Origin of the sequence: Mesorhizobium argentiipisi (SeqCode) (assembly GCF_037179585.1) — a bacterium.
GTDB lineage: Bacteria > Pseudomonadota > Alphaproteobacteria > Rhizobiales > Rhizobiaceae > Mesorhizobium > Mesorhizobium argentiipisi.
This window is the reverse complement of the sequence record NZ_JAPYKO010000014.1, coordinates 56,036-167,648: the sequence shown is the minus strand read 5'-3', so window position 1 is coordinate 167,648 and position 111,613 is coordinate 56,036. Positions and strand designations below refer to the sequence as shown.

Sequence of the window (111,613 nt, the reverse complement as noted above, 5' to 3'; positions counted from 1 at the left end):
ACCGCTCGCACTCTAGTTGGCGTCGCCGCTCGGCAGCGAGAAGATATAGCCTTCGCCGCGCACCGTGCGCAGGAATTTCGGATTGGCGGGGTCGGCCTCGATCTTCTTTCGCAACCGCATGATGCGGATGTCGACCGCGCGCGAGGATTCCGGATCCTCGACGAAGCCGATCGCTTCCGAAATCGCCGCTCGCGTCAGAAGCCGGTTGGCGCGGGTGAGGAAAACCTCGAGCACGTCGAACTCGCTCTTGGCCATCTCGACCACCGCCCCATTGGCGGCAGTGACCAGCCTGCCGTCGAAATCGGCCTTGAAGCCGCCGAAATTCATGGAGCGGCGATTGCCGGTCTCGGCCTTCTGCACCTGCGGCTCGGCCGGCTGCGGCACGCGGCGCAGCACGCTGCGTACGCGCGCCAGCACCTCGCGCAATTCGTATGGCTTGACGATGTAATCGTCGGCGCCGAGCTCCAGCCCGACGATGCGGTCGAGCGCAGTGCCTGCGGCGGTGGCGTAGATGATGCCGATCTGCGTTTTCGAGCGCAGCCAGCGGCCGAGCGACAGCCCGTCCTCGCCGGGCATGGCGATGTCGAGGATGGCGAGGTGGAAGGGCTGCGCCTCGAACAGCGCGCGCGCCGCCACGGCATTCTCGGCCGTCGCGACGTCAAAGCCGCTGGCGCCGAGATACTCGGCCACGGCCTCCCTCAGATCCGGTTCGTCCTCGACGACGATGATGCTTGCCTTCACAACGCGCTCGCTCCCGCTTTCAGCGGAAAGTAGATTGGGTATAAACATGATGTCCAGCACTCATCTCGAGTTGTCTGTGGCGGGGTGGAGAAAATGGCCGCACGATCCGTCATTGCGCTTGTGTCCGTCGCCGAGGTGGTGGCCAAAGATCTCGCCGACCATCTCGATCGGCGCGGGCACGACGTGCGCCAGGCGCGTCAACCTTGGGAGGCCGAGACGCTGCTTTCGGCCGGCGGCATCGATATCGTGGTGGTGGGCGACGAGGTCACCCAGGCCGAGGGCCGCGAACTGCTCAGGCGTTACAGCAGCCAGGGCGGGGGTGGCGAGGATGGCCCCGATTTCATCCTGATCTGCCGGCCGCGCGACCTCGTCGACAAGGTGCTGGCGCTTGAGCTGGGTGCTGCCGACGTCATCGAAAGTCCGCTCAACGTGCGCGAGCTTGCGGCGCGCATCGGCGGCCTGCTGATGAGACGCGGCAGGGCCGCCGGCGAACTGATCGTGCTGGAGAACGCCACCGTCGATCTGCGGTCGGCCATGGTGATGCATCGCTCGGGCGCGGAGGAGCAGCTTTCCCCCGGGCAGGTGGCGCTGCTCAAGCTGTTCCTGGCCAGCCCGCGCAAGGTGCTGACGCGCGACGATATCATTGCCGCGGCACCGGCCGAGAATGCCGACGCTTTCGACCGGTCGATCGATTCGCGCATCGTGCGGCTGCGCCGCAAGCTCGACACCGAGACCATCACCACCATCCGCGGCGCCGGCTATCGTTTCGATCCGCCGCTCTCGCGCAATGAGTGAGTTCAGATCGGCGAGGCTATCGAGCATCGGATTTCCCAAAGCGGTGGTCATTCTGGGTCCGGTGCGTGACGCTCAGCGCACCACGATGACCGAGGGTCCGGATGGAACGTTCGCGCTGACGGTTATCTCGGCCGGGGCACGCTCCTTCAGCAGCACCGTCGCCAGCGCGGCGAAGCCGAGCAGGCCCTGCGCGTAAAGGAGCGCGGACAGCACCGAGGCGGCAAGTTTCGTCTTCATGTCCCTATCCCCAATCTCGATATCGTCGGTGCTTCAGGAAACTCCCGAAGCGCCCGCGCCGCTGACGGAGCCCCCCGCTGCGGCGCGGGCCTTCGGTCCTCTCGGCAGCAAGTAGCCGGAGGGGCCGCGCGTCCTCATCAGCCGACGGCCGACCCGCCAGAGGGCCTTCAGCCGGTGGACGCGCAGGCTGGAAACAATCCAGACCGTGGCGATGAACAGAGCCATGTGCAGCGTCGAAACCTCGCCGGAACTCATCGCCGCCAGCGTCGTCGCCGGGTTGCCGGCCACCGAGCCGGCACCGCCGAGTACGATGGCCGCGACGCTGATCCTGACAAGCCAGGAGCGGAGTTTCGATTTCCTGCCCATTTTCGTTTGCAGATGTCTGTTCCCGTTGCGTCAAATCTGCCGCGGGCCTGTATCCGGATCATGCCGCCGCAGATGCATTTTGTTGCAGATCGGTTTCGAAAGTGGGTCCTAGTCTTTCATATACATATGAAATGAACTTTCGTTTCTGGCCGAAGCCGATTGTGCGAGGCCTGACCGCCACCTCTCGCAAAGGTCCGCAGTACTGCTCAACCGGCCTCAATTTGCAGAAACGAATTCGAAACAGAACGAGTATTAAGCGAAATAGGTCTGAAACGGACGAGCACGATAAGGCCCCATGGAAATTGAAGCCGGACACAACGGCAAAAAACAGAGGGATCGTCATGCACACCGCCATTTCGGCCAAGCTTATCCATATCACCGCCGCCGCGCTCACCGGCGCGGCGCTTCTGTTCGGCGCCGGCAATGCCGCCCACGCCAACCAGCTCGTCGCCAAGGTTTCGCTGTCGCAGCAGATCATGGAAGTCACGGTCGATGGCCGCCCGACCTACATCTGGAAGGTGTCGACCGGAAGCAGAGGGCACATCACGCCGACTGGCTCGTTCAAGCCGACCCGCTTGCACGAGATGTGGTATTCGAAAAAGTACGACAACGCGCCGATGCCGCATTCGGTCTTCTTCAGCGGCGGCTATGCCGTCCACGCCACCTATGCGATCAGCCATCTCGGCCGTCCCGCTTCGCATGGCTGCGTGCGGCTGCATCCCGATGCGGCGGCCGATTTCTATCAGTTGGTCGAAGTCTTCGGCCCCGGCAACACCAGCATCGTCATTGTCAAGTAACGCCCTGGCCAAGTAACCGGCTAGGTAAGAGTAGCAGGCAGGTTGCCGCCTTCCACCGATCGAGAAGCTGTGAGGCAGCCGCCAAAAAAAGAGGCCGGAATTTTCCGGCCTCTTTTGTTTTTCGCTTCGGTTGCCGTCTCAGCTCGGCAGCGCCGGCATCAGATTCGGATCGGGCTTCTCGGCGAGATGCGGCAGGTCCTTGCTGGCGATGAAGGTGTAGAACATCGGCACGACGAAGAGCGTGAACATGGTGCCGACCAGGATGCCGGTGAAGATGACCAGGCCCATCGAATAGCGCGCGGCTGCACCCGCGCCGCTGGAGACGATCAGCGGCACGACGCCGAGCGCCATGGCCGCCGTGGTCATCAGGATCGGCCGCAGGCGCACCTTGGCCGAAGCGATGATGGCGTCGCGGCGCCGCATGCCATGGATTTCACGCTGCTGGTTGGCAAATTCCACCAGCAGAATGCCGTGCTTGGTGATCAGGCCGATCAGCGTGATCAGTCCGACCTGGGTGTAGATGTTGAGCGTCCCCAGGCCGATGTTGAGCGGCACGATCGCGCCGAAGATCGACAGCGGCACCGCCATCATGATGATCAGCGGGTCGCGGAAGCTCTCGAACTGGGCCGCCAGCACCAGGTAGATGACGATCACGGCCGCCGCGAAGGCGATCAGGATGGTGTTGCCCTGTTCCTTCTCCTGCCGCGACTGGCCCGAATAGTCGATGAAGAAGGTATCGGGCAGCGTCTCCCTGGCGAGATCCTCGAGCACCTTCAGGCCGTCGCCGGTGGTCACGCCGGGCAGAGGCAAGGCCGAGATCGTCGAGGAGTTCAGCTGATTGAACTGCTCGATGGCGGCCGGCGAGGCATTGGTCGAAATCTTCACGACCGCCGATAGCGGCACCATCTTGCCGTCGACGCTGCGCACGAAATATTCGCCGAGCTTGTCGGGATTGTCGCGGAATTCCTGCGGCACCTGCGGGATGATGTCGTAGCTGTTGGAGTCGCGGTCGAACTGCGCCACTTCGGAGCCGCCGACAAGCAGCGTCAGCGTATTGCCGACATCGGCGATCGGCAGGTTCAATGCTGCCGCGCGTTCGCGGTCGATCGTGACGGTCACCTGGGGCGCATCGTAAGACATCGAGTTCTGCACGACGATGAAGCGGCCGGAGGCCTGCGCCTTGTTCTTGATCTTCTCCGCCTGCTCGAAGACCTCCGAGGGAGCTCCGGTGGAGCGCACCACCATGGAAATCGGCAGGCCGCCGCCGGAGCCGGGCAGTGTCGGCGGCGCGAAGACGAAGGCTTCGACGCCGGCCACCTTGGCGAGGCGGCCCTGGATGTCGGCTTGCAGCTCCTTCGAACTGCGCTTGCGCTCCGCCCAATCCTTGAAGGCGAAGCCGACGAAGGCGCCGTTGGTCGCGCCGCCGAAGGCGACGGCGGAGAATTGCGCTCTGGTCTCCGGAATATCCCTTACCAGGCCGAGCATCTGGTTGACGTAGGCCTCGGTGTAGTCCGATGTCGCGTAGCGCGGCGCGGTGACGATCGAGAGCAGGAAGCCCTGATCCTCTTCCGGCGCGAGCTCGGTCGAGGTCTTGGTGAACATGAAGCCGGTGAGGGCGACGAGGGCGATGACGATGATCAGCGTCACCGGGCGGTTCCTGAGCGAAGCGGTGACCGCCCGTTCGTAGACGCGCTCGACGCGGCCGAAGGTTCCGTCGACGATCCGCTGGAAGCGACCGTGCTGGCCCGCCTTCAGCAGGCGAGCGGACATCATCGGCGTGATGGTCATGGCGATCACGCCCGACAGCACCACGGAGCCGGCCAGCGTCACCGCGAATTCGCGGAACAGCGCGCCGGTCAGACCGCCGGTGAAGGCAAGCGGGGCGAACACGGCGGCCAGCGTAATGGTCATCGCCACGATGGCCGTCGCGATCTCGCGCATGCCGTTGAAGGCCGCCTGCATCGGCGACATGTGATCTTCCTCCATGTGGCGGTGGATGTTCTCCACCACGACGATCGCGTCGTCGACGACAAGGCCGATCGCCAGCACCATGGCCAGCAGCGACAGAAGATTGATCGAATAACCGACGGTGAACAGGATGAAGCAGACGCCGATCAGCGACAGCGGGATGGTCACGATCGGCATCATCACCGAGCGGAACGAGCCGAGGAACAGGAGGATGACCACGATGACGATGGCGACGGCCTCGCCGATGGTCTTGAACACTTCCTCGATCGAGGCGCTGATCTGGCCCGTCGCGTCGTAAACGACCTCGATCGTCATGCCTTTTGGCAGCGTCTCCTGGATCTGCGGCACGAGCTTGGTGACCGCGGCGGCGGTCGTCAGCGGGTTGGCCGCAGGCGTCGGGAAGATGGCCAGGAAGGTTCCCGGCTTGCCGTTGAAGCTCACCCTGGTGTCGGTGTTTTTCGCACCGAGCTCGACACGCGCGACATCGCGCAGGCGCACCACCTGGCCATCCGTCGAGCGTATCGGGAGCTGGGAGAAGGCCTCGGGCGTCTGCAGGGTCGAATGCACGGTGATCGAGGAGACCACATATTCGTTCTGGGTGTTGCCGGGCGCCGACAGGAAGTTCGAGTTATTGATCGCGGTCAGCACGTCCACGGCGGTGGCGCCGCGGGCGGCGAGCCGGATCGGGTCGATCCAGATGCGCATGGAATATTCCTGGGCGCCGAAGATCTGGACGTCGGCGACACCTTCCACGGTCGAAATGCGAGGTCGGATGACACGCTCGATATATTCGGTGAGCTGCTCCTTCGTCATGTTCGGGTTCTGCATCGAGATGTACATCATCGCGAACTGCTGGCCGGTGCCCTTGACGATGACCGGATCCTTGGAGGCGTCCGGCAAGGTGCCGCGCACGCCCTGGACCTTGGACAACACCTCGGCGAGCGCGACGTCCGGATTGGAGCCGAGCTTCATCTGCACCGTGACCGTGCTCGAGGACGGACGGCTGGACGAGGTCACGTAGTCGATGTTTTCGGTCGAGGCGACGGCGCGCGCGATCGGGGCCGATATGAAGCCCTGGATCAGGTCGGCGCTGGCGCCCGGATAGGCCGTTGTGATGGTGATCGCCGTCTCGTCAACCTTCGGATACTGGCGGATCGACAGGCCGAAAATGCCCTGGAAGCCCAGAAGCAGGATCATGCAGGCCAGCACCGTCGAGAGCACCGGCCGACGGATGAAGAGGTCGGAAAAGCTCATTGCTGAACCTGCTTGTTCGCCGATTTGCTGGGATCGAGGGTGTTGTCGACGGCAACCGACATGCCGTTGAAGAGACGATTCTGGCCGGCCGTGACGACCTGGTCGCCATCCTTGAGACCCTCGACGATCTCAACCATGCCGTTGTTGCGGCGGCCGAGCTTCACGAAGACCTGGGAGATGGTGAGCGCCGGCTGCTGCGCGGCCTCGGCCGGCTTGGCGGCGTCGCCGCCCGCTTTGTCGGCCGGCTTCGCGTCAGCCGGTTTTGCCGTGGTGTCGGCGGGAGGCTTGGAGGCGTCCGCCTGCGGCTTGGCGGCATCGCCGGACGCCTTGTCGGCGCCGGCTTTTTGCTCATCCGGCTTTGCCTGCGGGGCAGCAGCACCCCCGGCGGGCTTTGCCGGCTCGACCACGAAGACATAATCGCCATAGAGGCTGGTCGTCACCGCCGTCTGCGGCACGGAGATGACATTGTTTTCCTGCGGCAGCTCGACGCGGATCTGGACGAACTGGCCAGGCGTCAGCTTGCCTTCCGGATTGGCGACCTCGCCGCGAATCGAAACCAGCCGGCTTGCCGGGTCGATCTTGGGGTCGATGCCGCGAATGGAGCCGGCAAAGGACATGTCGGCGAGATTGGTGCCGAGCTTGACGGTCTGGCCGATCTTGAGCAACGGCAGCTGCTGTTCGGGTACCGTGAAGTCGACCCGCATCGTGTCCAAATCCTGGATCGTCACCACCGCGTTGCCTGGCGCCAGGTACTGGCCGATATCGATCTTCGGGATGCCGACCGTGCCGCCGAAGGGCGCGGACAATTGCTTCTGGTCGAGCACTGCCTGCAGCTTGTTGACCTGCGCGGCCGAGGCGTCCGCCGCAGCGCGGGCGGCATCGAGCGTCGCGTCCGTGCCGACGCCGCGCCGCTGCAATTCGATCGCGCGGGTCAGCGCCGCCTGGTCCGACGCGGCCTGCGCCTTCTGCGCCACCAGATCGGCTTTCTCGACGGCATCGTCGAGCTGCACCAACACCGCGTCGGCGGCAACCTTCTGGTTGGCGTGGAAAAGGATGTCCTTGACGATGCCGCTGGTCTCGAGGGTGAGATCGACGCCGCGTACGGCGTTGACGGTGCCGATGGCCTCGACGCCGGGCGTCCATTCCGAAGGCTTGACGGTCACTGTCGAGACCGTCGCGGCCGGCGGCTTCATGGTGGCGAAATACTGCTTGATGCCGGCGTCGCGCATGAAGTTGAAACCAACGATGCCGACGCACACCAAGGCAAGCAGCAGCAAGAATCCGGCGATGATTAAAAAGCGCTTCACGGTGGTCCCCTGAGCCGGCAACCGGCAAATCAATCGATGCCGGGGCACATATCGACGATAAGTCCCGATTTCAAATCGGCGCGCTTTACTGTACCGGCTGGACGGTCTTGTCAATTCCGCCTAAGCTAATGTACGGGGAGGCGCGATGAAAGTACCCAGGGCGAACTCGCGCGAAAAGATACTTGCCGCCGCTGCCGACGTGGCGCGCGAGGCTGGTCCGGGAAGCCTGTCTCTCGAGGCGGTCGCCAGCCGCGCCGGCGTGTCGAAAGGCGGCCTGCTCTACAATTTTCCGACCAAAGCCAAGCTGATGCAGGGGCTGGTCGAAAGCTATCTCAGCGACTTCCAGAAGGCGCTGGAAGCACGCGCCACCGAGGCCGGCCACGAAAGCGTGCTCTCGGCCTATATCAAGCTGTCGGCCGACGATTGCGAGCGGCCGAAACCCTCGGCGTCCTGGATGTTCTCGGCGATCGCGGAGGATCCCGATTTCCTGACGCCGATAAAGGCCTTCAAGCGCCAGCTATTCGAACGGCTGAAGGGGGAGACGGACGACCTCGGCTCGCTGCTGGTCTGCTTTCTCGCCATCGAGGGGATGCGCAGCATGAATCTGTTTGATTCAGACGTGCTCTCAGAAGACGAGCGCAAGCTTTTGGTGTCCTCGCTCCTGAAGATAGCTGGATAGGTCGCCAACGGTCGGTAGTGACCAAACGGTTTGGTGGTGACCAAACGGTTTGGTGGTGACCAAACGGTTTGGTGGTGACCAAACGGTTAAGAGCGTCACACCAGCTTCATCCTAGGGACATAGCGTCCTCCCCGGTTCTTTGCTGCAATGCAAAAGGAGTGGGACGATGGTGGACGTAGTTTCCAGTGAGGCGGGGATCCCGAGACCGGACCATCCCCTGGAACAATCGGGCGGGGCCAAATGGTTCCTGCCGGCTTTCGGCGTGCTGGTGCTCGTCGGCATCATCTATGTCGGCTATGCGCTCAGCCAGGATCTGGCCATCGCCAAGACGGTTCCCTGGATCCTGCTCGGCATCGCGCTTCTGATTGCACTGGGCTTCGAGTTCGTCAACGGATTCCACGACACCGCCAACGCGGTCGCCACCGTCATCTATACGCGGTCGCTGCCGGCCGAATTCGCGGTCATGTGGTCCGGCGTCTTCAACTTCCTCGGTGTCTTGACCTCGAGCGGCGCGGTGGCGTTCGGCATCCTGTCGCTGCTGCCGGTCGAGCTCATCCTGCAGGTCGGCTCGTCGTCGGGCTTCGCCATGGTGTTCGCCCTTCTGGTTGCCGCCATCCTGTGGAACCTGGGCACCTGGTTCCTCGGCCTGCCGGCCTCGAGCTCGCACACGATGGTCGGCTCGATCATCGGCGTCGGCCTCGCCAACCAGTTCATGGCTCCGGCCGGAAGCGCCACCAGCGGCGTCGACTGGGGCCAGGCGACCAATGTCGGCACCACTTTGCTGGTCTCGCCGATCGTCGGCTTCTTCGCCGCCGCGGCGCTGCTCTATGCCATGAAGCTCCTGGTGCGCAACCCGGCGCTCTACGAGGCGCCGAAGGGCAACACGCCGCCGCCATGGTGGATCCGCGCGCTGCTGATCTTCACCTGCACCGGCGTCAGCTTCGCGCATGGCTCGAATGACGGCCAGAAGGGCATGGGCCTGATCATGCTGATCCTGATCGGCGTGGTACCGACGGCTTACGCGCTCAACCGCACGCCCGATATCAACTATCTCGACGCCTACAAGTCGGCATCGGTCGCCGTCGAGCAGGCGCTGGGCAAATATGTCAAGCCGGCCGTTACGGTCGCCGATGCCAATGCTGCCAAGGCTGCCGTGCAGGAGGCCGTGCGCAGCAAGACCTGGAACGATCAGACCACGGTCGCGCTGCAGACCTATATCCACAACACCACCGCCGGGCTGCAGCCTTACGCCTCGGTCGACAACGTACCGACCGATCTGGTCAGCAACGCGCGCAACGACATCTACCTGATCGGCGAAGCGCTGAAACTGATCGACAAGAAGAAGCTGCTGCCGATGCAGGACGCCGATCTCAAGGCGGTGACCGATTATCACAAGGCCGTCGACAATGCGACGAAGTTCATTCCGCTCTGGGTGAAGATCGCCGTGGCGCTGGCGCTCGGCCTTGGCACTATGGTCGGATGGAAGCGCATCGTCGTCACGGTCGGCGAGAAGATCGGCAAGAGCCACCTGACCTATGGCCAGGGCGCCGCCGCCGAGCTGATCGCGATGATCACCATCGGCATGGCCGACCGTCTCGGCCTGCCGGTGTCGACCACACATGTGCTGTCGTCCGGCGTCGCCGGCACCATGGCGGCCAACGGTTCGGGCCTGCAGTGGTCGACCGTGCGCAACCTTCTGCTGGCCTGGGTGCTCACGCTGCCCTGCTCGATCGCGCTGGCCTTCGTGCTGTTCGTGATCTTCCGCCACGTATTCTGAGCGGGAAGGCCTCAGGGAAACGGCGCGGCTGGCGGCGCCGTTTCTTTCCATCGCGGTGCAACCTCCGCCCTGCTGCGGCGGCGCAGCTGGCGCAGCGACAAAACATGCAGCAGGATTGAGCTTGGCACCACGAAACCAGGGGTCAGCACACCCGGATAATCGCCAGCGCCGATGCTCAGCACATCCGGAACGATCAACTGCCACGGGCCGGGCGAGGTGATTATGCCCATGGTAATCGCGACAGCGAAATCGGCAAGGCCGAGGATATTCCAGAGAGTCGCTGCCCTCCGCCCCCCGGCTGTGCCGGTCGCCACCGCGATTGCCGCCGGCAACGCGAACAGCCCTGTCAGCACGTCGCCGACGCCTGCCGGCACCGCGAATACGCCGGGCAGCGCACCATGCAGCCACGCCGCGAGCGCCCAACTGCCGAATACGCGGTAGAGCTGAACCGCGACGAGCCAGCTCGCCGGCATTGCATCGAGCACCTGCCCGACCCGCCTGGAGAACAGCAACAGCGGCGCACCGATGATCACCGGCAGGAAGATAGCCGATGGCAACGCCGGTAAAGCCGTGGCGTCCGGATGGAAGATGCCATCGATCGCGGCGCTCCAAGCGACGGCGAACCACAGCGTATCCGGGATCATGATCGCCAACCAAGTCGCGCGACGTTGACCCAGTGTCAGGCTCGTATGTTCGAGGCCGAGCCACAATCCCAGGGCGATGAGCCCATGGGCCGCGAGCTGGTGGAACGTGGTCGGAACGCCGCTCTCCGGGATCGCCGGCCAACGATAGATCAAGAGTAGCCACAGCGTTGTGAGCGGTACAAACCACAGCAGGCCTCGCCAGGCGTCACGCAATGGAACGACGGCAGAGGAAACAGCTTTGGCTGTCATCGGCGGTACTCCATTGAGCCCAGCGCATTTTGCTGACACCCAGATGTAAGCCCGCTCTCCGCGAGTGGCTATCCGCGACAATGTTGATGGGCTATGAAGCAGAGCTTCACAGTTTACGGGGCCTCCCAGGCGAGCGACCGTTGTGACTTTTTTCCCCAGATTGCTCCGCTTGTGGCGGATGCAAATATCAGGTCGGGTCTTCGCGATGCAGGTCGTGGATGGTCACGCCGTCGGCGTTGTCGGGCAGCATCAGCCACTTCTTGTGACGCAGCGTGCGCTCGGTGTCTTCCAGGCCCATTTCCCAGTGCTCGCGCATCGAGGTGCCGGAGAACTCGTAGTCCTTCGCGTGGCCTTCATAGCCTTTGTGCTGATAGATCAGGTGGACGATGTTGACCACGCCTGCGTCGGAATAGTCGGCTATCAATTCCTTCTCGCCATCCTTGAACTGGTCCGGCGGCACGCGCTTCAGCGCGTCGAGCAGCTTCATCTTGAGCGCATGGATGCGCTGGAAGTTGTCGGTGTTCTGGCGCGTGCGGCTGGAATACATGATGTCCTTGTGGCGCGACAGGACGTCGGCCAAGCCGCGCGGCAGCACGCCGCGGGCGCTGAACAGATCGACCTGGAACACCAGCGAGGAGCGGTCCTCCTCCTGGTCGAGCAGATATTGCAGCGGCGTATTGGAAACGATGCCGCCGTCCCAGTAATACTCGCCTTCGATGCGGATCGAGGGGAAGGCCGGCGGCAGCGCGCCGCTCGCCATGATGTGCTCCGGCCCGATGCGCACCTTGTCGGTGTCGAAATAGACGAAATTGCCGGTCCTGACATTGACCGCGCCGACGCTCAGCCGCTTCTTGCCGTCGTTCAGCACGTCGAAGTCGATCAGGCTTTCCAGCGTGTCCTTGAGCTCGGCGGTGTCGTAGAAGCTTGTGGCGCCTTCCGCTCCCGCCAGCTGGAACCAGGGGTTGGGATTGCGCGGCTTGAAGAAGCCGGGCTGGCCCATGGTCATGGTCATCAATGACGAGGTCTGGTTGCGGATGTCGCGATAGATGTCGCCTTCCGGCGTATAGGCCCAGATCTTACGGCCCGAGATCGTCTGCCAGAACTGCTCCAGCCGCTGCAGGCGGCGGCTCGGCTCGTTGCCGGCGATGATCGAGGCATTGATGGCGCCGATCGAGACGCCGGACAGCCAGGTCGGCTCGCAGCCGGCGTCGGCAAGCGCCTGATAGACCCCCGCCTGGTAGGCGCCGAGTGCGCCGCCGCCCTGGAAGACCAGGGCGATGCGGTCATATTGCGCCGTGATTTCCGCGATGGTGGCGGCGGCCGCCTTGTTGTGGGTACGCTCAAGCACCGGCTTTCTCCAGCTCCTTCGCGCCGGCAGCCGATCGGCCGTGGTCGGCGAGATAATCATGCACGACTTCGCCAAGACCGAGCGTCAGGTCGGCGGTGAAGTGAACGGCCGAGACGATGTCGAGTACAGGCAGCTTGGCGACATCGGCCATGACATGCGGGCGAAGGTCGAGCGCGGCGGGCGCCGTCCATGCTTCCTTCAGCGTGATGTCGGTGAGGTAGTAGCGGACCAGCTCGCAAACGCGCGGGCTGCCGTCGACATGCGGGATGATCTTGATGAGAAAATTGGGCGCGGCGAGCGAGGCGAGCACCTGGTCGTGGTCGGCTTCGCGGTGCTTGTAGCCCATGGTGCCTGTGGCGCACAGAACGCTGCCATAGTGCAGCGTGCCGACCACCACCTCGCCCTCATGCACGATCTTGGGGTTGGCGAGCTTTTTTGGAAAACCCCAGAGCTCGCGGCCGCCGGCAATCGGCGCGTCGTCGTCGAGATACATTGAATGCACGTAGCCGCCATGCTGGCCCTTGTAGCGCACCGGGATGACCTGGCCGGTCTCGGTGTAGTCGCCGAAGCCCGTCGAATCCGGCATGCGGATGAACTCGTATTTCACCAGCGGCTCGTCTATCTCGAGCGGCGCCGGCACGACCGCCTCAAGGGCTTCGCGCGTCGTGCGATAGGTGATGATGATGTATTCGCGGTCGAAGAAACGATAAGGGCCGGGTGGGAAGGACGGACTGGTGAGCGGCATCGCATAGGCGCGCTTCACGACGTCGGCGATTTCCATGGCTGGTGCCCCAGTAAGGTTTGAAAAGACCCCGCGCGAATGCGCTGGCAAGTATGTTGCACGGCAGCATGACAGTGCCGTGTCAGCGCCAAGACGGGGGCTTCCCGGAGCCGGCAAATGCCGTCGTGGAGCTGTAATAGCGCGGACATATGGGTGTGGCATTGTGATGCTGCGGCGCACAAATGATGTGCCTTCCCGGTTGTCTGCCTTCATACTCTTCCCTCCTGTCCTCCTGTCGCGAGATCTCCCATGGGTTCCCTGTCTTCGAAGAATGCGCTCGTCACCGGCTCGACCAGCGGCATCGGCCTTGCAATCGCCCGTGCCTTCGCCGCGGAGGGCGCCAACGTCACCATCAATGGCCTGGGCGACGCCGCGGCGATCGAGAAGGAGCGGGCCGGCATCGAAAAGGATTTCGGCGTCAAGTGCCGCTATTCGGGCGCCAACATGATGGATGGTGCTGCCGTCACCGCCATGATCCACGAGGCCGAGGAGGCGTTCGGCAGCCTCGACATCCTGGTCAACAATGCCGGCATCCAGCATGTCGCGCCGATCGAGGAGTTTCCCGACGACAAATGGGAAGCCATCATCCGCATCAACCTTCTGGCCGCCTTCTACGCCATCAAGGCGGCGGTGCCCGGCATGAAGAGCCGCAAATGGGGCCGCATCATCAACACGGCTTCGGCGCATGCGCTGGTCGCCTCGCCGTTCAAGTCGGCCTATGTCTCGGCCAAGCATGGCATTGCCGGCCTGACCAAGACGGTGGCGCTGGAAGTCGCGCAGAACGGCATCACCGTCAACGCGATTGCGCCCGGCTATGTCTGGACGCCGCTGGTCGAAAAGCAGATCCCCGACACGATGAAGGCGCGCGGCATGAGCGAGGAGCAGGTCAAGCACGACGTGCTTCTGGCCGCGCAGCCGACCAAGGAATTCGTCACCGTCGAGGAGCTTGCCGCACTTGCGCTGTTCCTGTGCACCGACGCGGCCAAGCAGATCACCGGCACGACCCTGCCGATGGATGGCGGCTGGACGGCGCAGTAAGGCCACCGGCCGCTTCAGGTAAAGCGCGGGGCGGAGCTTCCCCTCCTGGCAATTTGAATTCTTGACAATCGCAGGGGACCGTTCCAGCATTCCCGCAAGGGGTTCCCCGCGACGACCCCGTGAGGCGTCAGCCCAACGATCGCGTCCAGACTCTCTCTGTTCAGGAGGTGGACGCCATGCCGTCAACAACTGCAATTACCGTTCCGCAGCTTGCCCGTCTCATCGGGTTGCCCGACGCGCCTTGTCTGGTCGATGTGCGCACCGACGAGGATTATGAAGCCGACCCGCGCCTGCTGCCGGCATCATGCCGGCGCGATTTCAGGACTGTCTCAAGCTGGGCGTCGGAATTTTCTGGACACAAAGCCGTTGTGATCTGCCAGAGGGGGCAGAAGCTGTCGCAAGGCGTTGCCGCATGGCTGCGTCATGAAGGCATTCCGGCGGAGTCGCTCGAAGGCGGCTTCGAGGCCTGGGTCGCCGCCAAGGCGCCCTTGGTCAGCGCCGGCGCGATCCCGCCCCGCGACGAGAAGGGCCGCACCGTATGGGTCACGCGTTCCCGACCGAAGGTCGACCGCATTGCCTGCCCCTGGCTGATCCGCCGCTTCGTCGATCCCGATGCGGTTCTCCTGTTCGTCGACCCTGCCGAGGTGCCTCTGGTGGCCGATCGCTTCGCAGCGGTTCCCTTCGACATCGAAGGCGTGTTCTGGAGCCATCGTGGCGATCGCTGCACCTTCGATACGATGATCGAGGAATTCGGCCTGCGCAGCGAGGCGCTGGATCGCCTGGCGCTGATCGTGCGCGCCGCCGATACGGCGCGCCTCGACCTCGTGCCGCAGGCCGCCGGGTTCCTCGCCGCCTCGCTCGGCCTGTCGCGCATGTTCCGCGACGACCTCGAGCAGCTCGAAGCCGGTATGCTCTTCTACGACGCCTTCTTCCGCTGGTGCCGCGACGCCACCGACGAGACGCATAACTGGCCGGTCGGAGGGAAGGCACAATGACCATGTTTGCCAAGGACGGTGCCGCGCGGCCGGTCGAGGTCCCGGCCGCGCCGAGCTTCCGCGAAGCGACGCGGCTCTGGACAAAGATCGGCCTGCTTTCCTTCGGCGGGCCGGCCGGGCAGATCGCGCTGATGTACAAGGAACTGGTCGAGGAGCGCCGCTGGATCGGCGAGGAGCGGTTCCTGCACGCGCTCAACTACTGCATGCTCCTGCCGGGCCCGGAGGCGCAGCAGCTTGCCATCTATATCGGCTGGCTGCTGCACCGGACGGCAGGGGGTCTCGTCGCGGGCACATTGTTCGTGCTGCCGGGCGCGCTGGTCATGCTGGGCCTGAGCAGCTTCTACATGCTCTACAACGACGTCCCGGTCGTCGAGGCGCTGTTCTTCGGCGTCAAAGCAGCAGTGCTCGCCGTCGTCGTCGAGGCGGTGATCCGCATCGGCAAGCGGGCGCTGAAGAACCGGGCCATGATCGTGATCGCGGTGGCGGCCTTCCTGGCCATCTATGCAGGCAAGCTGCCGTTCCCCCTGATCGTACTCGCGGCAGCCTTTATCGGCTGGATCGGAAATCGCTTCGCGCCGGGGCTGTTTTCGGGCTCGGCGCACGGCAACGGCAGCGCCGCTGCCGACATAAGCGGCGTGGTCGACCTGATGTTCGAGCGCGGCGAGCTCGGCCACACCATGCCGACGAGATGGCATGCGGTCCGCACCACTGCCATCTGGCTTCCGGTCTGGCTCGGGCCGGTGGCGCTGATCGCCGCGCTGGCGGGGCCGACCAGCGTGTGGGCGCAGTTAGGCGGCTTTTTCAGCCTGATGGCCGTCGTTACCTTCGGCGGCGCCTATGCTGTGCTCGCCTATGTCGCGCAGGCGGCGGTGACCTCTTTCGGCTGGCTATCGGCGGGCCAAATGGTCGACGGGCTGGGGCTGGCCGAAACCACGCCCGGGCCGCTGATCCTGGTGCTGCAATTCGTCGGCTTCGCCGCCGCCTATCGCCATGCCGGCGCGATCAGTCCTTTGCTTGCCGGATCGCTCGGGTCGGCGCTGACGCTCTGGGTCACCTTCGTCCCCTGTTTCTTCTGGATATTTTTGGGCGCGCCCTACATCGAGCAGCTCAGGCAGAACAAGGCGCTGGCAGCGGCGCTGGGCGCGATCACAGCGGCAGTCGTCGGCGTGATCATGAACCTTGCATTGTGGTTCGCGCTGCATGTCGTCTTCGGCAAGGTCGCAAGCGTCGGCTGGGGTGTGGAGGTGCCGGTTCTGTCCTCGCTCGACTGGCGCGCCGCGCTGCTGTCGGCGGCGGCGATGGTCGCCATGTTCAGGCTGAAGGCCGGCATGCTGCCGACGCTGGCGGGATCGGCGCTGGCGGGGCTTGCGCTGCTGGCGTTATAGGCCGCACGCCTTGCGATCACGTTAGCGTGAACGAAAAAGCCGACCGGCCGGGAATAAACGGCCCGGTCCGCCGGTCTCCAAGGCATGCGCCCTTGTGCGCGACAGCAGGAGACCGTCATGAAGCGGCGAGAAGACCAATACGCACGCGCTGAAGAGGGCGAAGGCGTCAGCCGCCGTCGTCGCTTGGAGTGTTGCAGTTGGGCGCATCTGTTCTGGGCGATACCGTCCCGCCGCCGGCCCTGATCCGTGCCGATCGCAACCATCGAGATCCACGACCGTGACGGCGAGCATCTCATTGCAGCCAGCGATGCGCCGTCCTCTTCCGAGGCGCGCCTTGCTTCCGAGGCACTTGACTCTGGTGACACCAATGCCTTCTCCTCCCTCGAAGCAGGCGCCATCGCCTGCGGTCGCGATCTTCGTCCGCACGAGCAGGGAAAGATCGTCGCCTCCCGCCGAGGGCGGCAGACCCATGGCGGGAGCGCCCGGCGGCGGAACGGTGTTGAGTGAAAAGATGCTGGCCGCGCGTTTTGCCGAAGTGGTGCTGCCGCATCTTGGCGATGCGCTGTCGCTTGCCCGCTGGCTGACCGGCAATCAAGCCGATGCCGAGGATGTCGTGCAGGAGGCCTGTCTCAAGGCGCATGCGGGCATTGCCGGCTTTGCCGGCGGCAATGCCCGCGCCTGGCTGCTCACCATCGTGCGCAACGCCTCCTATACATGGATGGCGAAGAACCGCCCGCGCAGCGTGATCGCCGTCGGCGACCTCGCCGATCTCGACGATGTGTCGCCGCCGCCCGACCCTAATGCCGACAGCCCGGAGGCGGCGCTGATCGGTAAGGCGAATTCGGCGGCGGTGGAAGCGGCGATCGCCAGGCTGCCGCAAGCCTTCCGCGAAACGCTGGTGCTGCGCGACATAAACGGTCTCAGCTACCGCGAGATCGCGGCCATGCTCGGCGTGCCGCAAGGCACTGTGATGTCGCGGTTGGCACGAGCGCGTGGCCTCTTGATGACGGAACTTGGAGGGCGCCACCATGAGCCCGCATGAAAATCGCCCGCGTGAGGACGGATTGCCGCAAGACCCGCAGGATATGAAGCTGATGATCCACGCCCTTGTCGATGGCGAGCTCGATGCCGCGGCCGCTTTGGCGGTCGAGCGGCGCATGGCCGCCGATCCGGCGCTGGCCGCCGAACATGCGCGCCTCGTGGCGCTGCGTGGCGCTGTCGCCAGCGTGCCGCGTCCGACCGTCAGCGACGATTTCCTGGCCCGCATTGCGGCCATCGCCGAGGTGAAAGACGCCGAGGACGCTGCCGAGCCCATGGCCGCGAAGACGGAGCCGCTGCCGTCGGCGCAACCGCGAGGCCAAGTCATCGCGATGCAGCCGCGCGCGGCACGCTGGTTCAACTCCTTCGACTGGCGCCAGATGGCGGCCTCGATCGTGCTCACGGCCTTTCTCGCCAGCGGCGCGACGCAGTGGCTGGCGACGGCGGACAATGGATCTGACAGCTTCGCCGTGGCCGTCGCCAACGGCCACCGCCGCAGCTTGCTCGCGGCAACGCCGGTCGACATCGTATCGTCCGACCGCCACACGGTGAAGCCGTGGCTCGACGGCCGCATCGGCGTGTCGCCGCCGGCGCCCGATATGGCCAAGGACGGCTACGCGCTGCTCGGCGGACGCGTCGAGGTGATCGGCGACAGGCCGATGCCGGCGCTGGTCTATCGTCACCACGAGCATCTGATCACGCTGGTGGCCGAACCCCGGCAGAACGAGGCCAAGTCCGTGCCGGTGGCGGACGATCTGTTGGCAGGTGGCTTCCTTCTGGTCCACTGGACCGACGATGCCTTCTCCTACTGGGCGATCTCGGATGCCGAACGCCCGGCGCTCGACGATTTCGTCGCCCGCTTCCGGGCCGCCATCAGCGCCAATCCGGCGGCCGGCAGCCCGGGTTAAGGATACGAAACGTTTTTCGCCGCTATTTCTGAGCCGATAACCCGTTTGGCGGGATGAGCGAAGGCAGATGCCTGTCCGTCCGAGCTAATCGCGCCAAGCACTTGCCCAGTTGCGCAGGCCCTTTTGGCGCGCACGTAGATAAATCAAAGTCGACTTTGGTATGTTATACACGCTTCGTTCTCGGGGCGGACACGTGTCGATGGATCAGGAAAGACTTCTAGCCGCGGTCCTCTTGGCTGATGTCGTGGGCAGCACACCGCTCTATGAGCGCATCGGCGACGATGCCGCTTTGCGGCAGGTCTCGGATTGCCTCGACGCGATACGCGAGATCGTCGCCCAACACGGCGGCGACTTCATTTACTCGAAGGGTGATGATGTGCTCAGCCTGTTCGAGAGCTCGGAGGCGGCGCTGATGGCGGTCTGCCAAATCAGCCATCAACTGTCGAAAAAGCCCTTGATCGCCCGGATCGGATTGCATTTCGGGGCGGTCATTCGCGCGCGGGACGCGGTATTCGGCGACGTGGTCAATGTCACCGCAAGGTTGTCCGCCACGGCCAACCCCGGGGAGGTCCTGATCAGCCAGAGCTTCTTCGAAGCCCTTTCCGCGGGCAGCCGCAGTACCTTGCGGCTCCTCGACAAGATGGCCTTCAAGGGCAAGCAAGAACTCTTCGATGTCTATACGCTGCGAAGCGACAATGAGGCCCTCAGCACGCACATCGCCAACCGAGGTACCTTTGTCGATAGGCGCTCTGCCCCGCCGCCGCAGGTCAATCTGATCATCCGTTATGGAGATCAGTCGCGATGCTGCCGAAACAACGAACTGGTGACGATCGGCCGATCTCCGGAATGCGATATCGTCGTCCAGCGGCCCTGGGTTTCAAGGCACCACGCGACCTTCACCATTTCGAACGGCAAGGCGCGGCTTGTCGAGCGAAGCTCGTCGGGCACATTTGTGTCAATGGGATCGGGCCAAGAAGTATTCGTGCGCCGCGAAGATATTCTCCTCTTCGGCTCCGGCGTCATCTCGCCCGGACGCAGATCGTCCCTCGGCGACGCCCAGATCGTTCACTACGAAATCATCTCAGGCTGACCCAGCCAGGCATCTGACCACGATCAGTCCGATCCATGGAAAAATTGTTCGGGGAGGAGCCCTCGAAAGGCGGATCGTCCCTTCTAAGGCAGGCCAGAGGCTATAAGATTATAGACATTAGATCCAGCGCCGGCTTCCGAGGGAATGAGCATGCCCAATCCAACCGTTGTCGGTTTCTCCGGAAATTTCACCCGGCCGTCGAAGACACGCGGTTTCGTCGAGCAGGTGGTCAGGGACATCGCGGCCCGCAACAACCTGTCGGCAAGCACCTTTGATATCGAGGACGTCGGCACCTCGCTCGGCAGCGCCAAATGGGCGCGCGATCTCGATCAGCAGGCCCGCGATATTCTCGACAGGGTCGTCAACGCCGATGTGCTGGTGGTCGGATCGCCGACCTACAAGGGCAGCTACACGGGCCTGTTCAAACACTTCTTCGACCTGCTCGATCCGGCGTCGCTGAGGGGCAAGCCGGTGCTTTTGCTCGCAACGGGCGGCGGCGAGCGGCATGCGCTGATCGTCGAGCATCAACTGCGGCCGCTGTTCGGCTTCTTCGAGGCTCTGGCGTTGCCCACCGCGGTCTATGCGACCGACAAGGATTTCGCCGACGGCGTCCTGGTTTCCGAAGCGATCCGCAAGCGCGTTGCGCAGGCCGTCGACGAGGCGGGCTATGCGCTCTCGCGCCGCGCCGCGGGCCAGCGGATCGCGGCGGAATAGCCGAAGCGCCGGACCGTTCACCGTTTCACAGAAACGGCGAACCGCTCTATCTGCCTGTTTTTACGCAATCCCGGACGGAAGGTTGCGTCGAGGCGCCCAACTTACCGCTCACAGTTTTCCGGGAATTGCTCTGGCGGGACGGCACCGTAGCCTCAATAGTCGCCCGTTCGGCGACGCGGCTGCTTCAGGTCTCCGTGACGAATTTGTTCGCAAATAGGCGTCCAGGCCCTCGATTACGATTTCCGATCCATAACCGGACTCGTTCACTCCGCCGAATGGGGTTTCCGGCGTGGACACCATCATATGGTTGACGCCGACCAGGCCGGCTTGGAGCGCGAGCCCGCTCTTTTGCGCAAGCGCCATATCGCGGGTTCTCACCTTTCAGGGGCCGACAAGTTTTAGCTTCCTTACGGCGATCTCTCGCTTGCGACCCGGATATGCCGCTTCGCGTCGGTCTATCGGACAACGGATTGGAGTAGCTGGAGACAGCTGCAGGGAAACGGTGCTCCATGACATCAGCCAATATTCTGATCTGCGATTTTGTCGGCCTCCGCTTTGGCGCGGACGGCAATCCCGACCACAGCGAGGTCAAGGCCTATATCGAAGCCAAGGGTGGCGTGTTCCACCAGACAGGCATCGCCAAGGCTGGCGCTCTCGACCCCGGCAAGCTGCATTTCTTCTACCTGCCGCAATTGAGCACGCGCGAGGAATTGTTGGCCGAGGCTGGCGACGGCCGCTACGACGCCATCATCGCCGCCGCGACCTTCGTTCCGGCTGAGACCAGGTTCCTCCTTGGCGGCGTGCGCATCGGCGCCGGCACCGGCAATATGGGGTCGGCATCGTGGGGCGGAGGCAGTGGAGAAGGCGGCGAAGCGCCGTTGATGAACACGCCGGGCATCAACAGCCGCGCCACCGCGCAAATGGCCATGAAGGCGCTCCTGAAGGTCAGGCCGGATCTCCCCGTGGACAGGCTCAACACCCTGGTCGCCGGCGGGCAGTTCGATACGGGAAAAGACCTGCGGCATTACCCGACCGAGAAGCTCGAAGGCAAAAGACTGGCGGTGATCGGCTATGGCAATATCGGCCGCGAGTTCGCCACGCTTGGCCAAGCCTTCGGGATGCGGGTCACCATCCATGCGCGGCCCCGTCACCGGAAATGGATCGAGCTGGAAGGCTTCGACTACGCCGCAACCATGGTGGACGCGGCGCTCGGCGCGGACGCGCTTTCGGTCCACCTGGGCCTGGGTGCCTTCGATGCCGGCCAGAAACGATACGCCAATGCCGGACTGATCGGAGATGAGGTGCTTTCCGCTCTCAACCACGGCGCCGTGCTCATCAACTATGATCGCGGCGAGCTGGTCGATGTGGCAGCGCTGGCGCGCGCGCTGGCGTCAGGGCGCGTTTCCCATGCGGCAATCGATGCGGACCTGTTCAATGATGGCGGCACCGTTTCGGGACCGATGCTGCCCTATCTCAAGCTGGTCGAAGCCTATGGTCAGCGTCTGGAACTTCTCCCCCATGCCGCGGCCGACACCGATCATCCCTCTCGTGTCGCGGGCGCCAAGCAGGCCGTTGATCAGATCTACGCCGCCGTCATTGAGCATCGAGTCCACAATCTGAAAGGATCGCTGCCTCCGGGCTTCGTCGACATGGGAGCGAAAGTCCCGCCCGGTATCGGCGGCATCGATCTTCGGCATCTGGCGGCTCTGGCCGATGACAAGGACGTGGCTGCCGATCTTGCCCGGTCGAGCGCTGTCGTGGCCGCTTTCTGGGAACGCGTCCTGGCTGCGTCCGAGCAGGAACGACCGGCACTGATCGCTTCCGGAGGCGAAGCATTCGCCGAGGCCGCGAACCACCTCTCCACACTTTTGCGCAGGCACCATCTTTCGGGGCCGTTCACTCCAGGATCACTTTGACTCGCGCCGACGTGTAGGTGTCGGCAGGCCGGCATCTTGCCGGCAATTCTAGTGGTGGAGCGATCCGCGCCAAGCCGTCGCTGGAAACTGGCGCGTCAGATCAATGGCCCGCCGGAAGCTCTCCACCAAACCCGCAGGAAAAGGCTTGGTGGATTTCAGTCGCGCGCGCTCATGACTTAGGGCGCTGGATCAGAAGCCCTACCATCAGTGAGCCGATCCAGCCAACGAGCAGGGACATGTAGAGCGAGAATCGGCCTCCACCCCAGTAGATCAGCAGCGCAATAGCTGCGGCTATCATGGTTGGGACGATCAACCCGATCACTCGTTCTCGGAGCGGAACAGGTCCCGTGCGCTTGGCGAACCATTTATCCAAGTACGCAGCCTCTGCTGATGCCAGTCCTTCAGCGTTGCCCGTCGCCGGTTTCTATGTCGCGTTGAGTTGCCATCAACATGGCGCAACATGAAATGCGCCGATCTGTTACCAACCCCTTGAATTCTTTGGTGATCCCGACAGGAATCGAACCTGTGACCTACAGATTAGGAAGCTTTGAACCGCGATTGATTTAATTGGCGAATTTGGGATAATGTTGCAAATCCGTTGCTTTTTGTCGCAGTACTGTGCGAATTGCGTTCGCAAGTACTGATTTGCACGCCATCAATCTATGTCGCATCCAGTGCTACAAGCGGCGTTCACGCCCTTGGGGAAAACCCCAATTCTCGGTCGCCAACTCTTGCGTTTAAACGAATCTCCGTTACAGGTCGAAGGGACGCGGTAGTAAACCGAGCGTCCGTGATTCCATTCCCGGACGGAGGTGGCGCACTACCTGCGGTAGTCGAGGGGGGACGTTAGGCGTCCAAACCCGAACGTCCTCCCCCGGCGCTCCTAATTCTTAGCGGGATATTTCCCGTCACCGAATTGGTTCCACCTGTGCCCTCATTCGCTCGTCGCGTCAACAACGTTCGTATCGACAAACGAAAGTTGCCTGTGGACGATCTCGTAAATCCCTTCGAAACCAGCTGTGCCAACGGTGCCAAAATCTGGACCTGGCTGCATGCCTACCCCTCGCTCGTCCAAAACGCATCATTGGCCGCGTCCATCTCCTCGCGGTCATCGTTCGATGGGAACAAATGCCCGTAGCGATCAAGCGTCAGTGTGATGGACGAATGTCCCAATCGCGCCTGTACAATCTTCGCCGGTAACTCGAGACCGCCGTCGATTTTGCGATTGATGCAGTACGAGGCGTAGAAATGGCGCAGGCAATGCAGGCCCGTATATTTCGGCCTCAAGATAGGTTCACCATCTTCGTCGAACGCAGGTTCCCCGTTGTCGTCCAGCTTATGCACCAACGAAAGAGCTCTGCCGACAGCGTCCTGAAAGCCGCGTTTGTCGAGATTGCCGATGTACTCGATTTGCCCCGTTGATGTCGGGAATACGTAAACGAGGCGATCCTTGAGCTTCGGGCATACCAGCTTCCACTCACGCAGTTCATTGAGCAGGCGGGAAGGGATTGGCAAACGTCGTCTCCCGGCGTCGGACTTCGGGGACGAAATGCGTTTGCTGCGATCTGCACGCTGCGTGACGTTGACGTAGCCTTCCTTGAGATCGACATCCTCCCAGCGCAGACCCCGAAGCTCCGACGCACGAAGACCCGTGAACGCGGCCGTGTGAATGAACACGCGGTAGTAATTCGTTGGCCTCCCCTTGATCATCTTGACGGGAGCGCTCTCGATGATCTTGCGCATCTCATCGGGCAAGGGCATGTCCACACCTGGTTTTAGCTGCTGCTTGTGTCGTTTCGCTTCGGCGCCTCGACGTTTGCGACGACGTTCGCGGAGCGGATTGTGCGTCACCTTGCCCAATTCGACCGCCTCTGCAATAACCGCCCCGAGGCTTTGCACGACGGCCCGCGCCACATTCGCCGATTTCCGGGCATCCCGCAGCTTCGTTTCCAAGTAACGTGCTGTTTCGACCGCGACCGTGTTCAGCTTCGTGTTGCCGATGTACTCGACTATGTACTCCTGATGCTTCTTGTACCCCTCAATCGTCGTCGGTTCGAGGCCGTCGAGTTCGCACTGCCCGATCCATAACTTGGTCGCTTCCTCGACCGTGATGCTCTTGCTGTCGGGGACGTGGGTATTGGCCTTGACCTGCAACACGGTCGTGGCGGCCCACGTCTTCGCCGCCTCCTTCGTCTTGAACGTTTTGATATGACGTTTCTTGTGCTGATCGAAGTAGTCGACGACGAAAGCCTGCTTCACCTTGCCGTCCTTGTCGCTCCATGTTCGTTTGCGGATGCTCATGTTCTCTCCCCAAAAGAGTACTGATCATGTTGCATGTCACAGTACTATTTGTGGGTCAATGGATAAGTACCATTAGGCCTTTGAGGAGCGAAATCGCATTGACCGTGAGCGGACGGCCCCGATGCGGCAAAATCCCGCGAATTGGGCGCTGTGAGGGGTATACAGCGGCAAATCGGCGCTTTCACGTGCATTTGCGCACGCCGCACCTCTGCAGCACCGGTGAAAAAGAGTTACCCAGGGGATGGTACTGCAACCGAAAGTTGCATACATTGATTGCGCATTTATGGAAACTGCGAAACCGAATGGAGCGAGCAATGTCATCGAAGAAAACTGGAAGGCCCGAAGGCAAACCTGTTGCGAAGACTGCCGACAAGACCGGCCGTCAGGGCGTGAAGGCACCTGAGAACAAAACGGGAACCAAAAAGACTGTTGTCGCGAACCGCGAGAAGGGTGAGTTCGGCGTGGTCGCCGGCACACGGAAGGAAAAAGTGGCAATCGAACTCAAGGCGAAGGGACCCGAGGCCGCATTGGCCTTGGGTTTGAATCTTGGCCTTGCGAAAGGCACAATCACGTCATGGATCGGCGCCTGGAAGACGAAGGGCTTGTGGAAGCCTGTCGAGGCCAAACCCGCGAAGAAGCCGAATGGCATCGAAGCAATCGAACAGGCCGCCGAGGTCGCGGCGAAGGCCGTCGAGACTGAAACCAAGACCGATCAGGTGACCGACGCCTGACAGCTCAAATCATTTGTATGCCCTCGGGCCCGACTCAGCTAGATTCGCGACCATGACGTTAGCGTCCGTCTCGTAGAGCCATTGAAAAAACACGCGATCACACGCTGAAACAAGCTGAAAAACAGAACGGCTCGCCCCTCCACAAGGCGGGCCGTTCGCGTGTATTTCCACCTAGGGGGGAAGACCATGGACGATGCGATTGGCTGTCGGTTCATGCTGTAATCATCGGCGGCATATTTCCTGTCGGTGGCCTAGCCGATCTCGACCTTTGATGTTCGGTCGTCGATGGCATGGGGGAAATCATAGGTCGGGATCGTCACGCTGATACGATCCTCAGTCACCCGACTACGCACGGTTGCGGTGATGGCGACCTCGTCGCCTGCCTTGATGCTGCCCTTCGCCATGCGCGTACAACTCCGATATAGCAAATAAGTTCTCAAGCAGATGCTAATGGAACATCCAACAGATTGTTGAGTTCAATCTTCGCGACGCGGTTCCCGGCTTTCTGCCGTGTCGTTGGCGCCGTCCGCGCGCCGGCAGTCGCCGACGAAGCGGTGATAACGATCCCACGTCACGAACGTGCACTGTACCGGCCTCGAGGCGGCCAGGAAGGCATCCAGCGTTTCGGGCCATCGTCGCCAGGCTGCCATCGGCCCCGCCGCCGGTCCTCTGACTAAGCTTATTCCGATTGAACATGAAGGCCCGTCAGCTTCGGTCGGCGCGCTTATTTGTTGGAACAAGCGCGTTGGATGCTGGTTCGGTTGCCGCGACGCATTCGCCCGATTCGGCGCCTGCTCCCACTGCTGCTTGAGATTGCTGCGCAAACAAAAAGCCCCGGACAAAACTGCCGGGGCTTCTGGGGAGGTCCGCCGAAAAACTAGAATTTGTAGTTCAGACCGACGCGAACGGTGTGGAAGGGGACTTTGACGTCAACACCAACACCACCACCTCCGGGGTTGAACGTTGCCTTACCCAGGTCCGTGTAAAGATATTCGGACTTGAGCGACCAATTGTTGGTAATGGCGTATTCAGCACCCGCACCAACGGTCCAGCCGACCCTGGTCTTGGAAAAGCTAGGCCCGCCGAGCCCGGATATGTCGAGCTTTTCGTGACCGTAGGCCAAGCCGCCAGTGCCATAGACCAGGAAGCGATCGATGGGCGTATAGCCAATACGAGCGCGCACCGTGCCGAACCAATCAACCTTTGTTTCCAGAGAGGGGCCGCCGAGCGATAGTTCGCCCTTAACGTCGGCACCCTGGAAGTCGGCTTCAACACCGTAGACGAATTGGCCAACCTGCCAGTTGTAACCGGCCTGAACGCCTCCCAGGAAGCCACTCGCACTGAGGTCGAAACCACCAGGGCCGCCGTCGGAAGGATCAAGACTAAACGTGCCGAAACCGCCGCCGGCGTTCACGCCGATATATGCGCCGGTCCAGTCATAGGAAGCAGCAACCGGTGCCTCCTGCAATACGTCGGCCGCATAGGCGGTGCCAGTAGCAAGGACGAGAGCGGTTGCAAGAAGAAGCTGTTTCACGGGAATACCCTTTGTTGCCACGCTTAGGTCGGATGAATGCCCCAACATCACCACCCGAGCGACATAGCGATGTCGCGGAACGCCTTCCGTTGTCAACGCTGCCAAATCCGAAGGCGGGTCTATTTCCTCAGGTGATGCATAGAAGCCACAGCTGTAGCGTGTGCCGCACAATCTTGCCGCGAATGGGCGGCTGCATGACGATACGGCCGTCGCCCCCCTACACGGTCGAGATGGTCGACCCCTTCGTCACCTTCAAAGCGGACAAGCGCCTGGCGTGCTCGACCATCCAGGCGGCCACACTGGCGCCGTCGGCGCGCCGGCAGTCGCCGACGAAGCTTGCACCCTCTGTACCCCGCGCAACGTCCGCCGCTTGCAGGGGTTGTATCGATTGGAGGAGCCATGGCCACCCTAGTGCCTGGCTCGTTGTTGACCAATCGGAGGCGCTTAGATGTCGAAATTCACAGAAGCCCTTGAACGGGGCAAGCAAGCGGACGGTCATCAAAGCGCCCTGCGAAAGAGCAAATTGCTCCAGTGAACTTTGGCGCACAGGCCAGGGCTTGGCTAAACGACGTTGCGGTTGCTGCGCTGGAGGCGGCGAAGGCCGAGGTAGCAGAAGACGTAATGGTCGACGTAGACACAGAGCCGCTCCGGCAAGATGAAGCGTTAGCGCCGACCGTGCGGTTTCAAATTTACCGGAACGGAGAGGTGCAGGCCCCTGCCGGTAGGACGTTCACTATCAGCGTTGCGGTAAGTGGAGAGGTCTCGGTGTCTGCGCCGGGTGTGGTGGCGGAAAGCGTGGGGAACATAGCTGACATGTCAGATGAAAGGTTCCGCAGCTTCATTGCGAAGCAGATCGAGGCCGCCGCTAAGGGAAGCTAGGTACGCCGAAGGGTTCCCCGTTCGTGAGGCTTGGCAGGGTTTGTTACTTCCCTCCCTCTCCGCCAGAAAGCGACTAAGTATCTGCTTTCATCACGCTTTTCGGGACGCGATTTAGGTGGTTCTTCGACCTGGTACAGAAACCTGGACCAGAATGGAGGAATGCGTGCCGCGATCCACGCCGCGTATCGTCAGGCGAGCCAATACATACTACTTCCGGATGGCCGCTCCGCGGACCCGCTTCTGGCAAGATGGCGGGGGACCAGCCTAAAGCCCAATGTCATCATCTCGGCACAAACCCGTTTGCTGACCCCACGCCGACGCTCCGAGCTGAGACAAGCTATACATACCACCGACCATGAAACGGCTAGCAACCACGAGTTTAGCACCCTGCAGATCGAAAGGTGCGCAGAAAAACTCGACGAGATGGAAGGGATTCTCTGGTTTGGGGATTGAGTTCGGTTGCGTCACTGCGCCAGGGAGTCGACAAAGTCGGTATTGTTACGAAGTGGCGGAGAGGATGGGATTCGAACCCACGAGAAGCTTTTGACCTCTACTCCCTTAGCAGGGGAGCGCCTTCGACCACTCGGCCACCTCTCCGTCGCGCCCCCGGATAAAGAATAACGCCGGCACAATCAACAAGCGCCGCCATGTCGCAGTCTTCCTTCGAAAGTCGCTTGGTCATGCGGCAATTCTACGGCAATTCCCGGGCCGGCGAGTCGGCCGCAGTTCTGATCCCCTGACGCCGGACCCGGCTAATTGAAGGGGAAAGGGGCTCAATAATTAATGAGAGCTTACCAAGTGAGGCTAAATCGTGACGTTTCTGCAACACAGGCCGGGGATAGCATACCGACAGAGCCATTGCCGATACGATCGTGGTTGAACGCCGCCGCCGCCTGGGTAAAGGTCACGTTCGAAGGAGCGGCGCGGTGCGCATCTTTTTCGGTAAGTGGGGATGGGGCAGGGAACGCTGTCCTTCAGCAAAAAATACCCAGACCCGTTTTTTAACTTTTGACTGGAGGTCAGAAAATGAACATCAAGAGCCTTCTTCTCGGCTCCGCTGCGGCCCTGATCGCAGTTTCCGGTGCTCGCGCCGCCGACGCTGTGACCGTCGCCGAGCCGGAACCGGCTGAATACGTCAAGATCTGCGACGTCTACGGTTCGGGCTACTTCTACATCCCCGGCACCGAAACCTGCCTGCGCATCGGCGGCTATGTCCGTTACGACATCGGCATCGGCGACGTCGGCTCGTTCGATGGCGCGAAGTCGGTCGATCACCAGGACGGTGACGAACACAGCACTTTCTACAAGAACGCCCGCTTCACGCTGAAGACCTGGACCGGCCAGGAAACCGAACTCGGCACGTTGAAGACCTACACCGAGACCCGCTTCAACTTCGGCAACCGCAACAACTATCCTCAGTACACCGCCCTCGGTACTCCCGTCGGCAATCCTGCCTTCAACAAGGGCGTCTCGCTGAACTTCGCCTGGATCCAGCTCGGTGGCCTGCGCGTCGGTAAGGACGAATCGGCCTTCGACACGTTCGTCGGCTACGCCGGCAACGTCATCAACGACACGATCGTCCCCTACGGCGACTTCGACACCAACGTCGTCCAGTACTACTTCGACGCCGGCAACGGCTTCTCGGCGGTCGTCTCGCTCGAAGAAGGCGAAGGCACGGTCGGCACGATCGACAGCTACGTTCCGCATGTCGTCGGCGGCGTGAAGTGGACCCAGGGTTGGGGCGCCATCTCGGGTGTTGTCGCCTATGACAGCAATTACGAGGAAGTCGCCGGCAAGGTTCGCGTGGACGTCAACGTCAACGACGCATTCTCGCTTTTCGCCATGTTCGGCTACGGTTCGGACAACAACCTCAATGATCCGACCAACTTTATCCCTGCTCGTGGTCGCGGCTTCTACAAGATCTGGGGCGGCAACTGGGCATTCTGGGCTGGCGGCACCTACAAGTTCAACGAGAAGACCTCGTTCAACCTTCAGGTGTCGGGTGACGACGACAAGAACTACGGCCTCGCTGCAAACGTAGCTTATGATGTCGTTCCCGGCTTCACGATCACGGCGGAAGTTGATTGGGATCACTATGGTCACTTCAACGATCCGGCCAGCTTCACCAACGTGAACTGGACCAACGCCGACAAGAAGAACAGCGTCGGCGGCATGCTCCGCTTCCAGCGCTCGTTCTAATCGGCACTGCCAAATCGGAAAACGAAACCCGGCGGGCGACCGCCGGGTTTTTTGTGAACAGAATGGTCGTCAGATCAGACTGTCACGGCGGTATTGCTATCGTTCGCCGAACCGACACGATAGAAACTTACGGTCAGGTATCGGCTAGATCGCCCAACGCTTCGATCAGGGGCTGGATCTCGCTTTCGTAATTCTTCCATCGCTTGACCGACGACTTGTAGATCGGCTGGCGCACCTGCCAATTGCTATAGGTGTTTACTGAGGCAGCCCTGTCAAAAAAACGCAAGCAGGCATCGTCCCAGGGCAGCCCGAGATAATCTATCAAGCGGTGCGACTGCTCCTCTTGATTTTTGATCAATGCCTCATACCGGTTTTCAAAGATGCGGCCAGGGAGGACCTTGCTCCAGTGCCGCATCAGGCGATCGTATTCCCTGTAGTAGAGTCCAAGAGTCTGAAGATCGCCGCTGTAGCTGTGCGCTTCGTTGAACTGCAGGACGAAACAGGAGATGCAATTGTCGATGGCGTCACGGCGACAATGAATGATGCGCGCGTTGGGAAACAGAACGCCGACAAGGCCGATCAGCTCGAAATTGTGGGGCATCTTGTCGATGATTCGGAGTGCGTCGGGTGCTCGCTCACGCAGATAGGCGAGGTGCTCGTCTGCCAGTGTCCTTGTGAGATCGGGGGTCGTTTTGGCAACCGATTTGCCGAGGTCTGCGCCGGTACGATCCTTGAGCCCGAGCCCATTGGCTGTTCGCGCAAGCTTGCTGAGCTCGCCGGCGCCATGAACATGAGGATGGCTGGCGCAAATCTGCTCCGTCAGCGTCGTGCCCGAGCGAGGCATGCCGACGACGAATACAGGCGCCTCCGAGGGATTGCCATAAGCAGCCATTGAAGCCACCAGCTCGGGCGTGAAGGTTTCGATCATGGCATCGACCCAGCGTCGATAGCTTCCTATATCGAATATTTGGCCCCTGGCCTGATTCCCTTGCTTGAAGTGGTCTATCGCGTCCTTGTAGCGGCGAAGGTCGTTGAGAACCTTTCCGGCGGCGTGATGGAGCGCTGCCGCTTCCTCCGGCATATGGCTTGGGTCCTCAAGCTCCCTCAGGATCGCTGCGAGCTCCGGCGGCTCTTCCGTGTACTTGTGCGTGCGCACAAGTGCGTTATAGGCCGCGGGCACCGCAATGCGCCGTTCTATCGCCTCTTTCAGATGAAGTGCGGCCTCGTCCATGCGTCCGAGGCTTGTCAGCGCGCGGGGCAGCCCGATCTGGGCCAGCGGATGATTTCGGTCGATCTTCAGCGCCTTCTCAAAAAGCGGCAGCGCCATTTCTCCCTTGTCAAATGAATTGTAGGCATCGCCCAAGGCGCAAAGAGCTTCCACCAGGTCCGGCTTCAACGCCAAGGCCTGCTGAATGTGCCTGATTGCCGGCGTGAATTCGCTGAGCTTCAGGTAGGTTTCGCCAAGGCTAAGGTGGTAGTAGGGATTCCGCGGCTCCTCTGCGACCGCACGGGCAAAGTACCGCAAGGCCTTCTCGCTATCGTATCCGATGCCGAGGGTTCCCAGGATATAAAAGGCAAGTGGATGGTTTGGCGTTCTTGCCAGAACCTGGAGGCAGAGTTCCTCGGCCTCCGGCAATTGCTCGGCTTTTTGCAGCTCAAGCGCCTGCCTCAACAGCATATCGTCAGCCTGAATGCGAAGCGGGCTGGGCTGCGGCTTGGCTTTAGGTGCTGCTGCTTTCGGCGGTATGGCCTTCACGGCAGGTCGAGTTTTGAGGTGCTTTGCCCAGGCGGGCGGCAATCGATTGCTCATCTCTCTTGGCTAGCAAAAGCGGCAACCGGAATCTAGACTCCATGCACACGACGACTCTTGCACCCATCTGGCCGCCACGCTAGCAAGAAGCTCCTTTTTTTCACCGAGCCTCTGCCATGCTCCACTATCCTCGACCTACGCTGATCATCGGCGCGTTTCCCGACTCGCTGTCGCCCGTCGATCCGAAAGAGCAGGAGGTCGATCGCTATTATATCCTTCGATTTCGGGGCTAGGACGTGGTTACTAGGCGCCGTCTAGCCAGAGCAGTACACAACCTTAAGCTTACGCGCCGCGAGGACCTTGAGGCTCGACTGTACTCTGAGGTTCAGAGAATGCTGAAAGAGCATGATCCAACCATCTATCTGCCTGCCGTCCGCGCTGCATCAAGGTTGGCTGCGGTTATTGCATCTCAGATTGCCGTACAAACTCAGGCTACCCAGCGTTCTTTTAAGACAATTGAGGACGACCTTTCAGAATATGCGACAGATTTTGTTAGTGGCCTGATTGACGAGACCACAAAGACTTTCAATAAGCGATTGATCAAATTCCGCGCGAAGCCTCCCCAGCTATCGCGTGAGGCTACAATCGAATTAGCCGATGATTGGGCTGGCCCAGTAGCAGGACCTACTGCGATAGAAAGGTACTTTGGAATACCGCGCTCCACGCTCTATCGATGGCAGAAAGTCAACGAGGTGGTGTCGATAAATTCTCGCACGACCAGCAAGCCGGTTTTCCCTCTGAAGCAGTTCGTTGACGGGCGCCCTCTCACTGGGATTGCGGAAATAATTTCCATTTTCGGCGATCAGCGTGCCGCTTGGCTTTGGCTGGTGACGCAACGGTCCGATTTCGGCGGGCAGACCGGCCTAGATCTCCTTCTCGAGCGAAAAGTCGACATCGTCACAAGCGCTGCTCGCGGCACCACGTCTATATAAGGGTTGGCGAGATCACGCCTTCGAGCCGTTACCGCGCACCTCCGCCAATCCGCTCTTATTGGGAGAGGCTTTGGCCGGCGTAGCCAGCGGGGACGAAATCACCGAGGACTGTGGCGGGCGCGGTTTCTCCAGCACCACGACACAGCCGTCGAGATCGTTTGAGGCAAGATGGGCGTAACGCATGGTCATCGACAGCGTCTGGTCACCCAGCCACATTTGCACGCGGCGGATATCGATGCCGCCCTGAACGAGGCGGGAGGCGCAAGTGTGGCGCAGGATGTGGGGCACCACCTGCTCGTAAGCGCCAAGATCGACCTCGGTCTTCGCTTCGTTCCAGATCGCGCGATATTGCGCCTGAGTCAGCATGGCGAACGGGCCCTTGGGCCGGCGCCCTTCAGTCACCGGCGGCAGCTTGATCACCTCCTTGACCCGTTCGGTCATCGGAATGCTGCGGCTGCGACCGGACTTAGTGGTCCAGAACGAGACGCTGTGCTCCCGTATGTCTTTCCAGATCAATCCGGTGGCCTCGCGGAGACGGCAGCCGGTATCGACCAGGAAAACGGAAAGCCGGTAGGCATCCTCGCTGCGGCTCCTGATCGCCGCAAACAGCCTAGCTTCCTCATCCCTTTCGAGGAATCGAATCGGTCCCGCCCGCTCCTTCTGGCGGCGGAACTCGGGAAGGCTGCGGATATCTCCCATCTTATCCTAAACACGCTTAGTTCTTTTGACTTCGTTGTAGCGAAAAATCGAGTTCTGAGAAGAAAAATTGCAGCTGCTGGAACTCTTCTGTCTTGATCGATCAAAGATGGCGACGTGGGGAGCGACATCGCTCCGAAACCGGCGAGGGTCGTCTAGCGCCCACAAAATGCTCTGACGATCTCTCACCAACAATGGCATTTGTGGCGCGATCCTACGTGGGTGCGGGCGTATTCTTTCAGCAATACCGGGCTGCACGATCTGAGGAAGGCGCGCTGATCAATGAGCATATTAAAGACATTGAGAAATTCAGCGAGACCGCTCAAAGCTATTGGTTAAAAAAACCGAAGGATCTCGAAGAAGAGGTATTTTTAGCGGCGAGAGTTAGAGTCTCTCATGCCAGTACAACGGCACTTTACGAGGTGATCAGCCGCATTTGCGGTCCCCGTCATGCTGAATACCAGACTGGAATGAAAGAACTATACAATTCTGCTACGGGCGGCACTTTCGAAAGCGCTCGCCGCAGTTTGGATCCCGAACGCGCAATGGCGACAGCAGATTTAGCTGCCAGTACCATCCATCTTTTACGCGTTTCACGGGTCAATCTGCTCACGCTCGGCCGCGCGCTCCGGGTTACAGAGTGGTGGTTCAAGGATCTGTGGCGCAACCACGGTCCAAGGGAGTGACGGGAACGGTAGGACCGCGGTCCCATTTTCCTCGCCGCCCCAACGTATGCGCGCGGAATATATTCCTACACCGTGAACGGGGCAAAGCTGTTTCCATCCACGCTGCACATAAGTCGCCTGAAACATAAGTGCAACATGCGGTACTATAGCATTGAAATTATTTAGGAAAAGCCATGATGTACAGATCATTGATCTGTGAGTACCCTATAATATCTGCGAAATACTGTTGAGATATTCTTCTGAGATCGCCTCTCCCTTTCTCGGGCCGCTTCTTCTGAGGTCACTTCCTCTATTGCCATAGCCCTTGTTTCGCAAGAGGGGATCTACCTGACGTTCGACGTTTCCCCTTCTCTCCCCGATCAAACCTTCCCCCTCACTTGCCCACGCCTTCATAGGGAGGAATTTCGTTTCGCTCCCCTATTAAGGCCCCTGTTCGACGCGAAACCCGCCCAAAACCTCTCACAGCGGCGCTGAAAAGGGATTTTATCGCGGGGCCATCGCATTATGTTCAGGGGAAGAAGAGAATGCCCGCCCTGAATTGTGACCTCGGGGCGGGCAATAAGAACAAGAAGGGCGCGCAATGACCTATTTAGGGACCTTATCCGCCGGGATCCATCCCGATCCTCTTCGCGACATTCAGCTTCACGCCGGCATCGACACAATCGAACTCCACTGCCCCAAACTCGACCTACCCCGAGGCACCCCGAAGATGTTGCAGCAATTGCAGCGTGAGGGCGCCAAATCGAAGATACGCAACAATTGGGGCAAGGATGGCGTCATCCTGAACCGAACGCTCTGTTTTGCCCACGCGTCGATCACATCCGACACCCTCGAACTGATCGAAAAGATCAGGGAAAAGCTCGGTACCACCGTTACCCGTTTCGACCTGGCCCTTGTCGTTGACGGCGCCGATCCTGACGAAGCTGACAAATGGATCGGAAGGGCAGTTACCCTAAAATGGGGTAAGATCGGGAGCGAGGACGTTGGGGAGAGCCGATACGTCAAACCCGCAAGGGCAGCGAGGAATTTGATCATCTATGGGGACAAGGCGAAACAGTGGCTGACCGGGCATTCGGAGAAGGTCCTGCAAATCGAACTTAGATTCAGAAAGCCTTTCCCGAAATGGATATCGCTGGAACGGGTAACCGATCTGCAAAACCTGGACGTGAGGGAGCTTTTCGCAAGGTCCATCAGGTTGAAGAGGACTTGGACCGAGTTTGAGAAAATCATCGAGAGAGAGAAGGATGACAGACCTGACTACGACAGAAAAACGAGGATGACGAGCTTCGTCAAACGTTTTGATCTTGCTGTCGATGAAAGGATCGAACCGGAAGCCTTCACACGCCTGATCCCTGAGAGACTTCACGTCCGGTCACACGTGTTCTTTGGGTAGGTTCGATGTGTCCTCAACGAAAATTCGTAAATGGAATCAATGAAGGGAGGACAAGGATGGATACACATATCACCCTCACCCTCCGTTCGTTGATCAAACTCGCAATCCTGCATGACGAGGCGGTCACTATCGACGACTTGCAGACCCTGCTCAACGAGAACGACATGTTCCCGTCCCGATTCCTGATCAGCGAGGTCCGACACTCCTTCCGATCCGATCTGAAATTTCTGCGGGCAAAGGGGCTGCTCAATGAGATCGACAAGAACAGCCTTGAACCCTTGCCCGTTAGACCGAAACCGAAACCGAAACTGAAAACGAAACCCGTTAGGCGTCCCGTCACGTTCTATTACGACGAGTAAGTATGACGATCCGACCTGTAGCCACCGCATAGCGGAGATATTGGGCAAACCATTCCGCCCCATCCTCCGGTTTGTAGCCGCCGCCGTCCTCCGCCAATGGCAGGAAGACTGACTGCTTGATTTCCTGCATGACACATTCTCCCGGCGTCTGGTCAGGATCGATGATGCGCAAGGCCGCATCGACCGATATGTTAAAACCCTGCTTAGACCAGACGTCACCCTGCCTACACCAGACGTCACCCTGACGAGCGCGCTCCGCCTCGCGCTCATCGTCGTAGCGCTTCCAAACGTCCGGCATGGCCCAATACCAATGCTTGCCGTCACCGTGCCTTTCGAGCTGACGCCCCTCTGCGCCGAGCTCGTGAAGGAGCTCACGGAATTTGGTACCCACCCCGGCCCTGCGAGCCAGCCGCGCGATCTCGGTGGCGCTGATCGGACGCTTCGACCGTTTGAGCATGTCGGAGACTTGCCGTTTGAACTGTTTTGCCCTTTCCGCGTCTTTGTCGAAGAACATCTCGGTCACTCCCCCCGAAGTTGCCGAATGATGCGCTGCGCTGAATACCTCCGCTGGACTTCGCGGAGATAGGTAGCCGCCTGTTTCAAATCCTCTTCAATCAGATCTAGTTGGTCGGGATCATCAACCATCATTGAGGGGGTGAAGAGGCTACAAAGGGCCTCGGGGTCGAATTCCGCGTCAAACTCCACGATGGTGTCCAGAGCTTCGACGAATTGGGAAATGTTGCGCATTATCTTCAATCCTCCTGCTGTTGGAAATGCCGGCGCAGCGCCACCTTGCTGGCTACGAGCTTCTCGCCGACTCGTTTGATCGGTAACGTCCCTTTCCTGGCGGCGTAAAAGATTGCCGTCGGTTTGAGCCCGAGGTACGCGGCGATTGCCTCGGCCCCCCAAATCAGGTCGTCGGCAAGGGGCTCCTGCCGCCTTTCGATTCTCGTCCTTTCCATCTGACACCTCGTTGGGAATGATTGGTCATATTCGTTCATACCCATGAGGCATCGGAGACTGGCGATAACTTGTCGCAAGCATGTCGCGACGAGTGATTTGCACTGGGTCGGAATGCGTGCAAATTCAATGACTTATGTTTCAACGATTGCGACATGGAGTTTGAACACAAAACGTGATCAAAGCCCATCAAATAATTGAAATCATTGAAGATTTTGATGGTGATCCCGGCAGGAATCGAACCTGCGACCTACAGATTAGGAATCTGCCGCTCTATCCTACTGAGCTACGGGACCACGCGGCCCGACACATAAACGCTTCGGGCCGGTTCGCCAAGGGGCATGCTGACCTCCCCCTTGGGCTGTAACTCGTCTCGGCGGGCCGAGCCGGCCAAGCCGTATCGCCGCCTTCGCCTGCAGGCGCTCAGGCGGCCAGCGCGGTCTCGGCCAGCTTCACCCAATAGCTCATGCCGTGCGGGATGACCTCGTCGTTGAAGTCGTAGGCCGGGTGATGCAGGCCGGCCGAGTCTCCATTGCCGATGAAGATGAAGGCGCCAGGACGGGCTTCCAGCATATAGGAGAAGTCCTCGCCGCCCATTACCGGCTGGATGGCGCGGTGGACATGGCTGTCGCCGGCGATGTCGGCGGCGACATCGCCCGCAAAGGCGGTTTCCTCGGCATGGTTGAAGGTCACGGGGTAATTGGCGTCGTAATCGACCTCGATGGTGGCACCGAAGGCCGCGGCGAGGCCGGCGCAGAGCGCGCGGATGCGCTCTTCCGATTTCTTGGCCACTTCCTTCTTCAGCGTGCGCACGGTACCGGCGATCTCGGCGCTTTCGGGTATGACGTTATAGGCGTCGCCGGCGTGGAACTTCGTCACCGACACCACCACGGCCTCGACCGGATCGGTGCTGCGCGAGGCGATGGTTTGCAGCGCGCCGACCAACTGGCTGGCGATGACGATCGGATCGATCGTGCCGTGCGGCATCGCGGCATGGCCGCCGCGACCCTTGACGGTGATGGTGAATTCGGCCGTCGCGGCCATGATCGGGCCGGGCTTGATGGCGAACTGGCCGACCGGCAGGCCCGGCATATTGTGCATGCCGAACACTTTCTCGATGCCGAAGCGCTCCATCATGCCGTCCTTGACCATCTCGTTGCCGCCGCCGCCGCCTTCCTCGGCCGGCTGGAAGATCACCGCCACGCTGCCGGCGAAATTGCGCGTCTCGGCAAGATATTTGGCCGCACCCAAGAGCATCGCGGTATGGCCGTCATGACCGCAGGCATGCATCTTGCCGCGCACCGTCGAGGCCCATGGCTTGCCGGTGATCTCGTCGATCGGCAGCGCGTCCATGTCGGCGCGCAGCCCTATCGTCGGGCCATCGCCCTTGCGGCCGCGGATGACGCCGACGATGCCGGTCTTGCCCAGCCCCGTCACCACCTCGTCGCAGCCGAAGGCCTTCAGCTTCTCGGTGACGAAGGCGGCGGTCTGGAACACGTCGAAATTCAGCTCCGGTGTCTGGTGCAGATGCCGTCTCCAGCCAGCAACTTCTTCCTGCATTTGCGCGGCGCGGTTCAGAATCGGCATGATCGGTCCATCTCTTGGTTGATTGGCGGCAGTCGGTCAGAGCCGCCGCTCAGCAATTATGATTGTCTTGAACTTTGCCATTTTGGCGTCACATAGGGTAAATAGCACCGCAACAATGCGGTCCGGGTCGAGGGCCGGGCCGCATTTATGCTGGCGATGGGTAACGAAATCTTACGGACCCAGCCGCGATTACGGCAAGAGGCGATTTCGGATTTGATCATGCGGCAGAGGCATTTCCTCAACCTATTGCTGGGAGGCGCGCTTGCGCTTCCGGTGTTTGCCTGCGCGGTCCGGGCCAATCCGATCGTTCTTTTCGACTTGAAGAGCGGCTCAATTTTGGAGCACCAGGACGCATTCAAGCGCTGGTATCCGGCCTCGCTCAGCAAGTTGATGACGGCCTATGTCGCCTTCCGTGCGATCCAGGCCGGCGAGGTGGCGCTCGATTCGCCGATCACGGTAACGAAGCATTCGGCTGGCGAGCCGGCGAGCAAAATGGGCTTCAAGCCCGGCTCGGTGATGCGGCTCGACAACGCGCTGAAGATGATGCTGGTCAAGTCGGCCAACGACATCGCCATGGCCGTGGGCGAGAATATCGGCGGGTCGCAGGCCGCCTTTGCCGACCGCATGAACGCCGAGGCGGCCCGGCTCGGCATGGTCGGCACGCATTTCGTCAACCCGAACGGGCTCTATTCGCCGGAGCAGTATACGACCGCGCGCGACCTTGCCGTGCTGGTGACGGCGTTGCGCAATGATTTTCCGCAATATGCCGCGTGGTTCTCGATCGAAGGCCTTGCCGTCGGCAAGAAGGCCATCCCGAACTACAATCTCCTGATCGGCCGATATCCGGGCGCCGACGGCATGAAGACCGGCTTCGTCTGCCCGTCCGGCTTCAATATGATCGGCTCGGCGACGCGCAACGGGCGCACGCTGGTGGCCGTGGTGCTTGGCGAAAAATCGGCGATCAGCCGCGCCGAGGCGGCGGCAAAGCTGCTCGACCTGGGTTTTGAGATGCCGACGGCCACTTCGACCACGCTTGCAGCGCTCAAGCCCTATGGCGACACGCTGTCGCCCAACGACATGCATGACGAGATCTGCGCGAAAAAGCCGAAGGACGAGCAATCGGAGGCGGCCCCCGAGGTTGCCGCCAAGAATAAGCCGAAATCGCCCTACCAGGTGAAGCTCGACCACCCCACGCTCGTTGCCGTCGGTCTCGGCGGCGCCACGGGGCCGGCGCCCAAGATGTTCGTCGACCAGGCCGATCAGAATTACGCCGGTGTGCCGCTGCCGAGCTGGCGGCCCGACAGGCCGGCGCCGGCCGGCGCCGAGCCGCTGGCGACCGGAACGGCCGCCGCGGCGGCGCAGGGCGACCAACCCGCCAAGGCCAACTGAGCCGCGTCATGGATAGCAGCTTTCCCATTCCCGTATCCGTGCTCACCGGTTTTCTCGGCGCCGGCAAGACGACGCTGCTCAATCGGCTGCTCAAGGATCCGGCGGTTGCCGACACGGCGGTGATCATCAACGAGTTCGGCGAGGTGGCGATCGACCATCTGCTGGTCGAGGAGGCTTCCGACGGGATCATCCAGCTTTCCGACGGCTGCCTGTGCTGCACGGTGCGCGGCGACCTGGTCGACACGCTCGCCGATCTCGTCGACCGGTTGCAGACCGGCCGTATCGCGAAACTGGCGCGCGTCGTCGTCGAGACGACGGGTCTGGCCGATCCGGCGCCGGTGCTGCAGTCGATCATGGCGCATCCGGCGCTGGTGCACGCCTTCCGGCTCGACGGCGTCATCACGATGGTCGACGCCGTCAATGGCGAGGCAACGCTCGATGTCCATGTCGAGGCGGTGAAGCAGGCGGCGGTGGCCGACCGCATCGTACTGACCAAGACCGACCTTGCCGAGGCGGCCGAGGTCGAGGCGTTGCGGGCTAGGCTGAAGCAGGTCAATCTGGGCGCCGTCCTGCTCGACGTCGCCGATGCCGGCGCCGCGGCACTGTTCAATTGCGGCCTCTATAATCCTGAAACCAAGTCCGCCGACGTGCGGCGCTGGCTTGGTGAAGAGGCGGCTCATGATCATCACCATGATCATCATCACCATGACGGCGACCACGATCACCACCACCATCATGAGCATCGCCACGATACGCGCGTGCGCACGCACTCGCTCGTCCATGACGGCCCGGTGCCGTTCTCGGCGATCGAGATGTTCCTCGACCTTCTGCGCTCGACGCATGGCGAGAAGCTCCTGCGCATGAAGGGCGTCATCGAGCTTGCGGAGGATCCGTCGCGGCCGCTGGTCATTCACGGCGTGCAGAAGATCCTGCATCCGCCGGCAAGGCTGCCGGCCTGGCCCGACGGCCAGCGCGGCACCAGGCTGGTGCTGATCACGCTCGACATGCCTCAGGACTATATCCGTCGGCTGTTCGCCGCCTTCACCAACAAGCCGTCGATCGATACGCCGGATCGTGCCGCGCTCGAAGCCAACCCGCTGGCAATAGCCGGGCTATAGGCCGAAAACGGCGCCGGCTCAGGCCGCGCTGCCGCGCTCGACGAGAAAGCGGTGGCCGCCAGTGACTGCGGCCGTTTCGACCAATTGGTGGCCGGCATCGGCGCAGAAGGCCGGGATGTCGATCACGGCCAGCGGATCGGTGGTCTCGAGCCACAGCCTGCCGCCCGGCCGCATCGCCGCTAGCCGCTTGCGGGCTTTCAGCACCGGCAACGGACAATTCAGTCCCTTGAGATCGTAGATGGCGGGTGGCTTTGCCCTCTGTTCATGCATGTAGCTATCCCAAAACCGCCTTACACTTTTGGGCAATGCCCGAGGGCATGCTTTTGGGCGACATGCATTGAAGTCTCAGCCGCCGAACATGCCGAGCAGCTTCTTCTTCAGCTTCGACACGGTGCCCTGGTCGGCGTCGGCGGCCTGTTGCGTTGCCTGCGCGGGCACTGCCTCGACGCCTGCGGTGACGACCGGCTGCTGCGCCGCCTGCTTGGCGGCTTCCTTCTCGGCCAGCGCCTGCTGCTTGGCCGCTTCCTTGGCGGCCTTGGCCGCCTCGATCGCGGCCAGGCGCTGCTCTTCGGCCTTGCGCTTGGCTTCCTTCTCCGCGTCGGCTGCTGCCATCTTGCGGCCGAGCGGGGAATCGATACGGCCCATGCGGGTCGTTTCCGTCACCGAGCCGTCGGCGTTCATCGACGGAGGGTCGATCGGCACGCGCTCGCCGCGGGCGCGGCGCTTCGACCAGTCGGAAACGATGCTCGCTTCCTTGATGCCGGCAATCGTCGGCTTCGGCGGCGGCGTGCTGGAATTGACGGCTGCTTTGAAGGCCGCGTCATAACGCTTCTCGTAGTCGGCATAGGCCGTTTTCAACGAGTCAGGCTGCATGGTCGCGGGGCAGGGGCCGGTCGGGTCGAAGGTCGTGCCTTCCGGCGCCACCTGGTTGAAGACGTAGCGCTTCTCGCAGACGTCGACCTTCGGCGGCACCTTGGTGATCTCGAAATTGTCGTAGCCGACCTTCAGCATCTTCCAGAATTCGTAATTCGGGTCGTTGCGGTAGCGCGCCATGTTGGCGGCGGTCATGCGGAACGGGAAGGCCTGGATCTGGAACTCGGTCTGGCCGCCCTGGAAGGCGTCGCGGCCGAAGGCATAGATCTGTTCGATCTGAGCGTCGGTCATCGAATAGCAGCCGGACGACGAGCAGGCGCCGTGCACCATCAGGTTCTGGCCGGTGCGGCCATTGGCGCGGTCATAGGCGTTGGGGAAGCCGATGTTGAAGGACAGATGGTAATTCGAGCGCGGATTCATCTGCGACGGACGCACCGTGTAGAAGCCTTCCGGCGCCTGGCGGTCGCCCTCGGTGTATTTGGGGCCGAGCTTTCCCGACCATTTGCAGATGTCGTAGGTGGCGACGAGATCGTAGCGGCCATTGGTCTTGGCCTTCCAGATCTCCAGCTTGCCTTCTTCCTTGAAGATGCGCGCCATCACCGAAGAGGTGCGCACCATGCCCTTGGCCTTCATGTCGGCAAGGATCTTGTCCGGCAGCGGCTTGTTGGCCTCCGGCGCGAAATCCTTCATCGAGGAATCATTGCAGCCGGCGACGCCGATGGCGGCGATCAGGACTCCGGTGCGGGCAAGCTTGGCAAACATGGATACGGCTACGTCTCTTCTCTCGGGCCAACGGCTCTCGGCATGGCCGGGCCCGCAGGCTGAACACCAGTGGACCGTAAGCCCGTTAACCTTGAAAATTCCTTACCGCAAGCCTTGGCAAACCCCTCGCGGCGATTTCCATTGAGCCGAATCCGGCGGCATTTTTGTGGCGGAATTGCTTATTCCGGCCACAGTTGAACGTCTTGCCGGGACTTGAGAGGTCAAAGGCTGCGGCCCATCGCCAGATATTTTTCGCGGCGCTGCTCGCGGAAATCCGTGTTGGCGCCGGCAAAATCCTTCATCGTCCGGGCGATGAGGTCGCCGGTGGACGCAATCACCGTCTCCGGCGCGCGCTGGGCGCCGCCCATCGGCTCGGGAATGATGGCGTCGATGATCTTCATCTCGAGAAGATCCTGCGCGGTGATCTTCATGTTGGTCGCCGCATCCTTGGAGCGCGTGGTGTCGCGCCACAGGATCGACGCCGCGCCCTCGGGCGAGATCACCGAATAGATTGCGTGTTCCAGCATGTAGACGCGGTTTGCGGTGGCGATCGCAATGGCGCCGCCGGAGCCGCCTTCGCCGATAACCACCGAAATCGACGGCACTTTCAGCGAAAGGCAGGCCGAGGTCGAACGCGCGATCGCTTCGGCTTGGCCGCGCTCCTCGGCGCCGACGCCGGGATAGGCGCCGGCCGTGTCGACCAACGTCAAAAGCGGGATCTGGAAGCGGTCGGCCAATTCCATCAGGCGCACCGCCTTGCGATAGCCTTCCGGCCGGACCGAGCCGAAATTATGCTTGATGCGGCTTGCGGTGTCGGAACCCTTCTCCTGGCCGATGACCGCCACCGGCTCGCCGCGAAAACGCGCGAAGCCGCCGACGATCGCCTGATCGTCGCCGAAATTGCGGTCGCCGGCCAAAGGCGTGAAATCGGTGAACAGCCCTTTGATGTAGTCGACGCAATGCGGGCGGTCGGGATGGCGCGCGACCTGCACCTTCTGCCAGGGCGTGAGCGCCTTGTAGAGGTCGCGCAACGCGTCGCGCGAGCGCTTTTCCAGCCTGCTGATCTCTTCGCCGACGTCGACCGCCTCGCCGTTCTCGGCAAGCTTCTTCAGCTCAAGGATCTTGAGCTCCAGATCCTGCACCGGCTTTTCGAAGTCGAGGTAGTTGTACATGCTTGAGCGGACCGATCGGTCGGAAGGCAAATGGCTGGCGGAACCGCTGAAATGCCGGCTCCGGGCGGTGGAACGTCGCCCTCACATAGCGATATGAGGCCTAGTCGGCAAGCGGGTGATGATCGTTGACCAGCCGCACCAGCCGCTCCTCCAGCACATGGGTGTAGATCTGCGTGGTCGAGATGTCGGCATGGCCTAGGAGTTGCTGAACGGCTCTAAGATCGGCGCCGTTCTGCAGGAGATGGCTGGCAAAAGCATGGCGAAGCACATGCGGCGAGATCTTCGCCGACGCTATGCCGGACCGCGCGGCCAAACCCTTGAGATCGCGGGCGAAAACCTGCCGGGAGAGATGGCCGCTATCGGAGGAGGCCGGAAACAGGAAGGGGCTCTCGGCAAAGGCCGGCCGCTCGGCTCTCGCGGCAAGCCAGGCGCGCATGGCGGCGCGCGCCTTGGCCGACAGCGGCACCATGCGTTCCTTGTCGCCCTTGCCGCGCACCATGAAGAAGCGGTCGTCGCGCAGCGCCACAGTGACCGGTAGCCCGACCAGTTCCGATACGCGCAGGCCGGTGGCGTAAAGCACCTCGACCAGCGCGTGCAGGCGCAACGCGGCCAACCTGTCGCCCCCCGGTTCGGTTTCGGCCGCCTCCTGCGCCGCGCGGTCGAGCAGGCGCCCGGTTTCGGCCTCGCTCATCGTCTTCGGCAGCGGCCGGCCCTTGCGCGGGCTGTCCAGCGTGCCGGTCGGGTCGTCGCCGCGCAGACCTTCGGCATAGAGGAATTTGAAGAACTGGCGGATCGCCGACAATTTGCGCGCCTGCGAGGTCGGCGCGAAGCCCCGCGCGGCGATGTCGTCGAGATAGGCGCGGATCTCGGCCGGCCCCGCGCCGGCAAGCCCGCCTTTGATCGCCTCGGAAGCATCCTCCAGATCGCGGCGGTAGGACGAAAGCGTGTTTTCCGCCGCGCCCCGCTCGGCGCTCATCATTTCAAGGAAGGCTTCGATGCGGGCGGCGCTGTTCATCGGGCCGGGATCAATTCTTCTTGGGATTGAGCTTCTCAGCAGGAATTCGAATGCTCATTTCGGCCTTTTTCGGCTCCACGAACATCGCCAAGGCGAACATCGCGCCATAGGCAATGCCTGCAAGAACCGCCAGCGTCACGACGAAGCGAAACAAAGTCGGCATTCAAATTTCGCCCGTCTTACTGTTCTGCGTTTCCAAAGCCCTGTGCCCTTATGGGGCGCCAATCCAGGCAATTCAAGGACGAAGGATTTCGGTTGACAGAGGTTTTGCCGGAAAAAGCTTTGAAACCGTTCGTCCGCCTGCGCTTGACGCAAACAGGCTTTTGATGTCGATACGGCGCAAAGAGGCCCCGATGAACGCTCTGCCAAATCCAACGGACGAAGGCTGCGCCGCGCTGATCGAAGCGCTCGGCAGCCGTTCGATCGTCTTCGTCGGGCTGATGGGGGCCGGCAAGACGGCGATCGGCCGCAAGGTGGCGACGATGCTTTCGCTGCCCTTCATGGATAGCGACCAGGAGATCGAAAGCGTCTCGCGCATGACGGTGCCGGAGCTGTTCGAGCGCTATGGCGAGCCGGAATTCCGGGCGCTGGAGCAGCGCGTGATCCTGCGCCTGCTGGAGAACGGCCCGCAAGTGCTGTCGACCGGCGGCGGCGCCTTCATGAACGCGCAGACGCGCGAGGCGATTTCCGCGCATGGCGTATCGGTCTGGCTGAAGGCCGATCTGGACCTGTTGATGGAACGCGTCTCCAAGAAGCAGAACCGGCCGCTGCTCAAGAATCCCGATCCGCGCGGTGTGCTGGAGCGGCTGATGGGCGAGCGCTATCCGGTCTATGCCAACGCCGACCTGACCGTGCCCACTCGCGACGACCGTAAGGAGATCATCGCCAGCGAAGTCGTCGCGGCGCTCTGCGCCCAACTCGGCGTCGCCGCCATCGCGACGGGCGCTCCAACTGACGAGGTGCAGCCGTGAGCCATGCCGAGCCGGTGAAGGTCGAGCTCGGGCTCGGCGACCGCGCCTATGACATCCTCATTGGCTCGGGGCTGCTCGCGATCTCCGGCGAAGAGATCGCGCGCCGCCTTCCCGGCACCCGCGCGGCCATCGTCACCGACGAGAACGTCGCCGCCGCGCATCTCGACGCGCTCAAGGCGGGGCTGCAGAAAGGCGGCATCCAGTCCGCCGTCATCACGCTGCCGGCGGGCGAAAAGACCAAGAGTTTCGCCCATCTCGAGGAGGTGGTCGACGGCGTGCTCGCGGCAAAGCTTGAACGCCGCGACGTGGTGATCGCGCTCGGCGGCGGCGTCATCGGCGACCTTGCCGGCTTTGCGTCCGGCATCGTGCGGCGCGGCATGAATTTCGTGCAGATCCCGACCTCGTTGCTGGCGCAGGTCGATTCCTCCGTCGGCGGCAAGACCGGCATCAACAGCGCGCGCGGCAAGAACCTCGTCGGCGTCTTCCACCAGCCCAGGCTGGTGCTCGCCGATACCCAAGTGCTCGACACGCTGCCGATCCGCGAGTTCCGCGCCGGCTATGCCGAGCTCGCCAAATACGGGCTGATCGATCGCCCGGCCTTCTTCGCGTGGCTGGAACAGAACTGGCGGGACGTGTTCGCAGGCGGTCGGGCGCGGGTCGATGCGATCGCCGAGGCCTGCCGCGCCAAGGCCGATGTCGTTGCCCGCGACGAGTTCGAGACCGGCGACCGCGCGCTGCTCAATCTCGGCCACACATTCGGCCACGCGCTGGAAGCCGCCACGCAATATGACGGCGCGCGCCTCGTCCATGGCGAGGGCGTCGCCATCGGCATGGCGCTGGCGCATCGTTTTTCGGCGCGGCTCAACCTGGCGAGCCCGGACGACGCGGAGCGCGTCGAAGCGCATCTGCGCGCCGTCGGCCTGCCCTGGCGGATGGCCGATATTCCGGGCGACCTGCCGGATGCCGAGACGCTGCTTGGCTTCATTGTCCAGGACAAGAAGGTCTCGCGCGGCGCGCTGACCTTCATCCTGACGCGCGGCATCGGCGAGGCTTTTATCGCCAAGGACGTGCCGCCCTCGGAAGTGCTCTCCTTCCTCAAATTGAGCCATCCCGAACGGCTCAAGATGAGCCGTCCCGGATGAACGGCGCCGGCTGGATCGTCGCCGCTGTCCTTGCCGTCATCCTGCTTTCGGCGCTTCTGTTCCGCGCCCGGTTGCTTGCCGCTTTCGGCTACGCGCTGCGGCCGATCGACCCGCCGCCGCGGCCCGAGCGTAACGGCAAGGACGAAGACGGCGACGATGCCCGCCACGACGGCTCGGCTGCCGGTGAGCAGCGCAATCGGCTCGAAGGCCTCTTCGACCTCGATGAACTCGAAGTGTCTGATATCATGGTCCACCGCACCAATATGCGCTCGGTCAATGCCGACAATGCGCCCGAGGCGGTGGTGCGCGAAATCCTGCAGAGCCCGCACACCCGGATGCCGCTGTGGAAGGGTTCGCTCGACAACATCGTCGGCGTCCTGCACGCGAAGGATCTGCTGAGAGCCCTGAACGAGGTCGGCAACGACTTTTCCCGGATCGACGTGATGAAGATCGCGGCGAAGCCGTGGTTCGTGCCGGACACCACCACCTTGCAGGAACAGCTCAACGCCTTCCTGCGGCGCAAGGCGCATTTCGCCATCGTCGTCGACGAATATGGCGAGGTCGAAGGACTGGTGACGCTGGAAGACATCATCGAGGAGATCGTCGGCGAGATCGCCGACGAGCACGACATCGACATGCAGGGCGTGAAAAAGGAGGCCGACGGCTCGGTCGTTGTCGACGGGACGGTGCCGATCCGCGACTTGAACCGCGCGCTCGACTGGGACCTGCCCGACGAGGAGGCAACGACGATCGCCGGTCTCGTCATCCACGAGACGCAGTCGATTCCTGAGGAGAAGCAGGCTTTTACGTTCCACGGCAAGCGCTTCGTTGTCATGAAACGCGACAAGAACCGCATTGCGAGGTTGAGGATACGTCCGGCCAGCGAAGGCTAGGTGTCGTTGATAATCAGGTGATGCCGGCCTGCTAGAGCATGATCCCGAACCGAAGGTCAGCGAATGCAAAAAGTGGGACCGGTTTTCGGCGAAGATCATGCTCCAACAAAGAGTTGGATCAGGATGGCGATTCAACGAAACGTCATCGTGATCTAACGACACCCTGCGATCTTAGAGTTCCTTGGTCCAGCGCTCGGAAAGCATTGCGCCGGTTCCGCCGTCGATTGCGGCCAGGCTGACGTCGTAGCCCCAGAGGTTGCGGACATGGCGCAGGGTCGCATCGCGGTTTTCACCTTCGAGCATCACGCCGTCCTTTACCGTGTGCTGAAGCCGCAGGTGCCGGTCGCCCAGGAGGTCGACGTCGACCACCTGGATGTCGGGGCGACTTGCCCCGATGTCGTAGCTTTGCGCCAACGCCGAGCGTATCTTGGCATAGCCACGCTCATTGTGGATCGAGGCGACTTCGTAATGCGGCTCGTCAGCGCCGTCGGCCAACACGAAGAGCCGCCATTTGCGGATCAGCGCCGGGCTCAGATACTGGCGGATGAAGGATTCGTCGCGGTGGTTGGCCCAGGCGTCGAGCAGGGTGTCGCGCCAGTCGCCGCGGCCGGCGATGTCGGGAAACCAGTCGCGGTCCTCGGCGGTCGGCGCGGTCGAGATCCGCTGGATGTCCTGCATCATGTCGAGACCCAGCGCATAGGGATTGATGCCGGAAAAGCGCGGGTCGTCATAGGCCGGCTGAAAGACCACATTCGAGTGGTTGCGCAAGATCTCGAGCATAGCGCCTTCGCTGATACGGCCACGGTCGAAAAGCGTGTTCATGAGCGTGTAATGGACGAAGGTGGCGCAGCCTTCGTTCATCACCTGGGTTTGCCGCTGCGGGTAAAAATATTGCGCGATGACCCGTACGATCCTGACGATCTCGCGCTGCCAAGGCTCGAGGACGAGGCTGTTCTTCTCGAGAAAGTAGAGCAGGTTTTCCTCCGGCAGATGGAGCGATTTCTTCCGCTCGGCCGCGTCGTCGTCAATGCCTGGTTTGGTCTCGCCGCTCTCTTGGGGAGGCGGCAGCGTTCGCCAGAGATCGTTGAAGGAACGCTCCTCGTATTCCAGGCGCTCGCGAAGCCCTTCGCGCTGCTGCTCGGACGACAGTCTCGGCGGCCGGTGATAGCGAAACACACCCTGCTCCATCAGCGCGTGGGCTGAATCCAGGATCGCTTCCACGGCCGCGAGGCCATGCCGTTCCTCGCATCGGGCTATGTAGCTCTTGGCAAAATCGAGATAGCTCAAAATGCCGCCGGCGTCGGTCCATTGCCGGAAGAGATGATTGTTCTTGAAGAAATGGTTGTGCCCAAGCGCGGCATGGGCGGTCACCAGGGCCTGCAGGGCCATGGTGTTTTCTTCCATGAGGTAGACGATACAGGGGTTGGAGTTGATGACCAGCTCATAGGCCAGACCGCGCGCGCCTTTGCGGTAGAGAAGCTCGTCGTAGAGGAAACGCTTGCCGAACGACCAATGCCGGTACATCAGCGGCATGCCGACCGAAGAATAGGCGTCGAGCATCTGCTCGGAAGAGATGACCTCCATCTGCACCGGATAGATGTCGAGTCGAAGCTCTTCGAGGCCCAGCGCTTCGATCTCGTCATAGACTCGCGACAGTTTCGCAAAATTCCAGTCCGACCCGGAAAACAGCAGTTCGGATTTGCGCGCCTGGCTGACCATCGGCCTATGTCCCTTCGACCCTCAGTCCTCAAGCGCTCTTGCGCAGATCAGGTTGCCTGGCGAAGAGCTCTCGGAAGACCGGGTAAATGTCGGCCGGCGCAGCGATGCGCCTCATCTGGAAGTTCGGCCACTTCCCGTCGACGGCGTTGTAGGCCCGCCAGAGGGACGTTCCGTTCTCGGTCGAGCCGAAAATATGGCTTTCCCGCTCGTCGATGATCTCCACATAGGCGAAATACTGGCAAAGCCGCATGAGCTTGCGGTCGAGCAGTTCGATGCAGCGCTCGGAATCGGTGGCGAAATTGTCGCCGTCGGAAGCCTGAGCGGCGTAGATGTTCCATTCGGCGACCGGATAGCGTTCTTCGATGATGCGGTGCATTTCCTCGAGCGCGGTGGAGACGACCGTGCCGCCGCTTTCGGTGTGGTAGAAGAATGTATGCTCGTCCACCTCCTTGGCTTCGTGGGTGTGGCGGATGAAGACGACCTCGGTGCGTTCGTAACGGCGCGTCAGGAAGAGATGCAGCAGCACGAAGAAGCGTTTGGCCAGATCCTTCTCGCGCTCTCCCATCGAGCCGGAGACGTCCATCAGGCAGAACATCACCGCGCTCGCATTCGGCACCGGCTGGGGATCGAAGCGATTGAAGCGGATATCGACCGGATCGACATAGGCAATGCGCCTGCGCCGCCGCTCCAGCCGCTCAAACGCCTCGCGCAGAGCGGCGATGCGTTCGCTTACCGCCGCGCTGGCCGGCTTCGCTTCCAACTCGGCAATCTGCTGGTTAATCGCGTCGAGCTCCGCCTGTTTGGGGCGTCTCAGCGCGATGCGCCGCCCATGGCTGTTGCGCATCGTGCGTCCGACATTGATGTTGGTCGGCGCTCCGCTTGCGCTGAAGCCCGCCCGTCTCGGCTTGAAGCTCAGTATCTGCTTGAGATTGAGCTTGACCAGATCCGGCAGTTCGAGGTCTTCGAAAAAAAGATCGAGCACTTCCTCGCGCGACAGCACGAAGCGAAAGTCGTCTTCGGATGCCGTGGTCCCGGGGGCCGATCCGTAGCCTCCGCCGCCGCCCGGCTTGGCGATAAGATCGCCGGGGCTGAACGTCCGGTTGCCGGGCAGGATGTGCTGGCGCCGGCCGGTTTCCTTGTCGTTGCCGAAGGTCGGTTCGTTGATACCCTTGCGAGGCATTGGCACGGCGTGCTCGCGGTCGACGTCGGCGATGCGGCCTGTCCGGACGTGGTCGCGGACGCTGCGCTTGAGATCTTCGCGCGCGCGCCTGAGGAAGCGCTGGCGATTGCCCAGGCTCTTGTCCTTCGGGTTGAGGCGGCGGTCGATGAAGATCGGCATGGAACCGTCCCGGCTTTGTTCAGCCCGCCTTGTTCACGCGCATGTACCAGTCGACCAGCCGTCGCACCTGCCGCTGAGTGTAGCCGCGCTCCACCATTCGCTGCACGAATTCGTTGTGTCGCTTCTCCGTTACGCTGTCCTGCTTGGAGCCGAAGCTGATCACCGGCAACAGGTCCTCGACCTGGCCGAACATGCGCTTCTCGATGACTTCGCGAAGCTTTTCATAGCTCGTCCAGGATGGATTGCGACCATGGTTGCGCGCCCGGGCGCGCAAGGTGAATTTGACCACTTCGTTGCGGAAGTCCTTTGGATTGGCGATGCCGGCGGGCTTTTCGACCTGCGACAATTCCTTGTCGAGGACCTCGCGGTTGAGGATCTGGCCGGTGTCGGGGTCCTTGTAATCCTGATCCTCGATCCAGGCGTCGGCATAGGCGATGTAGCGGTCGAACAGGTTCTGACCGTACTCGCTGTAGGATTCCAGATAGGCCTTCTGGATCTCGTGGCCGATGAACTCGGCATAGCGCGTCGCGAGCTCCGACTTGATGAATTCGAGATAGGCGGCCTCCGTTTCCTTCGGGAATTGCTCGCGCTTGATCGCCTCCTCGAGAATGTACATTAGGTGCACCGGGTCGGCGGCGACCTCCTTGGTGTCGTAGTTGAAGGTCTGCGACAGGATCTTGAAGGCGAAGCGGGTGCTGACCCCGGTCATGCCTTCGTCAACGCCGGCGGCGTCGCGATATTCCTGGACGGACTTCGCCTTCGGGTCGATTTCCTTGAGGTTCTCGCCGTCATAGGCGCGCATCTTGGTGTAGAGCGGCGAGTTCTCATGTTCGGCAAGGCGGGTCGAGACGGTGAAGCGGCTGAGAATGTCCAGCACCTCCGGCGCGCAGGGGCTGTTTGCCAACTCGCTTTCGCGCAGCAGCTTTTCGTAGATCTGCCGTTCCTCGGTGATGCGCAGGCAATAGGGAACCTTGACCACGAGGATGCGGTCGAGGAAGGCTTCATTGTTCTTGTTGTTCTTGAACTGCTGCCATTCCGACTCGTTGGAGTGGGCGACGACGATGCCCTGATATGGGAAGGCGCCGAAATTCTCGGTGCCGTTGTAGCTGCCTTCCTGGGTTGCCGTCAGCAAGGGGTGAAGAACCTTGATGGGTGCCTTGAACATCTCGACGAATTCCAGCAGCCCCTGCGTCGTCCGGTTGAGGCCGCCGCTGTAGGAGTAGGCGTCCGGGTCGGACTGGCTGAAGTGCTCCAACTGTCTGATGTCGACCTTGCCGACCAGGGCCGAGACGTCTTGATTGTTCTCGTCACCGGGCTCGGTCTTGGCGATGGCGATCTGGCGCAGCCGCGACGGCATCAGCTTGACGACGCTGAATTTCGAGATGTCGCCCGACAGCTCGTCGAGGCGCTTGGCCGCCCAGGGCGAGATCAGTCCGTTCAGGCGGCGGCGGGCGATGCCGTATTTATCTTCCAGCAGGTCGCCCATGCGATCGGGATGGAAAAGGCCAAGCGGCGACTCGAAGATCGGGCTGATCTGGTTGCCGACCTTGAGCGTGTAGATCGGCCGCTCTTCCATCAGCTTCTTCAGCCGTTCGGCGAGCGAGGATTTGCCGCCGCCGACCGGACCGAGGAGATAGAGGATCTGCTTGCGCTCCTCGAGGCCTTGCGAGGCGTAGCGGAAATATCCGGCGATGCGCTCGATCGTATCCTCCATCCCGTAGAAGTCGGAGAAGGAGGGATAGATCTTGATGGTGCGGTTGGAGAAAATGCGACCGAGCCGCTCGTCCTTGCTGGTGTCGACCAGGTTCGGCTCACCGATGGCCTCAACCATGCGTTCGGGCGCCGACGCATACATGGATTTGTCTTCGCGGCAGGCCAGTAGGTATTGCTGTAGGCTGATCTCTTCCTGGGCCGCGTTGGAATAAATCTCCGAAAACAGATCGAAGACGTCTGATTGGTTCTCGCGCATGGTGCTTTGCCTCGGAGCCGATGGGCTGCCAATCGGCTCATCGCTGCATCAACTGCCGGAAAGCGCTGTTTGTTCCCTTCATGTGAAGGATAGCGCATGCAATCTGGCATTGACCCGTTTAGATGCCCGATGCGGCCGAAAGGCTCGCCCTAGAAAATACGTGGTGATTGCCGGCGGAGCTTCAAGGGCCGGATTTGGTTTGCACCCCACAAGTTATCGTTATTGATGCTTAATCGAGGTGCGCGGCGCGCTTCCGCGCGCTGCCGCCGCAATCTGGCCGGAGATGACGATGGTGATCGATCGACGCAGCTTCATCGCGGCATCCCTGGCGGCGCTGTTGCCGGCGGGCGCGTCAGCCGCCGGGCGTCCGGGCCAGGTCACGCTGTTCGACGGCAGCGCCGATCAATCGCGATTTCGGTCAGGACGGCGACGCCTTGACCGCGGCCGCGTTGGCGTTTCTCAAGGCGACGGTCGGCTGACTACCAGCGCGTCTTCTCGCCCGGTGCCGCCGGCTCGATCGCCAGCGCATGCACGCCGGCTTTCAATTCATCGGCGAGCAGTTCGTTGACGGCGCGGTGACGGTCGACGCGGCTCATGCCGGCAAAGGCGGCCGAGACGACGCGGACGCGGAAATGCGTCTCGCCGGTGCCGTCGAAGTTGGCCTCGTGGCCGTGCTCGACGTGATGATGGCCGGCATGAAGGTGACTTTCGTTGATGACGGCGAGCCGTTCGGGCGAAAATGCCGCTTTCAGCTTGTTTTCCATCGTCGACTGTATGGACATCCGGGCTTCCCTTCCCCACTTGACGGCCATAGCCGCAACTTGTTGACGGCATGGCCGCAACTTACCTGCGGCACAGCCGCAGAATCTTGAATTTCGACCGCTTTTAAGCCGCGATTCAGCGGTTAGGGCGATCATCGGCGAAATGTCAATTCTTGTTTCGCAGGTGCGAACAGCCCATAAATGGGTGAGATGAAAGCGTATCCCAAATATTTCGAGAAAATTCGAATCCGGCCGGAAAAGGACGCGGAGCTGAAGTCGCGCGCGCCGATCTGCCAGTGGGACGGCTGCAACGAGGCCGGCACGCATCGCGCGCCTGTCGGGCGCCTCAAGGAGGGCGAGTATTTCCGCTTCTGCTTCGAGCATGTGCGCGAATACAACAAGGGCTTCAACTACTTCTCCGGCGTGTCGGACAGCGAGATCGCGCGCTTCCAGAAGGAGGCGCTGACCGGCCACAGGCCGACATGGCGCATGGGCGCCAATGGCGGCGGGACGCGCTCGGCGCCGGATTTCGCGCAGCAGCGCTCGGGCCGCGCCGGCTACTACAACCGCATGCGCGATCCGTTCAACCTGTTCGGCTCAGGCGCGCGCGAGCCGCGCGAGCGCAAGGCAAAGCCACTTGAGGCCAAGGCGCTGGAAACGCTTGGCCTTGACACAAAGGCGACTGGCCAGGACATCAAGGCGCGTTATAAGGAACTGGTAAAGCGCCACCACCCGGATGCGAATGGCGGCGACAGAGGTTCGGAAGACCGGTTACGCGATGTACTCCAGGCCTATCGCGTGCTCAAGCAGGCAGGATTGTGCTGAGCGGCCCTACGGTTCGTGTCGTTTTCCAACTTTCATAAGGTTGGAAAAGGCTCTAAGACCGCCCCCGGACAAAATCGATTGCCGGCGAAACGCGGCGTTTCGCCCGTGGAGACGTTGATAGAGATGAACAAGGTCGATCGCGACATCGCCAACCTGCCCGACACGACGGTGTCGGTGAAGGAGAAATTCGGTTTCGAGTCCAAGATGATCGTTCCCGCCTATTCGGCGGCGACCGAGCATGTGCCGGATATCGATCCCGACTACCTCTTTGACCGCGCGACAACGCTGGCGATCCTCGCCGGCTTTGCCTACAACCGCCGGGTCATGGTGTCGGGCTATCACGGCACCGGCAAGTCGACGCATATCGAGCAGGTGGCGGCGCGGCTCAACTGGCCCTGCGTGCGCGTCAACCTCGATAGTCATGTCAGCCGTATCGATCTCGTCGGCAAGGACGCCATCGTCGTCAAGGAAGGCCTGCAGATCACCGAATTCCGCGACGGCATCCTGCCCTGGGCCTATCAGCACAATGTCGCGCTCTGCTTCGACGAATATGACGCCGGCCGTCCTGACGTGATGTTCGTCATCCAGCGCGTCCTGGAATCGTCGGGGCGGCTCACGCTGCTCGACCAAAGCCGCGTCATCCGCCCGCATCCAGCTTTCCGGCTGTTCGCCACCGCCAACACGGTTGGTCTCGGCGACACCACCGGCCTCTATCACGGCACGCAACAAATCAACCAGGCGCAGATGGACCGCTGGTCGATCGTTACCACGCTCAACTACCTGCCGCACGACAATGAAGTGAACATCGTGCTGGCGAAGGCCAAGCACTACCGCGACAACAAGGGCAAGGACATCGTCAACAAGATGGTGCGTGTCGCCGACATGACGCGCTCGGCCTTCATCAATGGCGACCTGTCGACCGTGATGAGCCCGCGTACCGTCATCACCTGGGCCGAGAACGCCGAGATCTTCGGCGATATCGGCATGGCGTTCCGGCTGACCTTCCTCAACAAATGCGATGAGCTCGAGCGTTCGGTGGTGGCTGAGTTCTACCAGCGCGCCTTCGGTGAGGATCTGCCGGAGAGCGCCGCCAACGTGGTGCTGGGCTAGGCGCGCAACTGAAAGGCCTCCAGCCTTTCAGCATGAATCGCGCAGGGAATGATCAATGGCGGGTCCGGGCGACAACACGCGCAACAAGCCGAAGAACGGGTCTGAAGCCGACAGCTTCAAGCGCGCCGTGACCGTGTGCATGCGCGCCGTCGCCGGCGACAAGGACCTCGAGGTCGGCTTCGCCAAGGACCGGCCGGCGCTCGCCGGCAACCGTGCCCGGCTGCCCGAGCTGCCGAAGAAGGCCTCCCGCAACGACATCGCGATCACCCGCGGGCTGGGCGATTCCATGGCGCTGAAGCGCGCCTGCCACGATCAGCGCATCCACAACAAGCTGGCGCCGGAGGGCAAGCTGGCGCGCTCTATCTTCGATGCCGTCGAACAGGCCCGCGTCGAGGCGATCGGCAGCCGCGCCATGCAGGGCGTGGCCGACAATATCGGCTCGATGCTCGAGGACAAATATACCAAGGCGAACCTCGTCGACGTCAGGGACAAGGCGGACGCGCCGCTCGAAGAGGCAATCGCGCTGATGGTGCGTGAAAAGCTCACCGGACGTCCCGTGCCGAAGAGCGGCGAGCGGCTGGTCGACCTCTGGCGTCCCTGGATCGAGGAGAAAGCCAGCGCCGATCTCGACGGCCTGTCGGCAAAGCTCGGGGACCAGCAGGCCTTTGCCCGCGTCGTGCGCGACATGCTGGTTTCCATGGAAATGGCCGAGGAACTCGGCGATGACCAGGAAACCGACGACTCCGAGGAAAACGAAGAGAACGAGCAGCAAGGCGAGGAACAGAGCGAGGAAGGCGGCGAGGAGGATTCCGGCTCCGAGCAATCGCAGTCGGAAGATGCCGAAGCCTCCGCCGACGAGGAAGACTCCGCCGAGACCGAGGCGACCGACGCCACCTCGGACGACCTCTCCGACGAGGATGACTCAGACGCCGAGACGCCGGGCGAGGCCAAGCGCAACGACAACCCGTTCCTCAATTTGCCGAAAGAGATCGACTACAAGGTCTTCACCACCGCCTTCGACGAGACCGTCGGCGCCGAGGATCTGTGCGAGGAAGAGGAGCTAGACCGCCTGCGCGCCTTCCTCGACAAGCAGCTGGCCAACCTCTCCGGCGTCGTCGGGCGGCTCGCCAACCGGCTGCAGCGCCGGCTGATGGCGCAGCAGAACCGCTCGTGGGATTTCGACCTCGAGGAAGGCTATCTCGATCCGGCGCGCCTGGTCCGCGTCGTCATCGACCCGATGCAGCCGCTGTCCTTCAAGCAGGAGCGCGATACCAAGTTCCGCGACACGGTGGTGTCGCTGGTGCTCGACAATTCGGGCTCGATGCGCGGCCGGCCGATCACCGTCGCCGCGACCTGCGCCGACATCCTGGCGCGCACGCTGGAGCGCTGCGGCGTTTCGGTGGAAATCCTCGGCTTCACCACCCGCGCCTGGAAAGGCGGGCAGGCGCGCGAGAAATGGCTGAAGGACGGCAAGCCGCCGAATCCCGGCCGGCTCAACGACCTGCGCCATATCATCTATAAATCCGCCGACCATCCGTGGCGGCGCGCGCGGCGCAATCTCGGGCTGATGATGCGCGAGGGCCTGCTCAAGGAAAACATCGACGGCGAGGCGCTGCTTTGGGCGCATAACCGGCTGATCGGCCGGCCGGAGCAGCGCAAGATCCTGATGATGATCTCGGATGGCGCTCCGGTCGACGATTCCACGCTCTCGGTCAATCCGGGCAATTACCTGGAACGCCATTTGCGGGCGGTCATCGAGCTAATCGAGACGCGCTCGCCAGTCGAGCTGTTGGCGATCGGTATCGGCCACGACGTCACGCGCTATTATCGCCGCGCCGTCACCATCGTCGATGCCGAGGAACTGGCCGGCGCCATGACCGAGCAGCTCGCCTCGCTGTTTGGCGAGGAAAGCGCGCGCGACACAAGGCGCGGCGGCGTGCGGCGCGCCGGATGATCTTTTCAAGGGGGCGTGCGCGGCGGACGCTTTTCGCCTGCATGCTGGCCTGCGCCTCGCCGGCCATTGCCGCTGCGGGGACTCCCGTCGAGACGGTCGAGATCTCGGCGCGGCCGATCAGTCAGTTCCATATCGGCCACAACGAGACGCGGTTCGGGCCGCTCGAATTCGTTGGCGGGCTGGAGATGACCTCGTCGGCGCGCGATTTCGGCGCGCTGTCGGCCTTTCGCTTCCTGAAGCCGGGCGGCGATTTCATCGGTGTCGCCGACACCGGTTTCTGGTTCTTCGGCTCGATCACGCATGACGCCGGCAGGCGACCGTCGGGTGTGACGAATTTCCGCATGCAGCAGATGGTCGACGCCTCGGGCCGGCCGATCGACCGGAAGTGGGAGGTCGACGCGGAGGGGCTCGCGGTCGAGGACGGCATCGCCACCGTCGGCTTCGAGCGCGACCAGCGCGTCGCCCAGTTCAAGATCGATCCCGACAATATGAAAGCCCCGGTCAGGCAGCTCGATTATCAGGTCCCCGCCGAGGAGCTGCGCCAGAACCGCGGCTTTGAGACCGTCACCCACGCCAATCCTTATGGGCAGCACGCGGGCGGCCTGGTCGTGGTCTCGGAGAGGAGCCTCGACAAGGCAGGCAACGTCTACGCCGCCGTCATCGAGGGACCGCATAAGGGCGTTTTTACCGTCAGGCGCGACGGCGATTTCGACATAACCGACGGCGCCTTCCTGCCGGACGGCGATCTGCTGCTTCTGGAACGCAGCTTCTCGATTGCCCGCGGGGTGAAGATGCGGCTGCGGCGCATCTATGGCGAAAGCGTCGCGAAGGGCGCGGTCGCCGACGGGCCGGTGCTGATGGAGGCCGACATGGGCTACCAGATCGACAATATGGAAGGGCTCGACGTCTGGACGCGCGACGACGGCGCGCTGATGGTGTCGCTGGTGTCCGACGACAACCATTCGATCCTGCAGAGGAACCTCTATTTGGAATTCATCCTGCACCAGGACTGAGGACGGCGTACGCCGCCCCGCCGCACGGAAAAACCGTTCACACTTTTCCCCGGAATTGCTCTACCGGCCGACGTGGCGGACTTCGTTCATCACGAAATTGGCCGCGCGCTTGCTCCGGTTGCGGATCTTGAGCGTCGCGGTGTTGTCGACGAAATAAGTATGAAGGATGCTGTCGCGGGTGCGGACTTCCGGTCCGACGGTGTCGACCGCGTGCCAGGTGTCGGTGCCGACCGCAAAGGCGTAGCCTGTGTTCGGTGAAAACGACATCCGGTGCGAATTCTCGAAACGCCCGTCCGGCATGCGCTCGGCGAAGCGGGTGCCGATATGGTTGATCGAGTCGTCCTCCGGCAGGTAGAACTGCACCGTGATGCCCTTCCACTTCGTGTCGGTATGAAAGCCGATCTTGTAGCCCGCCACATCGCGCGTCAGCATCGGCACCGGATACATGCCGACCTTCATGAAATCCGAGCCGAACCGGCGCTCCAGGCCCGGGGCAAGGCGGCGCATGAACGCTTCCTTCAGGTCCGGCGCATGCAATGCCTTGCCGACGAGGGCCCAGACGGCCCGTTTCTCGCCAGGCAGATGGCGGATATATTCGGGGTAGAGGTCGATCTTGATCCGCGTCGCGGTTCCGTCAGCCTTGATATTCACATTGTTGCGCCCCTTGAGCGCACGATATTCGCGCGCTTCCGGCATGGCGGCGCGCATGCGCCGATAAAGGTCGGCCGGGAAAACATCAGTCAGTTCCAGATGCCAGAAAGGCTTTTCCACAAAGGCGGCGCGGTTCACGGCGTCCACCATGTGGGAGACAACATGCTGCAGCGTTTGTGTGGCTGATGCAGGCGCCAGCGCGTCGTCTATGGCCGACATGGATATCCTCTCCCCAAGCTAAAACCCCGAATCCAAATTCCTTGGATACATATATAGTCGCCCGGACGAAATGCTAACCAAAGCACAGGCTGGATTGCAACGACCCACGGGACTGATTTCGATCGCGATTTTCTAAATCACGAAGTCAAGTTGCATCAGCTCAAAGCAAGCACGTTGCGAGGGCACGGTCGACGATGCTGATATCGTCGCAGGCTGATATTCAACGGACCTTGTAGATCTCGATCGGCTTTCCCGCCGTCGACTGGTCCAGTTCGAGCCACGTCGGCAGGTTCCCCCGCAGCAACGCCGCGGCAAGGCCATCCGGCGCGTCCAGGCCCAGCGATATCTCTTCCGTGTTGCCGCGGCAGATCGCGATCAGTCCAACATGCTCGCGCTCGATGACGGCGCGGGCGGCGTCCGGGGCTCCCATGAAGGCGTCGAGCATGGCCAAATTGCCGCCGACATTGCGGTGGTAAGGGCCGGCCAGCGTCCGGTGGCCGGTGAACACCAATATTCCCGAGCCGAGATTGGACGAGGCAAGCACCGTCGTCGCCGGCATGGCGGCGAGATCGCGAAAGTCTGCCGGCTTGCCGCAGGTCACGGCATGGTCGGGATCGGAATTGATCCGCTGCGGCGCCGTCTGGACCATAGACTGCGCCGCTATCGCGACCCCGGTCCAGGTCGCGTTCAGCGAAACCAGCCACGCCATGACGAGGCCGGTGGAAAGGCGCCATGACGGCGCTGCGTCCGCCCGCAGACGGATTTTCGCGATCCAGGCCGAGAGCGGCAATATGGCGAAGGCGACGGAGAAGGTCGAGCCGCGCACCTGCCAAAGGCTGACGACGAAGGCAACGAGCAGCAGGATGGCGGCGAGCGTTTCCTCGCGGCGCAGGCGACGGGTCCGGAGTTGAAAGCCGATCAGCAGAATCGCGATGAAGGGCGTGACATAGCGCGCCGCCATCAGCTTCGGCTGGTGGACGGCGACGCTCCAGAAGGGCTGCGCTTCGATCACGTCGGCCAGCCAATAAGTGCGGATGCGCTCATCCATGCCCGCATAGGGCGATGCCACGCATTGCGGGAAGAACAGCATCACGGCGGCCGCGACCCCGACCGCAAGCGCCAGCATTGAAACCAGCCGCGCCCGGGCTGTCGACGCGGTCAATGCAGCCGCGATCGCGAGGCCGAAGCCGGACAGCGCTGCTACCGCGAACTGGAAGGACGAGAAGGCGTCGCATTGGGCCACGCCCCAGTCGGCGGGCCGGATGGTCGCCACGAAAACCAAGGAGGCGATGCCGGCAAATCCGAGGCCAAAGCCTCGTGCCGTGACGCGCTCCTTGTCGTCGAGGACGAACAGGACAGCAGCGCAGATGCCGAGCACCGCCACATAAGGAGCGGTCTCCATGCCGACCGCGAGCGTCAGGCCGGCGCAAATGCCCGACAGAAGGGCAGCGGGCCGCCAGGAGGGCGCTTCCATCAGGAGCCAGAGGCTGGCCGCGGTCAGCAACAGCTGGACGTTGTGGTGATCGATCACCCCCGGGCTGTAGATCACCAGGAAGAACAGCGCCGCCGTCGACAGGATGATTGCCGGCATCGCGACATTCGCAGCGGCGAAGCGCTGCGAGGCGCGCATGAGCACGAATATGGTCAGCCCGTAGAGGAGGATCGGCCAGATGATCTGCGCGGCGCGTTCGGCAGCGCCCGTGCTGGCGCCCAGCGCATCGAAGGCCATGATGATCAGCGCGAGCGGCGTGTCGACAAGCCGCGACCAATGCATGACGAAGCCGCCCGAGGTGCCCATCCTGTATTGATGGAGATCGAACCAGCTTTGGCCGCCGAGCAGGTCGCGGACCTCGACCAGCCGCAGCATGCTGTCATTGTCGGCGCCATAATTCGCAAGGGTGGGGAAGCCGGAAACGGCGTTGATCCCCAGCACCACCAGCGTGGCGCATAACGCAAGCAGGAGATCGTTTTTCCAACCGGTGCCTTGCACGGTCATGCTGGTCGCAATGCCCTAGAGAATTTCCGCGATCCTGCATCATCGGGCGTAACAAAGCGTAAAGCCGCCGCGGCTGTGGCTGAAAGCGTCAGGCCTGGTTGGCCGCAACCCAGATGACGTGGCGGGCGCCGCGCTTGCCGTTGGCCCGCGTGTTGATCTCCTCGACCGCGAAGGCGGCCTGCTTCAGCCGCCGGGTGAAGCCGCTGTCCGGCCCCTGCGACCAGACCGCCAGGACGCCGCCGGGCGTCAAGGCGGCCCGCGTGGCCGCCAGGCCGGCCGCGCCATAGAGCGTGTCATTGCCCTTGTAGACGATGCCTTCGGGACCATTATCGACGTCGAGCAGGATGGCGTCCCAGGCGGCTTTCTCCGCCCGTATCAGCTGGCCGACATCGGCCTCGCGAATGGTGACGCGAGGGTCGTCGAGGCAGCCGTCGAAGATCTCCGACATCGGGCCGCGCGCCCAGGCGACGACCGCGGGAACGAGTTCGGCAACGGTAACAGCAGCGTCGCCATCGAGCGTGGCGAGAGCGGCGCGCAAGGTGAAGCCCATGCCGAGCCCGCCGATGAGGATGCTTGGCCGCTTGCGGCCGGCGATCCGCTCGCAGGAAAGCCTGGCGAGCGCTTCCTCGGAGCCGCTGAGGCGGCTGTTCATCAGCTCGTTGGTGCCAAGCATGATTGAAAATTCAGCGCCGCGCTGTTTAAGGCGCAGCTCCTGACCGCCGTCGGGCGTGCGGGCGGAATCAAGCTGAACCCAGGGGATCACGGCCTGATTCCACTTGCTGGGTTCATGGCCTAGAACGCGACCGCCGGCTGGCTCCAGCGCGCGGCGAGCAGCCGGTAGGGGATCAGCGCCACGACCGCGATGATCAGCTTGACCGAAAGATCGCCGAGCGCCCAGGAAACCCAGCGCATCGTCTCGACCGGCAGCACGCCCATCAGCGGTGCGGTCTCCAGCGCAAAGCCGTCATTGGGACCGGCAAAGGCGAAGGCCGCGGAGAAGGCGACGCCGAAGAAGACGATCGTGTCGAACACCGAACCGACCAGCGTGCCGAGGATCGGCGCGCGCCACCAGCTCTGCCGGCGCAGGCGGTTGAAGACGGTGACGTCCAGCAATTGCGCGGTGAGGAATGCAGCGCCGGAAGCGGCGGCGATGCGCACCAGCCGGTCGGCGGCGGTCTCGAACTCGATCAGGCCATGGCGGAACAGGAAGGGAGGGATCAGGATCGAGCAGGTCACCGCCGTCATGAAGCCGACGAACACCACCTTACGCGCCACGGCCGGGCCATAGCGGCGGTTGGCAAGGTCGGTGATCAGGAAGGAGAAAGGATAGGTGAAGGCGCCCCAGGTGAGCAGGTCGGCCAGCGACAGGCCGCCGATCTCGCCCTGCATCGGGAACTGCACGAGGATGTTCGACGCCACGACGACGAGCGCCATGGCGGCCACGAAGGGCAAATATCGCGTCAGGAAATTCATTTTTTTATCCTGGGTAATGGAACCAGCGGAGCGTCATGCCGACGCTCGCTCACATTCCGAGCACCGGTCTGGCCGGTGCCCGAGGCGGTCGTCCCCCGCCTGAAAGCTGCTTTAAGCGGCCGACTGCTCGGCAAGCTTCTTGGCGATCTGCTTCTTGAGCAGGCGCGCGCGCTGCGACAGTTCCTTGACGTCGGCCTTGGCCAGGAAGGCGTCGAGGCCGCCGCGATGCTCGACCGAACGCAGCGCGTTGGCCGAAATGCGCAGGCGAACGTTCTGGTTCAGCGCTTCGGAAATCAGCGTCACATTGACCAGGTTCGGCAGGAAGCGACGCTTGGTCTTGTTGTTGGCGTGGCTCACATTGTTGCCAGTCTGGACTGCCTTGGCAGTGAGTTCGCAGGTGCGGGACATCTTGTCTAACCTTCAGTTTCTAAACCTGCCAAACCATTCTGCCCGCGCCAGGCGGCGCGCGGTGTCGGTCAGGCGGCCTTTGGAAAAGTTGGCGTTGCATAGTGGCATTTCACCACTGCGTCAAGCTCCGGGACGTAGCCAGGCGTCATCCTCGCTCCATATAAAGGCCGGATTTCGCACTATAAGCCCTTCGCGAAGGGATATGCCAGGCTGGAGCCGTTGCGTTCCGGCCGCACCGCCAGGGATTCGCCAGCCGCCATGCTCCGTCCATCTCATGCATTCGCCGCCCTGCTTGCCCTTGCCGTGCCGGCAACGAGCTTCGCCGCCGCGGCGCCGCAGTCCTTCAAGGGCGAGTATACGGTATCCTATCTCGGCCTTTCGATCGCCAGGGCGACGTTCTCCAGCCATTATGAGGGCAACAGCTATGCCATCGACGGCACTGTCTCGGCCGCCGGCCTCGGCAAGCTGTTCGACGACACGAAAGGCACGATTTCCTCGAAAGGCACCATTTCCGGCAAGCAGATGCAGCCGCGGGCATTCAGGGCCGATTATACGTCCGGCAAGAAAGCCTCGGTGGTCGACATCCGCTTCAGCAACGGGACGGTCACCTCCACGCAAGTCATTCCCGCGCCAAAGAAGCGCGACCCCAAGAACTGGGTGCCGATCGGAGCTGGAGACCTGAAATCGGTGCTCGATCCTATGGCCGCGACCGTCATCCATGCCGACAGCCTGGACAAGGTCTGCGGGCGCACGGTCAAATTCTATGACGGCGAGATGCGCGCCGACCTGACCTTGACCTATGCGTCCAAGGGTTCGATCTCGGTGCCCGGCTACAAGGGTGATACGGTGACCTGCAAAATGGGCTTCGAGCCGGTGGCGGGTTATCGCAAGGGCCGCAAGGCGTTGAATTTCCTCAAGAACAAGAGCCGCATGCTGGTGACGTTTGCACCGCTCGGCCAATCCGGCGTATATGCGCCAATCCGCGCCACGGTCGGGACCCAGATCGGTCCACTGACCATCAGCGCGGGACGGTTCGAGGCGGTAAATTAGGTCAGGCGCCACCGCGCCGGCGGGGGAAATATGGGGCGCGCAACACTGATCGGGTTTTCGGCGGTCGCCATGTGGGCGTTGCTGGCGCTGCTCACCGACGCCTCGGGCCAGGTGCCGCCTTTCCTGCTTTCGGCCATCACCTTCGCTATCGGCACCTGCGTCGGGCTCGCCGCCCGGCTGGTGATGCCGGCCGCCGACAGAAACCAGAAGATCCCGCCACAGGTCTGGGTGATCGGCATAGCTGGGCTGTTCGGCTATCATTTCTTCTACTTCACGGCGCTGCGCAACGCGCCGGCTGTCGAGGCGAGCCTGATCGCCTATCTGTGGCCGCTGCTGATCGTGCTCGGCTCGGCGCTGATGCCGGGCGAGCGGCTTGCCTGGAACCATGTCGTCGGCGCGCTGCTCGGCCTTGCCGGCACGTTCCTGATCGTCACCAAGGGCGGCGGGCTGGCCTTCGACCCGCGTTACGCCTTCGGCTACGCGATGGCCGCCGTCTGCGCGCTGTTGTGGTCGTCCTATTCGCTCTTGTCACGGCGCTTCCCATCGGTGCCGACCTCGATCGTAACCTGGTTCTGCGCCGCGACGTCGGTGCTGTCGCTGGTCTGCCACCTGCTGCTTGAGAAGACGGTGCTGCCGGATGGTCCTGGACAGTGGCTGGCCGTCATCGGGCTCGGCCTGATGCCGGTCGGCGCGGCCTTCTACGCCTGGGACATCGGCGTCAAGCGCGGCAACATCCAGGTGCTGGGCGCGGCGAGCTATGCCGCGCCGCTTCTGTCGACGCTGGTGCTGATCGCTGCCGGCGTCGCCGAGCCGTCGCTGCGCATCCTCGCTGCCTGCGTGCTCATCACCGGTGGCGCTGCGCTCGCGGCGAAGTCGCTGCTGATCCGCAAGCCGGCGGCGAAAGAGGTCAACGCATGATGCCGTTTCCAGGCGGCGTCGAGGCCAACGCCAACGCGACGCTTTTGTTCTCGTTCGTCGCGGCCGTGATCTACGCCTTTGCGCTCGACATGCCGCCGAAATGGACACGCACGGCGGCAAAGACGCTTGCCGTGGCTTTGCTGGCCGTGCTTGCCGCCATGCAGGGCGGTCCGCTGCTGCTCGTCGCGGCGCTGGCACTCAGCGCGGCGGGCGACGCCTTTCTGTCGCGCGATGGCGAAAAGGCCTTTCTCGGCGGGCTGGCGAGCTTTCTCGCCGGCCACATCGCCTATGTCGCGCTGTTCGCGCAGGCAGGTGTCGGGCTCAGCCTGTTAAGCGCCGAATCCTGGCGCGGCGCGATGGCTTTGGCCATGGCCGCATTCAGCTTCGTCATGCTTACCGTGCTCTGGCGCCGCGTCGGCCCGCAACTGCGCGCGCCCGTGGTCGTCTATGTCGCGGCCATCCTGGCCATGGGCGTTTCGGCGCTCACCACGAGCGACCGCTGGGTGATCGCCGGCGCGGTGCTGTTCATCGCCTCGGACGGGCTGCTGGCAACCGAGCGCTTCCTGCTCGCGGCGATCTCGCCGCATCGCCTGTGGATGCGCTACGCCGTCTGGGTGCTTTATTACGCCGCCCAGCTGGCGATCACGCTAGGTTTTTTGGTCAGTTAAGCGATTTTCGGCTGCCAGCCCGGCTCGGCCAGCTCAAAAGCGGCGAAATCGAAGCCCGGCGCCACGGTGCAGCCGACCAGCGTCCATTCGCCGAGGCTGCGCGTCGATTGCCACCAGCCGGCCGGCACGACGATCTGCGGCCGCTCGCCGGCGGCAAGGGCCGTGCCCAGCACCTGCTCGATGACGTCGCCCGCGCCTTCCTCATGCATCGACAGCGCCAGCGGCGCGCCGGCATAAAAATGCCAGACCTCGGCCGCGTCCTTCACCCGATGCCAGGCCGAAAGCTGGCCCTGCTCGAGTAGAAAATAGATCGCGGTCGAATGACCGCGCGAGCCGCCCGCGGCGTCACGAAACGTCTCGGCGTACCAGCCGCCCTCGGGATGCGGGTGAAGGCCTAGCGTTGCGATGATCTCGGCGGCGCTGGTGGTCATTCGCATTCTTTGTCTTGATGGCATGTCCAAAACCGCTGCGCACTTTTGAGCGACATGCGTCAAAAATTGTCCTTGCGCTTGCGGATCTCGGCGAACACCTCCGCGTCCGAGGCTTTCTCCATGCCGAGATGCTTGCGGATCGCCGGGTCGTGCCAACGCAGGAACGGGTTGGTCGACAATTCCTCTCCGATGGTCGTCGGCAATGTCGGCTTGTTGTCGGCGCGCAGCGCTTCGATCCTCGCCGCGCGCTGCTTCAGCGCCGAGTTGGTCGGGTCGACCGTCACCGCGAAGCGGGCATTGGCCAAAGTGTATTCGTGGCCGCAATAGATGGCGGTTTCGGCCGGCAGCGCCGCCAGCTTCTTCAAAGAGTCATACATGACCGGCGGCTTGCACTCGAACAGGCGGCCGCAACCCAACGCAAACAGCGTGTCGGCGGTGAAGGCCACTTTCGAGGCAGGCAGATAATAGGAGACGTGGCCGGCGGTATGGCCGGGCGTCTCGATGACCTCGATTCGTTCTTCGCCAAGGCGCACGACCGAGCCCTGGCTGACCGTCTCGTCGATGCCGGGGATCTTCGCCTTTTCGGCTTCCGGGCCGACGATACGCAATTTGAAGCGCTCCTTCAGCGCCAGATTGGCTTCGACATGATCTGCGTGGTGGTGCGTGGTGAGGATCAAAGTCGGCGTCCAACCGGTGCGCTTGATCGCCGCCAGAATCGGCGCCTCTTCCGGCGCATCGATGATTGCCGTCTCGCCGCTTTTCGGATCGTGGACCAGCACGCCGAAATTGTCGGTGCGGCACATGAACTGCTCGATTTCGACCGGCATCGCATGTCTCCATTTGTCGTGGCAGACATAGGGCGAGCGGCGGCCGATGTCATCCGCGTTTGTTGAACTGGGCGCCTTTGTTGAACTTGGCGGGCTTCACAGCTACCGTCCCGCGCATGCATTCGGATATCGTCGATCTGCGCTCCTTCTACTCGTCCACGCTCGGCCGCCTGACCGAGCATTCGATCACCATGGCGCTGTCGTCCATATGGGCAACAGTCCCCAACGAGCGGCTGGTCGGCCTCGGCTATACGCTGCCGTGGCTGGAGCGCTTCGGCACCGATGCCGAGCGCGTCTTCGCCTTCATGCCGGCTACGCAGGGCGCGGTGGTGTGGCCGGCATCGGGGCCGGCGGCCACGGCGCTGGTCTTCGACGAGGAGCTGCCGCTGGTCGATTCCTGCATCGACCGCATGCTTCTGGTGCACTCGCTCGAACATGCCGAAAATCCGCGCGAGACGCTGAACGAGATCTGGCGCGTGCTGTCGCCGGCGGGCAGGGTCGTCATCGTCGTGCCCAACCGGCGCGGCGTGTGGGCGCGCTTCGAGCACACGCCCTTCGGTAACGGCCGGCCGTTCTCGCGCGGCCAATTGACCGAATTGCTGCGCGAGGCGAACTTCACCCCGGCGACGTGGAGCGATGCGCTATTCTTCCCGCCGTCGCCGCGGCGTTTCCTGATGCGGTTCCACAATGTGCTTGAAAAGGCTGGCCGGCGGTTCTGGCCGATCTTTTCCGGCGTCATCGTCGTCGAGGCGCAAAAGCGGCTCTATCAGGGCGTACCGGTGGTGCAGCGCGCCTCTCGGCGCGTCTTCGTGCCGGTCTTCTCGCCGCAGGGGGCAACACGGCTTGGCCGGCATGCGACAAACGGCGCGCCTGGCCAAGTGACGCGTTCGTGATCGCCGCGCCTTGCATCGCGCGGCAATCGTCACCCTATCTGAGGCATGCCCGAGCTAAGGCATGCTCGCTCGGCGCGGCGTTCATGACCGCAGCGGAAACCAGGAATATCCTTCATGGACCACCAGACCGATAAAAAGCCGGGGCGGCAGAAACCCGTTGTCTCGGTGGAGGCGAGCAGCCTCGCCGACCAGCTGGCGACGATAAAGCTGGGGCTGGAATCCTCGCCGGTGCGCAGGCAACTTGCCTGGGTCTCCATCGGTATTGTCGCGGTCATCGTCGCAACTTCGATCGGACAGGTCCTGCTCAATCGCTGGAACCAGCCTTTCTACGATGCGCTGGCCCGGCGCGACATGACGGCCTTCCTGCACCAGCTTCTGGTCTTCGCGATGATCGCCGGCGGCCTTCTGGTGCTGAATATCGGCCAGACCTGGCTCAACCAGATGATCCGTCTGAGGCTGCGCGAGGCGCTGACGCTCGACCTGATCGATCAATGGATGCGCCCGGCGCGGGCCTTCCGGCTGGCCAATGCCGGCGCCATCGGCGTCAATCCCGACCAGCGCATGCAGCAGGATGCCGCTCACTTGTCGGATCTGTCGACGGATCTCGGCGTCGGCCTGCTGCAGTCCTTCATCCTGCTTGTCTCCTTCATCGGCGTGCTGTGGGAGCTGTCTTCCGGCTTCGTGTTCCACATCGGCGGCTATTCACTAGCGATACCGGGCTATATGGTCTGGGCGGCCTTCCTCTATGCCGGCATCGCCTCCTGGCTGAGCTGGCTGGTCGGGCGTCCGCTGATCGGCCTCAACAGCGAGCGCTATACCCGCGAAGCGGAACTGCGCTCCTCCATGGTGCGGGTCAACGAGAATGTCGACGCGATCGCGCTCTACCATGGCGAGCCCGACGCCCGGCGCCGGCTGGAGCTTGACCTCGGCACGGTGCTGGGCGCCATGCGGCGGATCTTTACCGCGCAGATCAACCTGTCCTGGGTGACCGACACCTATGGCTGGATAACGGTCGTGGCGCCCATCCTAGTGGCTTCGCCGGTCTATTTCTCAGGCGACATCTCATTCGGCGGGCTGATGATGGCGGTCGGCGCCTTCAACCAGGTCCATTCGTCGCTCCGCTGGTTCATCAATAATATAGGCAGCATCGCGGACTGGCGCGCGACGCTAATGCGCGTCGCCGATTTTCGCATCGCGCTCACCGAAACCGATGCGCTGCACCACAAGGAAAAACGCATCCAGTTCGTCGAAAACTCCGATGGCAGCCTGACCTTCGACAGCCTTGAAGTGGCTTCGCCGGAAGGCTGCACGAAGCTTGCCCAGACGGAAGTCGAAATCCACGCCGGAGAGCGTGTCATGATCACCGGCGAGCCGGGCGCCGGCAAGACATTGTTCTTCCGCGCCATTGCCGGCCTGTGGCCGTGGGGGAGCGGCCGGATCGGCCTGCCGGCCGGCGAGACCCCCATCTTCGTCCCCCGCGTGCCGTACTTCCCGGCCGGCACGTTGCGCGAGGTCCTCGACCATCCGAACGGCGAGGCCCCGGCCAACGATGCCGAGATCGCGGCGGTGCTCGAGGAGGTCGGTCTCGATCACCTGGCAACGGCCCTCGACCATCCCGGGCGGTGGGAACGTGAGCTCGGTGATGACGAACAACGTGCGCTGGCTTTCGCCAGGCTCGCTTTGCGCAAGCCGAAATGGGTGATCATCGACGAAGCCCTCGACGCGTTCGACGGCCCGACCCTGCGGCGCGTGCTGGCTATGCTGCAGAAGCGTCTGCCCGAAACCGCGATCGTCAATATCGGGCGCGGTCAGCACAACAATCAGTTTTTTCCGCGCTCGCTGAACATCGTCAAGGATACCGGCGCGCCGGCTTTGAAGCCGGCCCGTGTCCGCGCCGGCGCGATCGAGCCACCACCCATCGCTGCCCGTCACAGGAAGAAATAGCTTTATTTTCGCCGTGATCGCCGGGAAAATTCGCCGGTTCGTTCGAGGCCGCCATGCTTGCGATGCTCGGCCTGCTTGTGTGCCTTGCCTGCGCCGAGGCGGCGCCATTGCCTATACCGGGCAAAGGCGCGCCGGTGGACGTGGAACTCGTGCTTGCCGTCGACATCTCGCAGTCGATGGACGAGCGTGAACTTGCGCTGCAGCGCACCGGCTATGTCGAAGCGCTGCGCCACCCCGACTTCATCAACGCTGTACGCTCGGGTCCAAATGGCCGCATTGCGCTCGCCTATTTCGAATGGGCGGGCGTCGTGCGCGAGGACGGGGCCATTGCCTGGCAGATTATCGACGGCGAGGACAGCGCCAACGCCTTCGCCGACAAGATCGCCGCGCGGCCGTTCCGCAGCTTCCGCGGCACTTCGATTTCAGGCGCCCTCGGCTTCGGTGCCGGGCTCCTGGAGAGAACCGGCTTTTCGGCGCCACGCCACGTCATCGACATATCGGGAGACGGGCCCAACAATACCGGACTGCCGGTCACCGCAGTCCGTGACGCTGCCGTCGCCAGGGGTGTCGTCATCAACGGCCTGCCTATACTCATCAGTCCGTCGCCGAGTGTCGGCCGTCTCGACCGCTACTACGCCAACTGCGTGACCGGAGGAGCCGGTTCGTTCGTGCTGCCGATCTACGCGGCGTCGGAATTCTCGACCGCCGTCCGCCACAAGCTGGTCCAGGAAGTCAGCGGCCTGACAAACGCCAGATCCTTCCACGTCGAGGACGCGGCGCCCGTCGATTGCCTGTTGGGCGAGCGCCTGCGGCAGCGGTTTTCCGATCCGTATTTTCCGGAACTCGACAGATAGCCGTCTTGCGGTTCTCTCAGACCGCCCGGGCCCCGTATTTGGCGCGGAACTCGTCGTAGCAGTCGCGCCGCCAGCGGCGGCCAACGACATAGCCGCGCAAGAGTTCGGCCGGCGTGTAGCCGAGCGACTTGGACGACCGGTTGGCGTGATAGCCCGAAAACGCCTGCGGAAACCTGCCCTTGAGGATATCGGCGATGATCTGGCGCGCAATCATGTAAGGCGGAACGTCAGGATAGCGGTCGGCGATGTAAGGATGCTTGTCGATCAGACTGGCGTAGGCCTGGACATAGCCGTCGCGGCGGCCGGATATCGAATTCTCCGAATTGTACTTCTTCCAGTCGATGTCTTCGGACAGCAAGGCGCCGCCGCGTTGGGCAAAGCGCAGCAGCAATTCGCGATCCTGCATGCGCGTGATGTCGCTGTCGTAGCCGCCGATCGCGAGCAGCGACTCGTGCCTTGCCGTGATCGCCGATCCGGCAATGAAGATGGTCTGCGAGACCAGGGCGCGCTGCAGCGTGCTCTTGTCGAGGAAGGCGCCGCGATTGATGCATTTGGTGCTGCGGCCGCCTTTCAGCGATATGAACGAGCTGATGAGGACTTCGAGCGAGGGTTTCCCGTCGAAGCGTGCTAGCGTCCGTTCCAGCCGGTCGGGCAGGTAGACATCGTCCGAATCGAGGAACGTCACGACCGGCGCCCGCGCCCGCTCTATGCCTGCATTGCGCGCGGCATTGGCGCCGCGCCATTTCGCGCCGACATAAATCAGCCTCGGATCGCGGATCTCGGCGAGCGCGGCGGCCGTCCCGTCGGTCGAACCGTCGTCGACCACGATGTGCTCGAAGCGGGTAAATGTCTGCGCCAGAACGCTTTCCACCGCCCGCACGACCTGACTGCGCCGGTTGTGGGTCGGCGTGATCACCGAGATCAGCGGAACATCCTGGCGCGATATCATGCTGCCACCACCGGTCGGATCTGGCGTGTGTCGGATGGGTCTGATGGCTATCTTCGTGTCCCACCTTTGACTTGCGGCCAACATTACAAAAAAGCCACCTTTGTGTCACGCCAAGCCGGCCGAGAAATTCCGAAACTGGTGGCTTTTCCGCAACATTGCAATCTGATGGCAACACAATCGGCCGCTCCGTTGATTGGAGGGTGCGGCAACAGGGGTCCAAGCGACGGCTTATCCCGATGACGTCCGAGGTAATCGACCGAACTATCTGGTTCCCGCATGGTGATCCCACGAAGCCGGGGGATCGGCTTGGATCCATCAAGGAGCAGGACCATGACCGCTTACGCCGTTGCCCATATGCGCCAAGTCACGCCGGGTCCCTGGATGATCGAGTATCTCGAGAAGATAGACGCCACGCTGATGCCATTCGGCGGGCGTTTCATTGTCCATGGCGGCGATGTCGAGCTTGTCGAGAACAACTGGCCGGGGCACCTAATCGTCATCGAATTCCCCGACAGGCAGCATGTGCGGGATTGGTACAATTCGCCGGCCTATCAGGCGATCCTTTCGTCGACGGCGTCGAGCATCCGCACAAGGCTACGGATGTGCTTGGCTAGCAGAAACAGCGCCTGTGTCCTGAGCTGGAAATCGGCAGAGTTTTTTCTGCGCAATTCCGGATTACACGCTTCTGCTGAAATTGCCCTAGCTGTGCCCGACATAGGCGGGCACGGTTTCGATCTCATCGCGAACGAAGCCGGCGGCCAGGCCGAAATGGCCAAAAAACGCCAGAGTGTAGAATGCAAGGCCGACCACCAGCGAAAACGGGATTTGCCAAAGCGGCATACCCGTTCTCGGCGCATGACTTATGACGCGTCGTATCGTGCGCCACGACATGGTTCCCCAGCGGCTGAGCGACTTGACGATCCGCTGGACGCGGGTGGGGGAATGGAGCTCGACGAACTTTCTGTCGGCATCCCTGCCGGTCACCAGCGCGCGCCAATAGAAGAAGCGCCAGCCGCGTGGCGAGTAATGGTGAACGCGCGCGTCCACGTTGACTATTTTGTGGCCCTCGCTCCAAAGCTGATGCATCAGCAGCGTGCACGAGACCTTAAAGCCGTTGTGTGGTGGAAATGGGTGGCTGGATATCCAGTCGTGCCGGAAAGCGATGTTGTTGGCGTTGATAGCACGCTTCGAGGCGAACCTTTTATCTCCCTCGGACATTGGGAAGAACCAGATCAATGCGAAGGTTCGCGAAAAGAAGTCATCGTATGAAAGATAGGTGTGCCCATTCACACAGATGGTTTCAGGCCGGTCGACGAAGGGTTTCAGTAGAGTTGAGAGCCAGTTCCGTTCCGGAACTGTATCGGAATCGAGAAAAACAAGGATGTTTCCTTCGCTTGAAGCAATGCCGTTGTTCTTGAGGTCGTAGTATCTGCCGCCGGGAGAGGCAGCGAAGGCCAGGTCGGCAACCTGCGCCAATTGGGGCGCTTCGGTTACTATGCTGCTTCTCAATGAGACGGCGTCAATTTCGAGGCCGCCATGTGAAACAATGACCTTCGGCCTGGCAAATCCGTTGGCGGAAACCTGGGCGATTTCGCGCGCCAATGCCTTCAGCCCAAGGCCAATCTCGTCCCAGTCGATGGATTTGGCATTCTCCATCTCTAGGACAACCGAATAGGTTCGCCGTTCCGCCATCATGTTCCACCCACCCGGCGCGAGATTTATCAAACAGATCGGAGCGAAGCCACCCTCAGCGCTTCAGCAAAAACACCGCCTGCTGACCAAAAAAATTCCAGAACCACCAGGGCATCGATAGGCCGATCTTTTGGCCGGTTGCGTCGAGTGCGGTCGCCTTTTCGACGGTCGCGCCAAGCTCCTCGCACAGATTGACGAAGTCGCGGATGGTGCAGAAGTGGATATTGGGCGTGTCGTACCAGGAGTAGGGCAGGTCCTTGGTGACCGGCATCCTGCCCTTGATCAGCAGCGAAAAGCGCACGCGCCAATGGCCGAAATTGGGGAAGGAGACGATGGCGCGGTTGCCGATCCGAAGCAGCTCGTCGAGCACGACCTTCGGGTTGCGCGTCGCCTGCAGCGTCTGCGACAGCACGACGAAGTCGAAGCCCTTGTCGGCGTAGAATTTCAGATCCGTGTCGGCGTCGCCTTGGATAACCGACAGCCCGCGCGCCACGCATTCGTTGACTCCGCGCTGCGACAGTTCCAGCCCGCGGCCGTCGACCTGCTTGGTCTCCTGCAACAGTTCCAAAAGCACGCCGTCGCCCGAGCCGACGTCGAGGACGCGCGAACTGGGCGGGATGAGATCGGTGACGACTTCGAGGTCGACACGCTGGGCGCGATTGACGCTCACGGCTTCGCCTCCTGCATGACGCATGATACCGGCCCGAAAAGTGTGCAATTTTTTGCGTTCGCCGACCTTCGGTTCGGGGTCATGCGCTAAGCCCCCTGGCGCGGGCGGCGGAGGCGATGAAGCCGTTGATGGCCGCGAACAGCTCCGGCTCGTCGAGCAGAAAGGCGTCGTGGCCGCGGTCGGTCTCGATCTCGACGAAGGAGACGGAAGCGCCCGCCGCGTTCAAGGCATGCACGATCGAGCGGCTCTCCTCGGTCGGAAACAGCCAGTCGCTGGTGAAGGAAACCAGGCAAAAGCGCGTCTTGGTACCGGCGAAGGCGTCGGCGAGGCGCCCGCCGTGATCTGCGGCAAGGTCGAAATAATCCATCGCGCGGGTCAGATAGAGGTAGGAATTGGCGTCGAAGCGGTCGACGAAAGTCATGCCCTGGTGGCGCAGATAGCTCTCGATCTGGAAATCGGCGTCGAAGCCGAAAGTCAGCGCCTCGCGGTCCTGCAAATTGCGGCCGAACTTGCGGTGGAGTGCTGCTTCCGAAAGATAGGTGATGTGGGCGGCCATACGCGCGACGGCGAGCCCCTTTTCCGGCCGCTTGCCGAAATCGAGATATTTGCCGCCATGCCAGTCGGGATCAGCCATGACGGCCTGCCGGCCGACCTCATGGAAGGCGATGTTCTGCGAGGAATGGCGGGCGCCAGTAGCGATCGGCAGGGCGCAGAACACGCGCTCCGGATAGCTTGCGGCCCATTCCAGCACCTGCATGCCGCCCATCGAGCCGCCAAGCACGCAAAACAGCTTCTCGATGCCGAAATGGTCGATGAGCATCGCCTGCGCGCGCACCATGTCGCGGATGGTGATGATCGGCAGGTCGAGCCCGTAGGGCTTGCCGGTCGCCGGGTTGGTCGAGGCCGGGCCGGTCGAGCCGAGGCAGCCGCCGACGACGTTGGAGCAGATGACGAAGAAACGGTTGGTGTCGATGATCTTGCCAGGGCCGATCAGCACCTCCCACCAGCCCGGCTTGCCGGTCACCGGATTGGTGTTGGCGACGTGCTGGTCGCCGGTCAGCGCATGGCAGACGAGGATGGCATTGGAGCGCGCGTCGTTGAGCGTGCCGTAGGTCTGGTAAGCGATCTGGAAAGGCGAGAGCAGCGTGCCGGCATCGAGCTTCAGCGGCTTGTCGGGGCCGAACTGCAGCACCGGGCTCGACGGATGGTCGACCTCGTCCTTGGTTCTTGCAGCGCGCTGAGCGGCCATGTCCGTCCTCATCCTGTGTCGCAACGGTCTCGTCCCGATGCGGTGTCCGGCCGGCGGCGGACAACAAAAAACCGGCATTGCCGTCGCAAAGCCGGTTACAGGTTGCAAACGGCCCTTTAGCGAGTTGTTTAACGTGGCTGCAAGCCGACCGGCCAAATCACCACGGAAGTCTGGCAGCCCTTCTAGGACCAGCGCTGCGCTTCGTCAACGGGTAGCCTCTCTCGGGTAGCCTCTCTCGCAGGCGCCGGCACTCGACATTCCAGCCCGTGGCCTGTATTTCCGCTGCGGCCTTGAAGGCCTTTCGACGGATTTGTGACATGAAGCAGGATCAGCCCCGTCCGACGCCCCGCGCGGGCATCATGGACATCGAGGCCTACGTGCCGGGAAAAAGCACCGCGCCGGCCGGCGTGACGAAAGTCTACAAGCTGTCGTCGAACGAAAACCCGCTCGGGCCCTCGCCGAAGGCGATCGAGGCCGCGCGCGAGGTGGCGGCTAAGCTCGATGTCTATCCGGACGGCTCCGCCCGCCGGCTGCGCGAGGCGATCGCCGAAGTGCATGGGCTGAACCCGGCCAACATCATCTGCTCCAACGGCTCCGACGAGATCCTTGGTCTTTTGGCGCAGACCTATCTCGCGCCGGGCGACGAGGCCGTTTTCACTGAACACGCCTTCATGGTCTACAAGATCTACATCCAGGCGGCCGGCGCCAAGCCGGTGGCGGTCAAGGAAACCGACGAGCGCGCCGATATCGATACGATCCTTGCCGCGGTCACGCCGGCGACGCGGATCGTGTTCCTCGCCAACCCTAACAATCCGACCGGCACCTACGTGCCGTTCCAGGAAGTGCGCCGGCTGCACGCGGCATTGCCGAAGAACGTGCTCCTGGTGCTCGACGCCGCCTATGCCGAATATGTGCGGCGCAACGACTACGAGGCCGGCATTGAGCTGGCGGGCAGCTCCGAAAACGTGGTGATGACCCGCACCTTCTCCAAGCTCGGACTCGGCGGCGCGCGCATCGGCTGGATGTATGGGCCGGCGCACATCGTCGATGCGATCAACCGCGTGCGCGGCCCCTTCAACGTCAACGCGACCGCGATCGAGGCCGGCATCGCCGCGATCCGCGACCGCGCCCATATCGAGCGCAGCGTGACGCATAACGAGAAATGGCTGGCCTGGCTCAGCGCCGAGCTGACCGGGCTTGGCCTGCGCGTCACGCCCAGCGTCGGCAATTTCGTGCTGATCCACTTTCCCGACAGCAAGAAACATTCAGCGGCGGCCGCGGACGATTATCTGAGCGCGCGCGGCTATATCCTGCGCCGCGTCACCGGCTACGGCTTTCCCAACGCGCTGCGCATGAGCGTCGGCACCGAGGAAGCCAATCGCGGCGTCATCGACGCGCTGAAGACCTTCCTGAAAAGCTAGAACACCATGACATCACCGATGTTCGAGAAAATAGCGCTGGTCGGTATCGGCCTTATCGGCTCGTCGCTTGCCCGCGTCGTCCGCCGCGAGGGCCTGGCGCGCCATATCGCCATCGCGACGCGCAGCGCTTCGACGCTCAAGCGCGCCGAGGAGCTTGGCCTTGGCGATTCCTACAGCACCGATGCTCGCGATGCCGTGCGCGACGCTGATCTCGTTATCGTCTCGGTTCCGGTCGGCTCGTCCGGCGAGGTCGCGGCCGAGATCGCGCCCGCGCTGAAGAAGGGCGCCGTCCTCACCGATGTCGGCTCGACCAAGGCCTCGGTGATCGCGCAGATCGAACCGCATGTGCCGGAAGGCGTGCACTTCATCCCCGGACATCCGCTGGCCGGCACGGAAAAGTCCGGGCCCGATGCCGGCTTTGCCGATCTCTTCGAGAATCGCTGGTGCATCTTCACGCCGCTGCCGGGCACCGATCCCGCCGCGCTCGAGACGCTTTCGGAATTCTGGCGGCGCTGCGGCTCCAACATCGACACGATGGACCCGCAGCATCATGACATGACGCTGGCGATCGTTTCGCATCTGCCGCATATCATCGCCTATAATATCGTCGGCACGGCGGACGATCTGGAAGCGGTGACCAAGAGCGAGGTCATCAAATATTCCGCTTCCGGTTTCCGCGACTTCACCCGTCTTGCCGCCTCCGACCCGACCATGTGGCGGGACGTGTGCCTGCACAACAAGGACGCGATCCTGGAGATGCTGGCGCGTTTCTCGGAGGATCTGGCCTCGCTGCAGCGGGCGATCCGCTGGGGCGACGGCGAAAAGCTGTTCGACCTCTTCACCCGCACGCGTGCCATCCGCCGCTCGATCATCGAGGCCGGCCAGGACATCGATGTGCCGGATTTCGGCCGGCAGGCCGTCGAGCACCCCAAAGGGAACTGATATTCAGGTGAGGCCGGTCTGCAAATGGCGGCTCCCTGCGCTTCCGGTGCTCACGTACTTCAAGTACGCTCCGCTCCGGTTCTCGGGACCCACCATTTTCGACTCGGCCTGACCTGAATCTCAGCTCCCTTTGCCTTCTCGGGCTGGTGGCCAGTGGGCCGCCATCATGGCCAGCGTTTCGGTCCGATCCGGCGCGCCGAGGCGACCGCCGAAGCGCAGGCATTTGAGCGCCGCGGCAGCGCTGGCAAAGCGCAACGCTTCCTCCATTGGCATAGCCTCGGCGAGGCCGACGGCGAAGGCGCCGTGGAAGACGTCGCCGGCGGCGAGCGTGTCGATCGCCTTGACCTTCGGCGCCTCGACATGGCGCACGCGCCCGGTCGCCCGATCATGCCACCAGGTGCCGGCGGCGCCCCCGGTCACCGCGACAAAGGCGTCGGTGCGCGAGGCGAGGTCGACGCAGGCGCTTTCAGGATCGAGCGCGTGGCCGCAGACGATGCGCGCCGCCGGTTCCGACGCGACGATATGCGTGGCCAACGGCAAGAGCCGCTCCAGCACCTCGACCGGCGCGGTGTCGGCGTCCAGGATTGCCGGACGGCCGATCGATCTGGCCGCGCCCAGGGCGAGCGCCGCAGCGCCCGGCCAGCGGACATCCACCAGCACGGCGTCGAAGCCGGAGAGATCGGCAAGCGGCAGCGCCTCGGGATCGGCCTGGGTCTTTTTGTCGTAGAAGGGGACGATGATGCGCTCGCCATGCGCATCGACCACGATCGCGGCCAGCGCCGATCGCGCGCCGGGAACGCGGCGGATAAGGCTGCAGTCGACGCCTTCGGCTTGGATGTCGGCGATCAGCTGGTCGCCGACAGGATCGTCGCCCGCGCTCGCCCAAAGCGAGACTTCGGCGCCGAGGCGATGCGCGGCGCAGGCGGCGCTTGTCGCCATGCCGGAGGCGATCTGGATGCCGTCGCTGGCGATGAACTTGCCCTGATGCGCTGGCAGCGCCTCGACGCGAAGGATAGTGTCGAGGGTGAAGGCGCCGACGCTGAGCAGTCTGACCGGCTTCGCCATTGTCGTGTTGCTCTTCTTAGTCGGCATGGTCTTACCCGAAAACCGGTTCCCACTTTTTGCTACGCTGACCTTCGGTTCGGGACCATGCTCTATTCGACCGGCTTGATCTTGCCGAGCGGGATGAACCCCAGCGAGGCCTTGCCCTTGACGATCTTGAGCGGCAAGGACGGCTCCTTGCCGAGCATGGCAATGGCAGCAAAGCCCTGCTCGATTTCGCTTTTGTGCTCGGGAACCGCGCCGGCAAGGATAGATGCTACCGCCTTTGGGTCGTTGAGCTTGATAGTCAGGTCCCCGTTGACCAGCCCTTCCGCGTCTACGGAGACCGGTCCGGACACGGTGATGCGGGCCGTGCCGGACGACAGGTCGAGCCTGGCGATCTGGATCGACTGGCCGCGCAGGCTCTTCGGGGGTGCGGCGATCAGCGCCACGCCGTTCTTGAGCGTTACGTCGCCACTGCCGTCCAGCGCCGGCAGAACGCGTCCGTCGATGGCATCCGCGTTGATCTCCAGGTCGCCGAAGCTGCCGATGTAATTGATATCCTGACGTATCGGCTGCAGCTGGCCGGCCGCCTTGCCGGCGCTGAACAATTGCATCGGATCCGTGTCATCTTGCGGATCGGTCTGACCGTTCAGGCCTTCGGCCCGCAGCGAGACACTCCGCGGCAGCGGCCACCACACTTTGACATTGGCCTGCAGCTGGTCCCAGTCGATCCAAAGCGGCGGCACGCCGGGCGCCATCGTCCGCAGCGGTCCGCGCAGATCGGCGACCGGCGACAGCGGTGCGGTGATCCCGGCGACGGCGTTGAAACTTCCGGTGGAGGCGGCGACTTTGCGGGCGTCGTCCTCATAGGCGATGTTGTCGCAGGAAACCGTGAAGCTCATCGGATAACCGCTGACGGTGAGGTTGGCGCAGCCGGCGGCGATACCTTTGCTGCCCAGCCTCGCCACCGCCTGTTCGGCCTCGGTCTTGAGTCTGTCGGCGAGATAGAACCAGCCGCCGCTGTAGATGGCGAACAGCACCAGGATGAATCCGACAAGCCAGAACAGCCGGCGGCGAAGTTTGGGCGATCGCTCGTCACTTGACGTCATGCTGCGGCTCTCGTTAACCCCGCCGAGCGGGCATTTACCAATACGCAAACAAACGGGGACAGAAGAAGCACCTTGGCGGCGCAGTGTCGTTCACTCGAATGCGATCAGGCTTGGCGATATGGGCGATTTTTGGGTTTTTGGCTATGGGTCGCTGATCTGGCGGCCCGGATTTGCCCATGTCGAGACGCGCCGCGCCCGGCTCTACGGCTATCGCCGCTCGCTTTGCGTCTATTCCTTCGTGCATCGCGGCACACGCGCCCGGCCAGGCCTGGTGCTCGGCCTCGACCGGGGCGGCTCCTGCGTCGGTCTTGCCTACCGTGTTCCCGGCAATTTGCGCGACGAGGTGCTTTCCTATCTGCGCGAACGGGAATTGGTGACCAGCGTCTATCTCGAACGCATGCTCGATGTCCGGCTGGGCAAGGACGGGAAAGGAGAGGGCGGCTCGGTCGAGGCGGTCGCCTACATCGTCGACCGCCAGCATGAGCAATATGCCGGCGCCCTCGATGCCGATCATGCGGCAAGGATCGTTCGCGGCGCCGTCGGCCAATCCGGCCGAAACGAGGACTATGTCTTGAGCACGCTCGAGCACCTCGAGGCGCTCGGCATCCGCGATCACTGGCTGGAGGAGGTGGGCCGTCGGGTCGCGTCTTCGTGAAGCGCTGGTCCGATCAAAAAACAAAACCATGCCTTTGACCTCGTCCGGCCACGACCTAGCTTAGCGGCATCCCATCCTTGGGCGTCAGGCCCGTTCCAGCACCACGGAGATCAGTCTTGCAGAAACGTCGTCTCGGTCGCACCGACCTTTCCATCGCGCCGCTGGTACTGGGCGGCAACGTCTTCGGCTGGACCGCCGACGAGAAGACCTCCTTCGACCTGCTCGACCGGTTCGTCGCTGCCGGCTTCAACGCCGTCGATACGGCCGATGCCTATTCGCGCTGGGTGCCGGGCAACAAGGGCGGCGAATCGGAAACCATCATCGGCAACTGGATGAAGAGCCGCGGCAACCGCGATCATGTCACCGTCATCACCAAGGTCGGCTCCGACATGGGCCAGGGCAAACGCGACCTCTCGGCTGCCTATATCGAAAAGGCGGTCGAGGCGTCGCTGAAGCGGCTGCAGGTCGATGTCATCGACCTCTACCTGTCGCACTGGCCGGACCCGGCCACGCCTTACGAGGAAACGCTCGGCGCCTATCAGCGGCTGCTCGAAAAGGGCAAGATCCGCTATCCCGGCTGCTCCAATCTCGATGCCGGCCAGTTGCGCGCCGCGCTCGACGTCGCCAGCCTGCGCAGCCTGCCACGTTACGAGGTGCTGCAGCCCGAATATAATTTGTACGACCGCTCGTCGCTCGACGGACCGCTGCTCGACCTCTGCAAGGCGGAGGATATCGGCGTCATCACCTATTTCAGCCTGGCCAAGGGATTTTTGAGCGGCAAATACCGCAGCAAGGCCGATCTCGGCCAGAGCGCGCGCGGCGAAGACGTCGCCGAATATCTCAACGATCGCGGCATGCGCATCCTTTCCGCGCTCGATGCCGTGGCCGAACGCCATTCGGCCAAGCAAGCGGAAGTGGCGCTGGCCTGGATCATCGCGCGGCCGGGCGTCACCGCGCCGATCGCCAGCGCCACCACGCCGGCCCAGATGGACAGTCTGATACGCGCCGCGTCGCTCAAGCTTTCGGCCGACGATATCGCGGCATTGGACCGGGCCAGCGCCTGAGACGGGCGCTGTGCACGAACGTCCAAGACGGCCATGGCGATCCCTCCTAAGTCCTGTCGCATCGCGGCAGGACGAGGTTCGGTATGGCTGGTGGTGTTCTGGGCGCGGCACAGTCTTGGCAGCAGGTGCTGGCGTTCATCGTGACCGCGACTGTCGTCATGGGCAGTCCGGGACCGGCGACGATCAGCGTGACCGCCGTCGGCGCGGCTTTCGGTCTGCGTCCTTCCCTGGGTTACACGTCTGGCGTGGTGCTCGGCACGATCGCCGTGCTTCTGGCGGTGGCGGCCGGGATTTTCGGCATGCTGACCTCGGTGCCGGGAGTGGCGCCGGCGCTGGCGATTCTTTCGGCCGCCTACATCCTTTATCTCGCCTTCAGAATAGCGACCGCGCCGCCATTGGCGGAGCGCGGGAGCACGGCGACGAAGCCCGATTTCCTCGGCGGCTTCATGCTGGCCGTCGCCAACCCCAAAGCCTATGTGGCGATCGCCGCCGTGTTCGCCAGCGCCGCGTCGCAGGCCGATACGCTCGGCGTCTCCACCAGGCTGCTGGTGCTCGCCGCGATGATCGCCGCCATACACGTCGCGTGGCTGCTTGCAGGGACGGCGTTCGCGCGCGTCCTGCGCCTTCCGCTGGCCTCGCGGATCATCAATCTGGTGTTTGCCGCCATCCTGGTGCTGACGACCCTGCTGGCGGCGCTGCGGTAGCCGATCAGGTTTTCGCGACTACGCCGAGTTCCGCCAGGCGCTTCACCGCCGTCGGCGGCATGGGCGGCGGGTTCGCCGCCTGCGCGGCCTCGACGAGCATCTGGTCGCAGGCGGCCTCGGTCTCGCCGATCAGCCGCTGCATGAATTCCTCCTTGCCGAGCCCTGGCGGGATCGCGGGCAAGAAGCGGGCCTTGATGGTGCCCGGATAGCGCAGGAACTTGCGGCGCGGCCAGTAGAGACCGGCAACATGGGCAACCGGGACCACGGGAACGCCGAGCTGCGTGTAGAGCTCCACGATGCCGTATTTGTAAGACGGCTCGGCGCCCGGTGGGCGGCGGGTGCCTTCGGGGTAGATGATGAGCTGGCGCGGATTGCGGTTCATCTCCTGCCTGGTCGCGACGACGACCGCCTTCAGCGCTTTCGAACGGTTGCCGCGGTCGACCGGGATCATGCGCATCTTCATGATGTACCAGCCGAAGAACGGGATCCAGGTCAGCTCGCGCTTCAGGATGTAGAGCGCGTCGTCGAGATAGGGGAAGAAGGCGATCGCGTCCCAGAAAGACTGATGCTTCGGCGCCAGGATGAAGGAGCCTTCGGGCAGGTTCTCGACACCGGTGATCTCGCTCTTCGTCGCGGCGATCTTGTCATAGAGCCACATCGAGGTCCGCGACCAGAATTTCGGCACGAACCAGGCGCGGTGGCGCGGCGACAGGAAATAGAAAGGCGTCCAGAAGATCATCTGGACGACTAGGCTGAGATAGAAGACGAGGTTGAACGCCAGCGAGCGGATAATGAGCATGCAAAGGGCCCGTGAGGAAGTGTGCGTTGGTTACACCAAGCGGCGCAAAAAAGGAAACGGCGCCTTGGTCGAACGGTGCCCCTACAACGAGCCTGCCAGCCGTTCCTTCAGGCGCGGTGCTGCAAAATCGAGGAAGGCGCGCAGCTTCACCGGCAGCCGGCCTTGGCCGGCATGGACAAGGCTCACCGGCCAGGGCGGCGGCTCGAACGGCTCCAGCACCACCCGCAGCGCGCCGGCGCGCACGGCGGCATCGGCCTGGTAGGAGAGCACTTTCGTCAGGCCAAGCCCGGTGATCGCGGCATCGATCGCCGCCTCGGCGGTGTTGACCTGCAGGCGCGAGCGGACCGCGACCGTGGTTTCCGTCTTGCCCGCTCCGAAACTCCATGTCGCGGGAGCGGCAAGACCTTCGAAGGTGATGCAGTTGTGGCCCGCCAGCTCCGGCGGTTTCTCCGGCGTGCCATGCATGGCGAGATAGGCCGGGCTTGCGCAGACGATGCGGCGGATCGAGCCGACGCGGATCGCAACCATGGCCGAATCCGGCAGCTCGCCGATGCGCACCGCCAGATCGATATGCTCTTCGACCAGTTGGGTGATCCGGTCCGACAAAGTCAGGCGGACATCCACCTGCGGATAGACGGCGAGAAAGCCGGTGATCACCGGCAGCACATGCAGGCGGCCGAAGACGACCGGCGCCGTGATGACCAGCTCGCCGGTCGGGCTCGAATATTCGCCGGCCGCCATGCGTTGGGCTTCGCTCACTTCGTCGAGGATGCGACGGCAGGCGGTCAGGTATGACTGGCCGGCATCGGTCAGCGTCAGCCGCCGCGTCGAGCGGTTGAGCAGGCGCGTCCCCAAGTGCTTCTCCAGTTCGGAGAGCTTGCGGCTCACGGTCGCCAGCGGGATGCCGGCGCGGCGCGCGGCGGCGGAAAGGCTGCCGGCCTCCGCCGTGGCGACGAACAGGGACATAGCGTCGAGGCGGTCCATTATTCTTCCGAAATATGGAAAGATAGATTGCAAATATGCTCTCTACATCCGGTTTTCGGAAGAGTCTAATTGATGTGCGATCCTGTCCGGGGAGCGCCAGCATGTATGAATTCACCAGCGACGTCGCCTTCACGCCGACCGTCAAAGCCATCCAATCCCGCAAGGGGTCGCGTAATTCCTATGCGCGCGTCGAGCAGCGCGGCGGCTGGCGGGCAACAATCGAGCCGGACCTCGCCGCCTTCATCGAAGCGCAGACCAGCGTGTTCCTGGCGACGGCCAATGCCGAAGGCCAGCCCTACATCCAGCATCGCGGCGGGCCGGCCGGTTTCCTCAAGGTGCTCGACGAGCACATGATCGGCTTTGCGGATTATTCCGGCAATCGGCAGTTCATCACCCAGGGCAATCTCGAGGATAACGACCAGGCCTTCCTGTTCCTGATCGATTACATGCTCAGGCAGCGCATCAAGATCTGGGGCAGAGCGCGTGTCGTCGAGAATGACCCGGAGCTGACGGCGAAGCTGATGCCGGCGGACTACAAGGCGCGGCCGGAGCAGGCGATCCTCTTCACGGTCACGGCCTGGGATGCCAATTGCCCGCAGCATATCCCCCAGCGTTTCGAAGCGGCGGACGTCGCGGCCGCCCTTGCCGAGCGCGACCGGCGCATAGCCGGCCTGGAGCAGGAGATTGCCCGCCTGCGCGATAGTGCGGCGGCTCGGAGCAATTCCAGGAAAAATGTGAGCGGTTAGGCTCGGCACCTTCGCCGTAGCCTTCCGTCGGGAATTGCGTCAAACCAAAGAGATAGAGCGTTCGCCGTTTCCGTGAAACGCTCTAAGCTTTAGTTCTTCACCACGGTTGATGCTTCCGCCAGCGTGACGCCCTCGGGCGTCGCGCGAAGCGGCAGGAAGCCGCGCGCCAGCGACAGCACATATTTGCTGTATTCGGTCAGCAGCACGCGCAGCGCTTCCGGCTTGGTCAGCCAGCCGCCATTGCCGAGGTTGGTGTTGACCACCGGATAGGGCTCCAAGCGCGCGCCATGCAGCAGCCGGCCCATCTCGAGCAGGCTGCGCGGCATGTGGTAGTTGTTGGTGACGATGATGATGCTGCCATAGGCGTGGTTCTCCACCCATTTGGCGCTTTCCTCGGCGTTGCCGATGGTGTCGAGCGCGGCGCGGTCGATATCGACGCAGCAGGAGAAGAGCTGCCTGTCGCCGCCCATTGCCGCCTGCAGTTGGCGCCTGGTAGCCGACGGATGGACGCCGCTGATCAGCAAGCGTTCGCCTTTGCCGGAGGCCAGCAGGTCCATCGCCGCATCGAGCCGCGACTGCCCGCCGGTGAGCACGATGATGGCATCGGCCCTGGCCGGATTGGCCGGAGTCGTCATATGGCTGACCTTGTCGGCAAACCAGCCGAAGCCGCCGGCAAAAAGCACCAGCGTGGCGAGAACCACGAAACCGCAGACGCGCAAGGCGAGCCGCAGGCGACCAAGCCCGGCGGAGGCAGCGCTGCGCATACGCATCGCCGGCATCCGTCCAGCCGTCTCGATCGAATCCCGCGCTTCCATCATCCCCGGTTAATCCTGAAAGCTTCTAAATGGTTAACTCCGAAATGCCGCTATTGATAGGCAGGACGGCGCACATTGCGTTACGGCAAGTGTCCCACCTGTGATCGTTGTCTTGTTTGAATATAGCGCTTTGCGCTGTTTTCCGGATTGATCTCATGGGTCAGCCCGCATCCGGCTGGCGAACGTCGATGTCGCTGAGATAGACGACGACGGTCGCATGCGAAGTGGCCGCGGTCAGCGTGCCGATCACCAGCACCATCAGGCCGACGCCGACATAACCGGCCGAACCGATGGCGAAATTGCCGAACAAAGCGGTCGCCTGGTCGGCCTGTGGCGTGGCCATGTTGCGCGACGACCACCAGGAAAATACGATGAAGACAGCGATCGCCAGGGCGCCGCCGGCGGCCGCGCCCTTCATGCCGGTGACCAGGAAATGCCAGCGGAACTCTCGCGCGATGAAGCGCGCCTCGGCGCCGACGAAATGCAGCACCTCGATGATGTGGCCGTTGCCGGCCATGGCGCCGCGCGTGGCGAACACCACCGTCAGCACGGTTGCCGACAGCATCAGCACCAGAACGGCTATGCCGATCGTCACCGTCGTGTGCGCCATGGCGACCAGGCGGTCGACCCAGGTGCGGTGGTCGTCGAGCGAGGCGGTAGGGATCTTCGGCGTGATGGCGGCGCGCATGGCGGCGAAGTCCGGCGGGCTGGCCTCGTCGATGGTGACGATGATGAGGCGCGGCACCGGCAATTCGTCGATGTTGAGACCGCTGCCCAGCCATGGTTCCAGAAGGCGAGCGGTCGCGTCGCGGTCGATGATCTTGGTCCCCTTTACACCGGGGAACTCGCTGGCGATCTGCGAGGCCTGCGCAAGGGCCGCCTCCATTTCGAGACCGTCGGCCGGCTTGATCTGAATCGTCGCCTCGCGCGAAATCTGGTTCTCCCAGACCGATGCCGTATCGCGCACCAGCGTCACCGCGCCGAAGGTGAGGCAGGACAGGAAGGTCATGATGGCGATGACCAGCACCAGCGCCCGTCCGGCGATGTTCTGCGCCGGCACGATCGGCGCCGTCTTGCGCTGGACACGCCGGACCGTCACCGGCGCCTCGGCTTCGTCGTGGAGGTGATCGGCCGGAAGGTCAGTCATAGACGTCCAACCTTCCACTGGCCAGAATCATGCGGCGCGCATCGACCTGCTCCATCAGGCCGAGGTCGTGGGTGGCGATGACCACAGCGGTGCCCAGCCGGTTGAGCTCTATGAACAGCCTGAGCAGCCGGCGCGCCAGCGGCGGATCGACATTGCCGGTCGGCTCGTCGGCAAGCAGAATCTCCGGCTGTTCGATCAAGGCCCGGGCAATCGCGGCGCGCTGCTTCTCGCCGCCGGACAGCACCGGCGGCAGCACATGCATGCGGTCGCCGAGGCCGACCCATTTCAGAAGCTCGGTGACGTCGGTGCGGTAGGTCGCTTCCTCGCGCCCGCGTACGCGCAGCGGCAGCGCGACATTCTCGTAGGTCGTCATATGGTCGAGCAGGCGGAAGTCCTGGAACACCACGCCGATGCGGCGGCGCAGCAGCGGCAGTTCGCCGCGCGAAATGCGCGAGCGATCCTTGCCGAAGATGGTGATCAGGCCGCGCGTCGGCTTCAGCGACATGAACAGCAAGCGCAGCAAGGTCGTCTTGCCGGCTCCCGAAGGGCCGCTCAGGAACTGGAAGGAGCGCTCCGGAATGTGCAGGGAGATGTCCCGGAGGATCTCCGGACCCATGCCATAGCGGAGGCCGACATTTTCGAAGCGGATCACGTTCGGCGACCTGAAACTCTCGGCGGCGACGCGCCACAATCTACTTTAACAGACCATCGGCCGGCATGGTTAACCGGCGGTTAATTTTGTAATGCTCAGCGTGCATCAAAGCCATTCCGGTGGGGAAGCGTTAACCAATTCCGTTTACGCAAAAGAAACGAAGACTGCACTGGTGCCGTAATGGCTGACGAGAGAACCGCGCGCCCTGTTTCCGGCGAAATCATGACCGGTACGGCAACAAATGCCGCGCCGGAGCGCGCCATTTTCGATGCCGCCAATATCGTCGATGCCGATTACGTGGTGCTGCCGCGTCTTGCCTCGGCACCGGCAGCACCCCCGCCGCAGATTCCGCCGACGCCATCGATCGAAGGCATGGGCATGCTGCGCAAACCGGACGCCGCGCCGCCGCGGTCCTCGCGCGGCGGTCCAATGTTCTGGATCGCCGGCATCGGTGTGGCGCTGGTCTCCTTCTGGGTGTCGGGCGGTCATGCGCTGGTCCGGCAGAGCCCTTTCTGGGCGACCGCCGCGCCGGCGAGCGCGCTCACCATTTCCGGCGTGACGTCGCGCATCGATGCGTCGGGCTTGAAGCCGGTGCTGTTCGTGGATGGCGAGGCCGCGAATGACGGCATGAGGTCGGAAACGCTGCCGCCGCTCGAAATCCGCGTCACCGACAACAACTCCAACACCATCCGCTACAGGCTGGGGACATCCAATCGTTCGCTGGGCCCGGGCGAAAGATTCGGCTTTTCCAGCCGCCTCGACGTGCCTAAAGACGGCGTAAGGACAGTCTCCGTAATCTTCGCCGGCTAGGTGTGTCGATATTCAGGTGAGGCCGCCCTGCAAACGATGCCTTTCTGCGCTTCCGGCCTTCGCCGGCCGAAGCACTTAGGAGTGGCGTGGCAGTTAAATTGAGGCTATGGCCATAGGCCGGTGCTCACGTACTGAATGTAGGCCCCGCTCCGGTTCTCGAAAGCCATCGTTCTCGACTCGGCCTGACCTGAATCTCGGCACACCTAGCGCCCGGCATCCTAGGTGGTTTTGAAGGAAAAACGATGCCAGTTGTGCGCGGCAAGGACATCGAGGTCCTGTTTTCGGCGTCGGCGATCGCGCGCCGCAATCTCGAGCTTGCCAAGGAAATCGCCGGGCGCGACTACCACGACCTGCTGGTGATCTCGATCCTCAAGGGCTCGTTCGTCTTCGCCGCCGATCTCATCCGCGCCATGCATGATGTCGGCCTGTCGCCGGAAGTCGAGTTCATCTTCATCTCCAGCTACGGAGCCGGCACCACGAGCGGCGAGGTCAGGGTGCTCCGCGACATCGACAATGAGGTCGCCGGCCGCGACGTGCTGTTGATCGACGACATACTGGAATCCGGCAAGACGCTTTCCTACACCCGCGACCTGATGCTTTCGCGCGGCGCCAAGAGCTGCGCCATCGCGGTGCTGTTGGACAAGCGGATGCGCCGCCAGACCTCGCTCAACGCCGACTATGTCGGCTTCGACTGCCCGGACTATTTTGTCGTCGGCTACGGCATGGATGTCGCCCATGCGTTCCGCGAGCTGCCGTTTGTCGGTGTGGTGAAAGGCGACGCCTGAGGAGGCGGGGGCCATTCCGAAAAGCTGCCGATCGTTAGAATTTTCAGAAAACATCAATATTTCGGCGGCATCTATCTCGGCATGGCAAAGCTTCTGATCGTCGAGGACGATGAGTCCGTCCGTACCCTCGCTGCCCGCGCACTCGAGCGCGATGGCCACAATGTCACCATCGCCACCGACGGCGCGCAGGGGTTGGACATGATCCGGCAGGCGCGTGGCGGTTTCGATCTCGTGGTGTCCGACATCCGCATGCCAGAAATGGACGGCATCGAAATGGCGACAGCCGCCGGGAGAGAGTTTCCGACGATGCGGATCATGCTGATGACCGGTTATGCCGATCAGCGCGAGCGCGCCGAGGAACTCAACGGCATCATCCTCGATGTCGTGCAGAAGCCGTTCACGCTTGCCGAGATCCGCGGTCGCGTAGGCAAGGCTTTAAGCTGCTTCGCTTGAGACCGCATCGGTAGTAACAGGGGCGGCCGGCGCGGCACTTCGCCGACGCCCGCCGCTGAGTGCCAGCAGGCCGGCGCCGATGATCAGTGCGGCGCCCAGCACGGTGGTTTCACGCGGCACTTCGGCGAAGAACAGGAACCCCCAGAGCGGCGACCACAGGATGCCGGTGTATTCGAAGGTGGCGACGCGGTTGGCCGGCGCCATCCGGTAGGCCTGCGACAACAGGATCATGCCGGCGGAAGCGACGAGGCCGCAGGCGGCCATCTTCAGGAAGTCCGGCATTGTCGGCCACACCCATGGCCGCACCAGGAATTCGACGCTCGGATGCGCGGCGTGGGTGATACCGGCGAGGTGGAAGACGGTCGCGACGGCAATGGCGCCGCTGAGATAGGCGCCGTTCTGATAGAAGGCCATCACGGTCGACGATTCGGTGTCGCCGATGCGGCGCGCCATCAGTTGCGAGAAGCCGTAGAGGAAGGCCGAGCCCAGCGACAGCAGCGCCGCCCAGTCGAACACGCCGGTGCCCGGACGCAGCATCACAAGCACGCCGACAAGCCCGATCAGCACCGTCGCCAGCGTCTTCCACGAGACGCGCTCGCCGAGATAGGGACCGGCCATCGCCATGATGAACAGCGGCGCCATGAAATAGAGCGCCACCGCATCGGCCAGCGGCAAGGCGGCGATCGCCAGATAATAGACCGTGTAGGACGAGAACTGGATGAAGGCGCGTAGCGTCAGCATGCCGAAGCGCTTCGACAGCACCGCCTTTAGGCCGACATCGGCCTGGACGAGCACGATCAGGATCGGTAGCGCGACGATGGCGCGGATCGCCATCACCTCGGTCACCGGATAGCCGCCCGACACCGCCTTCACCAGCGGATCCTGCAGCGAAAAGACCAGCACGCCGAGACAGAGGCTCAAAATGCCAAGCACCGTCCGGTTCTGCATGATCGATCCAGCGAAAAAGAACCCGCTACCGTTTTCAGGCAGCGGGCACGAGTGAGGACTCTTCGATTGGTCCGCGACCGATTTCGCGGTCGCATATCCAATGGGTGTAGTGACTATCCTGCGGCGTTTGACATCTGGCAAACGAATTGGAATGATGCCAGCAATCAACTTTTCTTATGGCGACCTCGATGCGACCAGTCCTCGACAGCGACCTCCTGCGCACCTTCGTGGCGGTGGCCGAAACCGGTAATTTCACACGTGCGGCGGAGAAAGCCGGGCGCACGCAATCGGCCGTGTCCATGCAGATGAAGAAGCTGGAGGACATGGTCGGCGACAATCTGTTCGAGCGCGGCTCGCGCGGCGTGGCGCTGACGCGCCGCGGCGGCGAATTGATCGCCAACGCGCGCCGGATCGTCTCGCTACTCGACGAGACGGCGGCCTCGCTGGTGGCACCGCCGCTCGGCGGGCTGGTGCGCATCGGCATCCCGGCCGAATATGGACGTTCGATCCTGTCGAGGGCGCTGGGCGAATTCGCCAAGCGGCATCCGCGCGTCGAGGTCACGGTGCGCTACGCGCATTCGGATTCGCAGGTGCGGGCGCTCGCGGCCGGCGAGCTCGACCTCGCCGTGGTGTTCGAATGGGAGGGCTCTTCCGGCGGCGAGGTGCTGATGCACGACCCAACGGTTTGGGTGACATCGACGCTGCACCACATGCATGAGGAACGGCCGGTGCCGATCGCGCTCTACAGCCGCAACGGCTGGTGCCGCGACTTCGCCATCAAGTCGCTGCAGCAGCGCGGCCTCGACTACCGCGTCGCCTACACCAGCGACACCAATGGCGGCCTGACGCTCGCCGTCACTTCCGGCCTGGCGATCGCGCCGATCTCGCGCAGCAACATCCCGCAAGATTGCCGCGAACTGACGGCCGCCGACGGCTTCGGCGACATCGATTCCTCGAACGTCGTCCTGCATCGCAATCCGCTGGCGACCGGCGAGGCGATCGACGGCATGGAGAACGCGATCCGCGAGGCCTTCATGCTGACCCGGCAGACGGGCGCGGCGGCCGGGCTTTAGAGCCGGAGTGCGCTCAATCCGGCGGGTCATCTCACCCTGCGGCTTTCGGTGCTCACGAGAAAAGCGTCCAGAGCGCCTGGAAGACATAGCCAATGACCAATGATCCGGAAACCGCGAGCGCAACGAACATGACGATCGTTGCCGGTCTGAGGACCAAAGCGACTGCCATGACGCCCCAAATGCTCACCGCGCCCCCTGAGACGAGGAGCGCCATTGCCGCACCGGGTGACATGCCGAGAGCAAGCAAACCTTGAACCAAAGGCAGTGCCGCAAGACCATCGAGATACATCGGTGCGCCGACCAGCACGGCAAGGGGGATGGCATAATGAGAGTCTGCGCCGACATAAGCGGTGAGGACCTCGGGCGGCAGAAGATCGCGCAGCAGGAATTCAGCCGAAAAGGCAAACGTCAAACAAGTCGCGACGGTTCTAGTCGTGGAAACGAGATTTTCTCCAAATGCACGCATACGCGCCGGGTCGCGCCAAATTCTGAAAGATAAGCCCGTTGGCATGCATGTGCCACCCAGTCCCACCTGCCTGGTGCCCGATGTCCGCAACGGGTTTTGGACCATCTGCGTCCGGGCCAGCAGAGCTGTCATCGCGCCTGAAAAGACTCCTAGCGCAAACGCCGCAAGCAACTTTCCAATGGCGAATCCAGGGCCGAGTAGCGCCCAGGTCGCGGTGAGCATGGTCGGTCCGGTAACAGGCGAGGAAAGCCAAAATGCCATAATGGGCGCAAGCGGAACGCCCGAAGCAAGGAGCCCTGTTGTGAGTGGCAGCACCGTCACGCCGCATACGGGTATCACGGTGCCGATTGCCGATGCGATAAAAACAGTTGCGATGGGCCGGCCCTTGAACCAGCGAGCTGTAAGGGTCGCCGCCCCACTGGCCGCAGCCCATGCTGAGATAACAAGTCCGATTGCAATCATCAACGCGACGTCCGTGAAACTCTGCAGGACGAAGTGGACTGTCTCATTGGCCCTTTGCGGCCAGGTGAGTGCTACAGCGACTGCAACAGCAGTGGCGGTCGTCAGGATGAGTTTCTTTCGTTGAAGCCTCGCGAGCGTGACGATCACGGCATTACTCTCTTGTGGCATCTATAGATCGCCTGTCTTCCATATGTGAAACGAATAGCTTAAATATCAGCTATGAGCATTGACGATGGGAAAAGCGCTCAACTGGACAGCGAATTGCTGCGTACGTTTCTCTCTGTGGCCAAGGCAGGGAGCGTTAGCGGCGGCGCAGCCCGCCTGTTCCGAACGCAGTCCGCTGTCAGTCTCCAGGTGCAGAAGCTGGAGAGTGCCATCGGGCAACGCGTATTTGAGAGGCATGGGCGCGGAGTTGCCATGACTGCTGCTGGCGAGCGCTTACTACCCGTCGCCCGCGATGTCGTAGAAATGCTGAACCAGGTGGTGGCCGATCTGCGCGGGTTGCCAGCCCAGGAGGAAGTCCGACTCGGTATACCCGAGGAATATGGCGACACGATTCTACCGTCTATTTTGGCCACCTTTACGGAGGAGGAGCCTGCCGCTCGAATTTTCGTGCGATGCAGTTCGAGCATGGAGTTTCCGCATGCGCTCGCTGCCGGCGAATTGGATATCGCCTTGCACTCGCCTGAGCGCGTCTCGAACGGCGACGTCGTTGTTCATAGTGAGCGCGCCGTGTGGGCCGGCTCCGCTTTCCACAGTGTCGAGACCCGGCGACCTCTGCCCGTGGCGCTGTTCGACAAGGCTTGCTGGTGGAGAGAGCGCTGTCTCGACCTCCTTCGGAAATCCGGACTGGACTATCAGATCGTTTGCACCAGTCAGAGCGTCTCAGGGGTTCGGGCCGCGATTGCTGCGGGAGTCGCGATCGGCGTATTGCCGCAAAGCACCCTGACCGATCGGATCAGGGCGCTGAGCGATGAGAAGCTGCCTCAGCTAGGCGAAACGCATCTGGTGCTCAGCGGCTCACCGAAAGCTCCTCGACACCTAGCCGACAAATTGGCAGCAATCATCTCACGGATATTCGAGGGAAGTTAGCCGTGCGCCACGGTGCGCAACGGAACGGGTGAGCTTTACTTCAGTTCCAGCAGCCGTTCGAGATAGCTGCGCTCGATATCGGGGCTGAGCGCGTTGCCGAGCCGCTTGCGGATCGCGTCGAGGATCTGGCGCGCGCGCTGTACGTCGATCTCGTCGGGAACCTTGACCGAAGTGCCGTCGTCGGGGCCGTTGGTGGCGCGCGGCCGTCCCAGCGGATCGCGATCGGCGTCCTGCTGGCGGCCGCCTTGCTCGCTGCCGCCCTGGTCGCCCTGCATGGCCTGCATCTGCTTCATCATTTCCTTGGCGCCGCGGCGCAGCGCCTCCAGCGCGCGGCCCTGGTGGCCGACGGCCTGGTCGCCATCGCCCTGGCCAAGCGATTGTTCGGCATTGCCCATCGACTTGCCGGCCTCGCCGAAGCCCTCATTGGGCTCCATGCCCATGCCTTCGAGGCCTTTCTTCAACTGGTCGAGCTCGCTCTGCAACTGGCCCTGGCCTTCCTGCAGCTGCTTCAGCGCGTCGGCCAAATCCTTCGGCGACATTTTCGGCCGTCCTAGCGGATCGCGGTCCTGACCGGGGCCTGGCCGCTGCTGGTCGTTGAGCTGGCCCTGTTCGCCATCCTCGCCAAGCTGCTGCTGCTCGCCGCCCTCGCCACGCTGTCCGCGCTGCATCTGGTCCAGCCGGAAGGTGTCGTTCATCATCTCCTGCTGGCGGCGCATGATATCGCCGAGCTTGTCCATCTGCTGGCGCATCTCGCTGTCCTGCTCGCCACCCGGCTGCTGGCGGCCGGCCTGCAGGTTGTTCATCATGTCCTGCAGCTCCGAGAGAAGCTGCTGCGCCTTGTCGCGATCGCCCGATTTGGCCAGATTCTCGATCTGGTCCATCATGCGGTTGATATCGCTCTGGCGCAGCTCGCGGCCGTTCTGTTGCATCTGCGGCGCGTTCGGATTCTGTTGCGCGCGCTGGGCGAATTCCTGCAGGAACTGGTTCATCGCCTCGCGCAGTTCCTTCATCGCCTTTTCGATCTCCTGATCGCCAGCGCCGTTCTTGATGGCGTCCTGCAACGCCTGCTGCGCCTGGCGCAGCCGGCGCTCGGCGGCAGACAGATTGCCTTCCTCGATGGCGAGCGCGATTTCCCAGAGATAAGAGACGACGTTGCGCAGCTGATCGTCGCTCTCGGAGAGCTTCAGCCGGCTCCGTGCGCTCATGATGGCAAGGTAGTTCGACATGTTGTCGAACGTGTCCTCGGGCCGCAGCGTGATCGCGTCCATCAGGTCGAGAACGCGCGGCTTGGCATTGGTGTCGAGCGCCAGCAGCCGGCGCTGTTCGATCACCGCCCGGGCCAGCGGATTGGCGAAGGGCCGCTCGGGCATGACCATTGTCTTGGTCTCGGTGGTCGCCGTGTGGCCGGCATCGTCGGTGACGCTCAGCGTCAGCTTGATGTCGCTGCCGGCCCAGGCATGTTCGGTCAGGTCCTTGGTCGTCTTGGCCGCGCTCGCCTTGCCGCCGCGGCGCGGCAGGGTCAACGGCATGTCGGGCGGGCCGTAAAGCGGATGCGCGTTGGCCGCCGGCGGGTCCGACGGCTCAAAAACCGCCTTGGCGGAGGCCGCGCCGTAGTCGTCGGCGATCTCGTAATTCAGCTCCATAGCGCCGTTGACGGCGCGCTTCGGCTCGCCGAGGAAGCGGATCGTCGGCGGTTTGTCTGGAATGACGGCAAAGGCCCAGTGGCCGAGATCGCTATCGCCGGATTTCAGTGTCAGCGTGCCGTTGGCGTTCAGCTTGCCGGAGAACTGGCGCACCTTTGGTGCCGTCTGGCTGGCGGCGGCGGGCGCGGTCCCCTTGGGTGCTATGGGGGACGCCGCGGGCTCGATGGCGCGATCATTGCCGCCTTGATCGGCATAGCTCAGTGTTTCCTCGCCCGAGCCGCCGGTGACGCGCAGCGAAACGTCGCTGCCTTGCGGCACGGAAAAGGTCTGAACGGCCTGGTTGGCGTCGGCCGTCAGGAACAGCGGCGCTTTGCCGGTATAGGCGGGCGGCGTCACCCAGGCGTCGATGCGCGGCGGCACGGCATCGTGCGCGGCGCGGGCGACAAAAGCGTCGCTGACCCTGCCGCCAAAGGGTCCGAAGGAGAAGGCCAAAGCGGTGACGAACAGCAGCCCCGCCACGGCGCGCAGGCCCCAGCGGTCATAGTCCGGCACGCGGGTGCGCGGCCGGTCGGCGCCGAGGCTCGAAAGCCGCTCGGCCATGCGCTTCTGGTGCTCGCGCCATAGCGCCTGCGAGAAGATGCTCTCGGCCCCGCTCGGCCGGTCGGTCTGCACCTGCACCGGGCTGTGCAGCAATTCGTTCGCCGCCTCGATGCGCCGGTCAATCTCGGCTGCCGAGGGCATGCGGAAGAAGCGAAGCGGATAGAGCGCCGCGACCGCGGCCAGCGCGAACAGGATCAGAAGGCCGAAGCGGACCGTGTCCGGCAGACGCGGGAACAGACCGAACCATGAAAAGCTGAGGAATAGGCTGGCGACGACCAGCAATGGCAGCACGAGCGGCCAGGTGCGCTCGAAGAGTATCGAGGCCCGCGTCGCCAATCGGCTGAGCGCCAGGCGCCCGGCCAGGCCACGTCCATCGCTGGCCGGGCCGCGTTCGCCGCTGGAAATGGGTCGTTCGGTCATCGGCCCTTCCTGCCCAGGCACGATAGCCCGGACGTCATCAGGAGAAGGATACCAACAAACACGGCAAAGGCGAGGCGGGTTCCAAAATCGTGAAGCGGTTTGGCCGGGTTATGATCAGAAACTGGCGGGATTCGTGTTGGAACCGCAGACGAGGACCGCCACGCGCTCGCCTTCCGCCGGCACATAGCGTCCGGAAAGCATGGCGGCGAAGGCCGCGGCGCCGCCCGGTTCGGCGATGATTCGCACACGGTCCCACAGCGCCTTCTGCGCCGCGACGATATCGTCGTCGCTCACCAGGATCGATCGCTCGACGAAGGCTTCGGCGATCGGGAACATCATCTCGCCGACGCGCTTCGGCGCCAGCGAATCGGCTGCAATGCCCTCGGCGGGCGCATCGACCGGCTCTCCGGCCTCCAGGGCACGGTAAAGCGTCGGCGCTCCCTCGGGCTCGATGGCGACGATGCGGATGCGGCCAGCGAACCAGGCGGCGATGCCACCGATCAGGCCGCCGCCGCCGACCGCGACCAGCAGCGTGTCGATCTCGGGCAGGTCGGCCTCGATCTCCAGACCGAGCGTGCCCTGGCCGAGCAGCGTTTCCTCCTGGTTGAAGGCGTGCACCTGCAGGGCGCCGGTCCTGGCGGCGAAGTCTTCGCTGGCGGCCAGCGCTTCGGCATAGCGGGCGCCGCCGACCACCAGCTCGGCGCCGTAGCCGCGAATGCGCGCGAGCTTCGCCGGCGGACTGACTTCGGGCACGAAGATGATTGCCTTGTGCCCGAGCTTCACGGCGGCGTAGGCGACGGCCGCGCCATGATTGCCGCCGGACGCGGCGACCACGCCGGCTTCGGGCACCTGGCGTTCAAGCAGGTTGGTGAAGGCGCCACGCGCCTTGAACGATCCGGAATGCTGAAGGCATTCGAGCTTCAGGTCGACCGGGAAAGCGGGCCGGCCGAAATCCGCCATGTCGACGCGCATCACGGGCGTGTGGCGGACATAGGGGCGGATGCGCGGCTCCACGGCGGCGATGCGTTCGCGCGTGATCGTCCTGGTGTTCAACATGGCCTGCTCCTCAGGGTTGACTTCAATTAGTAACTTAGCAAAATGGCTAAATGCAAGAGGTCGACATCTTCAAGGCATTTGCCAATGAGCGCAGGTTGCAGATCCTCGATTGGCTCAAGGATCCCCGCGCACATTTTCCGCGCCAGGCCGATGGCGATCTGGTGGAGGACGGCGTCTGCGCGCTGCTGATCGCCGAAAAGCTCGGCATCACCCAGGCGACGCTCAGCGAGCATATGCGCGTGCTGACCCAGGCCGGCCTGCTCAGCACCAAGCGCACCAAGCAATGGATTTTCTATCGCCGCGACGAGGGGCGGATCGCCGAAGCCAAGGCGCTGATCCAAGAGAAGATCTAGCCAGCTACTTCAGCCAGTCGGGGACCGAATCCAATCCAATCAGGTCGTCATAGGTCTGGCGCGGCCGCACGACATGGAAGCGGTCGCCGTCGACCAGCACCTCCGGCACCAGAAGCCTGGTGTTGTAGGTGCCGGCCTGCACCGCGCCATAGGCGCCGGCTGTCGAAACGGCGATCAGGTCGCCCGCCTTCAGCTTTGGTAAGTCGCGGTCGAGACCGATGAAATCGCCCGTCTCGCAGACCGGGCCGACGACGTCGACCTTCATGCGCGGCGTGGACGCGGGCGGCTGCACCACCGGCCTGATGTCGTGGAAGGCGTCATAGAGCGTCGGCCGGATCAGGTCGTTCATGGCGGCGTCGACGACGAGGAAGTTCTTCGCGTCGCCTTCCTTCACATAGATGACCTCAGACACCAGGATGCCGGCATTGCCGACGATCAGGCGGCCGGGCTCGAACATCACCTTCAGGCCAAGCCTGGTGACGTGCTTCCTGACGATCTCGGCATAGGCGTCGGGCAGCGGCGGCGGACTGTTGTCAACGCGGTAGGGAATGCCGAGGCCGCCGCCGAGATCGACATGCTCGATCGCATGTCCGTCGGCGCGCAGCGCTCCGACCAGTTCGACGAGCAGCGCAAAGGCGTCGTCGAAAGGCTGCAATTCGGTGATCTGGCTGCCGATATGGGTGTCGATGCCGGTCACCTTGATGCCCGGCAGTTGCGCGGCACGCGCATAGACCTGCCGCGCGCGCTGCCAGGGAATGCCGAACTTGTTCTCGGCCTTGCCGGTCGAGATCTTCTTGTGGGTCCGGGCATCGACATCCGGATTGATGCGCAGCGAGACAGGCGCCACCTTGCCGAGCGCCACGGCGCGAGCCGACAAAAGCTCGAGCTCAGGCTCGGATTCGACGTTGAAGCAGAGAATGCCGGCATTGAGGGCAAAGTCCATTTCCCGCGCGGTCTTGCCGACGCCTGAAAACAGGATCTTGTCGGCCGGGATGCCGGCGGCCAAAGCGCGGCGCAATTCGCCTTCGGAGACCACGTCGGCGCCGGCGCCCTGCCTGGCCAGCGTCCTCAGCACGGCCTGGTTGGAATTCGCCTTCATGGCGTAGCAGACCAGCGCGTCGAGGCCGGCGAAGGCCTCCTTGAAGACGCGGAAATGCCGGGTCAGCGTCGCCGTCGAATAGCAATAGAAGGGTGTGCCGACCTCGGCTGCGATGTCGGGAATGGCGACGTCCTCGGCATGAAGAACGCCGTCGCGGTAATCGAAATGGTTCACGGGTGTTGGTTCCGGAAAGTTGAAGCTCGATGAGATCGGGTCGATCTCACCGGCTCAGAGCAGGGGATCGAGGATGAATTTCCTGTCCTTGACCGGTTTTTCCGGCTCGGGCGGCACTGGCTGCTTGGCTTTTTCCGCATCCTTGCGCGCCTGCACCGCCGCTTCATAGGGCGTGTCGAGGCCGGTCTTCCTGCCGCAGGCGGTGACGGTGACAACCGCCGCCAGCAGCGCCAGCGTCACCAAAATCCTGCTACGGGTCATCGATCCATCCGTTCGAAACTGTTTCTTGTGCCGCCGCTTTTAGCCGAGTTTTCAGCGCTTTGCATCCCGGCATTTGTTTTGGTGCATGTCGTTATCCCAGACCGCTGCACACTTCTGGGCGACATGCATTAAGCCTTGGCGAGCCGCTTTTTCCAGTAGCGGACCTGCTTTCGCACTTCCGATGGCGCGGTGCCGCCGAAGCTTGTGCGGCTCTTCACCGAATTCTGCACGGCAAGCACCGAGAAGATGTCGTCGGTGATGCCGGAGTGGATGGAGCGCAGGTCGTCCAGCGAGAGCTTCTCCAGCCCGACCTTCTTCTCCTCGGCGAGCGCCACGGCGCGGCCGGTGACGTGATGCGCCTCACGGAAGGGCAGGCCCAGATTGCGCACCAGCCAGTCGGCAAGGTCGGTCGCGGTGGCGTGCCCGGCGCCTGCGGCCTTCTTCATGGCGGCGGCGTTGACGGTCATATCGCGCACCATGCCGGCGGTCGCCGCCAGCATCAGGTCGAGCGTCTCGGCGGCGTCGAAGACCGCTTCCTTGTCCTCCTGCATGTCCTTGCCATAGGTCAGCGGCATGCCCTTCATCACGGTCAGCAGGCCGACGAGATGGCCGTTGACGCGGCCGGTCTTGCCGCGCACCAGCTCGGCGGCGTCCGGGTTCTTCTTCTGCGGCATGATCGAGGAGCCGGTGGAGAATGAATCCGACAGGCGGATGAAGCCGAATTGCGGCGTCGACCAGATGATGATCTCCTCGGCGAGCCTGGAGAGGTGCGTCGCGCAGATCGCGGCGAGGCTCAGGAACTCGAGCGCGAAATCGCGGTCCGAGACGCTGTCCAGCGAATTGCGCGTCGGCTCGCGGAAACCCAGCGCCTTCGCCGTCATGTGGCGGTCGATGCCGAAGCTGGTGCCGGCAAGGGCCGCCGCGCCCAACGGGCTTTCATCCATGCGATCGATGGCGTCGTGGACGCGCGAGAGGTCGCGGCCGAACATCTCGACATAGGCCATGCAATGGTGGCCAAAGGTCACCGGCTGCGCCGCCTGCATATGGGTGAAGCCGGGCATGACGGTCGTCGCATGCTCCTCGGCGCGTTGCAGGAACGCGGCGATCAGGTCCTTCAATGCCCGGGCGACGCGCTGGCATTCCTGCTTGACCCAGAGCCGGAGATCGACCGCCACCTGGTCGTTGCGCGAGCGGGCGGTGTGCAGGCGTCCCGCCGCCGGGCCGATCAGGTCGGCAAGGCGGGCCTCGACATTCATGTGGATGTCTTCGAGCTTCGTCGAGAATTCGAACGTGCCTGCCTCGATCTCTTTCAGGATCGTGTTCAGCCCGTGAGCGATTTTTTCTTGATCGGCGGCCGAAATAATGCCCGTTTGCGCCAACATCTCGCTATGGGCGATCGATCCGCTTATGTCCTGCGCATAGAGCTTGCGGTCGAAGCCGATCGACGCGTTGATCGCTTCCATGATCGCGGCCGGACCCGAGGCAAAACGTCCGCCCCACATCTGGTTGCTGGCCTTCTTGTCGCTCATCGCTATAACCCGTGCTCCGGAGCAGTTTTGAAAATGGCAGACGGCAAGAGATTCTTTTTTCCGGCTACACGCCTCATCCTCGCCGCTTTGCTGGCGGGCGTGCTGGCCGGCGCGGTCGCGGTATATGTCAGCGAGAGCGGTTCTGGCAACAATGCTCCCGAGAAGGTCGCCGCGGCCGCCGGCAAGGACGATGCCGCTTGCGCGGCGAAGGCCGCCCGGGCCAAGACTGTCGCCGCAAAGGCCGTCGGCCAGGTCGCGGCGCTGCAGCCGGCCGACCCGCCGCAATCGCTGAAGAGCCTTGCCTTCAACGGCCCCGACGGCAAGCCGATGACAATCGCCGACCATGCCGGCAAGACCGTGCTGCTCAATCTCTGGGCCACATGGTGCGCGCCGTGCCGCGCCGAGATGCCGGCGCTCGACGCGCTGCAGAAGGAGAAGGGCAGCAATGCCTTCGAGGTGATCGCGGTCAATGTCGACACCGGCGACGATACGAAGCCGAAGAAGTTCCTCAACGAGATCGGCGTCGAGACGCTCGGCTTCTATCGGGACCCGACGATCGCGCTGTTCAACGAGGCAAAGACGCGCGGACTGGCGCTAGGGCTTCCCGTGACCATGCTGATCGACGCGGATGGTTGCCTGATCGCGCATATGAACGGCCCGGCCGAATGGTCGAGCCCCGACGCCAAGCGGCTGGTGGAAGCGGCCCTCGAACCCTGATCGCGACCGCTATCTTACCCTGACCGTAACCACCAGCGCCTCGTGGTCGGCGCTCGGACTGCCGTCCGGCAACACCGCCGGCAGCGTCGCCGGCGCGCTTGCCGAAAGGCCGCGGGTGAAGAACCAGTCGATGTGACCGGCAGGTGTGGCGTCGCCTGCCGCGCGCCGCTGCGTCGGCTTGTCGAACGCATTGGCGTCGCGCCAGTCGTAGCCGCGTTCGGCCATGATGGCGAAGAGGGGCTCGTGGCGATCGGGGCACATCAGCCGGTCCGGTTCGGCATCGATGCGGGCCTGCCATGCGGCCGGATCGGCGTGGCGCTCTTCATAGGTTGCGGTCAGCGTGTTGAAACCGCCGCCGATCAGGACCGGCGCTTCCGCGTCATATCTGTCGATGGCGTCGAGCAGGTGGCGCGTCTGGTCGGCGCGGCCGGCTGGCGCGGTGCGGTTCTCGAGATGCACCGAAACGACGGTGAGCCGACGCTCGCCCACCATTACCTGGCCGCCAATCGCCATGCGGCCGCCGATCCGCGGTTGGCCGTGCTCCGGCAGAAACCAGGCGCCGGCGGCGTCCAGCCGAACGAGGAAGGGCCGCAGCAGCGGGACGGCGCTGGTTACGGCGTTGCCGTGGAAGCCCTCAATGTTCTCGGCGCCCCTATCTTGCCGCCTGCTCGGCCTCATTGCCGGTGCCGAGTTCGAGGAACTCGACGCCATAGGCGTAGGAGTGGCCTAAACGATCGGCAAGCCGGCTCAAGAGATGGCCGTTGCCCGAGCGCGCCATGCCCTTGTCGACTTCGGACAGCAGCACGACGTGCGGCGCCTGGCCGGCTATCGTAGCGGCGATGGCATCGACATGACGCAGGCGCTCGACGTTCCACGCCATGACGGTCAGGCTCTCGCCGGCGCTCTCGCGCGACGCCTTGCCGCCGATCTCGATCTCGCCGAGGGCGGGAACGGCGGCAGCGTGGCGCAGATGGGTGGCGCTGTCGCGCGGTCCGTCCCGCATGGCGTTGCGGACGGCGACAGGCACGTGCGTGAGCTGCGGGACCAGCATCTCTCTTCTCATCCAGTTAGCCGGTTAATCACGGAGGTCTTTTCGCCGCTTGGCGGCGCCCTAGCTCTCTAGAGCGCCGATGTGACGTTTTCATGCCGGTGCGACCGCTGCCAGGGGAGGAGAGACTGGCTGTCCACAGGGGCTTCGGGCCCACAACAGAACTGTCACATACCTTCTCTATGAGAGCGGGCAAGGACTTGCGCAAAACCCTTGTCACACTGCCACTCAAGAGGGAAAACCATGACGATCATCAAGCGGGGCTTCGCTGCCCTTGCCGCCGGCGCGCTCAGCACCGCGCTTGCGGTTCCTGCTATTGCCGAGCCGGTCAAATTCGATTTCTGGTTCGGTCTTTCGGGCGACCTCGCCCGCGTCGTCGACACGCTGTGCAAGAACTTCAACGATTCCCAGAAGGACTACCAGGTCGTCTGCACCAGCCAGGGCAATTACGACGCCACGCTGCAGAACACGATCGCCGCCTTCCGTGCCGGCAAGCAGCCCACCGTCGTCCAGGTCTATGACGTCGGCACCGCCACCATGATGCTGTCGGGCGCCTATAAGCCCGCCGACAAGCTGATGGAAGAGAACGGCTACAAGATCGACTACAGCGACTATTTCCCCGGCATCGCCCGCTATTACGCAACCTCGAAGGGCGAGATGCTGTCCTTCCCGTTCAACTCGTCAACGGCGCTGATGTACTGGAACAAGGACGCCTTCGCCAAGATCGGCAAGACCGAGGCGCCGAAGACCTGGGAAGATGTCGGCGCCGACCTCAAGGCGCTGAAGGACGCCGGCTATGATTGCCCGATGGCGATCAACATCTCGGCCAATGAAAGCTGGCAGCTGATGGAGCAGTTCTCGGCGCTGCACAACCAGCCGATCGCCACCAAGAACAATGGCTATGACGGTCTCGACGCGCGTCTGGAAGTCAACAAGACCAAGTTCGTCCAGTACGTCACCGACTTGAAGAAGTGGTATGACGCAGGCCTGGTCAAGATCAAGTCGAAGGATCTCGGCCAGGATATGGTGCAGGCCTTCGCCACCGGCACCTGCCAGCTCATCCTCACCTCAGTCGGCGACCATGGCACGGTCGGCCGCACCCAGAAGGAAGGCATGAAGTGGGATGTCGCCGAGCTGCCGGTCTATGCCGGCACCGAGCGCAAGAACTCGCTGGTCGGCGGCGCTTCGCTGTGGGTGCTGTCCGGCAAGTCGGACGCCGAATACAAGGGCGCGGCCGCTTTCCTCAACTTCATCCACGATCCCAAGACCGCTTTGTTCTGGTCGACCAACACCGGCTACATTCCGGTGACCAAGTCGGGCTTCGATTTCATGAAGTCAAACGGCTTCTACGACAAGGCGCCTTACAAGGGCCGTGAAGTAGCCATCGAAAGCCTGACTGCGTCGGAGCCGACCGAGATCACCCGCGGCATCCGCCTCGGCAACTTCACCCAGATCCGCGCCGAGTTCGGCACGCAGATGCAGGCGATCTTCGCCAACAAGGTCAGCGTCCAGCAAGGCCTCGACACTCTGGTCAAGAATGGCGACGCGATCCTAGAGCGCTTCCAGCAGACCTATCCGGGTAAGACCCTGCCCTGATCCCGGATAGCGGAACGGCCGCCCGTCGGGAATCGACGGGCGGCCATTTCACATCTAGGTTTACCGTGAAGGTGGGCTGACGGTTCAACGGCATCGGCGGATCGATGGAAAAACGCGTCACTTTCGGCAGATGGACGATCGGCATCCTGTTCGCGGTGCCGCAGCTTCTTCTGATCTTCACCTTCTTCTACTGGCCGGCCGGCCAGGCGGTTTACTGGTCGCTGACGCTGCAGCAGCCCTGGGGCGGCGGCAATATCTGGGTCGGGCTCGACAATTTCCGTTCGATCCTCGCCAATGCCGACTACTGGAATTCCATCACCGCCAGCATGATCTTCGCCGGCATCAGCACGGGCCTTGCGATGGTCATCGCGCTGGTGCTCGCCGCCTTGACCGACCGGCAGCTTGCCGGCTCATGGCTGTATCGCGTGGTGCTGATCTGGCCCTACGGCATCGCCGCGCCCGCTCTGGCGCTGGCATTTCGTTTCATCCTGGCGCCGGAAGCCGGCTTCCTGGCCGTCGTCAACCGGGTCTGGCCGGGCTTCTGGGACCCGGGCCTCGACGGCGCCGACGCGATGGCCTCGATCATCATCGCCTTTTCCTGGAAATATGTCGGCTATAATTTCATCTTCTTCCTCGCCGCCTTCCAGGCGATCCCGCGTTCGCTGATCGAGGCGGCCGCCATGGACGGCTCCGGCGTCATCCGGCGCTTCTGGGACATCCAGTTCCCGCTGATCACGCCGACCATCTTCTTCCTGCTGGTCATCAATATCACCGAGAGCTTTCAGGACTCCTTCGGCATCGTCGACATCATGACCGCAGGCGGACCGGCCAACGCCACCAATCTGATGGTCTACAAGATTTATTCCGACGGCTTCAAAGGCCTCGATTATTCGGGCGCCGCCGCACAGAGCATCATCCTGATGCTGCTCATCGTCGCACTGACCATCGTCCAGTTCCGCTTCATCGAGCGGCGCGTGCATTACCGTTGAGGCGGGCCATGGTCGAGCGCACCCCGATCCTCAATTTCTTCACGCATCTGATCCTGTTTGCCGGCTTCGTATTTTGCGTGGCGCCGTTCGTCATCGTAGCGATCGCCGCCTCGCACAATCTGAAGGACGTCAACGACGTGCCGATGTCGCTGCTGCCGGGCAGCGATTTCTGGGTCAACATCAAGACGGCGTGGACGACGGCCGATCTCGGCCCGAAGCTGCTCAACTCCTTCATCATGGCGTTCGGCGTCGCCGCCGGCAAAGTAATCGTGTCGGCGCTGACGGCCTTCTCGATCGTCTATTTCCGCTATCCCGGCCGCACGCTGATCTTCTGGCTGATCTTCATCACGCTGATGCTGCCGCTCGAAGTGCGCATCGTCCCGACCTACGCGGTGGTCGCCAACGTGCTGGAGCCCTATCAGACGATCATGGACCTGACGGGGCTTTCCTGGCTGATCCAGAAGATATCGGGGGTTCAGGTCCAGCTCAGCCTGGGACTGCTCAATTCCTACAGCGGCCTGATCCTGCCGCTGGTCGCCACCGCCACCGGCACGTTCCTCTACCGCCAGTTCTTCCTGACCGTGCCTGACGAATTGACCGAGGCCGCGCGCATGGACGGCGCCGGCGCGCTGCGCTTCTTCGTCGATATCCTTCTGCCGCTGTCGCGCAACAACATGGCGGCGCTCGGCACCATCATGTTCCTGTGGGCCTGGAACCAGTATCTGTGGCCGTTGCTCATCACCACGGACCAGTCGCATGCGATGGCCGTGACCGAGCTGAAGCAGCTCATTCCCAATGTCGGCGGGGCGCCGGAATGGCATATCGCCATGGCCGGCACGCTGATCGTCATGCTGCCGCCGCTGATCGTCGTGGTCCTGATGCAGCGCTGGTTCGTGCGCGGCCTGATCGCCACCGAAAAATAGGGAGACAAAAATGGCCTCCATCACCATTCGCGGCGTCAAGAAGAACTACGCCAAGACGCAGGTCGTGCACGGCGTCGATCTTGACTTCGCCTCGGGCGAATTCGTCGTCATCCTCGGACCGTCGGGCTGCGGCAAGTCTACGCTGCTCAGGATGATCGCGGGACTGGAAGATTTCCGACGGCACGATCGCGATCGACGGCACGGTGGTCAACAAGCTCGAGCCGCGCGAGCGCGGCTGCGCCATGGTGTTCCAGAACTACGCGCTCTACCCGCATATGAGCGTGGCGCAGAACATCGGCTATTCGCTGAAGGTGGCCGGCGTTCCGTCGGCCGAACGCGCCCGGCGTGTCCAGGCGGTGGCGCGCGTCCTGGAGCTGGAGCACCTGCTCGACCGCAAGCCGATGGCGCTCTCCGGCGGCCAGCGCCAGCGTGTTGCCATGGGCCGCGCCATGATCCGCGAGCCCAAGGTCTTCCTCTTCGACGAGCCGCTCTCAAACCTCGATGCCAAGCTGCGCGTGCAGATGCGCTCCGAGATCCGCAAGCTGCACCGGCGCCTCAGCGCCACCTCGGTCTTCGTCACGCATGACCAGGTCGAGGCGATGACGCTGGCTGACCGGCTGGTGGTGATGAATGGCGGCCGCGTCGAGCAGGTCGGCACGCCGGCGGAAGTCTACAGCCGGCCGGCCAGCCGCTTCGTGGCGACTTTCGTCGGCGCCCCGGCGATGAACATACTCGAAGGCACGGTCACGCTGGACGGGCTGTCGCTGCTCGGCGACAGCCGCAAGCTCAACGTGTCGCGCACAGGCCTGCCGGTCGGCGCGAAAGTCGCTGTCGGCATCCGGCCGGAGGCGGTGCGCATGGTGGCGCCGGGCGCGCCCGGAGCGCTCGCGGCGACCGTCGACCTTATCGAGGAACTGGGCGCCGGCCGCGTCGTCTATGTCGATCTCGACGGCGCGCCGTTCTCCGTGGTGACATCCGAGACCGTCCACCCCGAACCAGGCAGCACGATCGGCCTGCAGTTCGCCGAAGCAGACCTGCATTTCTTCTCCTCGGAGACAGGCGGCAGGCTGGACGTGTTCAAGGCCTCGGTGCCTGAGCCGGCGCTGTAAGGCGGTTGGCGACTTCGCGAAATTCGATTGAGGGTTCACGGAATGAAGATCATCCAGGTGACCGACGTCCATCTCGGCCGTCGGAGTGAAATCCGCTACGGCGCCGATCTGCATGAGCGGCTCGACCGCTGCATCGACCATATCAATGCTCGTCATGGCGACGCGGCGCTTTGCATCTTCACCGGCGACCTGACGGATGCCGGCGAGGCGCAAGCCTATGCCGACCTGAAGGCGGCGCTGAGCCGGCTCACGGTGCCTTACAGGCTGCTGCCCGGAAACCACGACCGGCGCGCCAACCTCATCGCCGCCTTTCCCGAGAACGGAACCGACGGCAACGGTTTCGTGCAGTCGGTTTTCGACACGCCGGAAGCGCGCTTGGTTTTCCTCGACAGCCTGGCGGAAGGCCGCGTCACCGGCGAGTTGTGCGACAACCGGCTTGCCTGGCTCGACGCGCGGCTGGGCGAAGCGGCAGGCAAGGCGGCCTATGTCTTCCTGCACCACCCGCCGGTCGAGCTCGGGCTCACGCTGCTCGACCCGCTCGGCCTCGAACAGCCGCAGCGGCTGATCGATGTGCTGACGCGCCACGGCAATGTCCGCTACATCTTCTTCGGCCATGTCCATCGCGACATAGCCGGCACCGTCGCGGGCATTCCGTTTTCGGCGCAGCGCGGCCTGCATGCCCGCTTCATGCTCGATCTCATCGGCGACGAGGTTGTCGAGCAGGCACCGCCCGCCTATTCGATCATCCTGATCGAGGGCCAGCGCGTCGTCATCCACAGCCACGATTTCCTGGAGAGCTGGCCGCTGTGGTCGCCGGCAACTGGGCAGCGCGTGCGCTGAGGCATGTCGATATTCAGGTGAGGCCGGCCTGCAAACGGCGGTTTCCTGCGCTTCCGGTGCTCACGTACTTCAAGTACGCTCCGCTCCGGTTCTCGGAACCCGCCGTTTTCGGCTCGGCCTGACCTGAATCCCGACACGCCTCAACCCGGACCTAAGCAAACACATGCGCCTTGCCGGTGACGGTGAGGCGCACGATCTCGCCGACCGCTGGCGCGTCCATGCCTGTCTTGCGCAGGATGAGCGGGGTGTTGCCGATGGCAGCCGCATCGGGCGGATCGGGGCTGTTGAGCAGCCGCACCCCGACGGTGCAGACCGAGCCGGCGAACTCGCAGTCCGTCACTTCGCCGAACAGCATGTCTGGCGTGCCCGACATGCCCTCGCGCGAGGTCCGCTTGAGGAGGATTTGCTCGGGTCGCAGCATGATGCGCGCGACATCGCGTCGTTCCTTTGTGTCGACCGCGATGCGGCCGAGCGGCGACATAGCGAAGCCGTTGGCGATTTTCGCCGGCAGGATGATGGCGTCGCCGAGGAACTCGGCGACCATCCTGTCCCTGGGCTGGAAATAGAGCTCGCGCGGCGTGCCGACCTGCGAGAACAGGCCGTCACGCATCACCGCCACCTGGCTGGCGAAGGACAGCGCCTCGGCCTGGTCGTGGGTGACCAGGATGGTGGTGATGCCCGCCTCTTCCAGAAGCTCGGCCACCGCCTTGCGCATCGAGGCGCGAAGCCCGGTATCAAGGGCCGAGAACGGCTCGTCGAGCAGCATCAGCCTCGGCTTCATCGCCATGGCGCGGGCAAGCGCGACGCGCTGCTGCTGACCGCCGGACAGCTCGTGCGGCCGGCGCTTCAGGACCGCCTTGTCCAATCCGACGATGTAGGCGAGCTCGACGATGCGCTCGTTGCGCCTGTCTTCGCTACGGGCCATGCCGAAACCGATATTGTCGGCGATGCTGAGATGCGGGAAGAGGGCGCCATCCTGGGCGACCACGCCGATGCCGCGGCGATGCGCCGGCACGGCGGCGCCGCCATTGGCCAGCACCTTGCCGTCGAGCGTGATGCGGCCGCGGTCCGGCGCCTCGAAGCCGGCGATCAGCCTGAGCAAGGTGGTCTTGCCGCAGCCGGACGGCCCGACGATCGCGGTGCGGCTGCCGCTTTCGACAGCCAAGTCGACGCCGGCGAGCGCCGTCACCGGGCCGTAGCTTTTCGCGACGTCGCTGAGTTCGAGAAAGCTCATCGTCCGGCCATCCGCTTCGACTGGATGTAGAGCCACCAGGTCATCGGCAGCGACATCGCCACCATGATCAGCGCGTAAGGGGCGGCGGAGGCGTAGTCGATCTCGCCGCTATAGGACCAGAAAGCCATCGCCAGCGTGCGGGTGCCGTTGGGAGCCAGCATCTGGGTGGCGGTGAGCTCGTTGGTGATGCCGAGCGCCACCATGGCCATGCCGGCCGCGGCACCCGGCGCCGACAGGCGAACGGTCGTCGACCACAGCGCCTTGACCGGCGACCGGCCGAGGCTGGAAGCGGCACGCTCCAGCTCCACCGGCGCCTGCGCGATCGAGGCGCGCAGGCTGACCAGCGCGCGCGGCAGGAACATCAGCGCATAACCGAACAGGATGGTGAACAGCGTCTGGTAGAGCGGCAGCGCGACGCGCACGGTGATCGTCACCAGCGCCAGCGCGGTGACCACCCCCGGCAGCGCGCCGACGATATAGTTGCAGCTCTCGAGCAGGCGCTGCAGCGGCCCTGGCGCGCGGATCGAAATCCAGGCCATCGGCATGGCGGCCAGCGTTGCAAGCACCGCGCCGGCAATGGCGAGGAACAGCGTTTGGCCGAGCGCCAGGCCGATCTCGTCCCAACGCCAGACTTCCGTGCCGCCGGCGAGCAGCCAGCGGCTTACGGTGACGAAGGGCACGCCGAGCGACAGCAGCGCGACGCCGGCCGGCAAAAGCAGGCATGGCAGGGTGGCGCGGCCGAGGCGAGCACGCTGCTGCTTGCGCGCGGCGCCGGAACCGACGCGGGCATAGCGCTCCTCGCCGCGAATCATCACCTCGAGGGCGAGCAGGAAAAGGCAGCAGACCACCAGCACTGCGGCCAGCATGTTGGCGGCCGGACCGTTGAAGGTCGACTGGAACTGGTCGACGATCGCGGTGGTGAACGTGTCGAAACGGATGAAGACATAGAGGCCGTATTCGGCCAAGAGATGCAGGCCGACCAGCAGCGAGCCGCCGCAGATGGCGAGCCTCAGCTGCGGCAGCACGACCCGCGCGAAAACCCGCCATGGGCCGAGGCCAAGCGCCGCGGCCGCATCTTCCAGCGCTGGATCGAGCCGGCGCAGCGCGGCGGCGATCGGCAGATAGAGGAACGGGAAATAGGCGATGACGGAGACCAGCACGCCGGCCCAGAGCCCGTGCAGGCCCGGAACGAAGCTGATCCAGGCATAGGAGTGCACGAAAGCGGGGATAGCGAGCGGCGCGACCGACAGCCAGGACCACCAGCGGTTGCCCGGCAGATCGCTGCGCTCTGTCAGCCAGGCCAGCGCCACAGAGAGCACGATGGCGATCGGCACTGTGACGACGACGAGGAGCACGGTGTTGACCAGCAATTCGCCGACGCGCGGGCGGAAGATCAGCGCCACCACGGTGTCCCAGCCGGTCTGGATCGCGACCCAGACGATGAAGGCGAGCGGCAGCAGCGCAACGAGCGAGATGAGAGCCGCTGCGACCGTGATCCAAGACGTGGACCGGCGCTCCTTCATCCGGGCCGCAGGCGGTCTTGCCGGCGTCATGTCGATCGCCGACTGCATCAGGCAGGCCGCTGGGTCGCCTCCGCCTGCCGGCGGAAGCGGTGCGATGTGCCACTCAGGCGGGTCGAAGCGCAGTCGACTGTCATCGACGAGGCGATCTCCAAACAAAAACGCTCCCGCGGAAGGCGAATTGCCGCGGGAGCACGGTCGTCGCCCTTTTAGGACGAACGCGAACTAAAGCAAGCCGGCTTGCGTCATCAGCTCGATGACCTTCTTGGAATTCAATCTCGCCGGATCGACTTTCGGCGCCTGCAGATCGGCCAGGGGCACCAGCTTCGGGTTGGACTGGGCATCCTTGCCGACCGCATATTCATAGGACGTTCCGGTCTTCAGCACGTCCTGGCCGCCCTTGCCGGTCACCCACTTCAGGAACGCCTGGGCTTCCTTCGGGTGCTTGCTCGACGCCAGCACGCCACCGCCGGAGATCGACACGAAGGCGCCCGGATCCTGGTTCTTGAAATAATTCAGGGCGACATTCCGGCTGTTTTCGCCGGTCTTGGCCTGATCGCCGAAATAATAATAGTGGTAGATCATGCCGCCATCGATCTCGCCGGCATTGACGGCCTTCATCACCGTTGAGTTGCCCTTGTAGGCGGTGAAGTTCTCCTTCATCGCCTTCAGCCAGTCGGCGGTGGCGGCTTCGCCCTTGAGGTCGAGCAGTGCGCTGACGATGGCCTGGAAGTCGGCGCCGGACGGCGAGGCAGCCCAGCGGCCCTTCCAGCTCGGGTCGGCGAGATCGAGCAGCGACTTGGGCAGTTGGTCTTCCTTCAGCTTGTTCTTGTTGTAGGCAAAGACGGTGCTGCGGGCGGCGACGCCGACCCATTTGCCAGTCGACGGCTGGTATTCCTGCGGGACCTGGGCGAGGGTCTCGGCATCGACCGGCGCGAACAGGCCCGCCGCCTCGACCAGCGCCATGGCTGGTGAGTTCTCGGTCAGGAACACGTCGGCCGGCGAGGCCGCGCCCTCGGCGACGATCTGGTTGGAGAAGTCGCTGTCGCCGCCATTGCGCAGCGTCACCTTGATGCCGGTTTCCTTGGTGAACCCCTTCGCCCATTCCTTGGCCAGGCTCTCATGCTGGGCATTGTAGACGATGATGCCTTGATCCTCGGCCATGGCCGGGCCGGCGATCAGGCCGAGCGCCAGCGCGGCGCCGGCAAGCGTGGAAAGGGCAATTTTCATGGGCATCGTCCTTAAAACTGGAGACAAGGGTTCGGGCACGGCTGCACCTATCAATACATGAGTGTTGCAGTCAACATTGTGACCCTGCTT

At 63.1% G+C, this 111,613-nt stretch carries 108 protein-coding genes, 2 tRNA genes, 4 pseudogenes and 1 riboswitch; of the genes and pseudogenes, 55 read left to right on the top strand and 59 right to left on the bottom strand.

The features are described 5' to 3' along the window. Window positions 1-12 precede the first annotated feature (12 nt). Window positions 13-789, bottom strand: coding sequence for a response regulator (locus O7A05_RS20240; protein ID WP_415927030.1), 777 nt, complete (start codon window positions 787-789; stop codon window positions 13-15). A gap of 45 nt (window positions 790-834) precedes the next feature. Here O7A05_RS20240 and O7A05_RS20235 point away from each other — a divergent pair, with 45 nt between their 5' ends. Continuing rightward, window positions 835-1,536: a response regulator transcription factor gene (locus tag O7A05_RS20235; protein ID WP_337094744.1), complete on the top strand. Its 702-nt coding sequence runs from the start codon at window positions 835-837 to the stop codon at window positions 1,534-1,536. A 72-nt stretch (window positions 1,537-1,608) separates the two neighbouring features. Here the strand turns inward: O7A05_RS20235 and O7A05_RS20230 are convergent, their stop codons facing one another. Beyond that, window positions 1,609-1,773: a hypothetical protein gene (locus tag O7A05_RS20230; protein WP_337094743.1), complete on the bottom strand. Its 165-nt coding sequence runs from the start codon at window positions 1,771-1,773 to the stop codon at window positions 1,609-1,611. A 33-nt stretch (window positions 1,774-1,806) separates the two neighbouring features. Then, window positions 1,807-2,139 (bottom strand): hypothetical protein, encoded by a 333-nt coding sequence (locus O7A05_RS20225; RefSeq protein ID WP_337094742.1) that lies wholly within the window; start codon window positions 2,137-2,139, stop codon window positions 1,807-1,809. A gap of 341 nt (window positions 2,140-2,480) precedes the next feature. Here O7A05_RS20225 and O7A05_RS20220 point away from each other — a divergent pair, with 341 nt between their 5' ends. Beyond that, complete coding sequence (locus tag O7A05_RS20220; RefSeq protein ID WP_337094741.1) at window positions 2,481-2,936, top strand: L,D-transpeptidase; 456 nt, start codon at window positions 2,481-2,483, stop codon at window positions 2,934-2,936. A 138-nt stretch (window positions 2,937-3,074) separates the two neighbouring features. Here the strand turns inward: O7A05_RS20220 and O7A05_RS20215 are convergent, their stop codons facing one another. After that, window positions 3,075-6,158: an efflux RND transporter permease subunit gene (locus tag O7A05_RS20215; RefSeq protein ID WP_337094740.1), complete on the bottom strand. Its 3,084-nt coding sequence runs from the start codon at window positions 6,156-6,158 to the stop codon at window positions 3,075-3,077. Further along, the gene (locus tag O7A05_RS20210) at window positions 6,155-7,465 is read right to left on the bottom strand and encodes an efflux RND transporter periplasmic adaptor subunit (protein ID WP_337094739.1); all 1,311 of its coding nucleotides are present in this window, start codon (window positions 7,463-7,465) and stop codon (window positions 6,155-6,157) included. The genes O7A05_RS20215 and O7A05_RS20210 overlap by 4 nt, the downstream gene beginning before the upstream one ends. A 145-nt stretch (window positions 7,466-7,610) precedes the next feature. Here O7A05_RS20210 and O7A05_RS20205 point away from each other — a divergent pair, with 145 nt between their 5' ends. Continuing rightward, complete coding sequence (locus tag O7A05_RS20205; RefSeq protein WP_337094738.1) at window positions 7,611-8,144, top strand: TetR/AcrR family transcriptional regulator; 534 nt, start codon at window positions 7,611-7,613, stop codon at window positions 8,142-8,144. A 166-nt stretch (window positions 8,145-8,310) separates the two neighbouring features. After that, the gene (locus tag O7A05_RS20200; protein ID WP_337094737.1) at window positions 8,311-9,921 is read left to right on the top strand and encodes an inorganic phosphate transporter; all 1,611 of its coding nucleotides are present in this window, start codon (window positions 8,311-8,313) and stop codon (window positions 9,919-9,921) included. Window positions 9,922-9,932: 11 nt separating this feature from the next. Here O7A05_RS20200 and O7A05_RS20195 read toward each other — a convergent pair whose 3' ends face one another. The 3 genes from O7A05_RS20195 to O7A05_RS20185 form a co-directional block, all read right to left on the bottom strand. Then, window positions 9,933-10,814, bottom strand: coding sequence for an MFS transporter (locus tag O7A05_RS20195; protein WP_337094736.1), 882 nt, complete (start codon window positions 10,812-10,814; stop codon window positions 9,933-9,935). A 187-nt stretch (window positions 10,815-11,001) separates the two neighbouring features. Continuing rightward, the gene (locus O7A05_RS20190; RefSeq protein ID WP_337094735.1) at window positions 11,002-12,162 is read right to left on the bottom strand and encodes a patatin-like phospholipase family protein; all 1,161 of its coding nucleotides are present in this window, start codon (window positions 12,160-12,162) and stop codon (window positions 11,002-11,004) included. After that, the gene (locus tag O7A05_RS20185; protein WP_337094734.1) at window positions 12,155-12,943 is read right to left on the bottom strand and encodes an acetoacetate decarboxylase; all 789 of its coding nucleotides are present in this window, start codon (window positions 12,941-12,943) and stop codon (window positions 12,155-12,157) included. Before O7A05_RS20185 ends, O7A05_RS20190 begins: the two co-directional genes overlap by 8 nt. A 249-nt stretch (window positions 12,944-13,192) precedes the next feature. On the opposite strand from O7A05_RS20185, the gene O7A05_RS20180 reads away from it, so the two are divergent. From O7A05_RS20180 to msuE, 8 genes are all read left to right on the top strand, one after another. Beyond that, window positions 13,193-13,981, top strand: a complete 789-nt coding sequence (locus tag O7A05_RS20180) for a 3-hydroxybutyrate dehydrogenase (protein WP_337094733.1) — start codon at window positions 13,193-13,195, stop codon at window positions 13,979-13,981. Between the two features lie 176 nt (window positions 13,982-14,157). Further along, entirely contained in the window at window positions 14,158-14,976 is an 819-nt protein-coding gene (locus O7A05_RS20175; RefSeq protein ID WP_337094732.1) for a sulfurtransferase/chromate resistance protein, read from the top strand. Continuing rightward, window positions 14,973-16,361: a chromate efflux transporter gene (gene chrA / locus O7A05_RS20170; protein WP_415927029.1), complete on the top strand. Its 1,389-nt coding sequence runs from the start codon at window positions 14,973-14,975 to the stop codon at window positions 16,359-16,361. The genes O7A05_RS20175 and chrA overlap by 4 nt, the downstream gene beginning before the upstream one ends. A gap of 246 nt (window positions 16,362-16,607) precedes the next feature. Continuing rightward, entirely contained in the window at window positions 16,608-16,868 is a 261-nt protein-coding gene (locus O7A05_RS20165) for a hypothetical protein (protein WP_337094731.1), read from the top strand. Then, on the top strand, window positions 16,831-17,403 hold the full coding sequence (locus tag O7A05_RS20160) for a sigma-70 family RNA polymerase sigma factor (RefSeq protein WP_337094730.1): 573 nt from the start codon (window positions 16,831-16,833) through the stop codon (window positions 17,401-17,403). The genes O7A05_RS20165 and O7A05_RS20160 overlap by 38 nt, the downstream gene beginning before the upstream one ends. Further along, window positions 17,390-18,307 (top strand): anti-sigma factor, encoded by a 918-nt coding sequence (locus O7A05_RS20155; protein WP_337094729.1) that lies wholly within the window; start codon window positions 17,390-17,392, stop codon window positions 18,305-18,307. Before O7A05_RS20160 ends, O7A05_RS20155 begins: the two co-directional genes overlap by 14 nt. Window positions 18,308-18,467: 160 nt before the next feature. Next, the gene (locus O7A05_RS20150) at window positions 18,468-19,397 is read left to right on the top strand and encodes an adenylate/guanylate cyclase domain-containing protein (protein ID WP_337094728.1); all 930 of its coding nucleotides are present in this window, start codon (window positions 18,468-18,470) and stop codon (window positions 19,395-19,397) included. A gap of 150 nt (window positions 19,398-19,547) precedes the next feature. Beyond that, window positions 19,548-20,111, top strand: a complete 564-nt coding sequence (msuE, locus tag O7A05_RS20145) for an FMN reductase (protein WP_337094727.1) — start codon at window positions 19,548-19,550, stop codon at window positions 20,109-20,111. Between the two features lie 108 nt (window positions 20,112-20,219). On the opposite strand, the gene O7A05_RS34465 is transcribed toward msuE, so the two are convergent. Continuing rightward, window positions 20,220-20,489: an aldehyde dehydrogenase family protein gene (locus O7A05_RS34465; RefSeq protein ID WP_415927028.1), complete on the bottom strand. Its 270-nt coding sequence runs from the start codon at window positions 20,487-20,489 to the stop codon at window positions 20,220-20,222. A gap of 131 nt (window positions 20,490-20,620) precedes the next feature. Here O7A05_RS34465 and O7A05_RS20135 point away from each other — a divergent pair, with 131 nt between their 5' ends. Next, window positions 20,621-22,027 carry an NAD(P)-dependent oxidoreductase gene (locus O7A05_RS20135; RefSeq protein WP_337094726.1) on the top strand — a complete coding sequence of 469 codons (1,407 nt, stop codon included), beginning with the start codon at window positions 20,621-20,623 and terminating at the stop codon, window positions 22,025-22,027. Between the two features lie 1,056 nt (window positions 22,028-23,083). Here O7A05_RS20135 and O7A05_RS20130 read toward each other — a convergent pair. Next, window positions 23,084-24,328: a tyrosine-type recombinase/integrase gene (locus tag O7A05_RS20130; protein ID WP_337094725.1), complete on the bottom strand. Its 1,245-nt coding sequence runs from the start codon at window positions 24,326-24,328 to the stop codon at window positions 23,084-23,086. Window positions 24,329-24,642: 314 nt separating this feature from the next. On the opposite strand from O7A05_RS20130, the gene O7A05_RS20125 reads away from it, so the two are divergent. Then, window positions 24,643-25,059: a hypothetical protein gene (locus O7A05_RS20125; protein WP_337094724.1), complete on the top strand. Its 417-nt coding sequence runs from the start codon at window positions 24,643-24,645 to the stop codon at window positions 25,057-25,059. Window positions 25,060-25,310: 251 nt separating this feature from the next. Here O7A05_RS20125 and O7A05_RS20120 read toward each other — a convergent pair whose 3' ends face one another. Together O7A05_RS20120 and O7A05_RS20110 are read right to left on the bottom strand one after the other, a co-directional pair. Beyond that, window positions 25,311-25,463 carry a hypothetical protein gene (locus O7A05_RS20120; protein WP_337094723.1) on the bottom strand — a complete coding sequence of 51 codons (153 nt, stop codon included), beginning with the start codon at window positions 25,461-25,463 and terminating at the stop codon, window positions 25,311-25,313. Window positions 25,464-25,936: 473 nt separating this feature from the next. Beyond that, entirely contained in the window at window positions 25,937-26,593 is a 657-nt protein-coding gene (locus tag O7A05_RS20110; protein WP_337094722.1) for an outer membrane protein, read from the bottom strand. A 531-nt stretch (window positions 26,594-27,124) separates the two neighbouring features. Between O7A05_RS20110 and O7A05_RS20105 the strand changes: the two genes are divergently transcribed. Next, complete coding sequence (locus tag O7A05_RS20105; protein WP_337094721.1) at window positions 27,125-27,472, top strand: hypothetical protein; 348 nt, start codon at window positions 27,125-27,127, stop codon at window positions 27,470-27,472. 506 nt (window positions 27,473-27,978) lie between these two features. Here O7A05_RS20105 and O7A05_RS20100 read toward each other — a convergent pair. Next, a tRNA-Ser gene (locus tag O7A05_RS20100) sits at window positions 27,979-28,069 on the bottom strand. A 429-nt stretch (window positions 28,070-28,498) separates the two neighbouring features. Between O7A05_RS20100 and O7A05_RS20095 the strand changes: the two genes are divergently transcribed. Beyond that, on the top strand, window positions 28,499-29,671 hold the full coding sequence (locus O7A05_RS20095; protein WP_337094720.1) for a porin: 1,173 nt from the start codon (window positions 28,499-28,501) through the stop codon (window positions 29,669-29,671). A gap of 133 nt (window positions 29,672-29,804) precedes the next feature. Here the strand turns inward: O7A05_RS20095 and O7A05_RS20090 are convergent, their stop codons facing one another. Next, window positions 29,805-31,481, bottom strand: coding sequence for a tetratricopeptide repeat-containing sulfotransferase family protein (locus O7A05_RS20090; RefSeq protein WP_337094719.1), 1,677 nt, complete (start codon window positions 31,479-31,481; stop codon window positions 29,805-29,807). Between the two features lie 236 nt (window positions 31,482-31,717). On the opposite strand from O7A05_RS20090, the gene O7A05_RS20085 reads away from it, so the two are divergent. Further along, window positions 31,718-32,413, top strand: coding sequence for an antitoxin Xre/MbcA/ParS-like domain-containing protein (locus O7A05_RS20085; RefSeq protein WP_463151344.1), 696 nt, complete (start codon window positions 31,718-31,720; stop codon window positions 32,411-32,413). A 12-nt stretch (window positions 32,414-32,425) separates the two neighbouring features. Here the strand turns inward: O7A05_RS20085 and O7A05_RS20080 are convergent. Then, window positions 32,426-33,115 (bottom strand): annotated as a pseudogene (locus O7A05_RS20080) (site-specific integrase); the annotation flags it as partial. 188 nt (window positions 33,116-33,303) lie between these two features. On the opposite strand from O7A05_RS20080, the gene O7A05_RS20075 reads away from it, so the two are divergent. The 3 genes from O7A05_RS20075 to O7A05_RS20065 all read left to right on the top strand — a co-directional run bounded on the left by O7A05_RS20075 (window position 33,304) and on the right by O7A05_RS20065 (window position 35,547). Further along, the gene (locus tag O7A05_RS20075) at window positions 33,304-33,795 is read left to right on the top strand and encodes a hypothetical protein (protein ID WP_337094717.1); all 492 of its coding nucleotides are present in this window, start codon (window positions 33,304-33,306) and stop codon (window positions 33,793-33,795) included. A gap of 580 nt (window positions 33,796-34,375) precedes the next feature. Then, window positions 34,376-35,188 (top strand): hypothetical protein, encoded by an 813-nt coding sequence (locus tag O7A05_RS20070; protein WP_337094716.1) that lies wholly within the window; start codon window positions 34,376-34,378, stop codon window positions 35,186-35,188. 56 nt (window positions 35,189-35,244) lie between these two features. Beyond that, a complete protein-coding gene (locus O7A05_RS20065) occupies window positions 35,245-35,547 on the top strand; it encodes a hypothetical protein (protein WP_337094715.1) in 303 nt (100 codons plus the stop codon). On the opposite strand, the gene O7A05_RS20060 is transcribed toward O7A05_RS20065, so the two are convergent. The 5 genes from O7A05_RS20060 to O7A05_RS20040 all read right to left on the bottom strand — a co-directional run bounded on the left by O7A05_RS20060 (window position 35,525) and on the right by O7A05_RS20040 (window position 38,094). Then, the gene (locus O7A05_RS20060; RefSeq protein ID WP_337094714.1) at window positions 35,525-36,061 is read right to left on the bottom strand and encodes a hypothetical protein; all 537 of its coding nucleotides are present in this window, start codon (window positions 36,059-36,061) and stop codon (window positions 35,525-35,527) included. The two genes, O7A05_RS20065 and O7A05_RS20060, sit on opposite strands and share 23 nt — an antisense overlap. Window positions 36,062-36,066: 5 nt before the next feature. Then, window positions 36,067-36,294 carry a hypothetical protein gene (locus tag O7A05_RS20055; protein ID WP_337094713.1) on the bottom strand — a complete coding sequence of 76 codons (228 nt, stop codon included), beginning with the start codon at window positions 36,292-36,294 and terminating at the stop codon, window positions 36,067-36,069. A gap of 5 nt (window positions 36,295-36,299) precedes the next feature. Then, window positions 36,300-36,548 carry a hypothetical protein gene (locus tag O7A05_RS20050; protein ID WP_337094712.1) on the bottom strand — a complete coding sequence of 83 codons (249 nt, stop codon included), beginning with the start codon at window positions 36,546-36,548 and terminating at the stop codon, window positions 36,300-36,302. 178 nt (window positions 36,549-36,726) lie between these two features. Beyond that, window positions 36,727-36,803, bottom strand: a tRNA-Arg gene (locus O7A05_RS20045). A 127-nt stretch (window positions 36,804-36,930) separates the two neighbouring features. Then, window positions 36,931-38,094: a M20 aminoacylase family protein gene (locus O7A05_RS20040; RefSeq protein WP_337094711.1), complete on the bottom strand. Its 1,164-nt coding sequence runs from the start codon at window positions 38,092-38,094 to the stop codon at window positions 36,931-36,933. Window positions 38,095-38,313: 219 nt separating this feature from the next. Here O7A05_RS20040 and O7A05_RS20035 point away from each other — a divergent pair, with 219 nt between their 5' ends. Together O7A05_RS20035 and O7A05_RS20030 are read left to right on the top strand one after the other, a co-directional pair. Next, window positions 38,314-39,483: a D-alanyl-D-alanine carboxypeptidase family protein gene (locus O7A05_RS20035; RefSeq protein ID WP_337094710.1), complete on the top strand. Its 1,170-nt coding sequence runs from the start codon at window positions 38,314-38,316 to the stop codon at window positions 39,481-39,483. Window positions 39,484-39,491: 8 nt separating this feature from the next. After that, a complete protein-coding gene (locus O7A05_RS20030; RefSeq protein ID WP_337094709.1) occupies window positions 39,492-40,601 on the top strand; it encodes a CobW family GTP-binding protein in 1,110 nt (369 codons plus the stop codon). 18 nt (window positions 40,602-40,619) lie between these two features. Here O7A05_RS20030 and O7A05_RS20025 read toward each other — a convergent pair whose 3' ends face one another. The 5 genes from O7A05_RS20025 to O7A05_RS20005 all read right to left on the bottom strand — a co-directional run bounded on the left by O7A05_RS20025 (window position 40,620) and on the right by O7A05_RS20005 (window position 44,586). Beyond that, on the bottom strand, window positions 40,620-40,871 hold the full coding sequence (locus tag O7A05_RS20025) for a sulfurtransferase TusA family protein (RefSeq protein WP_337094708.1): 252 nt from the start codon (window positions 40,869-40,871) through the stop codon (window positions 40,620-40,622). A 75-nt stretch (window positions 40,872-40,946) separates the two neighbouring features. Further along, window positions 40,947-42,236, bottom strand: coding sequence for a murein L,D-transpeptidase family protein (locus O7A05_RS20020; RefSeq protein ID WP_337094707.1), 1,290 nt, complete (start codon window positions 42,234-42,236; stop codon window positions 40,947-40,949). A 221-nt stretch (window positions 42,237-42,457) separates the two neighbouring features. After that, window positions 42,458-43,408 (bottom strand): acetyl-CoA carboxylase carboxyltransferase subunit alpha, encoded by a 951-nt coding sequence (locus tag O7A05_RS20015; RefSeq protein ID WP_337094706.1) that lies wholly within the window; start codon window positions 43,406-43,408, stop codon window positions 42,458-42,460. Between the two features lie 100 nt (window positions 43,409-43,508). Then, window positions 43,509-44,423, bottom strand: coding sequence for a site-specific tyrosine recombinase XerD (locus tag O7A05_RS20010; protein ID WP_337094705.1), 915 nt, complete (start codon window positions 44,421-44,423; stop codon window positions 43,509-43,511). Between the two features lie 10 nt (window positions 44,424-44,433). Beyond that, the gene (locus O7A05_RS20005; protein ID WP_042643428.1) at window positions 44,434-44,586 is read right to left on the bottom strand and encodes a hypothetical protein; all 153 of its coding nucleotides are present in this window, start codon (window positions 44,584-44,586) and stop codon (window positions 44,434-44,436) included. Between the two features lie 190 nt (window positions 44,587-44,776). On the opposite strand from O7A05_RS20005, the gene O7A05_RS20000 reads away from it, so the two are divergent. From O7A05_RS20000 to O7A05_RS19990, 3 genes are read left to right on the top strand one after another with little or no spacing between them, the layout of a single operon-like run. Continuing rightward, window positions 44,777-45,394: a shikimate kinase gene (locus tag O7A05_RS20000; protein WP_337094704.1), complete on the top strand. Its 618-nt coding sequence runs from the start codon at window positions 44,777-44,779 to the stop codon at window positions 45,392-45,394. Beyond that, the gene (aroB, locus tag O7A05_RS19995; RefSeq protein ID WP_337094703.1) at window positions 45,391-46,536 is read left to right on the top strand and encodes a 3-dehydroquinate synthase; all 1,146 of its coding nucleotides are present in this window, start codon (window positions 45,391-45,393) and stop codon (window positions 46,534-46,536) included. Before O7A05_RS20000 ends, aroB begins: the two co-directional genes overlap by 4 nt. Beyond that, on the top strand, window positions 46,533-47,429 hold the full coding sequence (locus O7A05_RS19990) for a transporter associated domain-containing protein (protein WP_337094702.1): 897 nt from the start codon (window positions 46,533-46,535) through the stop codon (window positions 47,427-47,429). The genes aroB and O7A05_RS19990 overlap by 4 nt, the downstream gene beginning before the upstream one ends. A gap of 171 nt (window positions 47,430-47,600) precedes the next feature. Here O7A05_RS19990 and O7A05_RS19985 read toward each other — a convergent pair whose 3' ends face one another. Genes O7A05_RS19985 through O7A05_RS19975 form a run of 3 tightly spaced genes read right to left on the bottom strand, consistent with a single transcriptional unit; the run spans window position 47,601 to window position 52,456 of the window. Further along, window positions 47,601-49,148: a SpoVR family protein gene (locus O7A05_RS19985; RefSeq protein WP_337094701.1), complete on the bottom strand. Its 1,548-nt coding sequence runs from the start codon at window positions 49,146-49,148 to the stop codon at window positions 47,601-47,603. A gap of 28 nt (window positions 49,149-49,176) precedes the next feature. Further along, window positions 49,177-50,487, bottom strand: a complete 1,311-nt coding sequence (locus O7A05_RS19980) for a YeaH/YhbH family protein (protein WP_337094700.1) — start codon at window positions 50,485-50,487, stop codon at window positions 49,177-49,179. Between the two features lie 19 nt (window positions 50,488-50,506). After that, window positions 50,507-52,456, bottom strand: a complete 1,950-nt coding sequence (locus O7A05_RS19975; protein ID WP_337094699.1) for a PrkA family serine protein kinase — start codon at window positions 52,454-52,456, stop codon at window positions 50,507-50,509. 373 nt (window positions 52,457-52,829) lie between these two features. Between O7A05_RS19975 and O7A05_RS34460 the strand changes: the two are divergent. After that, window positions 52,830-52,935 (top strand): annotated as a pseudogene (locus O7A05_RS34460) (alpha/beta hydrolase); the annotation flags it as partial. Here O7A05_RS34460 and O7A05_RS19970 read toward each other — a convergent pair. Beyond that, a complete protein-coding gene (locus O7A05_RS19970) occupies window positions 52,936-53,238 on the bottom strand; it encodes a BolA family protein (RefSeq protein WP_337094698.1) in 303 nt (100 codons plus the stop codon). Between the two features lie 180 nt (window positions 53,239-53,418). On the opposite strand from O7A05_RS19970, the gene O7A05_RS19965 reads away from it, so the two are divergent. From O7A05_RS19965 to O7A05_RS19950, 4 genes are all read left to right on the top strand, one after another. Further along, entirely contained in the window at window positions 53,419-54,042 is a 624-nt protein-coding gene (locus tag O7A05_RS19965; RefSeq protein ID WP_224510521.1) for a J domain-containing protein, read from the top strand. Between the two features lie 123 nt (window positions 54,043-54,165). Then, the gene (gene cobS / locus O7A05_RS19960; protein ID WP_337094697.1) at window positions 54,166-55,152 is read left to right on the top strand and encodes a cobaltochelatase subunit CobS; all 987 of its coding nucleotides are present in this window, start codon (window positions 54,166-54,168) and stop codon (window positions 55,150-55,152) included. A 55-nt stretch (window positions 55,153-55,207) separates the two neighbouring features. Beyond that, entirely contained in the window at window positions 55,208-57,106 is a 1,899-nt protein-coding gene (gene cobT, locus O7A05_RS19955) for a cobaltochelatase subunit CobT (RefSeq protein WP_337094696.1), read from the top strand. Beyond that, the gene (locus tag O7A05_RS19950; RefSeq protein ID WP_337094695.1) at window positions 57,103-58,119 is read left to right on the top strand and encodes an esterase-like activity of phytase family protein; all 1,017 of its coding nucleotides are present in this window, start codon (window positions 57,103-57,105) and stop codon (window positions 58,117-58,119) included. The genes cobT and O7A05_RS19950 overlap by 4 nt, the downstream gene beginning before the upstream one ends. A gap of 60 nt (window positions 58,120-58,179) precedes the next feature. Here the strand turns inward: O7A05_RS19950 and O7A05_RS19945 are convergent, their stop codons facing one another. The 5 genes from O7A05_RS19945 to rpmB form a co-directional block, all read right to left on the bottom strand. Next, on the bottom strand, window positions 58,180-58,989 hold the full coding sequence (locus O7A05_RS19945) for a hypothetical protein (protein WP_337094694.1): 810 nt from the start codon (window positions 58,987-58,989) through the stop codon (window positions 58,180-58,182). Window positions 58,990-59,209: 220 nt separating this feature from the next. Beyond that, window positions 59,210-60,985, bottom strand: coding sequence for a GtrA family protein (locus O7A05_RS19940; protein ID WP_337094693.1), 1,776 nt, complete (start codon window positions 60,983-60,985; stop codon window positions 59,210-59,212). Between the two features lie 88 nt (window positions 60,986-61,073). Continuing rightward, window positions 61,074-61,748: a polyamine aminopropyltransferase gene (locus O7A05_RS19935; RefSeq protein ID WP_337094692.1), complete on the bottom strand. Its 675-nt coding sequence runs from the start codon at window positions 61,746-61,748 to the stop codon at window positions 61,074-61,076. 29 nt (window positions 61,749-61,777) lie between these two features. Continuing rightward, complete coding sequence (locus tag O7A05_RS19930; RefSeq protein ID WP_337094691.1) at window positions 61,778-62,458, bottom strand: queuosine precursor transporter; 681 nt, start codon at window positions 62,456-62,458, stop codon at window positions 61,778-61,780. Between the two features lie 111 nt (window positions 62,459-62,569). Further along, entirely contained in the window at window positions 62,570-62,866 is a 297-nt protein-coding gene (gene rpmB, locus O7A05_RS19925; RefSeq protein WP_095767449.1) for a 50S ribosomal protein L28, read from the bottom strand. Window positions 62,867-63,124: 258 nt separating this feature from the next. Between rpmB and O7A05_RS19920 the strand changes: the two genes are divergently transcribed. The 3 genes from O7A05_RS19920 to O7A05_RS19910 are packed head-to-tail and all read left to right on the top strand — an operon-like array spanning window position 63,125 to window position 65,502. Then, window positions 63,125-63,916: a DUF3108 domain-containing protein gene (locus O7A05_RS19920; RefSeq protein WP_337094689.1), complete on the top strand. Its 792-nt coding sequence runs from the start codon at window positions 63,125-63,127 to the stop codon at window positions 63,914-63,916. A 30-nt stretch (window positions 63,917-63,946) separates the two neighbouring features. Beyond that, entirely contained in the window at window positions 63,947-64,834 is an 888-nt protein-coding gene (yddG, locus tag O7A05_RS19915; protein ID WP_337094688.1) for an aromatic amino acid exporter YddG, read from the top strand. Then, window positions 64,831-65,502, top strand: coding sequence for a lysoplasmalogenase (locus O7A05_RS19910; protein WP_337094687.1), 672 nt, complete (start codon window positions 64,831-64,833; stop codon window positions 65,500-65,502). Before yddG ends, O7A05_RS19910 begins: the two co-directional genes overlap by 4 nt. Here the strand turns inward: O7A05_RS19910 and O7A05_RS19905 are convergent. After that, window positions 65,499-65,933 carry a cupin domain-containing protein gene (locus tag O7A05_RS19905; RefSeq protein WP_337094686.1) on the bottom strand — a complete coding sequence of 145 codons (435 nt, stop codon included), beginning with the start codon at window positions 65,931-65,933 and terminating at the stop codon, window positions 65,499-65,501. The genes O7A05_RS19910 and O7A05_RS19905 overlap by 4 nt on opposite strands. A gap of 59 nt (window positions 65,934-65,992) precedes the next feature. Beyond that, window positions 65,993-66,760 (bottom strand): hydroxyacylglutathione hydrolase, encoded by a 768-nt coding sequence (gene gloB, locus O7A05_RS19900; RefSeq protein ID WP_337094685.1) that lies wholly within the window; start codon window positions 66,758-66,760, stop codon window positions 65,993-65,995. Window positions 66,761-66,876: 116 nt separating this feature from the next. Here gloB and O7A05_RS19895 point away from each other — a divergent pair, with 116 nt between their 5' ends. The 3 genes from O7A05_RS19895 (at window position 66,877) to O7A05_RS19885 (ending at window position 70,451) form a co-directional block, all read left to right on the top strand. Then, a complete protein-coding gene (locus tag O7A05_RS19895; RefSeq protein ID WP_337094760.1) occupies window positions 66,877-67,653 on the top strand; it encodes a class I SAM-dependent methyltransferase in 777 nt (258 codons plus the stop codon). A 114-nt stretch (window positions 67,654-67,767) separates the two neighbouring features. After that, window positions 67,768-69,597, top strand: a complete 1,830-nt coding sequence (locus tag O7A05_RS19890) for an ABC transporter ATP-binding protein/permease (RefSeq protein WP_337094684.1) — start codon at window positions 67,768-67,770, stop codon at window positions 69,595-69,597. Window positions 69,598-69,659: 62 nt separating this feature from the next. Then, on the top strand, window positions 69,660-70,451 hold the full coding sequence (locus tag O7A05_RS19885; RefSeq protein WP_415927032.1) for a DUF1194 domain-containing protein: 792 nt from the start codon (window positions 69,660-69,662) through the stop codon (window positions 70,449-70,451). Window positions 70,452-70,467: 16 nt separating this feature from the next. Here the strand turns inward: O7A05_RS19885 and O7A05_RS19880 are convergent, their stop codons facing one another. Continuing rightward, on the bottom strand, window positions 70,468-71,400 hold the full coding sequence (locus tag O7A05_RS19880) for a glycosyltransferase family 2 protein (protein WP_337094682.1): 933 nt from the start codon (window positions 71,398-71,400) through the stop codon (window positions 70,468-70,470). 330 nt (window positions 71,401-71,730) lie between these two features. Here O7A05_RS19880 and O7A05_RS19875 point away from each other — a divergent pair. Further along, window positions 71,731-72,014, top strand: a pseudogene (locus O7A05_RS19875) (DUF1330 domain-containing protein). An 85-nt stretch (window positions 72,015-72,099) separates the two neighbouring features. Here O7A05_RS19875 and O7A05_RS19870 read toward each other — a convergent pair. The 3 genes from O7A05_RS19870 to metX all read right to left on the bottom strand — a co-directional run bounded on the left by O7A05_RS19870 (window position 72,100) and on the right by metX (window position 75,011). Next, window positions 72,100-73,095: a glycosyltransferase family A protein gene (locus O7A05_RS19870; RefSeq protein ID WP_337094681.1), complete on the bottom strand. Its 996-nt coding sequence runs from the start codon at window positions 73,093-73,095 to the stop codon at window positions 72,100-72,102. Window positions 73,096-73,147: 52 nt separating this feature from the next. Beyond that, entirely contained in the window at window positions 73,148-73,762 is a 615-nt protein-coding gene (gene metW / locus O7A05_RS19865; RefSeq protein WP_337094680.1) for a methionine biosynthesis protein MetW, read from the bottom strand. Window positions 73,763-73,841: 79 nt separating this feature from the next. Continuing rightward, window positions 73,842-75,011, bottom strand: a complete 1,170-nt coding sequence (metX, locus tag O7A05_RS19860; RefSeq protein ID WP_224516587.1) for a homoserine O-acetyltransferase MetX — start codon at window positions 75,009-75,011, stop codon at window positions 73,842-73,844. A 96-nt stretch (window positions 75,012-75,107) separates the two neighbouring features. Next, window positions 75,108-75,185: riboswitch (SAM riboswitch) on the bottom strand. Between the two features lie 143 nt (window positions 75,186-75,328). Between metX and hisC the strand changes: the two genes are divergently transcribed. Next, complete coding sequence (hisC, locus tag O7A05_RS19855) at window positions 75,329-76,432, top strand: histidinol-phosphate transaminase (protein ID WP_337094679.1); 1,104 nt, start codon at window positions 75,329-75,331, stop codon at window positions 76,430-76,432. 6 nt (window positions 76,433-76,438) lie between these two features. Further along, window positions 76,439-77,374, top strand: a complete 936-nt coding sequence (locus O7A05_RS19850) for a prephenate/arogenate dehydrogenase family protein (protein ID WP_337094678.1) — start codon at window positions 76,439-76,441, stop codon at window positions 77,372-77,374. Window positions 77,375-77,494: 120 nt separating this feature from the next. Here O7A05_RS19850 and O7A05_RS19845 read toward each other — a convergent pair whose 3' ends face one another. Beyond that, window positions 77,495-78,439: a sugar kinase gene (locus O7A05_RS19845; RefSeq protein ID WP_337094759.1), complete on the bottom strand. Its 945-nt coding sequence runs from the start codon at window positions 78,437-78,439 to the stop codon at window positions 77,495-77,497. 89 nt (window positions 78,440-78,528) lie between these two features. Then, window positions 78,529-79,527 carry a DUF2125 domain-containing protein gene (locus O7A05_RS19840; protein WP_337094677.1) on the bottom strand — a complete coding sequence of 333 codons (999 nt, stop codon included), beginning with the start codon at window positions 79,525-79,527 and terminating at the stop codon, window positions 78,529-78,531. A 118-nt stretch (window positions 79,528-79,645) separates the two neighbouring features. On the opposite strand from O7A05_RS19840, the gene O7A05_RS19835 reads away from it, so the two are divergent. The 3 genes from O7A05_RS19835 to O7A05_RS19825 all read left to right on the top strand — a co-directional run bounded on the left by O7A05_RS19835 (window position 79,646) and on the right by O7A05_RS19825 (window position 81,950). After that, window positions 79,646-80,182 (top strand): gamma-glutamylcyclotransferase, encoded by a 537-nt coding sequence (locus tag O7A05_RS19835; RefSeq protein WP_337094676.1) that lies wholly within the window; start codon window positions 79,646-79,648, stop codon window positions 80,180-80,182. 116 nt (window positions 80,183-80,298) lie between these two features. Then, window positions 80,299-81,246 carry an aldo/keto reductase gene (locus O7A05_RS19830; protein ID WP_337094675.1) on the top strand — a complete coding sequence of 316 codons (948 nt, stop codon included), beginning with the start codon at window positions 80,299-80,301 and terminating at the stop codon, window positions 81,244-81,246. 83 nt (window positions 81,247-81,329) lie between these two features. Further along, complete coding sequence (locus tag O7A05_RS19825) at window positions 81,330-81,950, top strand: LysE family translocator (protein WP_337094674.1); 621 nt, start codon at window positions 81,330-81,332, stop codon at window positions 81,948-81,950. Window positions 81,951-81,954: 4 nt separating this feature from the next. Here the strand turns inward: O7A05_RS19825 and O7A05_RS19820 are convergent, their stop codons facing one another. Beyond that, window positions 81,955-82,749, bottom strand: coding sequence for a lysophospholipid acyltransferase family protein (locus tag O7A05_RS19820; protein WP_337094673.1), 795 nt, complete (start codon window positions 82,747-82,749; stop codon window positions 81,955-81,957). Between the two features lie 81 nt (window positions 82,750-82,830). Next, complete coding sequence (locus tag O7A05_RS19815) at window positions 82,831-83,733, bottom strand: LysR family transcriptional regulator (protein WP_337094672.1); 903 nt, start codon at window positions 83,731-83,733, stop codon at window positions 82,831-82,833. A 101-nt stretch (window positions 83,734-83,834) separates the two neighbouring features. Between O7A05_RS19815 and O7A05_RS19810 the strand changes: the two genes are divergently transcribed. Then, window positions 83,835-84,479, top strand: a complete 645-nt coding sequence (locus tag O7A05_RS19810; protein ID WP_337094671.1) for a pyridoxamine 5'-phosphate oxidase family protein — start codon at window positions 83,835-83,837, stop codon at window positions 84,477-84,479. 89 nt (window positions 84,480-84,568) lie between these two features. Here the strand turns inward: O7A05_RS19810 and O7A05_RS19805 are convergent, their stop codons facing one another. From O7A05_RS19805 to ftsE, 3 genes are all read right to left on the bottom strand, one after another. Then, entirely contained in the window at window positions 84,569-85,243 is a 675-nt protein-coding gene (locus O7A05_RS19805) for a YdcF family protein (protein WP_415927031.1), read from the bottom strand. Window positions 85,244-85,454: 211 nt separating this feature from the next. Continuing rightward, the gene (locus O7A05_RS19800; RefSeq protein ID WP_337094669.1) at window positions 85,455-86,441 is read right to left on the bottom strand and encodes a cell division protein FtsX; all 987 of its coding nucleotides are present in this window, start codon (window positions 86,439-86,441) and stop codon (window positions 85,455-85,457) included. After that, window positions 86,434-87,093: a cell division ATP-binding protein FtsE gene (gene ftsE / locus O7A05_RS19795; protein WP_337094668.1), complete on the bottom strand. Its 660-nt coding sequence runs from the start codon at window positions 87,091-87,093 to the stop codon at window positions 86,434-86,436. Before ftsE ends, O7A05_RS19800 begins: the two co-directional genes overlap by 8 nt. A gap of 180 nt (window positions 87,094-87,273) precedes the next feature. On the opposite strand from ftsE, the gene O7A05_RS19790 reads away from it, so the two are divergent. The 3 genes from O7A05_RS19790 (at window position 87,274) to O7A05_RS19780 (ending at window position 89,141) form a co-directional block, all read left to right on the top strand. Next, the gene (locus O7A05_RS19790) at window positions 87,274-87,903 is read left to right on the top strand and encodes a hypothetical protein (RefSeq protein WP_337094667.1); all 630 of its coding nucleotides are present in this window, start codon (window positions 87,274-87,276) and stop codon (window positions 87,901-87,903) included. A gap of 242 nt (window positions 87,904-88,145) precedes the next feature. Continuing rightward, on the top strand, window positions 88,146-88,688 hold the full coding sequence (gene hpt, locus O7A05_RS19785; protein ID WP_095767471.1) for a hypoxanthine phosphoribosyltransferase: 543 nt from the start codon (window positions 88,146-88,148) through the stop codon (window positions 88,686-88,688). 81 nt (window positions 88,689-88,769) lie between these two features. Beyond that, window positions 88,770-89,141, top strand: a complete 372-nt coding sequence (locus tag O7A05_RS19780; protein WP_337094666.1) for a response regulator — start codon at window positions 88,770-88,772, stop codon at window positions 89,139-89,141. Here the strand turns inward: O7A05_RS19780 and O7A05_RS19775 are convergent. Beyond that, window positions 89,124-90,089, bottom strand: coding sequence for a DMT family transporter (locus O7A05_RS19775; RefSeq protein WP_337094665.1), 966 nt, complete (start codon window positions 90,087-90,089; stop codon window positions 89,124-89,126). The two genes, O7A05_RS19780 and O7A05_RS19775, sit on opposite strands and share 18 nt — an antisense overlap. Window positions 90,090-90,277: 188 nt before the next feature. Between O7A05_RS19775 and O7A05_RS19770 the strand changes: the two genes are divergently transcribed. Continuing rightward, window positions 90,278-91,162, top strand: coding sequence for a LysR family transcriptional regulator (locus O7A05_RS19770; RefSeq protein WP_337094664.1), 885 nt, complete (start codon window positions 90,278-90,280; stop codon window positions 91,160-91,162). Between the two features lie 52 nt (window positions 91,163-91,214). Here O7A05_RS19770 and O7A05_RS19765 read toward each other — a convergent pair whose 3' ends face one another. After that, window positions 91,215-92,237, bottom strand: coding sequence for a permease (locus O7A05_RS19765; RefSeq protein WP_337094663.1), 1,023 nt, complete (start codon window positions 92,235-92,237; stop codon window positions 91,215-91,217). A 72-nt stretch (window positions 92,238-92,309) separates the two neighbouring features. On the opposite strand from O7A05_RS19765, the gene O7A05_RS19760 reads away from it, so the two are divergent. Next, window positions 92,310-93,182: a LysR family transcriptional regulator gene (locus tag O7A05_RS19760; RefSeq protein WP_337094662.1), complete on the top strand. Its 873-nt coding sequence runs from the start codon at window positions 92,310-92,312 to the stop codon at window positions 93,180-93,182. A 35-nt stretch (window positions 93,183-93,217) separates the two neighbouring features. Here O7A05_RS19760 and O7A05_RS19755 read toward each other — a convergent pair whose 3' ends face one another. Then, window positions 93,218-95,845, bottom strand: a complete 2,628-nt coding sequence (locus O7A05_RS19755) for a TIGR02302 family protein (protein WP_337094661.1) — start codon at window positions 95,843-95,845, stop codon at window positions 93,218-93,220. Between the two features lie 114 nt (window positions 95,846-95,959). Then, window positions 95,960-96,901, bottom strand: a complete 942-nt coding sequence (locus O7A05_RS19750; RefSeq protein WP_337094660.1) for a threonine/serine dehydratase — start codon at window positions 96,899-96,901, stop codon at window positions 95,960-95,962. A gap of 50 nt (window positions 96,902-96,951) precedes the next feature. Between O7A05_RS19750 and O7A05_RS19745 the strand changes: the two genes are divergently transcribed. Next, window positions 96,952-97,254 carry an ArsR/SmtB family transcription factor gene (locus O7A05_RS19745; RefSeq protein WP_320250914.1) on the top strand — a complete coding sequence of 101 codons (303 nt, stop codon included), beginning with the start codon at window positions 96,952-96,954 and terminating at the stop codon, window positions 97,252-97,254. A gap of 4 nt (window positions 97,255-97,258) precedes the next feature. Here the strand turns inward: O7A05_RS19745 and lysA are convergent, their stop codons facing one another. The 3 genes from lysA to argH all read right to left on the bottom strand — a co-directional run bounded on the left by lysA (window position 97,259) and on the right by argH (window position 100,317). Next, complete coding sequence (gene lysA / locus O7A05_RS19740; protein WP_337094659.1) at window positions 97,259-98,527, bottom strand: diaminopimelate decarboxylase; 1,269 nt, start codon at window positions 98,525-98,527, stop codon at window positions 97,259-97,261. 54 nt (window positions 98,528-98,581) lie between these two features. Beyond that, window positions 98,582-98,788 carry a lipoprotein gene (locus O7A05_RS19735; RefSeq protein WP_040989264.1) on the bottom strand — a complete coding sequence of 69 codons (207 nt, stop codon included), beginning with the start codon at window positions 98,786-98,788 and terminating at the stop codon, window positions 98,582-98,584. A 128-nt stretch (window positions 98,789-98,916) separates the two neighbouring features. Next, window positions 98,917-100,317: an argininosuccinate lyase gene (gene argH, locus O7A05_RS19730; protein WP_337094658.1), complete on the bottom strand. Its 1,401-nt coding sequence runs from the start codon at window positions 100,315-100,317 to the stop codon at window positions 98,917-98,919. 33 nt (window positions 100,318-100,350) lie between these two features. On the opposite strand from argH, the gene tlpA reads away from it, so the two are divergent. Continuing rightward, window positions 100,351-101,034: a thiol:disulfide interchange protein TlpA gene (gene tlpA, locus O7A05_RS19725; RefSeq protein WP_337094657.1), complete on the top strand. Its 684-nt coding sequence runs from the start codon at window positions 100,351-100,353 to the stop codon at window positions 101,032-101,034. 9 nt (window positions 101,035-101,043) lie between these two features. On the opposite strand, the gene O7A05_RS19720 is transcribed toward tlpA, so the two are convergent. Further along, window positions 101,044-101,712 (bottom strand): hypothetical protein, encoded by a 669-nt coding sequence (locus tag O7A05_RS19720; RefSeq protein ID WP_337094656.1) that lies wholly within the window; start codon window positions 101,710-101,712, stop codon window positions 101,044-101,046. Beyond that, window positions 101,687-102,085, bottom strand: coding sequence for a hypothetical protein (locus O7A05_RS19715; RefSeq protein ID WP_337094655.1), 399 nt, complete (start codon window positions 102,083-102,085; stop codon window positions 101,687-101,689). Before O7A05_RS19715 ends, O7A05_RS19720 begins: the two co-directional genes overlap by 26 nt. 240 nt (window positions 102,086-102,325) lie before the next feature. Between O7A05_RS19715 and O7A05_RS19710 the strand changes: the two genes are divergently transcribed. From O7A05_RS19710 to O7A05_RS19690, 5 genes and pseudogenes are all read left to right on the top strand, one after another. Continuing rightward, window positions 102,326-103,678: an extracellular solute-binding protein gene (locus O7A05_RS19710; RefSeq protein ID WP_337094654.1), complete on the top strand. Its 1,353-nt coding sequence runs from the start codon at window positions 102,326-102,328 to the stop codon at window positions 103,676-103,678. Window positions 103,679-103,782: 104 nt separating this feature from the next. Further along, window positions 103,783-104,667 (top strand): carbohydrate ABC transporter permease, encoded by an 885-nt coding sequence (locus O7A05_RS19705; RefSeq protein WP_337094653.1) that lies wholly within the window; start codon window positions 103,783-103,785, stop codon window positions 104,665-104,667. Between the two features lie 8 nt (window positions 104,668-104,675). Beyond that, a complete protein-coding gene (locus O7A05_RS19700; RefSeq protein WP_337094652.1) occupies window positions 104,676-105,590 on the top strand; it encodes an ABC transporter permease subunit in 915 nt (304 codons plus the stop codon). 10 nt (window positions 105,591-105,600) lie between these two features. Continuing rightward, a pseudogene (gene ugpC, locus O7A05_RS19695) lies at window positions 105,601-106,699 on the top strand (sn-glycerol-3-phosphate ABC transporter ATP-binding protein UgpC). A gap of 42 nt (window positions 106,700-106,741) precedes the next feature. Continuing rightward, window positions 106,742-107,539, top strand: a complete 798-nt coding sequence (locus O7A05_RS19690; protein ID WP_337094651.1) for a phosphodiesterase — start codon at window positions 106,742-106,744, stop codon at window positions 107,537-107,539. Window positions 107,540-107,690: 151 nt separating this feature from the next. Here O7A05_RS19690 and O7A05_RS19685 read toward each other — a convergent pair whose 3' ends face one another. The 3 genes from O7A05_RS19685 to O7A05_RS19675 form a co-directional block, all read right to left on the bottom strand. Continuing rightward, complete coding sequence (locus tag O7A05_RS19685) at window positions 107,691-108,773, bottom strand: ABC transporter ATP-binding protein (RefSeq protein ID WP_337094650.1); 1,083 nt, start codon at window positions 108,771-108,773, stop codon at window positions 107,691-107,693. Further along, window positions 108,770-110,344, bottom strand: a complete 1,575-nt coding sequence (locus tag O7A05_RS19680) for an ABC transporter permease (RefSeq protein ID WP_337094649.1) — start codon at window positions 110,342-110,344, stop codon at window positions 108,770-108,772. The genes O7A05_RS19685 and O7A05_RS19680 overlap by 4 nt, the downstream gene beginning before the upstream one ends. 174 nt (window positions 110,345-110,518) lie before the next feature. Continuing rightward, window positions 110,519-111,523, bottom strand: a complete 1,005-nt coding sequence (locus tag O7A05_RS19675) for an iron ABC transporter substrate-binding protein (RefSeq protein WP_337094648.1) — start codon at window positions 111,521-111,523, stop codon at window positions 110,519-110,521. Window positions 111,524-111,613 lie beyond the last annotated feature (90 nt).

Bases quoted from the DNA above. Each gene is read 5' to 3' on its own strand.
- O7A05_RS20240 (WP_415927030.1), bottom strand. From the start codon at position 789: ATGTTTATACCCAATCTACTTTCCGCTGAAAGCGGGAGCGAGCGCGTT.
- O7A05_RS20235 (WP_337094744.1), top strand. From the start codon at position 835: ATGGCCGCACGATCCGTCATTGCGCTTGTGTCCGTCGCCGAGGTGGTG.
- O7A05_RS20230 (WP_337094743.1), bottom strand. From the start codon at position 1,773: ATGAAGACGAAACTTGCCGCCTCGGTGCTGTCCGCGCTCCTTTACGCG.
- O7A05_RS20225 (WP_337094742.1), bottom strand. From the start codon at position 2,139: ATGGGCAGGAAATCGAAACTCCGCTCCTGGCTTGTCAGGATCAGCGTC.
- O7A05_RS20220 (WP_337094741.1), top strand. From the start codon at position 2,481: ATGCACACCGCCATTTCGGCCAAGCTTATCCATATCACCGCCGCCGCG.
- O7A05_RS20215 (WP_337094740.1), bottom strand. From the start codon at position 6,158: ATGAGCTTTTCCGACCTCTTCATCCGTCGGCCGGTGCTCTCGACGGTG.
- O7A05_RS20205 (WP_337094738.1), top strand. From the start codon at position 7,611: ATGAAAGTACCCAGGGCGAACTCGCGCGAAAAGATACTTGCCGCCGCT.
- O7A05_RS20200 (WP_337094737.1), top strand. From the start codon at position 8,311: ATGGTGGACGTAGTTTCCAGTGAGGCGGGGATCCCGAGACCGGACCAT.
- O7A05_RS20195 (WP_337094736.1), bottom strand. From the start codon at position 10,814: ATGACAGCCAAAGCTGTTTCCTCTGCCGTCGTTCCATTGCGTGACGCC.
- O7A05_RS20185 (WP_337094734.1), bottom strand. From the start codon at position 12,943: ATGGAAATCGCCGACGTCGTGAAGCGCGCCTATGCGATGCCGCTCACC.
- O7A05_RS20180 (WP_337094733.1), top strand. From the start codon at position 13,193: ATGGGTTCCCTGTCTTCGAAGAATGCGCTCGTCACCGGCTCGACCAGC.
- O7A05_RS20175 (WP_337094732.1), top strand. From the start codon at position 14,158: ATGCCGTCAACAACTGCAATTACCGTTCCGCAGCTTGCCCGTCTCATC.
- chrA (WP_415927029.1), top strand. From the start codon at position 14,973: ATGACCATGTTTGCCAAGGACGGTGCCGCGCGGCCGGTCGAGGTCCCG.
- O7A05_RS20160 (WP_337094730.1), top strand. From the start codon at position 16,831: ATGGCGGGAGCGCCCGGCGGCGGAACGGTGTTGAGTGAAAAGATGCTG.
- O7A05_RS20155 (WP_337094729.1), top strand. From the start codon at position 17,390: ATGAGCCCGCATGAAAATCGCCCGCGTGAGGACGGATTGCCGCAAGAC.
- O7A05_RS20150 (WP_337094728.1), top strand. From the start codon at position 18,468: ATGTTATACACGCTTCGTTCTCGGGGCGGACACGTGTCGATGGATCAG.
- msuE (WP_337094727.1), top strand. From the start codon at position 19,548: ATGCCCAATCCAACCGTTGTCGGTTTCTCCGGAAATTTCACCCGGCCG.
- O7A05_RS20135 (WP_337094726.1), top strand. From the start codon at position 20,621: ATGACATCAGCCAATATTCTGATCTGCGATTTTGTCGGCCTCCGCTTT.
- O7A05_RS20130 (WP_337094725.1), bottom strand. From the start codon at position 24,328: ATGAGCATCCGCAAACGAACATGGAGCGACAAGGACGGCAAGGTGAAG.
- O7A05_RS20125 (WP_337094724.1), top strand. From the start codon at position 24,643: ATGTCATCGAAGAAAACTGGAAGGCCCGAAGGCAAACCTGTTGCGAAG.
- O7A05_RS20120 (WP_337094723.1), bottom strand. From the start codon at position 25,463: ATGGCGAAGGGCAGCATCAAGGCAGGCGACGAGGTCGCCATCACCGCA.
- O7A05_RS20095 (WP_337094720.1), top strand. From the start codon at position 28,499: ATGAACATCAAGAGCCTTCTTCTCGGCTCCGCTGCGGCCCTGATCGCA.
- O7A05_RS20090 (WP_337094719.1), bottom strand. From the start codon at position 31,481: ATGAGCAATCGATTGCCGCCCGCCTGGGCAAAGCACCTCAAAACTCGA.
- O7A05_RS20075 (WP_337094717.1), top strand. From the start codon at position 33,304: ATGGCATTTGTGGCGCGATCCTACGTGGGTGCGGGCGTATTCTTTCAG.
- O7A05_RS20070 (WP_337094716.1), top strand. From the start codon at position 34,376: ATGACCTATTTAGGGACCTTATCCGCCGGGATCCATCCCGATCCTCTT.
- O7A05_RS20065 (WP_337094715.1), top strand. From the start codon at position 35,245: ATGGATACACATATCACCCTCACCCTCCGTTCGTTGATCAAACTCGCA.
- O7A05_RS20060 (WP_337094714.1), bottom strand. From the start codon at position 36,061: ATGTTCTTCGACAAAGACGCGGAAAGGGCAAAACAGTTCAAACGGCAA.
- O7A05_RS20055 (WP_337094713.1), bottom strand. From the start codon at position 36,294: ATGCGCAACATTTCCCAATTCGTCGAAGCTCTGGACACCATCGTGGAG.
- O7A05_RS20050 (WP_337094712.1), bottom strand. From the start codon at position 36,548: ATGAACGAATATGACCAATCATTCCCAACGAGGTGTCAGATGGAAAGG.
- O7A05_RS20040 (WP_337094711.1), bottom strand. From the start codon at position 38,094: ATGCCGATTCTGAACCGCGCCGCGCAAATGCAGGAAGAAGTTGCTGGC.
- O7A05_RS20035 (WP_337094710.1), top strand. From the start codon at position 38,314: ATGCGGCAGAGGCATTTCCTCAACCTATTGCTGGGAGGCGCGCTTGCG.
- O7A05_RS20030 (WP_337094709.1), top strand. From the start codon at position 39,492: ATGGATAGCAGCTTTCCCATTCCCGTATCCGTGCTCACCGGTTTTCTC.
- O7A05_RS20025 (WP_337094708.1), bottom strand. From the start codon at position 40,871: ATGCATGAACAGAGGGCAAAGCCACCCGCCATCTACGATCTCAAGGGA.
- O7A05_RS20020 (WP_337094707.1), bottom strand. From the start codon at position 42,236: ATGTTTGCCAAGCTTGCCCGCACCGGAGTCCTGATCGCCGCCATCGGC.
- O7A05_RS20015 (WP_337094706.1), bottom strand. From the start codon at position 43,408: ATGTACAACTACCTCGACTTCGAAAAGCCGGTGCAGGATCTGGAGCTC.
- O7A05_RS20010 (WP_337094705.1), bottom strand. From the start codon at position 44,423: ATGAACAGCGCCGCCCGCATCGAAGCCTTCCTTGAAATGATGAGCGCC.
- O7A05_RS20005 (WP_042643428.1), bottom strand. From the start codon at position 44,586: ATGCCGACTTTGTTTCGCTTCGTCGTGACGCTGGCGGTTCTTGCAGGC.
- O7A05_RS20000 (WP_337094704.1), top strand. From the start codon at position 44,777: ATGAACGCTCTGCCAAATCCAACGGACGAAGGCTGCGCCGCGCTGATC.
- O7A05_RS19990 (WP_337094702.1), top strand. From the start codon at position 46,533: ATGAACGGCGCCGGCTGGATCGTCGCCGCTGTCCTTGCCGTCATCCTG.
- O7A05_RS19985 (WP_337094701.1), bottom strand. From the start codon at position 49,148: ATGGTCAGCCAGGCGCGCAAATCCGAACTGCTGTTTTCCGGGTCGGAC.
- O7A05_RS19980 (WP_337094700.1), bottom strand. From the start codon at position 50,487: ATGCCGATCTTCATCGACCGCCGCCTCAACCCGAAGGACAAGAGCCTG.
- O7A05_RS19975 (WP_337094699.1), bottom strand. From the start codon at position 52,456: ATGCGCGAGAACCAATCAGACGTCTTCGATCTGTTTTCGGAGATTTAT.
- O7A05_RS19970 (WP_337094698.1), bottom strand. From the start codon at position 53,238: ATGTCCATACAGTCGACGATGGAAAACAAGCTGAAAGCGGCATTTTCG.
- O7A05_RS19965 (WP_224510521.1), top strand. From the start codon at position 53,419: ATGGGTGAGATGAAAGCGTATCCCAAATATTTCGAGAAAATTCGAATC.
- cobS (WP_337094697.1), top strand. From the start codon at position 54,166: ATGAACAAGGTCGATCGCGACATCGCCAACCTGCCCGACACGACGGTG.
- cobT (WP_337094696.1), top strand. From the start codon at position 55,208: ATGGCGGGTCCGGGCGACAACACGCGCAACAAGCCGAAGAACGGGTCT.
- O7A05_RS19950 (WP_337094695.1), top strand. From the start codon at position 57,103: ATGATCTTTTCAAGGGGGCGTGCGCGGCGGACGCTTTTCGCCTGCATG.
- O7A05_RS19945 (WP_337094694.1), bottom strand. From the start codon at position 58,989: ATGTCGGCCATAGACGACGCGCTGGCGCCTGCATCAGCCACACAAACG.
- O7A05_RS19940 (WP_337094693.1), bottom strand. From the start codon at position 60,985: ATGACCGTGCAAGGCACCGGTTGGAAAAACGATCTCCTGCTTGCGTTA.
- O7A05_RS19930 (WP_337094691.1), bottom strand. From the start codon at position 62,458: ATGAATTTCCTGACGCGATATTTGCCCTTCGTGGCCGCCATGGCGCTC.
- rpmB (WP_095767449.1), bottom strand. From the start codon at position 62,866: ATGTCCCGCACCTGCGAACTCACTGCCAAGGCAGTCCAGACTGGCAAC.
- O7A05_RS19920 (WP_337094689.1), top strand. From the start codon at position 63,125: ATGCTCCGTCCATCTCATGCATTCGCCGCCCTGCTTGCCCTTGCCGTG.
- yddG (WP_337094688.1), top strand. From the start codon at position 63,947: ATGGGGCGCGCAACACTGATCGGGTTTTCGGCGGTCGCCATGTGGGCG.
- O7A05_RS19910 (WP_337094687.1), top strand. From the start codon at position 64,831: ATGATGCCGTTTCCAGGCGGCGTCGAGGCCAACGCCAACGCGACGCTT.
- O7A05_RS19905 (WP_337094686.1), bottom strand. From the start codon at position 65,933: ATGACCACCAGCGCCGCCGAGATCATCGCAACGCTAGGCCTTCACCCG.
- gloB (WP_337094685.1), bottom strand. From the start codon at position 66,760: ATGCCGGTCGAAATCGAGCAGTTCATGTGCCGCACCGACAATTTCGGC.
- O7A05_RS19895 (WP_337094760.1), top strand. From the start codon at position 66,877: ATGCATTCGGATATCGTCGATCTGCGCTCCTTCTACTCGTCCACGCTC.
- O7A05_RS19890 (WP_337094684.1), top strand. From the start codon at position 67,768: ATGGACCACCAGACCGATAAAAAGCCGGGGCGGCAGAAACCCGTTGTC.
- O7A05_RS19885 (WP_415927032.1), top strand. From the start codon at position 69,660: ATGCTCGGCCTGCTTGTGTGCCTTGCCTGCGCCGAGGCGGCGCCATTG.
- O7A05_RS19880 (WP_337094682.1), bottom strand. From the start codon at position 71,400: ATGATATCGCGCCAGGATGTTCCGCTGATCTCGGTGATCACGCCGACC.
- O7A05_RS19870 (WP_337094681.1), bottom strand. From the start codon at position 73,095: ATGATGGCGGAACGGCGAACCTATTCGGTTGTCCTAGAGATGGAGAAT.
- metX (WP_224516587.1), bottom strand. From the start codon at position 75,011: ATGGCCGCTCAGCGCGCTGCAAGAACCAAGGACGAGGTCGACCATCCG.
- hisC (WP_337094679.1), top strand. From the start codon at position 75,329: ATGAAGCAGGATCAGCCCCGTCCGACGCCCCGCGCGGGCATCATGGAC.
- O7A05_RS19850 (WP_337094678.1), top strand. From the start codon at position 76,439: ATGACATCACCGATGTTCGAGAAAATAGCGCTGGTCGGTATCGGCCTT.
- O7A05_RS19845 (WP_337094759.1), bottom strand. From the start codon at position 78,439: ATGGCGAAGCCGGTCAGACTGCTCAGCGTCGGCGCCTTCACCCTCGAC.
- O7A05_RS19840 (WP_337094677.1), bottom strand. From the start codon at position 79,527: ATGACGTCAAGTGACGAGCGATCGCCCAAACTTCGCCGCCGGCTGTTC.
- O7A05_RS19835 (WP_337094676.1), top strand. From the start codon at position 79,646: ATGGGCGATTTTTGGGTTTTTGGCTATGGGTCGCTGATCTGGCGGCCC.
- O7A05_RS19825 (WP_337094674.1), top strand. From the start codon at position 81,330: ATGGCTGGTGGTGTTCTGGGCGCGGCACAGTCTTGGCAGCAGGTGCTG.
- O7A05_RS19820 (WP_337094673.1), bottom strand. From the start codon at position 82,749: ATGCTCATTATCCGCTCGCTGGCGTTCAACCTCGTCTTCTATCTCAGC.
- O7A05_RS19815 (WP_337094672.1), bottom strand. From the start codon at position 83,733: ATGGACCGCCTCGACGCTATGTCCCTGTTCGTCGCCACGGCGGAGGCC.
- O7A05_RS19810 (WP_337094671.1), top strand. From the start codon at position 83,835: ATGTATGAATTCACCAGCGACGTCGCCTTCACGCCGACCGTCAAAGCC.
- O7A05_RS19805 (WP_415927031.1), bottom strand. From the start codon at position 85,243: ATGCGCAGCGCTGCCTCCGCCGGGCTTGGTCGCCTGCGGCTCGCCTTG.
- O7A05_RS19800 (WP_337094669.1), bottom strand. From the start codon at position 86,441: ATGACTGACCTTCCGGCCGATCACCTCCACGACGAAGCCGAGGCGCCG.
- O7A05_RS19790 (WP_337094667.1), top strand. From the start codon at position 87,274: ATGGCTGACGAGAGAACCGCGCGCCCTGTTTCCGGCGAAATCATGACC.
- hpt (WP_095767471.1), top strand. From the start codon at position 88,146: ATGCCAGTTGTGCGCGGCAAGGACATCGAGGTCCTGTTTTCGGCGTCG.
- O7A05_RS19780 (WP_337094666.1), top strand. From the start codon at position 88,770: ATGGCAAAGCTTCTGATCGTCGAGGACGATGAGTCCGTCCGTACCCTC.
- O7A05_RS19775 (WP_337094665.1), bottom strand. From the start codon at position 90,089: ATGCAGAACCGGACGGTGCTTGGCATTTTGAGCCTCTGTCTCGGCGTG.
- O7A05_RS19770 (WP_337094664.1), top strand. From the start codon at position 90,278: ATGCGACCAGTCCTCGACAGCGACCTCCTGCGCACCTTCGTGGCGGTG.
- O7A05_RS19760 (WP_337094662.1), top strand. From the start codon at position 92,310: ATGAGCATTGACGATGGGAAAAGCGCTCAACTGGACAGCGAATTGCTG.
- O7A05_RS19755 (WP_337094661.1), bottom strand. From the start codon at position 95,845: ATGACCGAACGACCCATTTCCAGCGGCGAACGCGGCCCGGCCAGCGAT.
- O7A05_RS19750 (WP_337094660.1), bottom strand. From the start codon at position 96,901: ATGTTGAACACCAGGACGATCACGCGCGAACGCATCGCCGCCGTGGAG.
- O7A05_RS19745 (WP_320250914.1), top strand. From the start codon at position 96,952: ATGCAAGAGGTCGACATCTTCAAGGCATTTGCCAATGAGCGCAGGTTG.
- O7A05_RS19735 (WP_040989264.1), bottom strand. From the start codon at position 98,788: ATGACCCGTAGCAGGATTTTGGTGACGCTGGCGCTGCTGGCGGCGGTT.
- argH (WP_337094658.1), bottom strand. From the start codon at position 100,317: ATGAGCGACAAGAAGGCCAGCAACCAGATGTGGGGCGGACGTTTTGCC.
- tlpA (WP_337094657.1), top strand. From the start codon at position 100,351: ATGGCAGACGGCAAGAGATTCTTTTTTCCGGCTACACGCCTCATCCTC.
- O7A05_RS19720 (WP_337094656.1), bottom strand. From the start codon at position 101,712: ATGAGGCCGAGCAGGCGGCAAGATAGGGGCGCCGAGAACATTGAGGGC.
- O7A05_RS19715 (WP_337094655.1), bottom strand. From the start codon at position 102,085: ATGCTGGTCCCGCAGCTCACGCACGTGCCTGTCGCCGTCCGCAACGCC.
- O7A05_RS19710 (WP_337094654.1), top strand. From the start codon at position 102,326: ATGACGATCATCAAGCGGGGCTTCGCTGCCCTTGCCGCCGGCGCGCTC.
- O7A05_RS19705 (WP_337094653.1), top strand. From the start codon at position 103,783: ATGGAAAAACGCGTCACTTTCGGCAGATGGACGATCGGCATCCTGTTC.
- O7A05_RS19700 (WP_337094652.1), top strand. From the start codon at position 104,676: ATGGTCGAGCGCACCCCGATCCTCAATTTCTTCACGCATCTGATCCTG.
- O7A05_RS19690 (WP_337094651.1), top strand. From the start codon at position 106,742: ATGAAGATCATCCAGGTGACCGACGTCCATCTCGGCCGTCGGAGTGAA.
- O7A05_RS19685 (WP_337094650.1), bottom strand. From the start codon at position 108,773: ATGAGCTTTCTCGAACTCAGCGACGTCGCGAAAAGCTACGGCCCGGTG.
- O7A05_RS19680 (WP_337094649.1), bottom strand. From the start codon at position 110,344: ATGCAGTCGGCGATCGACATGACGCCGGCAAGACCGCCTGCGGCCCGG.
- O7A05_RS19675 (WP_337094648.1), bottom strand. From the start codon at position 111,523: ATGAAAATTGCCCTTTCCACGCTTGCCGGCGCCGCGCTGGCGCTCGGC.